Source organism: Leisingera sp. S2M4, assembly GCF_055398055.1.
On the sequence record NZ_AP040862.1, the window covers coordinates 417501 to 531222 of the forward strand.

At 60.7% G+C, this 113722-nt stretch carries 99 protein-coding genes, 1 tRNA gene, 2 rRNA genes and 3 pseudogenes (2 of these 105 only partly in view); 53 read left to right on the forward strand and 52 right to left on the reverse strand.

Annotated features, from left to right (window positions below):
* The 3 genes from ACZ52D_RS18215 to ACZ52D_RS18225 all read left to right on the forward strand — a co-directional run.
* Positions 1–2452: ribosomal RNA gene (locus tag ACZ52D_RS18215) — 23S ribosomal RNA — on the forward strand (it extends 376 nt beyond the left edge of the window).
* A gap of 215 nt (positions 2453–2667) precedes the next feature.
* Positions 2668–2782, forward strand: a 5S ribosomal RNA gene (rrf, locus tag ACZ52D_RS18220).
* Between the two features lie 123 nt (positions 2783–2905).
* A tRNA-Met gene (locus tag ACZ52D_RS18225) sits at positions 2906–2982 on the forward strand.
* Here ACZ52D_RS18225 and ACZ52D_RS18230 read toward each other — a convergent pair.
* From ACZ52D_RS18230 to ACZ52D_RS18250, 5 genes are all read right to left on the reverse strand, one after another.
* Entirely contained in the window at positions 2939–4669 is a 1731-nt protein-coding gene (locus ACZ52D_RS18230; protein ID WP_464443574.1) for a recombinase family protein, read from the reverse strand. The two genes, ACZ52D_RS18225 and ACZ52D_RS18230, sit on opposite strands and share 44 nt — an antisense overlap.
* Positions 4670–5096: 427 nt before the next feature.
* On the reverse strand, positions 5097–7322 hold the full coding sequence (locus ACZ52D_RS18235) for an AAA family ATPase (protein ID WP_464443247.1): 2226 nt from the start codon (positions 7320–7322) through the stop codon (positions 5097–5099).
* A gap of 96 nt (positions 7323–7418) precedes the next feature.
* Positions 7419–7673 carry a hypothetical protein gene (locus ACZ52D_RS18240; RefSeq protein ID WP_464443248.1) on the reverse strand — a complete coding sequence of 85 codons (255 nt, stop codon included), beginning with the start codon at positions 7671–7673 and terminating at the stop codon, positions 7419–7421.
* Between the two features lie 57 nt (positions 7674–7730).
* On the reverse strand, positions 7731–8333 hold the full coding sequence (locus ACZ52D_RS18245) for a hypothetical protein (RefSeq protein WP_464443249.1): 603 nt from the start codon (positions 8331–8333) through the stop codon (positions 7731–7733).
* Positions 8334–8604: 271 nt separating this feature from the next.
* The gene (locus tag ACZ52D_RS18250) at positions 8605–8979 is read right to left on the reverse strand and encodes a hypothetical protein (protein ID WP_464443251.1); all 375 of its coding nucleotides are present in this window, start codon (positions 8977–8979) and stop codon (positions 8605–8607) included.
* A gap of 118 nt (positions 8980–9097) precedes the next feature.
* On the opposite strand from ACZ52D_RS18250, the gene ACZ52D_RS18255 reads away from it, so the two are divergent.
* Together ACZ52D_RS18255 and ACZ52D_RS18260 are read left to right on the forward strand one after the other, a co-directional pair.
* Positions 9098–9256 (forward strand): ribbon-helix-helix domain-containing protein, encoded by a 159-nt coding sequence (locus tag ACZ52D_RS18255; RefSeq protein WP_420677436.1) that lies wholly within the window; start codon positions 9098–9100, stop codon positions 9254–9256.
* A gap of 471 nt (positions 9257–9727) precedes the next feature.
* Positions 9728–11341, forward strand: coding sequence for a plasmid recombination protein (locus ACZ52D_RS18260; RefSeq protein WP_464443252.1), 1614 nt, complete (start codon positions 9728–9730; stop codon positions 11339–11341).
* A gap of 113 nt (positions 11342–11454) precedes the next feature.
* Here ACZ52D_RS18260 and xylB read toward each other — a convergent pair whose 3' ends face one another.
* A complete protein-coding gene (gene xylB, locus ACZ52D_RS18265; RefSeq protein WP_464443253.1) occupies positions 11455–12900 on the reverse strand; it encodes a xylulokinase in 1446 nt (481 codons plus the stop codon).
* Between the two features lie 302 nt (positions 12901–13202).
* The gene (locus ACZ52D_RS18270) at positions 13203–13823 is read right to left on the reverse strand and encodes a TetR/AcrR family transcriptional regulator (protein WP_464443254.1); all 621 of its coding nucleotides are present in this window, start codon (positions 13821–13823) and stop codon (positions 13203–13205) included.
* Between the two features lie 126 nt (positions 13824–13949).
* Here ACZ52D_RS18270 and ACZ52D_RS18275 point away from each other — a divergent pair, with 126 nt between their 5' ends.
* Both ACZ52D_RS18275 and ACZ52D_RS18280 read left to right on the forward strand, forming a co-directional pair.
* Positions 13950–14903, forward strand: a complete 954-nt coding sequence (locus tag ACZ52D_RS18275) for an SDR family oxidoreductase (protein ID WP_464443255.1) — start codon at positions 13950–13952, stop codon at positions 14901–14903.
* A 104-nt stretch (positions 14904–15007) separates the two neighbouring features.
* On the forward strand, positions 15008–15526 hold the full coding sequence (locus ACZ52D_RS18280) for a hypothetical protein (RefSeq protein ID WP_464443256.1): 519 nt from the start codon (positions 15008–15010) through the stop codon (positions 15524–15526).
* A gap of 392 nt (positions 15527–15918) precedes the next feature.
* Here the strand turns inward: ACZ52D_RS18280 and ACZ52D_RS18285 are convergent, their stop codons facing one another.
* Positions 15919–16215, reverse strand: a complete 297-nt coding sequence (locus tag ACZ52D_RS18285) for a carbohydrate porin (protein WP_369924556.1) — start codon at positions 16213–16215, stop codon at positions 15919–15921.
* A gap of 79 nt (positions 16216–16294) precedes the next feature.
* The gene (locus tag ACZ52D_RS18290; RefSeq protein ID WP_464443257.1) at positions 16295–17503 is read right to left on the reverse strand and encodes a multidrug effflux MFS transporter; all 1209 of its coding nucleotides are present in this window, start codon (positions 17501–17503) and stop codon (positions 16295–16297) included.
* 102 nt (positions 17504–17605) lie between these two features.
* Here ACZ52D_RS18290 and ACZ52D_RS18295 point away from each other — a divergent pair, with 102 nt between their 5' ends.
* On the forward strand, positions 17606–18208 hold the full coding sequence (locus ACZ52D_RS18295) for a TetR/AcrR family transcriptional regulator (RefSeq protein ID WP_464443258.1): 603 nt from the start codon (positions 17606–17608) through the stop codon (positions 18206–18208).
* Positions 18209–18227: 19 nt separating this feature from the next.
* Here ACZ52D_RS18295 and ACZ52D_RS18300 read toward each other — a convergent pair.
* Positions 18228–18317: pseudogene (locus ACZ52D_RS18300) on the reverse strand (IS5/IS1182 family transposase); the annotation flags it as partial.
* Here ACZ52D_RS18300 and ACZ52D_RS18305 point away from each other — a divergent pair.
* Positions 18301–18576 carry a CoA transferase gene (locus ACZ52D_RS18305; RefSeq protein ID WP_464443259.1) on the forward strand — a complete coding sequence of 92 codons (276 nt, stop codon included), beginning with the start codon at positions 18301–18303 and terminating at the stop codon, positions 18574–18576. The pseudogene ACZ52D_RS18300 and the gene ACZ52D_RS18305 sit on opposite strands and share 17 nt — an antisense overlap.
* Positions 18577–19688: 1112 nt before the next feature.
* Positions 19689–21137: a pyridoxal phosphate-dependent decarboxylase family protein gene (locus tag ACZ52D_RS18310; protein ID WP_464443260.1), complete on the forward strand. Its 1449-nt coding sequence runs from the start codon at positions 19689–19691 to the stop codon at positions 21135–21137.
* Positions 21138–21188: 51 nt separating this feature from the next.
* On the opposite strand, the gene ACZ52D_RS18315 is transcribed toward ACZ52D_RS18310, so the two are convergent.
* Together ACZ52D_RS18315 and ACZ52D_RS18320 are read right to left on the reverse strand one after the other, a co-directional pair.
* A complete protein-coding gene (locus ACZ52D_RS18315) occupies positions 21189–21500 on the reverse strand; it encodes a hotdog family protein (protein WP_464443262.1) in 312 nt (103 codons plus the stop codon).
* A 431-nt stretch (positions 21501–21931) separates the two neighbouring features.
* Positions 21932–22873, reverse strand: coding sequence for a LysR family transcriptional regulator (locus ACZ52D_RS18320; protein ID WP_464443263.1), 942 nt, complete (start codon positions 22871–22873; stop codon positions 21932–21934).
* A gap of 40 nt (positions 22874–22913) precedes the next feature.
* Between ACZ52D_RS18320 and ACZ52D_RS18325 the strand changes: the two genes are divergently transcribed.
* The 3 genes from ACZ52D_RS18325 to ACZ52D_RS18335 all read left to right on the forward strand — a co-directional run bounded on the left by ACZ52D_RS18325 (position 22914) and on the right by ACZ52D_RS18335 (position 26479).
* Complete coding sequence (locus ACZ52D_RS18325; RefSeq protein ID WP_464443265.1) at positions 22914–24101, forward strand: CaiB/BaiF CoA transferase family protein; 1188 nt, start codon at positions 22914–22916, stop codon at positions 24099–24101.
* Positions 24091–25227 carry an acyl-CoA dehydrogenase family protein gene (locus tag ACZ52D_RS18330; protein ID WP_464443266.1) on the forward strand — a complete coding sequence of 379 codons (1137 nt, stop codon included), beginning with the start codon at positions 24091–24093 and terminating at the stop codon, positions 25225–25227. The genes ACZ52D_RS18325 and ACZ52D_RS18330 overlap by 11 nt, the downstream gene beginning before the upstream one ends.
* A 494-nt stretch (positions 25228–25721) precedes the next feature.
* Positions 25722–26479, forward strand: a protein-coding gene (locus ACZ52D_RS18335; RefSeq protein WP_464443267.1) for an IS5 family transposase whose coding sequence is annotated in 2 segments (ribosomal slippage) — positions 25722–26046 and positions 26046–26479 — 759 coding nt in all. Because the reading frame shifts where the segments join, the coding sequence is not laid out codon by codon here.
* A 268-nt stretch (positions 26480–26747) separates the two neighbouring features.
* Here the strand turns inward: ACZ52D_RS18335 and ACZ52D_RS18340 are convergent.
* From ACZ52D_RS18340 to ACZ52D_RS18370, 7 genes are all read right to left on the reverse strand, one after another.
* Positions 26748–27695 (reverse strand): oligopeptide/dipeptide ABC transporter ATP-binding protein, encoded by a 948-nt coding sequence (locus tag ACZ52D_RS18340; protein ID WP_464443268.1) that lies wholly within the window; start codon positions 27693–27695, stop codon positions 26748–26750.
* Entirely contained in the window at positions 27692–28675 is a 984-nt protein-coding gene (locus ACZ52D_RS18345; protein WP_464443269.1) for an ABC transporter ATP-binding protein, read from the reverse strand. Before ACZ52D_RS18345 ends, ACZ52D_RS18340 begins: the two co-directional genes overlap by 4 nt.
* Entirely contained in the window at positions 28672–29559 is an 888-nt protein-coding gene (locus ACZ52D_RS18350) for an ABC transporter permease (RefSeq protein ID WP_464443270.1), read from the reverse strand. The genes ACZ52D_RS18345 and ACZ52D_RS18350 overlap by 4 nt, the downstream gene beginning before the upstream one ends.
* A gap of 1 nt (position 29560) precedes the next feature.
* The gene (locus tag ACZ52D_RS18355) at positions 29561–30481 is read right to left on the reverse strand and encodes an ABC transporter permease (protein ID WP_464443271.1); all 921 of its coding nucleotides are present in this window, start codon (positions 30479–30481) and stop codon (positions 29561–29563) included.
* Between the two features lie 100 nt (positions 30482–30581).
* A complete protein-coding gene (locus ACZ52D_RS18360; protein WP_464443272.1) occupies positions 30582–32129 on the reverse strand; it encodes an ABC transporter substrate-binding protein in 1548 nt (515 codons plus the stop codon).
* Between the two features lie 89 nt (positions 32130–32218).
* Positions 32219–32848, reverse strand: a complete 630-nt coding sequence (locus ACZ52D_RS18365; RefSeq protein WP_464443273.1) for an RraA family protein — start codon at positions 32846–32848, stop codon at positions 32219–32221.
* Between the two features lie 121 nt (positions 32849–32969).
* The gene (locus ACZ52D_RS18370) at positions 32970–33314 is read right to left on the reverse strand and encodes a RidA family protein (protein ID WP_464443274.1); all 345 of its coding nucleotides are present in this window, start codon (positions 33312–33314) and stop codon (positions 32970–32972) included.
* 184 nt (positions 33315–33498) lie between these two features.
* Between ACZ52D_RS18370 and ACZ52D_RS18375 the strand changes: the two genes are divergently transcribed.
* The gene (locus ACZ52D_RS18375) at positions 33499–34431 is read left to right on the forward strand and encodes a LysR family transcriptional regulator (protein WP_464443275.1); all 933 of its coding nucleotides are present in this window, start codon (positions 33499–33501) and stop codon (positions 34429–34431) included.
* 52 nt (positions 34432–34483) lie between these two features.
* Here the strand turns inward: ACZ52D_RS18375 and lhpI are convergent, their stop codons facing one another.
* From lhpI to ACZ52D_RS18410, 7 genes are all read right to left on the reverse strand, one after another.
* Entirely contained in the window at positions 34484–35425 is a 942-nt protein-coding gene (gene lhpI, locus ACZ52D_RS18380; RefSeq protein WP_464443276.1) for a bifunctional Delta(1)-pyrroline-2-carboxylate/Delta(1)-piperideine-2-carboxylate reductase, read from the reverse strand.
* Entirely contained in the window at positions 35422–36666 is a 1245-nt protein-coding gene (locus ACZ52D_RS18385) for a Zn-dependent hydrolase (RefSeq protein ID WP_464443277.1), read from the reverse strand. Before ACZ52D_RS18385 ends, lhpI begins: the two co-directional genes overlap by 4 nt.
* 33 nt (positions 36667–36699) lie before the next feature.
* Positions 36700–37983: a TRAP transporter large permease gene (locus ACZ52D_RS18390; protein WP_464443278.1), complete on the reverse strand. Its 1284-nt coding sequence runs from the start codon at positions 37981–37983 to the stop codon at positions 36700–36702.
* Entirely contained in the window at positions 37980–38453 is a 474-nt protein-coding gene (locus ACZ52D_RS18395; RefSeq protein WP_464443279.1) for a TRAP transporter small permease, read from the reverse strand. Before ACZ52D_RS18395 ends, ACZ52D_RS18390 begins: the two co-directional genes overlap by 4 nt.
* Entirely contained in the window at positions 38450–38824 is a 375-nt protein-coding gene (locus tag ACZ52D_RS18400) for a cupin domain-containing protein (protein ID WP_464443280.1), read from the reverse strand. The genes ACZ52D_RS18395 and ACZ52D_RS18400 overlap by 4 nt, the downstream gene beginning before the upstream one ends.
* Positions 38821–39810 carry a TRAP transporter substrate-binding protein gene (locus tag ACZ52D_RS18405; protein ID WP_464443281.1) on the reverse strand — a complete coding sequence of 330 codons (990 nt, stop codon included), beginning with the start codon at positions 39808–39810 and terminating at the stop codon, positions 38821–38823. The genes ACZ52D_RS18400 and ACZ52D_RS18405 overlap by 4 nt, the downstream gene beginning before the upstream one ends.
* Positions 39811–40420: 610 nt before the next feature.
* Positions 40421–41152 (reverse strand): SDR family oxidoreductase, encoded by a 732-nt coding sequence (locus ACZ52D_RS18410; protein WP_464443282.1) that lies wholly within the window; start codon positions 41150–41152, stop codon positions 40421–40423.
* Positions 41153–41327: 175 nt separating this feature from the next.
* Between ACZ52D_RS18410 and ACZ52D_RS18415 the strand changes: the two genes are divergently transcribed.
* Positions 41328–42212 (forward strand): AraC family transcriptional regulator, encoded by an 885-nt coding sequence (locus tag ACZ52D_RS18415; RefSeq protein ID WP_464443283.1) that lies wholly within the window; start codon positions 41328–41330, stop codon positions 42210–42212.
* A 596-nt stretch (positions 42213–42808) separates the two neighbouring features.
* Here the strand turns inward: ACZ52D_RS18415 and ACZ52D_RS18420 are convergent.
* Positions 42809–43807 carry a LacI family DNA-binding transcriptional regulator gene (locus tag ACZ52D_RS18420; RefSeq protein ID WP_464443284.1) on the reverse strand — a complete coding sequence of 333 codons (999 nt, stop codon included), beginning with the start codon at positions 43805–43807 and terminating at the stop codon, positions 42809–42811.
* Between the two features lie 147 nt (positions 43808–43954).
* On the opposite strand from ACZ52D_RS18420, the gene ACZ52D_RS18425 reads away from it, so the two are divergent.
* The 6 genes from ACZ52D_RS18425 to ACZ52D_RS18450 all read left to right on the forward strand — a co-directional run bounded on the left by ACZ52D_RS18425 (position 43955) and on the right by ACZ52D_RS18450 (position 52083).
* Positions 43955–46276, forward strand: coding sequence for a DUF1989 domain-containing protein (locus ACZ52D_RS18425; RefSeq protein ID WP_464443285.1), 2322 nt, complete (start codon positions 43955–43957; stop codon positions 46274–46276).
* Positions 46273–47334: a quaternary amine ABC transporter ATP-binding protein gene (locus tag ACZ52D_RS18430; protein WP_464443286.1), complete on the forward strand. Its 1062-nt coding sequence runs from the start codon at positions 46273–46275 to the stop codon at positions 47332–47334. The genes ACZ52D_RS18425 and ACZ52D_RS18430 overlap by 4 nt, the downstream gene beginning before the upstream one ends.
* Before the next feature lie 3 nt (positions 47335–47337).
* Positions 47338–48882, forward strand: coding sequence for an ABC transporter permease (locus tag ACZ52D_RS18435; RefSeq protein WP_464443287.1), 1545 nt, complete (start codon positions 47338–47340; stop codon positions 48880–48882).
* A gap of 51 nt (positions 48883–48933) precedes the next feature.
* Positions 48934–49884, forward strand: a complete 951-nt coding sequence (locus ACZ52D_RS18440; protein ID WP_464443288.1) for an ABC transporter substrate-binding protein — start codon at positions 48934–48936, stop codon at positions 49882–49884.
* A 576-nt stretch (positions 49885–50460) separates the two neighbouring features.
* Positions 50461–51096, forward strand: a complete 636-nt coding sequence (locus tag ACZ52D_RS18445) for a PEBP family protein (RefSeq protein WP_464443289.1) — start codon at positions 50461–50463, stop codon at positions 51094–51096.
* 24 nt (positions 51097–51120) lie between these two features.
* Positions 51121–52083: a YHYH protein gene (locus ACZ52D_RS18450; protein ID WP_464443290.1), complete on the forward strand. Its 963-nt coding sequence runs from the start codon at positions 51121–51123 to the stop codon at positions 52081–52083.
* Between the two features lie 227 nt (positions 52084–52310).
* Here ACZ52D_RS18450 and ACZ52D_RS18455 read toward each other — a convergent pair whose 3' ends face one another.
* A complete protein-coding gene (locus tag ACZ52D_RS18455; protein WP_464443291.1) occupies positions 52311–52943 on the reverse strand; it encodes a tyrosine-type recombinase/integrase in 633 nt (210 codons plus the stop codon).
* 212 nt (positions 52944–53155) lie between these two features.
* Here ACZ52D_RS18455 and ACZ52D_RS18460 point away from each other — a divergent pair.
* A pseudogene (locus tag ACZ52D_RS18460) lies at positions 53156–53943 on the forward strand (IS5 family transposase); the annotation flags it as partial.
* 22 nt (positions 53944–53965) lie between these two features.
* Here ACZ52D_RS18460 and ACZ52D_RS18465 read toward each other — a convergent pair.
* The 6 genes from ACZ52D_RS18465 to ACZ52D_RS18490 form a co-directional block, all read right to left on the reverse strand.
* Positions 53966–54679 (reverse strand): FadR/GntR family transcriptional regulator, encoded by a 714-nt coding sequence (locus tag ACZ52D_RS18465; protein WP_464443292.1) that lies wholly within the window; start codon positions 54677–54679, stop codon positions 53966–53968.
* A 121-nt stretch (positions 54680–54800) separates the two neighbouring features.
* Positions 54801–56327 carry a tripartite tricarboxylate transporter permease gene (locus ACZ52D_RS18470; RefSeq protein WP_464443293.1) on the reverse strand — a complete coding sequence of 509 codons (1527 nt, stop codon included), beginning with the start codon at positions 56325–56327 and terminating at the stop codon, positions 54801–54803.
* 3 nt (positions 56328–56330) lie between these two features.
* Entirely contained in the window at positions 56331–56789 is a 459-nt protein-coding gene (locus tag ACZ52D_RS18475; protein ID WP_464443294.1) for a tripartite tricarboxylate transporter TctB family protein, read from the reverse strand.
* A 180-nt stretch (positions 56790–56969) separates the two neighbouring features.
* A complete protein-coding gene (locus ACZ52D_RS18480) occupies positions 56970–57935 on the reverse strand; it encodes a Bug family tripartite tricarboxylate transporter substrate binding protein (RefSeq protein WP_464443295.1) in 966 nt (321 codons plus the stop codon).
* A gap of 473 nt (positions 57936–58408) precedes the next feature.
* On the reverse strand, positions 58409–59929 hold the full coding sequence (locus tag ACZ52D_RS18485; protein WP_464443575.1) for an aldehyde dehydrogenase (NADP(+)): 1521 nt from the start codon (positions 59927–59929) through the stop codon (positions 58409–58411).
* A gap of 1 nt (position 59930) precedes the next feature.
* Positions 59931–60656, reverse strand: coding sequence for a ribonuclease activity regulator RraA (locus ACZ52D_RS18490; protein ID WP_464443296.1), 726 nt, complete (start codon positions 60654–60656; stop codon positions 59931–59933).
* 1434 nt (positions 60657–62090) lie between these two features.
* Here ACZ52D_RS18490 and ACZ52D_RS18495 point away from each other — a divergent pair.
* The gene (locus ACZ52D_RS18495) at positions 62091–63803 is read left to right on the forward strand and encodes a sugar phosphorylase (RefSeq protein ID WP_464443297.1); all 1713 of its coding nucleotides are present in this window, start codon (positions 62091–62093) and stop codon (positions 63801–63803) included.
* A gap of 9 nt (positions 63804–63812) precedes the next feature.
* On the opposite strand, the gene ACZ52D_RS18500 is transcribed toward ACZ52D_RS18495, so the two are convergent.
* A complete protein-coding gene (locus ACZ52D_RS18500) occupies positions 63813–65033 on the reverse strand; it encodes a glycosyltransferase family protein (protein WP_464443298.1) in 1221 nt (406 codons plus the stop codon).
* Positions 65026–65820: an HAD-IIB family hydrolase gene (locus ACZ52D_RS18505; RefSeq protein ID WP_464443299.1), complete on the reverse strand. Its 795-nt coding sequence runs from the start codon at positions 65818–65820 to the stop codon at positions 65026–65028. Before ACZ52D_RS18505 ends, ACZ52D_RS18500 begins: the two co-directional genes overlap by 8 nt.
* Positions 65821–66137: 317 nt before the next feature.
* Between ACZ52D_RS18505 and ACZ52D_RS18510 the strand changes: the two genes are divergently transcribed.
* The 3 genes from ACZ52D_RS18510 to ACZ52D_RS18520 are packed head-to-tail and all read left to right on the forward strand — an operon-like array spanning position 66138 to position 67009.
* A complete protein-coding gene (locus tag ACZ52D_RS18510) occupies positions 66138–66410 on the forward strand; it encodes a transposase (protein WP_464443300.1) in 273 nt (90 codons plus the stop codon).
* A 33-nt stretch (positions 66411–66443) separates the two neighbouring features.
* On the forward strand, positions 66444–66734 hold the full coding sequence (locus ACZ52D_RS18515; RefSeq protein WP_464443301.1) for a hypothetical protein: 291 nt from the start codon (positions 66444–66446) through the stop codon (positions 66732–66734).
* Positions 66731–67009: a DDE-type integrase/transposase/recombinase gene (locus tag ACZ52D_RS18520; RefSeq protein ID WP_464443302.1), complete on the forward strand. Its 279-nt coding sequence runs from the start codon at positions 66731–66733 to the stop codon at positions 67007–67009. The genes ACZ52D_RS18515 and ACZ52D_RS18520 overlap by 4 nt, the downstream gene beginning before the upstream one ends.
* 553 nt (positions 67010–67562) lie before the next feature.
* Here ACZ52D_RS18520 and ACZ52D_RS18525 read toward each other — a convergent pair.
* On the reverse strand, positions 67563–69539 hold the full coding sequence (locus ACZ52D_RS18525) for an MASE1 domain-containing protein (RefSeq protein ID WP_464443303.1): 1977 nt from the start codon (positions 69537–69539) through the stop codon (positions 67563–67565).
* Positions 69540–69715: 176 nt separating this feature from the next.
* Positions 69716–70818, reverse strand: a protein-coding gene (locus ACZ52D_RS18530) for an IS3 family transposase (RefSeq protein WP_464443304.1) whose coding sequence is annotated in 2 segments (ribosomal slippage) — positions 69716–70557 and positions 70557–70818 — 1104 coding nt in all. Because the reading frame shifts where the segments join, the coding sequence is not laid out codon by codon here.
* A gap of 340 nt (positions 70819–71158) precedes the next feature.
* On the opposite strand from ACZ52D_RS18530, the gene ACZ52D_RS18535 reads away from it, so the two are divergent.
* Positions 71159–73507 carry a calcium-binding protein gene (locus ACZ52D_RS18535; RefSeq protein WP_464443305.1) on the forward strand — a complete coding sequence of 783 codons (2349 nt, stop codon included), beginning with the start codon at positions 71159–71161 and terminating at the stop codon, positions 73505–73507.
* 157 nt (positions 73508–73664) lie between these two features.
* Here the strand turns inward: ACZ52D_RS18535 and ACZ52D_RS18540 are convergent, their stop codons facing one another.
* On the reverse strand, positions 73665–73937 hold the full coding sequence (locus ACZ52D_RS18540; RefSeq protein ID WP_464443306.1) for a hypothetical protein: 273 nt from the start codon (positions 73935–73937) through the stop codon (positions 73665–73667).
* A 732-nt stretch (positions 73938–74669) separates the two neighbouring features.
* Entirely contained in the window at positions 74670–75857 is a 1188-nt protein-coding gene (locus ACZ52D_RS18545; RefSeq protein ID WP_464443307.1) for an MFS transporter, read from the reverse strand.
* A gap of 85 nt (positions 75858–75942) precedes the next feature.
* Here ACZ52D_RS18545 and ACZ52D_RS18550 point away from each other — a divergent pair, with 85 nt between their 5' ends.
* Positions 75943–77289, forward strand: a complete 1347-nt coding sequence (locus tag ACZ52D_RS18550; protein WP_464443308.1) for an aminotransferase-like domain-containing protein — start codon at positions 75943–75945, stop codon at positions 77287–77289.
* Positions 77290–77586 (forward strand): hypothetical protein, encoded by a 297-nt coding sequence (locus ACZ52D_RS18555; RefSeq protein ID WP_464443309.1) that lies wholly within the window; start codon positions 77290–77292, stop codon positions 77584–77586.
* A gap of 111 nt (positions 77587–77697) precedes the next feature.
* Here the strand turns inward: ACZ52D_RS18555 and ACZ52D_RS18560 are convergent.
* Positions 77698–77985 (reverse strand): annotated as a pseudogene (locus ACZ52D_RS18560) (TIM barrel protein); the annotation flags it as partial.
* Positions 77986–78072: 87 nt separating this feature from the next.
* Between ACZ52D_RS18560 and ACZ52D_RS18565 the strand changes: the two are divergent.
* From ACZ52D_RS18565 to ACZ52D_RS18610, 10 genes are all read left to right on the forward strand, one after another.
* Positions 78073–79175 (forward strand): IS3 family transposase gene (locus ACZ52D_RS18565; protein ID WP_417475713.1). Its coding sequence is split into 2 segments (ribosomal slippage): positions 78073–78334 and positions 78334–79175, totalling 1104 coding nucleotides; the frame shifts between segments, so codons are not numbered across the junction.
* A 471-nt stretch (positions 79176–79646) separates the two neighbouring features.
* Positions 79647–80804, forward strand: coding sequence for a muconate/chloromuconate family cycloisomerase (locus tag ACZ52D_RS18570; RefSeq protein WP_464443310.1), 1158 nt, complete (start codon positions 79647–79649; stop codon positions 80802–80804).
* A gap of 72 nt (positions 80805–80876) precedes the next feature.
* Positions 80877–82265: a benzoate 1,2-dioxygenase large subunit gene (benA, locus tag ACZ52D_RS18575; protein WP_417476123.1), complete on the forward strand. Its 1389-nt coding sequence runs from the start codon at positions 80877–80879 to the stop codon at positions 82263–82265.
* A 12-nt stretch (positions 82266–82277) separates the two neighbouring features.
* Positions 82278–82805, forward strand: coding sequence for a benzoate 1,2-dioxygenase small subunit (gene benB, locus ACZ52D_RS18580; protein WP_464443311.1), 528 nt, complete (start codon positions 82278–82280; stop codon positions 82803–82805).
* Between the two features lie 73 nt (positions 82806–82878).
* A complete protein-coding gene (benC, locus tag ACZ52D_RS18585) occupies positions 82879–83901 on the forward strand; it encodes a benzoate 1,2-dioxygenase electron transfer component BenC (protein ID WP_464443312.1) in 1023 nt (340 codons plus the stop codon).
* Entirely contained in the window at positions 83898–84677 is a 780-nt protein-coding gene (gene benD / locus ACZ52D_RS18590) for a benzoate diol dehydrogenase BenD (protein WP_464443313.1), read from the forward strand. Before benC ends, benD begins: the two co-directional genes overlap by 4 nt.
* A gap of 56 nt (positions 84678–84733) precedes the next feature.
* Positions 84734–85909, forward strand: a complete 1176-nt coding sequence (locus tag ACZ52D_RS18595; protein WP_464443314.1) for an ABC transporter substrate-binding protein — start codon at positions 84734–84736, stop codon at positions 85907–85909.
* A gap of 56 nt (positions 85910–85965) precedes the next feature.
* Complete coding sequence (locus ACZ52D_RS18600; protein ID WP_464443315.1) at positions 85966–86835, forward strand: branched-chain amino acid ABC transporter permease; 870 nt, start codon at positions 85966–85968, stop codon at positions 86833–86835.
* A gap of 4 nt (positions 86836–86839) precedes the next feature.
* Complete coding sequence (locus tag ACZ52D_RS18605; RefSeq protein ID WP_464443316.1) at positions 86840–87844, forward strand: branched-chain amino acid ABC transporter permease; 1005 nt, start codon at positions 86840–86842, stop codon at positions 87842–87844.
* Entirely contained in the window at positions 87837–89270 is a 1434-nt protein-coding gene (locus ACZ52D_RS18610) for an ATP-binding cassette domain-containing protein (protein ID WP_464443317.1), read from the forward strand. Before ACZ52D_RS18605 ends, ACZ52D_RS18610 begins: the two co-directional genes overlap by 8 nt.
* A 29-nt stretch (positions 89271–89299) precedes the next feature.
* Here the strand turns inward: ACZ52D_RS18610 and ACZ52D_RS18615 are convergent, their stop codons facing one another.
* Positions 89300–90190 carry a LysR family transcriptional regulator gene (locus ACZ52D_RS18615; RefSeq protein ID WP_417476141.1) on the reverse strand — a complete coding sequence of 297 codons (891 nt, stop codon included), beginning with the start codon at positions 90188–90190 and terminating at the stop codon, positions 89300–89302.
* Between the two features lie 96 nt (positions 90191–90286).
* Complete coding sequence (locus tag ACZ52D_RS18620) at positions 90287–91162, reverse strand: dioxygenase family protein (protein WP_417476143.1); 876 nt, start codon at positions 91160–91162, stop codon at positions 90287–90289.
* Positions 91163–91449: 287 nt separating this feature from the next.
* Here ACZ52D_RS18620 and ACZ52D_RS18625 point away from each other — a divergent pair, with 287 nt between their 5' ends.
* The 4 genes from ACZ52D_RS18625 (at position 91450) to ACZ52D_RS18640 (ending at position 95014) form a co-directional block, all read left to right on the forward strand.
* The gene (locus tag ACZ52D_RS18625; RefSeq protein ID WP_464443576.1) at positions 91450–91830 is read left to right on the forward strand and encodes a hypothetical protein; all 381 of its coding nucleotides are present in this window, start codon (positions 91450–91452) and stop codon (positions 91828–91830) included.
* Positions 91827–92684 carry an alpha/beta fold hydrolase gene (locus ACZ52D_RS18630; RefSeq protein ID WP_464443318.1) on the forward strand — a complete coding sequence of 286 codons (858 nt, stop codon included), beginning with the start codon at positions 91827–91829 and terminating at the stop codon, positions 92682–92684. Before ACZ52D_RS18625 ends, ACZ52D_RS18630 begins: the two co-directional genes overlap by 4 nt.
* A 241-nt stretch (positions 92685–92925) precedes the next feature.
* The gene (locus ACZ52D_RS18635; protein WP_417476148.1) at positions 92926–93813 is read left to right on the forward strand and encodes a 3-oxoadipate:acetyl-CoA acetyltransferase; all 888 of its coding nucleotides are present in this window, start codon (positions 92926–92928) and stop codon (positions 93811–93813) included.
* Positions 93806–95014: a benzoate/H(+) symporter BenE family transporter gene (locus tag ACZ52D_RS18640; RefSeq protein ID WP_464443319.1), complete on the forward strand. Its 1209-nt coding sequence runs from the start codon at positions 93806–93808 to the stop codon at positions 95012–95014. The genes ACZ52D_RS18635 and ACZ52D_RS18640 overlap by 8 nt, the downstream gene beginning before the upstream one ends.
* 21 nt (positions 95015–95035) lie before the next feature.
* On the opposite strand, the gene ACZ52D_RS18645 is transcribed toward ACZ52D_RS18640, so the two are convergent.
* The 4 genes from ACZ52D_RS18645 to ACZ52D_RS18660 all read right to left on the reverse strand — a co-directional run bounded on the left by ACZ52D_RS18645 (position 95036) and on the right by ACZ52D_RS18660 (position 99932).
* Positions 95036–95959 carry an AEC family transporter gene (locus tag ACZ52D_RS18645; RefSeq protein WP_464443320.1) on the reverse strand — a complete coding sequence of 308 codons (924 nt, stop codon included), beginning with the start codon at positions 95957–95959 and terminating at the stop codon, positions 95036–95038.
* 126 nt (positions 95960–96085) lie between these two features.
* Positions 96086–98023, reverse strand: a complete 1938-nt coding sequence (locus tag ACZ52D_RS18650) for an FAD-dependent monooxygenase (protein WP_464443321.1) — start codon at positions 98021–98023, stop codon at positions 96086–96088.
* Positions 98024–98148: 125 nt separating this feature from the next.
* Positions 98149–98328 carry a hypothetical protein gene (locus tag ACZ52D_RS18655; RefSeq protein WP_417476156.1) on the reverse strand — a complete coding sequence of 60 codons (180 nt, stop codon included), beginning with the start codon at positions 98326–98328 and terminating at the stop codon, positions 98149–98151.
* Complete coding sequence (locus ACZ52D_RS18660) at positions 98325–99932, reverse strand: FAD-dependent monooxygenase (protein WP_464443322.1); 1608 nt, start codon at positions 99930–99932, stop codon at positions 98325–98327. Before ACZ52D_RS18660 ends, ACZ52D_RS18655 begins: the two co-directional genes overlap by 4 nt.
* Positions 99933–100022: 90 nt before the next feature.
* Here ACZ52D_RS18660 and ACZ52D_RS18665 point away from each other — a divergent pair, with 90 nt between their 5' ends.
* Positions 100023–100733 carry a helix-turn-helix transcriptional regulator gene (locus ACZ52D_RS18665; RefSeq protein WP_417476160.1) on the forward strand — a complete coding sequence of 237 codons (711 nt, stop codon included), beginning with the start codon at positions 100023–100025 and terminating at the stop codon, positions 100731–100733.
* A gap of 83 nt (positions 100734–100816) precedes the next feature.
* On the opposite strand, the gene ACZ52D_RS18670 is transcribed toward ACZ52D_RS18665, so the two are convergent.
* From ACZ52D_RS18670 to ACZ52D_RS18685, 4 genes are all read right to left on the reverse strand, one after another.
* Positions 100817–102109 (reverse strand): TRAP transporter large permease, encoded by a 1293-nt coding sequence (locus ACZ52D_RS18670; protein ID WP_464443323.1) that lies wholly within the window; start codon positions 102107–102109, stop codon positions 100817–100819.
* Complete coding sequence (locus ACZ52D_RS18675; protein ID WP_464443324.1) at positions 102106–102606, reverse strand: TRAP transporter small permease; 501 nt, start codon at positions 102604–102606, stop codon at positions 102106–102108. Before ACZ52D_RS18675 ends, ACZ52D_RS18670 begins: the two co-directional genes overlap by 4 nt.
* Positions 102607–102670: 64 nt before the next feature.
* The gene (locus ACZ52D_RS18680; protein ID WP_464443325.1) at positions 102671–103708 is read right to left on the reverse strand and encodes a TRAP transporter substrate-binding protein; all 1038 of its coding nucleotides are present in this window, start codon (positions 103706–103708) and stop codon (positions 102671–102673) included.
* A gap of 57 nt (positions 103709–103765) precedes the next feature.
* Positions 103766–104932 (reverse strand): amidohydrolase, encoded by a 1167-nt coding sequence (locus tag ACZ52D_RS18685; protein WP_464443326.1) that lies wholly within the window; start codon positions 104930–104932, stop codon positions 103766–103768.
* Between the two features lie 155 nt (positions 104933–105087).
* Here ACZ52D_RS18685 and ACZ52D_RS18690 point away from each other — a divergent pair, with 155 nt between their 5' ends.
* Positions 105088–105552 (forward strand): MarR family winged helix-turn-helix transcriptional regulator, encoded by a 465-nt coding sequence (locus ACZ52D_RS18690; RefSeq protein ID WP_464443327.1) that lies wholly within the window; start codon positions 105088–105090, stop codon positions 105550–105552.
* Between the two features lie 154 nt (positions 105553–105706).
* Here ACZ52D_RS18690 and ACZ52D_RS18695 read toward each other — a convergent pair.
* Positions 105707–106464, reverse strand: a protein-coding gene (locus ACZ52D_RS18695) for an IS5 family transposase (protein WP_464443328.1) whose coding sequence is annotated in 2 segments (ribosomal slippage) — positions 105707–106125 and positions 106125–106464 — 759 coding nt in all. Because the reading frame shifts where the segments join, the coding sequence is not laid out codon by codon here.
* Between the two features lie 162 nt (positions 106465–106626).
* Here ACZ52D_RS18695 and ACZ52D_RS18700 point away from each other — a divergent pair.
* The 8 genes from ACZ52D_RS18700 to ACZ52D_RS18735 form a co-directional block, all read left to right on the forward strand.
* Positions 106627–107505 carry a MurR/RpiR family transcriptional regulator gene (locus tag ACZ52D_RS18700; RefSeq protein WP_464443329.1) on the forward strand — a complete coding sequence of 293 codons (879 nt, stop codon included), beginning with the start codon at positions 106627–106629 and terminating at the stop codon, positions 107503–107505.
* Positions 107506–107536: 31 nt separating this feature from the next.
* Positions 107537–108313, forward strand: a complete 777-nt coding sequence (locus ACZ52D_RS18705; protein WP_222454185.1) for an ABC transporter substrate-binding protein — start codon at positions 107537–107539, stop codon at positions 108311–108313.
* A 42-nt stretch (positions 108314–108355) separates the two neighbouring features.
* Positions 108356–109063 (forward strand): ABC transporter permease, encoded by a 708-nt coding sequence (locus tag ACZ52D_RS18710; protein WP_464443330.1) that lies wholly within the window; start codon positions 108356–108358, stop codon positions 109061–109063.
* A gap of 1 nt (position 109064) precedes the next feature.
* Positions 109065–109799 (forward strand): ABC transporter permease, encoded by a 735-nt coding sequence (locus tag ACZ52D_RS18715; protein ID WP_464443331.1) that lies wholly within the window; start codon positions 109065–109067, stop codon positions 109797–109799.
* A complete protein-coding gene (locus tag ACZ52D_RS18720) occupies positions 109796–110554 on the forward strand; it encodes an ABC transporter ATP-binding protein (protein ID WP_464443332.1) in 759 nt (252 codons plus the stop codon). The genes ACZ52D_RS18715 and ACZ52D_RS18720 overlap by 4 nt, the downstream gene beginning before the upstream one ends.
* A 26-nt stretch (positions 110555–110580) precedes the next feature.
* On the forward strand, positions 110581–111732 hold the full coding sequence (gene menC, locus ACZ52D_RS18725; RefSeq protein ID WP_464443333.1) for an o-succinylbenzoate synthase: 1152 nt from the start codon (positions 110581–110583) through the stop codon (positions 111730–111732).
* On the forward strand, positions 111729–112475 hold the full coding sequence (locus ACZ52D_RS18730; RefSeq protein ID WP_464443334.1) for a GNAT family N-acetyltransferase: 747 nt from the start codon (positions 111729–111731) through the stop codon (positions 112473–112475). The genes menC and ACZ52D_RS18730 overlap by 4 nt, the downstream gene beginning before the upstream one ends.
* Before the next feature lie 394 nt (positions 112476–112869).
* Positions 112870–113722, forward strand: partial view of a glycosyltransferase family 2 protein gene (locus tag ACZ52D_RS18735; protein ID WP_464443335.1) — the 5' portion only. Its footprint extends 80 nt past the window's final position; the window shows 853 of its 933 coding nt (coding positions 1–853); it begins with the start codon at positions 112870–112872; its stop codon lies beyond the right edge, outside the window.

The following is a 113722-nucleotide window of genomic DNA, read 5'->3' on the forward strand; positions in this document are numbered from 1 at the left end:
CTGAAGGACGTATCAAGTAGGGCGGGACACGTGAAATCCTGTTCGAAGATCGGAGGACCACCTCCGAAGGCTAAGTACTCCTTACTGACCGATAGCGAACCAGTACCGTGAGGGAAAGGTGAAAAGCACCCCGACGAGGGGAGTGAAACAGTACCTGAAACCGAACGCCTACAATCAGTTGGAGGCCCCTTGAGGGCTGACAGCGTACCTTTTGTATAATGGGTCATCGACTTGGTCTCACGAGCAAGCTTAAGCCGCTAGGCGGAGGCGCAGCGAAAGCGAGTCTTAATAGGGCGCATGAGTTCGTGGGATCAGACCCGAAACCGAGTGATCTAGGCATGGCCAGGTTGAAGGTGCGGTAACACGCACTGGAGGACCGAACCCACATCTGTTGAAAAAGATCGGGATGAGCTGTGCCTAGGGGTGAAAGGCCAATCAAACTCGGAGATAGCTGGTTCTCTGCGAAATCTATTTAGGTAGAGCGTCATCCGAATACCCCGGGGGGTAGAGCACTGGATGGGTAATGGGGCCCCACAGGCTTACTGATCCTAACCAAACTCCGAATACCCGGGAGTACTAGATGGCAGACACACTGCGGGTGCTAACGCCCGTAGTGGAGAGGGAAACAACCCTGACCTCCGGCTAAGGCCCCCAATTCATGGCTAAGTGGGAAAGCAGGTGGGATGTCCAAAACAACCAGGAGGTTGGCTTAGAAGCAGCCATCCTTTAAAGATAGCGTAACAGCTCACTGGTCTAAACAAGACGTCCTGCGGCGAAGATGTAACGGGGCTCAAGCCATGAGCCGAAGCCGAGGATGCACATAGTGCATGGTAGCAGAGCGTAGTGTGACATAGTCTCATTCCTCCTTAGTTCCTCCGGGAACATTGGAGGAGAGAGGCTTTCGATGAAGCCGGGGCGTGAGCCATCCGGTGGAGAGATCACTAGCGAGAATGATGACATGAGTAGCGACAAAGAGTGTGAGAGACACTCTCGCCGAAAGTCCAAGGGTTCCTGCTTAAAGCTAATCTGAGCAGGGTAAGCCGGCCCCTAAGCCGAGGCCGAAAGGCGTAGGCGATGGGAACCAGGTTAATATTCCTGGGCCAGGAGGATGTGACGGATTGCAAAGGTAGTTCACTCTTATCGGATTGAGTGGGCTGCTCAGCAGTCCCTGGAAATAGCCCTCCATCAGACCGTACCCTAAACCGACACAGGTGGACTGGTAGAGAATACCAAGGCGCTTGAGAGAACGATGTTGAAGGAACTCGGCAAAATACCTCCGTAAGTTCGCGAGAAGGAGGCCCGGGTTCAAGGCAACTTGGATCCGGGGGCACAAACCAGGGGGTGGCGACTGTTTATTAAAAACACAGGGCTCTGCGAAGTCGCAAGACGACGTATAGGGTCTGACGCCTGCCCGGTGCCTGAAGGTTAAAAGGAGGGGTGAGAGCTCCGAATTGAAGCCCAGGTAAACGGCGGCCGTAACTATAACGGTCCTAAGGTAGCGAAATTCCTTGTCGGGTAAGTTCCGACCTGCACGAATGGCGTAACGACTTCCCCGCTGTCTCCAACATCGACTCAGCGAAATTGAATTGCCTGTCAAGATGCAGGCTTCCCGCGGTTAGACGGAAAGACCCCGTGCACCTTTACTACAGCTTCGCACTGGCATCAGGATTGTGATGTGCAGGATAGGTGGTAGGCATCGAAACCAGAACGCAAGTTCCGGTGGAGCCTCCCTTGAGATACCACCCTTCGCACTCTTGATGTCTAACCGCGGTCCGTTACCCGGATCCGGGACCCTGCGTGGCGGGTAGTTTGACTGGGGCGGTCGCCTCCTAAAGAGTAACGGAGGCGCGCGAAGGTTGGCTCAGAGCGGTCGGAAATCGCTCGTTGAGTGCAATGGCAGAAGCCAGCCTGACTGCAAGACTGACAAGTCGAGCAGAGACGAAAGTCGGCCATAGTGATCCGGTGGTCCCGCGTGGAAGGGCCATCGCTCAACGGATAAAAGGTACGCCGGGGATAACAGGCTGATACTGCCCAAGAGTCCATATCGACGGCAGTGTTTGGCACCTCGATGTCGGCTCATCTCATCCTGGGGCTGGAGCAGGTCCCAAGGGTACGGCTGTTCGCCGTTTAAAGAGGTACGTGAGCTGGGTTTAGAACGTCGTGAGACAGTTCGGTCCCTATCTGCCGTGGGTGTAGGATACTTGAGAGGAGTTGCCCCTAGTACGAGAGGACCGGGGTGAACGATCCACTGGTGGACCAGTTGTAATGCCAATTGCAGTGCTGGGTAGCTATGATCGGACAGGATAACCGCTGAAGGCATCTAAGCGGGAAGCCCCCCTCAAAACAAGGTATCCCTGAGGGCCGTGGAAGACCACCACGCCAATAGGCCGGAGGTGTAAGCGCAGCAATGCGTTCAGCTGACCGGTACTAATCGCCCGATAGGCTTGATTTGATCCAGTAACAGACAGTGTTACAGGAAACAGAAAGAAAACCATCCAAAACACAAAACCTGGACAACGTTGATTGTAACCGACGCAGGTTGTTCTGCCTGCCGCCAATCGGCGGTGACATAACAACCCAGCGGCAACGCGCATTTGCTTCGCAAACACGCTGCCTGCCGCTCGCCTGCCTTGCTCCGCAAGGCCGTCGGATTTGGATTTTCCTCGGTTTGGTGGCTACAGCACAAGTGAAACACCCGGTCCCATCCCGAACCCGGAAGTTAAGCACTGTCGCGCCGATGGTACTTGGGCTCAAGCCCTGGGAGAGTAGGTCACCGCCAAACCTAGTAAAATCCAAAACCTCTCTTCAACGATACAAGATTACCCGGAAAACGCGCCGATACGGCAAGTCACCGGATAATAACCGGCCTCAAGTAGCGATCCGCGCGGTAGGCCAAAAAAAGTGTCGCGGGATGGAGCAGCCAGGTAGCTCGTCAGGCTCATAACCTGAAGGTCGCAGGTTCAAATCCTGCTCCCGCAACCAACACAATTTCCTCAGATATATCAAAGGCTTCGGAGCTGCCGTCCGGAGCCTTCGCCGTGTTCGCGCCTTCCGCACCCGTCGCCAGCCGCAGCAGCCCGGCAAGATCGCCCTCAAGGGTCAGATCCAGGCCGTCGCCCTCCGCTGCGGGCGTCAGCACGATCCGCTCCACCAATGCGCGCAGCGCCTCCTTGGCCTCTTCCATGCCTTCGGCGGAGCCAAGCCCCTTGATCAGCCGGGAGACCCGCTCCCGGTAGGCCTCTGCCATCGACGGGTGAAACACCACCGGGTCCGGGGCAGGGGTCTGCGCCAACTCCTGTTTCAGCTGCTGGCGCCGCGTGTCGAGCTCGATCATCCGGTCTTTGACCTGCTCTGCGGGCACGCCTGCGATGATCGCATCCACCAGCTTCTGATGATCCCGTTTGGCACGGGCGAGTGCCTGTTCCTTTTCCTTGCGGCTCCCGGCGGCCGCCGCCTTCAGCCGGTTGCGCTCGGCAGTGTATTCTTCGCAGAAGACCTGCACCGCGTCCGGATCCATCAGGTGGTTCGCCAGTGCATCCAGCACCCGGGCTTCCAGATCGGCCTGTTTGATAGTGCGCTTGTTGCTGCAGACCGCGGCCCCCTTGTTCCGCGCCGGGGAACAGCCGAAACTGTCCTTGGAGATCTTGGCAAAGCCGCCGCCGCAGCAGCCGCAGGCCATCAGGCCGGAAAACAAGGTCTTGGGGCGGCGCCGGTCCCAGACCGGCACATTGGTGCCCGCGGTCTTCAGGTCGCCCTGGCGTGCCCGGACCGCATCCCAGAGATCCTGTTCGACGATCCGCAAATGCGGAACGTCGGTGACCGTCCGCTCGCTTTCTGGGTTCAGCCGCGAGATGCGTTTGCCCGTTTGCGGATCCTTCACGTAGCGCAGCCGGTTCCAGATCTGCCGGCCATTATAGAGTTCATTGTTGAGAATTCCGGTGCCGCGCTGGCGGTTGCCATGGATGGTGGAAGCGCCCCAGTGGCGACCCGATGGGGCGGGAACACCTTCCTGGTTCAGCGCTTCGGCGATCTTCTTCGGGGACAGGCCGCGGGCATAATCCTGGAAGATCCGGCGCACGACCGCGGCCTCCTCCGGGTTGATCTCGCGTTCGCCGCGGATCACGTCGCCATTGCTCGTGAGTTGCGGCTTCATCCGGTAGCCGTAAGCCTTGCCGCCCGCAGATTTGCCCTCGAGCGCGCGGCCCTTGAGGCCGCGGTGGGTCTTCATCGCGATATCCTTGAGCTGGAGCGCATTCATCGTCCCCTTGAGCCCGATATGGATCTCCGAAATCAGCCCCTCGGCGAGGGTCTCGATCGGGAGGCCGTTGAAGCAGAACTCCTGGTAGATGTGGGCGATGTCGGCCTGGTTGCGGCTCAGCCGGTCGAGGGCTTCCGAGACCAACACATCGAAGGTGCCGCCGCGCGCATCGCGCAGCAGCGCCTGCATGCCACTGCGCATGAGGCTGGCGCCCGAGATAGCGCGGTCGGAGTAGGTAGCAACGACTTCAAGTCCCTGCGCCTTTGCGTAATCTGTGCAGCTGCGGATCTGGTCCTCGACGGAAGCGTCGCGCTGCAGATCGCTGGAATACCGGGCGTAGATGGCGGCGCGGAGTTTCGACTTGGACATGGAAGGCCTCCAGTTGCTGGCTCTAATCTGGCTTGTTCTCATCCCGGTGGTCGGCTCGAGCGGCTTCCCGGGCCAGGGCGCGCATCAACGCGTGCAACTGCGCCTGAGTGCCGGGTGCATCGGCCGGGCGGAGGGTGGTTTTATCAGCGGGCGTATCCGCTGCCCGCTGGCAATTGACATAACTCTTTTGGTCCCGTGCCACAGGCCGAGTTCTCCCGCCGCTCCCGAACGGCTGGCCGGGGCGGTCACTTGATGATGCTGATATGGCCGGGATCTGTCCCGGCGGCTGTTGACTTCATCATAACGGGAGCGGGAGGGCGACGGGCCTGGTGAAAGCGGGAACGATGCCGCCCCGGGCCGGGTTTATGTGGATAACCCCGCTGGCGAGGGTCTTGTCTGGCTCCGCGAGGCGGTGCCGGGAAGTTTGCTTCCGGGAGGTCACCGGGCGCAAACTATTATCGGCAGGGAGTTATCCGGAATTTGCGCCAAATGCAGTGGCTGCGTTTGAAATATCATCTCCTGTACCTTCCGGTTCATCAGCCGAAATGCTCCTGCGGGGCAGGTCTTTGAGCCAGGACTTGATGGCGTCGCTGTCGAATTCCCGTTCACGCCTCAGCACCGAAGCCATTTCCCGGAGCAGGTGCCGGTGCGGGTACAGCAGAGCGCGAGCGCAGTCTTCGGCATGGTTGAGCCGGTCTTGAAGGCGCTTGCGTTCTTCTGCAGTCAAACGGGCAAAGTCCGGCGTCCCGAGCCAGGCGTTTCCATGAATGCCCAGTCCCAGCTCATAGTCCATTGACAAAGCAAGTTGTGTAGCTTGCGCCAGATCGGATGCCGCGCTGCCGCCTGCCCCGGCCGAGACAGTCCCGAACAACAACCGTTCCGCTGCGCGCCCGGCGAGATGGATGCACATCTGCCGGTCGAAATCCGCCTCCAGTCCCGCCCCCGGCGGTGTCGTGCGCTCGGTAAACCCTCCGTCGGGGGAGAGGCAGACGCGCTTGATCTCTTCCCCGTAAAGCCAGGCGGCGATTGCATGGCCGCATTCATGCACGGCGATGCGTTCATCCAGCTGCTTCCGGTATCCTTGTTCTTGTCCGAGGACCTGCTCCAGGAATCCGGGCTCAAAGCAGCGCGCTTGGCGCCGCGCCTTGGCGCGGGCTTCGCGGATCGTTGCGTCGATCACGGCCGGTGTTTGTCCGGTCAGCTTCCGGGACAGCGGATCCAGATCTTGCCCGGAGTCCGGGAAGACCTGTTCAAGCATGACCAGGATCTGCTGCCGCGATGGAAGCGGCATCTCGTGGTGCAGATCGAAACGGCCAGGGCGCAGGATAGCCGGGTCGATCTTTCCGGGAAAATTGGTGGCACCGATCAGGAGGATACCTTCCTTTTTATGAAGCAGATCGATCTGCCGTAGGAACTCGTTGATGACCTGCTGGCGGTAGGCTTGGTTGCGGTCACTGGTGTCGGCGCGAGACCCGCAACTGTCGATCTCATCGATGAACAGCACGCAAGGCTTCCGGGATTTGGCGTCTTGAAAACACGCTAGCATCGCCGCCAGCATATCGCCAAGGTGACCCTGTGCTTGCCAGGCTCCAAAGGAGCCTTGGATTAGCGGGACCCCGGCTGATGCGGCGATGGCCTTGGCAAGCACGGTTTTGCCAGTGCCGGGTTCTCCGTGGATCAATAGAGATCTGGACATGTCGCTCCATTTGAGTTCACCGCGTTGCCATCTGTGCAGGTCCGCAACCAAATCTGCCGCAGCCTGGTGCGCGGGAGAGCTGCCGCCGATGGCCTCGAGGGTGAGGGCACTGGCTCCGCTTACCTGCCTCCGGGTTCGGGAAACCGCCGCGGCCAGGCGTTCCGCTACGCTGCGGGCATCCGGTGCGCGCAGTGCCAGCAGAAGCTCCGGGGCACCCAGTCGGGCCAGAGCACTGTCGTCCGGGAGGGCCGGTTCCACGGCCTTCCGGTCGATCTTTCCGGTTGCGCTGTGGCTGTGCTCCATCTGTATGATGAGGATATCGCGGTTCAGCGGCTTCAACTTCACCGGGTCCGGCAAGCTCGCAGCGAGACTGTCCGGGATGCTTTCGCCGTGAGGAAGCAGGACAAGCAGCGGGCAGGGTTGCTGCAGCGCTTCGCACAGGTTGCGCTCCAGACGATAGAGATCACCGGTCCGCGACGTTCCGCTTGATGTGGTGACCTGAAGTACCCGGAGGGCTTGACCACGGGGGTGTTCGTCTCCGCGGGTGGTGACCTTCCACTCTTCGGGCAGGAAACCGGAGCGGCAGGCCGCCAGGATGAAATCCGCGTCTGCGGTGCGGAAACCGGAGAGCACGGTCACGGCACCCGGAGCCAACACGGTGTCCATGACATTCCGGGAGGAAATGAAGGTTGCTGCAAGCCGCAGCGCGATGAGGCTTCGGCTTCCGGGCAGGACGGTTGCAGGGCGGCTGTGCCCCTGGTCGTCCAGCGCCCAGCCGTCTACTCCGCTTTCCCGGAGTTGGTCTAGCTCTGCGCTGTCCCGGTGCTGCGCTCTTGGCAGGTCGTTGAGCGTGTCCAAAAGTCTGGATTTTGGATGGTCTTGAAAAGCGGCGTCACGTTTGTTAGCGGCGCTGAGCTGATCTGAGATCATCCGGCGCAGGACCTGTTTGCCAAAGGAGACCCAGGCGGGACGGGGAGAGTGAAGCGGGAACTGTGTCATCGGTTGTCTCCGGATAAGATGCAGGCAAAGGGGCGCCGCCCTCCCCGGATTCCGGGTTGGCTGGGGCGGCACTGAGGGGGGGCGGATGGAGGAGTGTCAGGCCGCGCCGTCAGTGGCGATCTCGTCCAGCATCCGGAGAATCTCCGCGGTCACGTCTGCGAAATAGATCTCGCTCCTGACATTGATGGATCCGGCATAAAGATCGGGTGGAGCAATACTGTCCGAAAAGGCGGTCTTAAGACGCGCGTGCAGCCGTTTCTCAGTCTGCAGAGCACGTTGCCCTGTCTCCATAGGGACAGTCTTCAGGATCTGTGCTTCCACGCTGCGGTGCTTCAGCAGCTGGTGGCGCAACCTGGAATCCGGGTTCCGGGAAAAGCCCAGCTTTACCAGCTACGCGCCATTTGGAAGCTAGAACCGCATGGCGTAGAGATGGCTTGGCGCGGCAGGCCAGTTCTCTCCGCACCCGCCGCACCCGAAGCGGCCGGTTTGCATGTTGACCCGGGCCACCCTTTGTTCACGTCCGCATTCCCGATGCCGGTACAGACGATAGTTCGGGTCCCCGTCCGGATCGGGGCTGATCAGCTCCCAGCCTTGCGCGGCGGCTTCCTCTTGTTCCTTCCGGCTGTGGCAGGTCTCGCAGCGCACGTCGCAGATCCCCGCGGCCGCGCGCTTGATTAGTTCAAGCTGCCGCCGCAGCCGGTGACCGCAGCCCGCGATGTAGAAGCCGTAGTGCCGGTTTTCCGGGTCGCGGCCTGCCCACTGCAGCCCGGCGGCTTCGGCATCGGCCTGCCACCGGTCTTGAATGCAATGCGGGCAGAGTGGCTGGTTGTTCATCAGTACAAAGAGCTTGCTTACGTGAGTTGCTCCGCACGCGCGGCAACACAGAAGAAGATGATAACGGTCCTGGATGCGCTTCAGAACGTCGAAGCCTTTGCGCGCGGCTGCGTCGTGCCAATGCGCGTGGACTGTGAGTGGGAAGGCGGCGGGCTTGGCGGGACATGTATTGGTCATCGTAAGGTCCATTCGGCAAAGCGGGAGAGAGAGCAGGCGCTGGGGACGCGCCTGCCGAGGGAAACAAGATGTGGAGACGGCAAGACCGGGAGCAAGCGGGCAGTACCGCTGCCGGGGCAGGTCAAGTGTTGTCAGGGATTAGGGGCAGGATCAGACCGGTGCGAAGTCTCGCGATGCCGTGGCCATTTCCACGATTGCATCGACTTGTCGCGCCGCGCGGTTCAGCGCCTGGCGGGCACCGGGATCTTCCGTGCTGAAAAGATCACGATGCTCATACATCAAATGCTGAAGATGCACGGCCTCGTCCGGGCTTCCGGATTCGATCAGAAAGTGTAGCAGCATGCTCATGCGCTGCAGCGGCTGATCGTCGGTCGTGGCAGTCGGGGCCGAAAAAAACATCGGAGGCCAGCCGCAGGCAGTCCTGCCACTGGTTCTCGGCGGCCTCGAAAAAGCCGCTGGTGGCAGGATCCCAGCTCATCGCATGCGACAGGTCGCGCTCCAGCCCGATGGCGGAATCCACCGCATCGTTCAGCTCAGCGAATGTCCGGGAAATCGGCGTGGGCCTCTGGTTTACAACCGGGGCCGTCAATACAGGATGCAAGTCTTTCGCCGCGCTCACGCGCGTGGTAACTCGTGCGGTAGTCATTCTGATCTCCTTGCAGATCGGATTGATGAGGGCGAGGGAAGAGGTTCCAGCTCTTGCCTCGCCCGCACAATATGCGATAATGCCATTATGATGTCAACATCAAAATGGTAATATTAAAATGGCACCTCCCAAGAAAGATACAGCAGCTCTGACGCTTAGACTGCCGCGAGAACTCATCGATGCGATCGACGAAAGGCGGCGGCTCGAGCCTGACGTTCCGACACGCCCAGAAATGATCAGGCGCGCATTGATAGACTGGCTGGACAAGACAAGCTGATCGCCAGCAAGCATTGGAACCGAAGACCTTCCGCCTATCCAGATTATCGAAAAAAAATTAGGCATCCTTGGCCCCCGGCAAGGCGGGTCCAGAACTCCTGTGATGGCAATGTAACCGGGGCGTCAGGGCCAAGCCGGGTGTAGTTTGGCGCCGAAGTGTAGGCAGTTCGAAGCCCAATAGAGACAACCAAAAGCAAACCCAATGCAAGGCCGGGAACCGGCCGCGCAAGCACCCGCAGGGCTGCTGGAGCGCCTCCCCGGCGGAAGGGGCAGACGAGGTAGCTTCAGCTACCTATAGTCTGTCCCTATGGGGAGCATCTGCGCGCGTTCGGCGCGCCATTTTATGCTGCCCCAAGTCTCAGAAAAACAATATGGCAACAGAAATTCGATGATTTACAGGGTGTTATCGGTCGGATCCGCTTTTGCGTTTTCGCTGAGGTCGCGTACTCAATGAAAAAAGGAGTACCGCGGCATGGCATATCAATTCGTCCATATCGAAACCTATTCCCGCAAGCCGAAGAAGGTGAAAGGAACCAAAGACCAGTGGAACTGTGCGCGTCAGGTGTTTGAGGAAGCGCAGCGCAACCCGGACTTCTCCGTGCATGTCGAAAACCCGCGCGCGCCGCTGCCGGTTCTGAGCCGAGGGGCGATGGCCCTCAGTGATCTTCAGGCGCTGCACGATCGGCGCTGCAGCGAGATCCGGGAAACCGTGACCGCGAAATCCGGAAAAACCTACAGCCGAAGCCTGCGGTCAGATGCGCCGACATTGTACACTGAGATCCACTCGCACCCGATGTCGTCGAAAAATTTCCTGGAGGATCGGGCAAAGCACAAGAATGAGATCGCCCGATGGGCAGACCTGGTTGTGCGGGATTTCCGGAAGCGAATGCCGGAAGGCATCACTTTCGCCGGGGTTATCCATCTAGATGAAGCACATGTTCACATGCACATTCTTGCTGTGAATGCGAATGACCCGCGGCTCGATGCGAACAAGCTGCATGTGGGGAAAGCTGCAGCTGCGGAATACCGCGCCGCGCATGACAAGCCGCAGACGCTTTCGTCATTGCCGAAGCCGGAATTGCTGCCGAAACCCAAGAAGCCCAAGAAGCCGCGCCCAAGCAAGAACCGGGTGACCCAGAAAAAGAATATGGCAAAGCATGAAAAGGCATTGGCCGATTGGGAGGCCGCTTGCGCCGGGGTCGAGGCCGTCAATGCCAGGAAGCTCGAAGAATGGTCCGTAGAGAACGGGCGCCATCTGCATGCCGCCCGGAAGAAAGGATCTGGGAAGAATCCGGAGAAGGCCGCTTTCACCGCGGCGATGAAAGCCTTTCAGGACCGCTACTACGAAGCGGTCGGCAGACCCTGCGGGCTTCTCCGGAAAGGGCCAGGCCACGAGCGCCTGACGACCAAGCAATACGCTGCGCGTAAAGCCGGGGCCAAAGCCCGGGCGGAGGAGCAGCTGGCGAACCTTCGGTTCGAGACCCAGCTTGAAGTGCGGGAGCAGGCGCTGGAAGCGCAGGCTCGCCGCGTTGCGGCGGAAGAAAATTCTTTGAAGAAAAAGGAGGCAGAGGTCACGGCAAGAGAAGAAACGGTGTTGAGTAGGGAGAGGGAGGTTGAGGCGAGGGAAAGGTCATTGGAAGAAAGGGACGAACGGGCCGCGCAGCGGGAGGAACAACTGGCGGAACGGGAAGCAGCAATTCGTGCCCGGGAAGAAGAGATCAAGTCGGCTCAGAAACGGGCAGAGGCGTTTAACCTTGGATTGGAATTGATCCGCACAGACCTGCTGCGATGGGTGCCCGATAAGAAAGACCGTAGAGGCAGGCTGGTGTATGGCCCGCGCGATGCCGCGGAACGCCCGCTACCTCTGAAAATGCACGCCCGGCTGGAACCAGCAATGTCGCTGCTCGAAATCCTTCTGAGGATCATCGCAGAGATAATTGAGGACGCATTGCGCGAGCGCAGACGGGAAATCGCCCGGGACGCCGAGACAGTGGCGGAGTGTCGCCGCCAGCTCGGCCTTCAGAAGGATCCTCTAGTCGCCAAGATCGTGCAACGTAACAACACGGACCCAAGGTTCGACGTTTGACTTTTGCAGGCTGAATTTTGGGAGGCTAATTTGTCTCCTTACGCATGTACCCAGTTTTCAGTTCCCTGAAGCGTCACAGCTTCACCGGGTGAGGGTCACAGTTCAGACCAAGATTATCTCTGTAGAGATTGCGCCGCAATATTCCGGTACATGTCGAAGCCAGCAGCATAGGCTTCTTTCAGGTCATGGTCGGGCACAAAGGTTCTTTCGGTCTGCGGCGGCGTCAACACCGTCTCGGCCGTGACCTCCTCGCTTGCCATCAACCCCAGACGTGCCGCGCCCAATGCCGCGCCTTGTGAGCCGCTGCGGGGCAGCTTCAGCGTGAGCCCGGTGATATCAGCGATCATCTGTAGCCATGTCTCCGACCGGCTGCCGCCGCCTGCGACGCTGACGGTTTTGGGTAGCGAGTCCGCGGTCTCCAGCCCGGCGCAGCAATCGGCAAAAGCATATCCGACGCCTTCCATGACTGCCTGCGCCATATCGGGCAAGCCATGGTCCCGGCGCAGGCCGTGAAACGCCCCGACTGCATCCGGGGCGTTGTGCGGGGTTCGTTCACCCGACAGATACGGCAGGAACGTGATCGGAGACGGCGCTGTGACCCGCTCCACCATGGCTGCAAGCGCGGCCGGTGTCTTTCCGGTAATTTGACCGAACCATGCGAGAGCATCCGTGGCAGACAGGATCACTCCCATGTGATGCCAGGTACCGGGTATCGCGTGGCAAAAACTGTGAACAGCGCTTTGTGTGTTCGCCGCAAAGCGGTCGGTGACAGAGAACAAGACGCCCGACGTTCCCAAAGACAGAAATCCATCCCCCGGATTGACGGCCCCCAGCCCGCAGGCTGTTGCAGCGTTGTCGCCAGCTCCCCCGGCAACGGCAACGGACCCGACGCCCCACGCGGCCCTCAATTCGGGGCGAAGGTCACCGGCACGCGCGCTGCCTTCCACCAGACGGGGCATGTGGTCCCGGGTCAGGCCGGTGGCGGCCAAGAGCACATCTGACCAATCGCGCCGCGCAACATCCAGCCAGAGTGTGCCAGCTGCATCCGACATCTCGGACACATGCTCTCCGGTCAGCCAAAGGTTCACGCAGTCTTTTGGCAGCAAAACCTTGCGCGTGCGCGCAAAGGTGTCCGGTTCGTTCTTTTGAACCCACCTCAATTTGGGTGCAGTAAAGCCCGCCATGACGATGTTGCCGCCGATTCCGCGGAAATCAGCGCGGTCTTCAAGTTCGGCACATTCCGCGTGGGAGCGCCCGTCGTTCCAGAGAATGGCGGGACGGAGAGGCACGTCATTTTCGTCCAGCAAGGTAGCACCGTGCATCTGCCCTGAAACACCAATGCCGCGCAGCGCTGCAAATTCAGCGGGCGCTTGAGCGCGCACCTGTTCGATGGCCGCTTTGCAGGCGTCAATCCATGCCCGGGGGTCCTGTTCGCTCCACAACGGGCGGGGGCGGTCGGCGGTCAGCCCGCCATGGCCTTGGGCGAGGGCAGACTGTGTATCATCAATGAGGAGTGCTTTGACGCCAGAGGTCCCCAAGTCTAATCCAAGATACGTCATGGAGCCCCCGCGCAGTAAAGAATTTGGCCGTCGGCGCAATATGCCGGTGACGCGGGAAACTTAGAGCAGGCTGCCAAGATAGTAAAAGGCCAATCCGCTCTCCTGCGCTATCCGGACAAAACCGTTCACAAAAGCATTAGGCTTGGGCGACGCTCTTCATGCTGAGCGTGAGAGCTTTCGGCCCTAAACAGACTTTCGGCAACTTGTTCTACGCCGCGATGCGGCCTTCCCAGAAGCAAACTGACGTCCCACGCAGTGACCTTCGCAAGGCGGGGTGACGTCAGACCATGACGCTCCCTGCTTCACAGCTTCGATCCTGCGCATCCATGGTCTTTCTCGCCGTAATGTGCGAGGAACATTTCCACGCAGTCGGCGATGACGGCATCCGGATCGACCTCGGCTTTCGCCCCCATCAGGAACTGCGGCCAGACCAAGAAATGCTTCACCATCGAAAGGAGCTGCCCTGCGGCAAAGCCCGGCTCAGCCTGGCGGAGCGCGCCGGCCTGCATCGCCTCGTCGATCAGCGCTTGGATGGGGCCATCCTGTATCGCCGCCTTTGCAAAGAAGGCCTGCGCGAGATCCTGATCGCGCAAAAGCTCTGACATCACCAACCGGTTCAGCCCCATGTATCCTTCACCGGTCAGATGGCCGACGTAATTCCGCACTGCCCCCTTCAGCTGCTCTTGCAGCGGCACGTTTGGATCATAGCTCAGCCTGGGCGTCGCCGCGATCTGCTCCAGCAGGATATCGGTGATGGCCTGAAAGAGAACTTCCTTGCTTTCGAAGTGCTTGTAGAGGGTGCGCTTCGACACCTCTGCCAGCTCGGCGATGCGATTCACCCGCGCCGCCGGAAAGCCCTGCTCACGGAATTCCCGGATCGCCGCCTCCAGAATATCTTTTCGTTTCTTTTCAGCCAGTTTCATCGCTCCTGCCTCCCGCATCGCGAAAAATGTAAACATCCGGGTTTACACTCCTGCCGCTCGCCCCTATGTAAACACCACGGTTTACAAACACAAGCACCCCGGGCGCCCCGAGCACTGGAGAACACCATGGCTGACCTCACTTTCGGACCAAAGGGCTGGACGCCTGAACGTCTCGGCGACCTCGCCGGCAAAACCTATGTTATCACCGGCGCCAACGCCGGCGCGGGCTTCCAGGCGGCGCGCATCCTCCTCGGCAAAGGCGCGGAGGTGGTGATGCTGAACCGTAGCGCCGAGAAATCCGCCGCCGCCGTGAAGGAGCTGAAACAGGCGTTCGGCGCCAATGCACCGGTGCGCTTCATCCGTATGGATCTCGCCGAGCAGGCCTCCGTCCGCATGGCCGCCGAAGAGGTGCTGAAGACCACGCAGCGCATCGACGCGCTGATCTGCAACGCCGCCATCGCCCAGGTGCCGACGCGCAAGCTGACGCCCGATGGTTTCGAGAGCCAGCTCGGCACCAACCACTACGGCCACTTTACCCTGTGTGGGATGCTGTTCGACCGCATCGAAGAGACGAAGGGCCGGATCGTCGTCGTCGCCAGCCTCGGCTACAACATGGGCCTCAAAACGATCCGTTTCGAGGACCTGAACTGGGACAAGGGCTATGGCGCCAATGCCGCCTATTCCCAGAGCAAACTGGCGCAGATGATGTTCGCCTACGAGCTTCAGGACCGGCTGGCCGCGGCCGGGCGAAGGGGGGTGAAGGTCTTCGTCTGTCACCCGGGATCGTCGGCGACCTCGTTGATTACGACCAACGGCAGCCGGACGATGCGGCTGATCTGGTGGCTTATGACCAAGACGCCGATGGTCCAGACCGCCGAACAGGGGGCCTACCCGGAGGTCATGTGCGCGGCGGAAGAGGCGCTGACCGAAGAGCGCGCGCTCTACGGACCCACCGGGACAAGGGAATTCGTCGGTCCCGTCGGCCGCGGCACGCTGAATGCACACGCTCACGACAAGCCTGTCATGGTCAGGCTGTGGGAGCGATCCGAGAAAGACACAGGCTTCAGCTGGGACCTGTGAGGGCCTTGTAATCCTGCCGTGGCAGAATAGACCGGGCTTGGGTCGGTCGGCTTGTCGCGCCTCCCGTTCAATTCCGGGCACTGCAACTGATGAGGGGCACAAACGTGGACATTTTGAAAACAGCGACTGACTGGACGAAAACCGAAATGCTCTCCTCCGCCTTCTTCATTCTCTTCGGCCTGTCCTTTCTTCTGGCAAGCCTGGGCTTTTGGCAGATGGGTAGGACCGACCTGGCGAGGGCCTATGTCATCCCCATACTGATGTCGGGCACGCTGATCCTGGTCATCGGGGTGGGCCTGTTCTTCTCCAGCCAAGCCCGGTTGGCGAGCTTCCCAGCGGCATACGCCACCGATGCCGTCGGTTTCGTTGCAGACGAGATCGCACGCGCCGACAGGGTGTTGAACGAATACCGGATTGCGGTGTTCCGGGTGATCCCGCTGATCATCGCCGCCTGCGCGCTGGCGATACTCTACTTCGAGACGCCCCTTTGGCGGGCGAGCCTGATCACAACCACCGTTATGATGGCGGTCATTCTGGTGATCGACACCAATGCCAACGCGCGGCTGGAAGGATATAGGGAGCAACTCGCGTTGGCCGGGAAATTCTTACCGCCATCAATGTGAAGCGGACGTCCATTGCGGGTGCCGCGAATGGCTGCTCTCCGCCCGGGCCTGCGGATGCCGTAAGTGCCAGAAGATCCGCCCTTCGGGTCCGCTTTGGGCTACTTGGTGTTGTCTGACAGAAGCGTCCTGGTCAAGTTCCGCTGCAACCCTGCCGCCGCATCTCCGCAAGTCGGTAGTGAGCCCACAGCGGTCACAGAAATGCCGGCGAACTTTGCAGCTGCAGCAGAATACCGTTACTCCAGTACGGAACCTCAAGTACCCGCATTAGGCGAGTCAAATTCAGCGTCCCGTCGCTTTTCAGAGCATTTGCGGGTTCACGATATGTGCGCAGCACGGCTGCTCAGGTGATTTGTGCAGGCTAAAGCCGGTAACTTTGATCGTAACCACTCCGCTCAAAAGGTTGCTCTGAGGCGCAGTCCTAAAACCGTGACCGTTATCTTGCTTGGATTGGCTTTCTGGTTCGTGATGAATTGAACCGATGGGGTGACGGCGACGGTTTCGAGCAGTTGGAACCGGTAGTAGATCTCGCTCGTTATCTGGCCCTGCAGGGCATCCTTCTGATCAAAGCAAAGCCCCGCTGACGGATCAGCGGGGCTGTCAACATTTGCCGGAAAGGGCTGGGGGCCGCAACGTCGGCTAGGAGGAAGGAATGTGACGGGTCGTGAGCTGCTCTTTAGATCTTCCGACATGAAAAGCGGTGCGGCGCATCAGCGCCGCGCGGTTTCCCGGGAGAAGCGGACCCGGTGCAGCCAGAGCCTGGGAGGGTTCTTATGCACCGGCTTTCTGCGCGCGGCTGCGGAAGCCGAAAAACAGGGCCGCCGCAAAACCGGCAGGGGTCAACAGTCCGAGGGACATTGGCAAGGCCGTATCCATGCTTCCCAAAGCGACGCAGGAGGACACCGAAAATGCGATGGCGAATTGCGCGGCGCCGAGCAGGGCGGACCCGATACCGGCTCCCTCGCCGCACAGGTCCATCGTCATGGCCATCGCATTGGCCGACAGCAGGCCGACCATGCCAATGGACACCCAAAGTGGAACGGCAAAGATCCAAAGCGTCTGCGTGCCGGAGACCAGCACCAGACACAGGGCCGCGGCGGCAAACACGGGCAAGCCGGCCGTGACGATCTGTTCCGGGCTGTAACGGTTGAGCAAAACTCCGTTGATCCGGCCGAAAAGGATCAGCGCGGCGGCAATAACGGCAAACATAATGCCGAATTCAAGCGCGCTCAGCCCGAAGATGCCCTGAAACACGCCGGAGGAGCCGGTGATGAACGCAAACATGCCGCCCTGTATCAAGCCGGACACCAGCACCATGACCACAAATCTTTGCTGCGATAGCAGCATGGCGGCTGCCCGCAGGCTGCCGATGAACGGCCGCGGCTTGCGGCTGGCGGCAGGAAGGGTTTCCGGCAGGACAGCCGCCGCCAGCGCAAAGGCGGTGATGCTGATCAGCGCCATCGCCGCAAAGATCGAGCGCCAGCCGAAGGCTTCAAGAAGGAGGCTGCCCAGCGTCGGCGATACAATCGGACCGATTGTCAGCAGCATGACCAGCACGGTCATCACCTGAGCCGCGCGGCGTCCCTGATAGAGATCCTTGACCATGGCCCGGCCCACAACCATGCCGGCGCTTGCCCCGATGGCCTGCACAAACCGCAAGGCGTTGAACCATTCGATGTCGCTGAGGAGCGGCAGAGCGATAGATGTCCCGGTGAACAGCGCGACGCCGACTAGCAGCGGCGCCTTGCGCCCATAGGTGTCGGTCAGCGGGCCGAGCAGAAGCTGCCCCGCGCAGAGACCGAGAAAGAAGATCGACAGCGAAAATTCTGCCGCGGTGCGTGTGGAGCCCATGGAAGCGGCCAGGTCGCCGAGTGCGGCCAGGTACATATCCGTCGCCAGAGGCGGAAACAGGGACAGCAAGCCCAGCGTCGCCGTAATCGCCGCTGCGTGTTTGGGGGAAAGGGTCGTGTGAGGTATCATCGTTCCTGCTGCATTAATAGACTGCGGTCTACTTGCGGTTAATAGACTTTGGTCCAATAAGTAAAGCAAGATATGTTCTGCATTCGTGAACAGGAGTTGTGCATGGCCAGCCCCCCCCAGGGCGGACGCCCAGTGAACGCCCAGGCCGGAGCCGCTTTGAAAGCGGCTGCGCTGCGCCTTGTGCGCGAAAGAGGGTACGGCAAGGTATCGATCGCAGCCATCGCCGAGGAGGCGGGCGTGGCCCGCCAGACACTTTACAACCGGTGGAACACAAAGGCTGATCTGGTTCTTGATGCCGTGTTTGAAGAGACGCAGAGCTACGCTGCAGCGCCGCCTCTGGACGGGGAGCGGGCGTGCCGCGATCTGCTTGAGGAGTTCCTGATAAACGTCTTCAGTCATCTTGCTGTCAATGGCGGCGTTCTGCGTGCCCTGATTGCGGCGGCGCAGCAGGATGCGGCTTTTCAGGCGAATTTTTACGCCAAGTTCGTTCTGCCCCGCGAGAAGATGGTCACGAATCTGCTGCAGCGGGCCATCGAACGCGGCGAGCTGTCTGCAGATCGCAGTCCAGAGCTGGTTTCGGGCCTGATCCATGGCGCTTTCTGGTACCGTCTGCTGAACCGGGGGGTGCTGGACGCCAGTTTTGCCAGAGCGGTCACGCGTGACGTATTTGGCCCGCCGACTTCGCCGACAGGGGGCGACTGCTAGGCTTCAGCCTCATTAAGTTTCAGAGCCAGAAGATGACGGCGGCGGCAAGCGCGATGGCTGAGAGGAAGGCCTTCGGGCATCTGCCGTAACGGATGGCGACACGCCGCCAAGCCGTCACCGTCGGCCCGATCTGCGACGTCTCGGATCTGGTCGATCATCCCTATGTTCGTGGTCGCGGCGTGTTACACGATTACGAATACGACAGCATGGAGCGCCTGCCGATGCAGCAGAACTTTCCGCGTCTGAGCACCACGCAGGGCGCTGTACGCGCGTCGGCGCCGAGGCTCGGTCACCACACCGCAGAAATCCAGGCCGAACTTGGCTTCGACGACCCAGGCATAGCCCGTGCCGCCGGGGAAGCAGCGTGACCATGTAGCGCTCCCCGCTGTTCATACCGTTTTTGGAAGAGATGTTCATCGCCAAGGCCGCAAGCCGCGGCGCCGATGCCGTCGTTCTCGACTTTGAAGCCAACGTGATCGAAGGCGTCTCGGCGATTGGTCTGCCCCCTACGCCTCGTTGACCTTGGAGTCGGGCGCAGCCCCCACTTGGGTCAACTGATCGAACTTGAAGGTCCGCTTTCGAGAAGCCCTTCGCGCCCGCCGCACATTCACCGCTTCGCCTTGTATGAAGATCCGCTTCGGGCTGGCTCGAGCCAATCACGGTTAGCCAGGAACGCTGCCGCGGCGGGCAGCAGAGAGCCCTAATCACCGCGGTGCGTCAGGCTGAGTTCGCGCGTGCAGCATAGTTCATCTCGTCGCTACCGGCCCACAGCCGACGTCCAACGACCACCAGCGTCGCTGCGGTGCGGCCCGGCAGAGAAGACGTTCGCTGCAACCGCGAAATCAGATGACGGGCGAATTCGCCCTATGCGCAACCTTCCGAGCCTTCACCGCAGTTGCTCAAATGTCCGCATGCAGCCCAATTCGGACATTCATGTGAAGTCCAGCACAGGCCATGCTGCGGCCGCGATGCTTTCCCAGTAGCGGACCATCAAACGACCAAATGACCAAGGCGATGCTTCGCCAGGCATGGATGTTAGCGAAGCGCAGATTGCGACCTTTGCAAAGTCTTCGGGTCTGCCAGCCGGGCGGCGATCCCATGCTCCATGGGCAATGAAAGGAGCAGACCTTCGCCGCAGGTGCAGCTTCCAACCATCTTTGAACGAAAGGGATGCGAAACAAACCCGCCGTTCGCCGCAAGTGCTCAATCGTCGCTGCAGCAGCGAAGGCGACCTGAAAGAGGGCGGAAAGTGTGATTTCGCTACAGGCTCGTGACACTGATGCCGGGACATTGGAAGTCGACATTCAGATACCCCTGAATTCGGGTAATTCTCGGCACTACTAAAGGTCCGCTCGGAGCCCATTATGACCAATGTTGTGCTTCGCACATCTAGAATGCGGTGAGGGGAAAGCCGTCATTGATCCGGTCGGGATCGAAATCTTGACAATGTTGTCGCGCGGAAACCGCATGTTTCGGGTCGATGCAACTGGCCAGCGCAGATAATTTCACCCCAAAGCAATCACAGGATTTCCCGATGCACGGACGCGACGCACTCTTCCCGGATTTTGAACAACTTACGAAGGCAGAAAATGCGTTGACCGAACGCCTAAATCAGGCGCGCCGCGACTATGCCAGGCGCAATGCGACCTCGGCAGGGTTAACGCCTGACTGGTTGGAAGAGTTGAAATCCAAACGGTTTGACCAAGCGGAAGATCTCGAACCGCTGATAGACTGGGTGATTGACGCGCTCGATACCGGCAGCGTGCAGATGACTCATCCGGGATATCTTGGCCTGTTCAATCCTGCGCCTACCTTTGCCGCGGAATGTGCAGATCGGATCGCGTCGATGTTCAATCCGCAAATCTGTGTGTATTCTCATGCGCCTGCCGCCGTCGAAATCGAACAACATGTCATCGACGAAATGGCTCGACGCGCGGGGCTTCCCGAGGGATCTGGAGGACATTTTACCAGTGGCGGTGCCGAAGCCAATTCGACGGCTGTTTTATGTGCCTTGCAGGCGAAATGCCCGGATTACAGCGACAAGGGCATCTATGAGTTCGGCGGTCAGCCGACGATTTACGTCTCGAAGGAAAGCCACCTTGCATGGTTGAAGATGGCGCATTCGGCAGGCATCGGACGCAACGCCGTTCGATTGATCGCAACTGATGGCCAAGGCCAGATGGATGCGGATTGTCTTGCGACTGCCATTGATGAGGATCTGAAAAACGGCTGCGTTCCGGTCCTGATCGTGGCCACGGCTGGCACCACGAATGCCGGGATGATCGACCCTCTTAAAGCTTGCAGCGCTTTGGCGCAAGCGCACGGCATGTGGTTTCACGTTGACGCGGCTTGGGGTGGTGCGATGATTGCCAGCACGGCAAGGCGGTCTGTGCTGGATGGCATTGAACAGGCGGATTCGATCACGATTGACGCCCATAAATGGTTCGCCACCACAATGGGGGCCGGCATGTTCCTGACCTCACACCCTGACATACCGGCACAGGTTTTCCGGATCTCGGCCAGCTACATGCCAGAAAGCGAGGCAGCCAAGGATTTCTACGTGAATTCCAATCAGTGGTCGCGCCGCTTTGTGGGATTGCGCCTGTTTCTCGCTCTCGGGGCCGCGGGATGGGACGGCTACGGCGACCATGTGGAACGCTGCATCCGGCTGACCAGCCGGTTCACGGACAACCTGAAGAAGGCGGGTTGGACAGAGGCAAACCGGTCTTTCATGGGGGTAAGTTGCATGGTCCCGCCGGAAGGCAACGACGCAGTGCAACGCTATGTCGATGCGGTTCACGCAGATGGCCGGTTCTGGATTTCCAAGGCGGTGTTCGAGGGCAATCCGGTTTTGCGGGCCTGCGTCACCAATGGACGCACGGATGAAGCGACCATTGATCAGCTGACGGACTTGCTGACGACGGCTTGAGGTTATGAATAGAGAGCCCGCCACAAGAATGGCGGGTGCTTTTGCAATTCGTCAACCGGCGCGCAGATGCGTGGTTGTCATTTCGATCAGCAGACGTCCTGTCTCTCCGCGCACCTCGGTGCGAATGACAATGAGTTTGCCGTCGCGTTTGACCGTCGTGGAGGTTGCAATCGAATCGCCCGCCTTTTCATTGCCCGACAGGACTGGATGAAGATCAACGGCGAGCGGGAAACCCGACCCGTCTTCACCAATGCTGTCCAGATCGCCGATTGCACACAAGGTCGCTGCGATATCGGCAAACCAGATCAAGGCGTCGGCGTGCATCGTTCCAAATGGGTTCTTTGCGGCTTCGGCCACCGGCATTCTGGCAACCACGCGTTCGAGCTCGCGGCTTTAAATGGTAAAGCCGATTTCGCCCTTCCATTCATTCTCAGCCAGTTTTTGTCTGATGTTCATTTCCATACACTCAACTTTCAGTGGCAAGAGCATGCTTACACCTGGAATACCTGAACTCGACCCGAATCTTGCGCATATTTGTTTACCGATGCGGGTGACGGAAAGCACTGCAAGCGGACATTTGAGCAACTGCGGTGAAGGCTCGGAAGGTTGCGCATAGGGCGAATTCGCCCGTCATCTGATTTCGCGGTTGCAGCGAACGTCCACTCTGCCGGGCCGCACCGCAGCGACGCTGGTGGTCGTTGGACGTCGGCTGTGGGCCGGTCATGAAATGCTGGAGGCAGAACAAAAGACGCAATTCATGTTGCCGTGGATTGGTCCCGGATATCTCTTGGCGCTCAGGTCGCCGGGTTAAAATAGGCTTCAGCAAAGGCGGTAAAAGCATGGGTGATTGGCCGCTTGAGCGCCGCGCCGCGATGAGCAAGGGCGACCTGATGCAGCGGCGGGCGGCCGTCGAGTGGAACCCGGATCACTGGACTGCCATCATAGCAAGGACCGTCTGGCAGGTCGGTCGCCAGAAGGCCAACACCAAACCCGTTGGCCACCATTGACCGCAACATTTCGATCGAAGCTGTTTCGTGGGTCACCCGCACCGGAACACTTGTATTCTGTAACAGAGACAGAAAATAGCCCCGACTGTGGGGCAGGTTCATCAGGATGACCGGATCCTGCACCAGATCCTCGGAGCAAACGCTGGGTTGCTGTGCCAACCTGTGCCCCTTCGGCAGCAGGGCGTAGGGCTCTACGGCCATCAGAGGCGTGATGACAAAATCCGACGGAATGCCAAAATCGTACAGCAGCGCCATGTCAATCCTGCCTTCGCTGAGCCAATCGAACAGCGTTTGCAGGTCGCCTTCAAGAATGCGGACTTCGGCGTCGGGGCGGGCGTCCAGAAAGCGGCGCACCAACTGCGGCGCATAGCGTGGGCCGAGGGTTGAAAACACTCCCAGATTCAGGAACTCTGGCGTGCCCTCGCCGCCGCTCAGAACCCAGCGGGCTTGTTTCTCCAGTTCGCGCAGCTGTGCAAGTTTATGTTGACCGAACGTGGTCAGCTCCATCCCGCGGCCTGGGATGCGGATAAAGAGCTTCTGTCCGAACACTTCCTCGCAGCGGGCGATAGCCAGCGAAACCGAGGGCTGCGACGTGTTCAGCGCACGGCTCGCCGCAGCGGTGCTGCCCGTGTCCGCGACCGCCAGCAGGATTTCAACCTGGCGGAAGTTTAGTGGTATATTCATATCTATATACCCTTCATACGCATACCATATTTCCGAATATATCACACCAGACGCTATCCTCCAGCAAGCAACTAATGGGGGGCGCATGTTCGTAGATGGCAAAACGGAAGGCAGCAGGCCGCTGGAGCGGGTCCGGATCTTGGATTTTTCTCGGGTTCTGGCCGGGCCCTATTGTACGGCGTTGATGGCCGATCTTGGCGCAGAGGTGATCAAGGTGGAACCGCCCGCAGGCGATGACTACCGCCACATCGGCCCATTCAGGGACGGCGAAAGCCTGCTGTTCCAATCAGTGAACCGCGGCAAGAAATCCATCGTTCTGGATCTGAAAACCGAGGACGGCGCGGCGGCGGCGCGGGCGCTGGCGGCGGAGAGCGACGTGCTGGTCGAGAACTTCCGCCCCGGCGTGATGGACCGGTTCGGGCTGGGTGCGGACACACTGTGCGCGGCTTGTCCCCAGCTCGTCTATGTGTCCGTCTCTGGGTTCGGCCAGACAGGCCCGAACCGGATGCTGCCGGCTTATGACATCATCATCCAGGCGATGAGCGGGCTGATGGACATGACTGGCGCCGAGGACGGCCCGCCGATGATGGCCGGAGATGCCTTTGCCGACGTTGCAGGCGGCATGTTTGCGGCCTTCGGAGCGATGGTGGCGCTGTTTGACCGGCAACGCAGCGGCAAGGGGCGACATGTTGATCTGGCGCTTTATGACTCGCTGATGTCGATGATGCCGGTGGCGGCCTGTCGCGCGTTGATGGCGGGCGAGACACCAAAGCGGACAGGCAGCAAACACGCGCTGTCGGCCCCTTTTGGCACCTATTCGGCCGCAGATGGCAGTTTCACCGTCGCGGTACTGAATGACCGGCTGTTTGCGCGCTTTGCAACAGCCATCGGCGCACCGGAGCTGGCAGAAGATCCGCGTTTTGCCAGCGATGCTTTGCGGCGGCAGAACGAACCCGCGCTGGCGCATCATATCGAAAGCTGGGGCGCAGAACGCGGCACGCAAGACGCAGTGGCGGTTCTGTCCGAGGCAGGCATTCCAGCCGCGGCACTGTGTTCAGTGCCCGAGGCCTGGGGCTCACCGCAGGCGCAGGCGCGCGGACTGGCCTCTGCTGTAGAGCACCCCACTCTTGGCAAGGTCACAGTGCCAGAGCAGCCCGTGCATTTCAGCGATGCGCCGCGGGGCGGACGCCAGTCAGCGCCCACCTTAGGCGCCCACACTCAGGACATTCTGCAACAACTTTGGCAAAACAGGGAGAGCCCCGATGTGCGATGATCTGAACAGCGAAGAACAGGCCGTCATCGACCAGATCGAACGGTTTTCCAGCGAGGTTCTGGCACCTGCCGCTGCCGCCATCGACGCCAGGGGGCAGTTTGCAACCCTGCACCGCGCGGCACTGGCAGAAATGGGCATTATGGGCATGAACCTTCCCGAAAAGTATGGCGGCATCGGTCTGTCCGGGCCTGCCCTTTATTGCGCCGTGGAAGCTGTCGCGGGGGCCTGCGGCTCTACCGCCTCGATGCTGACAGCGCATTTCCTGGCGACGGATTCACTGCTTCTGGGGGCGGATGAGACGCTCAAGCAGCGCTTGCTGCCGACCGCCGCAGCGGGTGAGGTACTTGGCGCTTTTGCCCTGACAGAGCCGATGGCTGGCTCCAACCCTGCAGACATGAGCAGCACCGCCACCCCCGATGGTGACGGTTACCGGCTGAAGGGCTCCAAATGCTTCATCTCCAATGCGGGTGGCGCGGATTTCATCGTGGTCTATGCCAAGACCGACAGCGCAGTCGGCGCCCGCGGGGTAAGCGCCTTTGTGGTGGAACCGGGCAAGACTGATGGTGTGGAAATCGGCAAACATGAAGAAACCATGGGCCTGCGCGGCGGCCATGTTTTCCCAATCTCGTTTGACTGCCACGTTCCCGCGGAAAACCGGCTCGGCGACGAGGGCACCGGCTTCCGCACCGCGATGAAGGTGCTGGACAACGGCCGCATCGAAGTGGCCGCGCAGGCCACCGGCATTGCGCGCGCCGCGCTGGATGCGGCTGTGTGCTATGCCAAGGAACGCGAGGTTGGCGGACGGCCGATCAGCAGCTTCCAGGGGCTACAGTGGATGCTGGCCGATAGTGCCACCGATCTGGCCGCGGCGCGCGCACTGGGCATGCAAGCCGCCCGCAAGCGCGGCACTGACGAGCGGTATTCCTCAGACTCGGCGTTTGCCAAGTTATACGCCAGCGAGGCCGCTTGGCGCATCGCAGACCGAGCACTGCAAATCCACGGTGGCTACGGCTACACCCGGGACTTTCCGCTGGAACGCTACCTGCGCGACTTGCGGATCTTCAGGATCTACGAGGGATCATCGGAGATTCAGCGGACCATCATCGCCCGCGAACTTCTCAGTTAGCACTTTGATCGGCCAAATGTCGGTGTGCGCTTTCTTTGAAAATTGCTTCAGCGAGGTGAAGGTGAATCCCTGCTGTGCCAACTGCGCCGAGGCTTATTTCTGCGCAGTTGCAACGAATGTCTTCTTCAACGGACAGCAGTGCAGCATTTCGAATAGACGGCAGAGGATCGGTTAAGGCCGGTAGCGACGAGATGAACCTTGCTGCACGCGCGAACTCAGCCTGGCGCACCGCGGTGATTAGGGCTCTCTGCTGCCTTGCGGCGGTGCAGCACCAAGCTGCCCGCCGCGACAGCGTTCTTGGCTAACCGTGATCGGCTCAAGCCAGCCCAATTTGTACGTTTGCACGATGCGCGGCGACGCCCTCGCTGCAAGCGCAAAGGGTCCAGGCAGATTTCCCGAGAGCGGACCTTCATGGCTGCAGAGTTGACTAGGGTCTGGATGCATTGATTTCCGCCGCACTGCGTGATTCATGGCTCGGAAAATGGAGCTGTGACATGAGCGATCTTTTCTGGCTGACCGACGAGCAGATGGCCAAGCTCACCCCTTTCTTCCCGAAGTCGCATGGCAAGCCTCGGGTTGATGACAAGGGGGTGCTGAGCGGAATTATCTTCATAAATCGCAATGGTTTGCGATGGCGTGACGCTTCTGCCACCTATGGTCCCTACAAGACGCTCTACAGCCGGTGGAAGCGTTGGAGCGAGAAAGGCATCTTTGCGCGGATGATGGTCGGGCTGGCTGCCGAATGCGGCGAAGAGAAGACCGTGATGATCGACGCGACCTACCTGAAGGCCCACCGCACAGCGACCAGCATGGCCGCGAAAAAGGGGGGCGTGGTCGCCTGATCGGTCGAACCAAGGGAGGTATGAACACAAAGTTGCATGCCATCTGCGACAGCCAGGGCCGACCTCTCAACCTGTTCGTGACCGTCGGGCAGGTGAGCGATTATGTCGGCGCACGGGCGCTGCTCAGCAGCCTGCCAAACGTCGATTGGTTGCTCGGGGATCGGGGCTCTGACGCCGACTGGTTCCGAGAGGCATTGCAAGACAAAGGGATACGCGCCTGCATCCCCGCCCGAAAGCAGCGCAAGATCCCGGTCAAATACGACAAGCGCCGGTACAAGCGGCGAAGTCGCATCGAGATCATGTTCGGCAGGCTCAAGGACTGGAGGCGCGTGGCTACTCGCTATGACCGCTGTCCGAAAGTCTTCCTCTCAGCCATCGCCCTCGCAGCAACCGTCATCTACTGGTTATGAATCCTGACCCTAGAAAGCCTACTTATCGCTCACGATCTGAGCACAGAGGGACTATCTGGAGCCTTCAACGCGTCCGTTCTGCTTACGGTTCTAATCGCTCGTGGCATTCGATTTCTTTGCTCGCTCTCTTCTTCTCGCGTGTCGCATTGAAGATCAGAGACACGGAGTACGGCCAAAAGGCTTCACCCTTCGCCGCCCGCCGGACAGGAAGGCAGGCGGGCAGCGCGGCGGCTGCGGCTTGGGGCCGGGAGGCGGGGGAGAAGGCGTCTCAGGCCCGGGCGCAGCGCACCAAGGAGCCGCGGCCATCGGCGCGCAGCACTTGCGGGGCGGTGCGGCAGCTATCCTCCGCCGCCGGGCAGCGCGGCGCGAACAGGCAGCCTTGCGTTCGGGCGAAGGGGTCTGCCGACGCGGTGCCGAGAAGCTGTTCGGGCAGGCCCGCGGCCGGATCGGGCTTCAGCGTCGCAGCCAACAGCGCCTTGGTGTAGGGGTGTTGCGGTGCGGAGAATAGACGGCCGGTCGCGGCCTCCTCGACCTTCTCGCCAAGATACATAACCGCCACCCGGTCGGCGAGGTGCTCCACCACCGCGAGGTTGTGGCTTACGAAGACCATGGTGAGCCCCAGCTCGCGTTTCAGCTCCAGCAGCAGGTTGATGATCTGCGCCTGCACCGAAACATCCAGCGCCGAGGTCGGCTCGTCGCAGATCAGCACCCGCGGCTTCAGGATCAGCGCCCGCGCGATGGCCGCGCGCTGACGCTGGCCGCCGGACAGCTCACCCGGGTAGGCTTCGGCCAGCCGCGCGGGCAGGCCGACCAAGTCCATCAACCGCGTGGCCTCTGCTGCGCATCCGTCGCCGCCGTGCAGGGCCAATGGCTGCGCGATGAGCTGTCGGATGCGCTTGACGGGGTTGAGCGAGGCGTTGGGATTCTGGAACACCGGTTGGATCAGGCGCACACGTTCCTCCGCGTGCAGGCTGGTGATCGGGCACCCCGCGATCTCCACCGTGCCGGCATCGGGTGGGCGCAGGCCTAGCAGGATGCTGACCGCGGTGCTTTTGCCGCAGCCGGATTCACCGACCAGCCCCAGCGTCTCGCCCTCGGCCACATCAAGGCTGAGGCCCTTGACGGCCACCAGTTCTTCGGGCGGCGAAAACAGCCCGCGGCGCAGCCGGTAGGCCTTGCGGATGCCATCGAGGCGGATCATCGGAGCAGCGCTCATCGCATCACCTCCACGGGGTTGAGGCATTCGGCAAAGCGGCCTGGGGCAGACGTATGGGTCGGCACCGGGTCTGCGGCGCAGGCGGGTTCAGCACGGGCGCAGCGGCTGCGGAAGGCGCAGCCTTCAATGCCGCCGATCAGCCCCGGCACCCGGCCCGGGATAGCGGGCAGCGGGCTGCCGCGCGGGGTGACGCCCGGCACCGGGGTCGCCGCCAAGAGGCCCTGAGTGTAAGGATGCTGCGGCGCACGGAACAGCTCGGCCGCGGGGGCGCGTTCGACGATGCGGCCGGCATACATCACCGCCACGCTGCTGGCCGCACCCGCCACCACGCCGAGATCATGGGTGATCAGCAGCATCGAGAGGCCGAGGTCGGCCTGCAGCTCCTTCAGCAGCGCGAGGATCTGTGCCTGGATGGTGACGTCCAGCGCAGTCGTCGGCTCGTCCGCGATCAAGAGCTGCGGTTGTCCCATCAGCGCCATGGCGATCATGATGCGCTGGCGCTGGCCGCCGGAGAAGCCATGCGGATACTGCCGCAGCCGCGCCTCCGGGTTGGAGAGGCCGACCCGGTCCAGGAGGGTGATCGCGCGGACCTCGGCTTCGGCGCGAGACAGCGCCTCGCTGCGCATCACGCCCTCGGTCAGCTGGCGGCCGATTGTGAGCGTGGGGTTGAGCGCGCTGGCGGGATCCTGGAAGATCATCGCCACCGCGCGGCCGCGCATCCGGGCAAGGTGCTTTTGCGGGCGGTCTGTGATGTCCCGGCCTGCGAGCGCGAAACGGTCCGCGCTTACCTTTGCATAGCGCGGCAGCAACCCCATGATTGCGGTCGCAGTCAGCGATTTGCCGCAGCCCGACTCCCCCACCACGCAGAGCGTCTCGCCCCGGGCGATCTGCAGATCGGCGCCGCGCACCGCGTTCAGGTCTCCGGCCTCGGTCGGCAGGGTCACTTTCAGGTTGCGGATATCCAGTATCAGGTCACTCATTTGCGTTCGGGCCCCATGATGTCGCGCATGCCGTCGCCAAAGAGGTTCACCGCCAGCACCAGCAGGCACAGCGCGGCGCCGGGCAGGGCGATCAGCCAGGGATCGAAGAGGATGTTGTCGCGCCCCTCGGAGATCATCAGACCCCAGGACGGCGTCGGCGGCCGCACCCCGAGCCCGAGGAAGGAGAGCGCCGCCTCCAGCAGGATCACGTTGGCGGCCTCCAGCGAGACCACGACGAGGATGGTGGCGCGCATGTTGGGCAGGATCTCGAGGAACAGAATGCGGGCGCGGCTGGCGCCGATCGCGTGCAAACCCTGGATGAACTCCTGATGCCGGAGGCTCTGCGCCGCGGCCCGTGTGACCACGGCGAAGCGGTCCCACAGCAACAGCCCTAGCACGGTGATCAGCGTGGTGAGCGAGGCGCCGCCAAGCGCCACCGCGGCCAGCGCCACCAGCACGATCGGCAGCGACAGGCGGGTGGTGATGGCAAAGCTGATGACCATGTCGATCCAGCCGCCGAAATAGCCCGCAAGCAGCCCCAGCGTGATGCCGATGGCGCCGGAGACCAGGATCACCCCCAGCCCGACGCCCAGCGACACCCGCGCGCCGTGGATCAGCCGGGAGAGGTAATCGCGGCCCAGGTGGTCGGTGCCCAGCAGGTGCCCGGGCACCGCGCGGTCGTGCCAGAAGGGCGGCAGCAGGCGGCGGCTCAGGTCCTGCGCCACCGGGTCATGCGGGGCGAGGAGCGGCGCCAGAAGGGCAATGGCGGCAATCAACAGCAGCAGCGTGCCGCCGGTCACGGCACCGCTGTTGCGGCGCATCTTGCGCCAGACCGACGGGCGCGGCGGCTCCGTGTCCAGCGCGGCGGTATTCAGATCGGCCATGTCAGGAGGCTCCTCTCAGGCGCGGATCGAGATAAGCGTTCAGGATGTCGGCCAGCGTGGTCAGCAGCACGTAGAGCAGCGCGAGGATCAGGATGATCGCCTGCACCACGGGCAGGTCGCTGCGCAGAAGCGACTCCCAGGCAAGCCGCCCGAGCCCGTTGAGCGCAAAGACGCTTTCGATCACGATGGAGCCGGACAGGAGCTGCCCGAGCTGCACCGCAGACAGCGACACCAGGGGCAGCACCGCGTTGCGCAGCGCGTGGCGCGGGATCACCACCTGCATCGGCAGCCCCTTGGCGCGGGCGGCGCGGATGTAGTCGCTCGCCAGCACGTCGATCATCCCGGAGCGGGTGATGCGCATCAGCTCGGGGATCGCGTAGTAGCTCAGCACCACCACCGGCAGGATATAGCCGCGCCAGCTGTCCGCGCCGGAAATCGGCACCAGCCCGTACCAGACTCCGAAGACCACGATCGCCATCAGCCCGAGCCAGAAGCTGGGGATCGCTTGGCCGGAGACCGCGATCACCAGCGCCAGCCGGTCGATCCAGCCGTTGGGTCGCAGCGCCGCCGCCACGCCGAGCGGCAGCGCAATGGCCAGCGCCACCACGAAGGAGATGAAGCCAAGCGTCAGCGTCACCCCGGCGCGGCCCGCGATGATGCCGGTGACTGGCGTGTTGAAGTAGATGCTCTGGCCCAGGTCGCCGCCGAGCGCACTGCCTGCCCAGTCCAGGAACTGGATCAGTACCGGCCGGTCGAAGCCATAGGCCTGGCGGATCGCCTCGGCGTCCTCGGCCCGCCCGCCGGCGCCTGCGATGGCGATGGCGGGATCGCCGGAGAGGAACACCAGCCCGAAGCTGAGCGCCGACACGGTGAGACAGACGGCGAGCGCCACCAGGAGCCGCTTGCAGATGAAGGGTAACATGTTCTTGGTCCAATTGGTCGGGGTTGGCCGGACTGGTCCGGGTCTGCGGCGGGCCGCCCGGGGGCTGCCCGCCGCAATGCCGGAGAGGCGCGCGCGGCACTTACTTCCAGTTCGCCATCCACCAGCGGGCGAATTCATCCGGATGCGGCGTGAAGTCCAGATCCGGCGACAGCCCGTAGTTGACGTTGAAGTTGTACATCGGCATCCAATACGCCTCCTCGGCGATCTTCTGAACTGCGCGGGTGTAGTTCTCCTCGCGCACCATGCGGTCCGACGCGGTGTCGGCCTCGCTCAGCCAGCCTGCGACCTCGGCGTCCTGCACTAGGTCGTCGGCGCCGCCGCCAAAGAAGTTCGACAGGATGAAGGCGCTGTCGCCGATGCCGTAGCTGCCCCAGTTGGAGAAGAAGGCGGGCAGTTCCCTGGCGCGCCACTTGCCGATGCCCGCGGCATACTGCTGCTCGTTCAGCTCCAGCGTAACGCCCACCTTGGCGAGATCGGCCGCCACCGCTTCCGCGGTCGGGCGCGGCATCGCAGCAAAGACCATCTCCAGATCGAAGCCCTCGGCATAACCGGCCTCGGCCAGCAGCGATTTCGCTTTCTCCGGGTCGTAGTCGTAGCGCGCGACATCCTGCGCGCAGCCGAACTGGGCCGGGTTGCAGGGGGTGTTCAGCACTTCCGAGGCGCCGCCGGCGAAGGCCTCCACGATGGCGCCGCGGTTGGTGGCGTGGATCAGCGCCTGGCGCACGCGCTTGTCGGCAATCGGGCTTTCGCCTTCCAGCGCCTCGGGGGCAAAGCCGACATAGCCGATGCGCATGATCGGCGCGCTCAGCACCTGCACCCGGCCCTCGAGCCGCGCCGCCTGGTCCGGCGGGATGCGCCAGATCCAGTCCAGCCCGCCCGACATCAGCTCGGCATATTGCGTGTTCATCTCGGGGATGGTGCGCACCACGATACGCCCGATGCTGGCGCCGCTCTTGGGGCTGCCTGCGTAGTGATCCTCGAAGCGCTCCAGCTCGTAGCGGATGCCGGGATCCTGCGCGACCAGACGGTAGGGGCCGGTGCCCACGGGGGCCGCTGCCATCCCGGCGGAGCCTTCGGCGGTAAACTGCGCGGCCGGGTAGATCGGCAGCGCATCGGCCAGCATCTCCACCGCGCCGGCAAAGGGCTTGGCCATTTTGATGCGCACCTTGTGGTCGTCCAGCTTCTCGACGCTGCCGATCCAGTCCACCGAGATCGAGTAGCGGGTGCCGTAGTCCGGCTCGATCACCCGGCTGAGCGTGGCGACCACGTCATCGGCGCTGAATTCTGCGCCATTGTGGAATTTCACGCCCTTGCGCAGGGTGAACTCCATCGTCATCGGGTCGGTGAACTCCCAGCTCTCGGCCAGCGCCGGGACGATCTCGCCGGTGTCGAGATCCTTGTAGAGCAGCCCGTCGTAGATGTGGCGGGCGAGGATCAGCCCCTGGCGGCCCGCGATCTTGTAGGTGTCGAGCGGCTCCGGCTCGGCGGCAAAGGCGACGTTCAGCGTGTCGTCCGCCTTGCCCGCTAGCGCCGGGGCGGCGCAGGCAAGGGAGAGCACGGCAGCTGAGGCGGAGGCGAGCAGGGACAGCCCGCCGCCGAAGGGGCGGGAGGAAATTTCAGGTTTCATGGGTCTCTCTGTTGGTTGCGGTGGGGGGCGTATGCGTGCCGGTTTTCCCGGTTCTCGCGCTGGGTATTCAATGGTTTGGCGGCGACGGCTCAGCCCCGCGTGGAGCGCCTTCGTGCCGGGCCGGGGCGGGTGATCTCTGCCAATGTCTCGCCCGCGTCCAGTCGTGCGAGTACCGCGGTCTCGTCGGCCTGCATCTGCCGGGCGCGGTCAAGATGCGCCTCGGCCGTTGTCGGGTCGAGCACCGCGACACCGTTTTCATCGGCCAGCACCAGGTCTCCGGGGCGTACCGGCACACCGCCGCAGGTGACGGGAATGTTGACGTCGCCGCCGATGCCGCGCGGCTTGGTGGTGATGGGCGAGCGGCCGCGGCACCAGACCGGGAAGCCCGCCGCGGTGATGGCGCTGCGGTCGGTGATGAAGCCGTCGATCACCGCGCCTGCCACGCCGCGGGCCAGAGCGGCACGGGTAGTGACCGCGCCCCAGCAGGCGTGGCGCAGGTCGCCGCAGCGGTCGATCACGATCACCTGGCCGCGCTCGGCCTGGGACAGGGCATCGACCAGCGCAGCACCGTCATCGCCATGCAGCCGCACCGTCAGCGCCGGGCCGAGGATGCGCGGCCCGGGCTGCAGCGCCTGCACCGATGGCGCCATGAAGCCGGTATCAAGGAAATGACCGAGGGTGGCGGTTTCGATGTCCGTCTGAGGAAGAGCTGAGGTCATACCCGGTCCTGTGCTTTTGCTTGTCCGTGATGATGGCGGCGGCGCGCGGCCAGGGTCAAATAGGCGGGGGCTATGTCAGCCATTACCCCCGCCCTGCCGCCGCGCGGTCCTGAGGGGAGGATCAGAGCGCGGCAGTGACGATGAATTCCACCTTGTAATCCGGCGTTGCCAACCGGGCTTCACCACAGGCCCGTGCGGCTGGGTGCTCCGGATCGACCCAAGCGTCATAGACCGCGTTCATCGCGTCAAAGTCGGCCATGTCAGCAAGCCAGATGGTGACCTGCAGCAGCTTGGACTTGTTGCTCCCCGCTTCTTCCAATAGTCGGTCGATCGCGGCAAGGCAGTCTCGGGTCTGGTCGGCAACATCGGCACCGGGGCTGCCGACCTGGCCTGCGAGGTAGACAGTCTCGCCATGAATGACAACCTGGCTCATGCGCGGGCCGGGGCGAAGGCGGGTGATGCTCATGGTGCTTTCCTTTTGCGTGTGTTCTGCGTCACAAGTACTAACCGCGTCCGGCACGGGCGCACAGGCCGCGGCCGACATCTGGGCATAGCTCATAACGATGTTACCCATAGCTTTTGCCGATGTACGGATCGGGGGAAAGCGGGATAGGGTAGCGGCAACTGGAACAGTCGGCAGAAGAGACGCGATGGAAATGCCTTTGCAGTCCGAGCTAAACTGGAACTTGCTTAGGGTGTTCTATATGATCGCCCGCGAGCGCAGCATCACCAAAGCGGCGCGACGGCTGGGGTTGAGTCAGCCCTCGGTCAGCAACGCGCTGCAAAAGCTGGAGGCGCAGCTCGGCTGCCAGCTGGTGTTTCGCGACAGCCGCCATTTCGAGCTGACCCTGCGCGGCGACAAGATCTTCCAGGAATGCCGCGACATCTTTCACAGCGCCGAGCGCATCGCGCTTCTGGTGGAAAACGCCGAACAGGAAGAACGCGGCCAGGTGCGCTACCAGATCATTAGCAACTTGGTGTCGCCGATGCTGGACGAGCTGTTTCGCCTCTATCACCAGCGGTATCCATCCGTTGCCTTCCAGAGCGAGGTGCAGAACAGCCAGTCCATCGTGCGCGCGATCCAGCAGGGCAAGGCGACGCTGGGCTTCTGCCTGCTGGCGCGGCCGCTGGTGAACCTGCCCTGCGTGCTCTTGTTCCGCGAGGAGTTCCGGGTGTTCTGCGGGGCCGAGCATCCCCTGTTCGGCCGCGAGGAGGTGGCGCTGCGCGATCTCCAGCGCGAGCCCTTCATCTCCTTTGCCTGCGCGACCGAGGGCATGGGGCTGGAGCCGATGTCGGTCCTGCGCGAGGGCACGCGCATCGGCAGCCGCATCAACGGGCTCAGCACCAACATGGAGGAGGTGCGGCGGATGATCGTGGCGGGGCTCGGCATCGGCATCCTGCCCCTGATGACGGCGCAGGACGATATCCGGCGCGGCGATCTCTGGCCGTTGAAGATCACCGACGAACAGATCGGCGCGGATGTCTACCTGGTGCATGCGCCGCTGGAGACGCTGTCGCCGCCAGAGCAGAAATTCGTGCAGACCGCGAAGGAGCTGCTGGCGCTTTACCCCGACATGGCCTGAGCCGGTGGGCGTAAAGGCGCGGGCCTGCAAAGACCCGCGCTTGCGAGTGCAATCAGCCGGTCGCGTCGGCCGCTAGGCTCGCGGCCGCGAGGTCCTGCAGCGCCATGCCCGCGGATTTGAACACCGTGTGGGCCTGATCGCTGCGGCGGCCGGGGTGGTCTCCCCGGCAGAGCTCGGACAGGTCGGCAAGGATGTGCGCCGGTGTGATGATCCCGGCCTCCAGCGGCTGCGCCAGATCGCCCGCAAGCGAGGCGCCGCTGCGCAGGTCTACGAACAGCTCAGCCTGGATGATGGCCTGATCGTCGCTCTCGCGCATATCCGTCTTGAAGGCGCCGATCAGGTCCAGGTGACTGCCCTCGCGCAGCCAGGCGCCGCGGATAAACGGCTGCGTGGCGGCGGTGACGGTGCTGACCACATCGGCGCTGCGGCAGGCGGTCTCCAGATCCTCGGTGGCCTCCGCCGGCAGGCCAAGCGCGGCGAGATCCGCGGCAATGGCCACGGCTTTCTGTGGGCTGCGGCCCCAGACCTGGACGCTGGCGTAATCGCGCACGGCGCAATGCGCCTGCGCGACGGCCAGCGCGAGCTGGCCGGTGCCCGCGATCACCAGGGTCCGGGCATCGCGCCGGGCCAGGCAGTCCGCCGCCAGCGCCGAGGCCGCAGCAGTGCGGCGCGCGGTCAGCGCGTCTCCGTCGAGCGCGGCACGCATCTGCCCGGTGGCGCCGTCAAACAGCAGGTAGCCCGCGTTGATCGTCGGCAGGCCCTTCGCCGCGTTCTGCGGAAAGAAGGTCACCGCTTTCATCCCGATGGCCTCCCCCGGCACCCAGGCGGGCATCACCAGCAGCGTCGCCTCGCTGCCGTCGGGCTGCGGGATGCTCAGCACCTGCCGCTCCGGCGCCTCTACATTGCCGGCACGGTACCAGTGGCGCAGTTCGGCGATCAGCGGCGCCCAGTCCAGCGCCGCCTCCACGCCGTCGTGTGAAATCAGCCTGCTCACCGGTCCGCCCGCTTCACCACCGCGTGCAAGAGGATGTTCAGCCCGGCGGCGAAGTCCTGAGGCTCGCAGTGTTCCTCGTTGTTGTGGGTGATGCCGTTCTTGCAAGGCGTGAAGATCATCGCCGTCGGGCAATGGGTGGCAAGGAAATAGGCGTCGTGGCCCGCCTGGCTCTGGATGTCGCGCCAGTTGCAGCCCATGCGGATGGCTTCGGCGCGCAGGCCGTCGATCATCTCTTCGTCGAAAATGGCGCCGCCCCATTCCCATTCGTCCTCAATCACCGCCTCGCAGCCGCAGCGCGCGGCCGCCTCGAACAAGGCGCGGCGCATCTTCTCGGCCATGGCGCGGGTGGTCACCGGGTCGGGGTGGCGCACGTCGCAGACCGCCTCGGCGGTGTCCGACAGGATGCCGGGCTTGTTCGGCCAGGCGGTGAGCCGGGCGGCGGTGGCCTTGCCGTCATGCACCGCGAACTCCCAGCCGATGTCATCCACCGCGGTGAGCCAGCGCGCGCCCGCCGCCAGCGCGTTCTTGCGCAGGTCCATCGGGGTCGGCCCGGTGTGCGAGGTCTGGCCCTTGAACGAGGCACGGATGCCGCGCACCGGGTAGCCGCCGGTGACGATGCCGACCTCGCGCTTCTCGGCATCCAGGATCGGGCCCTGCTCGATGTGCAGCTCGAAATAGGCGTCGATCTCGCCCGCCTTGCAGGGCCGCTCGCCCTTGTAGCCGATGCGCTCCAGTTCGTCGCCGAAGCGGGTGCCGTCGTCGCCGATCAGGTCATGCACCCAGCCGATGTCGTAGTGGCCGGTGAAACAGCCCGAGGCCACCATCGGCGGCGAGAAGCGGGCGCCTTCCTCGTTGGTCCAGTCTACGATGACAATGGGGCGGCGGGTGACATGGCCGAGGTCGTTGAGGCGGCGCACCACCTCCAGCCCCGCGAGCACGCCAGCGATGCCGTCGAAGCGGCCGCCGTTGATCTGGGTGTCGAGGTGGCTGCCGATCAGGATCGGCGGCAGGCTGTTGTCGGTGCCGTCGCGGCGGCCGAAGATGTTGCCGGCCGCGTCGACCTCGACGCTCAGTCCGGCCTCTTCGCACCAGCGGCAGAACAGGTCGCGCATGGCGCGGTCCTCGTCGCTGAGGGTAAGGCGGGAGAGCCCGCCGGGGCGGCCCTTGCCGATCTCGGCGGAGGCTTCGATGGTGGACCAGAACCGATCCAGGTCGGCGCGTGTATCTTCAGGAATTGGCATGGGATCAGCTTTCTTTTTGAGGAGGCCGCGGGGTCAGAACAGGACCCCGGGCAGCTGTGTGATGAGGGAGGGGAAAAGGACCAGCAGCAGCAGCACGCCCGCCATCACGCCCAAAAAGGGCACCAGATAGCGAAAGGAGTCGCTGAGCGGGATATCCCCGACACGGCAGGCAGCCATCAGGTCGATGCCAAGCGGCGGGGTATTGGCGCCGATCGCGAGGTTGATGGTCAGCAGGATGCCGAAATAGACAGGGTCGATGCCGTAGTGGCCCAGGATCGGCAGGAACACCGGCGCGAGGATCAGGATGATCGCGATGCTCTCCATAAAAGTGCCAAGCACCAGCAGGATCGCCATCATCATCAAGAGCGCGACGGTGGCGCTTTCGGTGGCCTGGGTGATGCCCGCAACCGCCATCTGCGGTACCTGCTCGGCAGCCAGGATCCAGCCGAAGACCGAAGCCGCGGCGATCACCAGCAGGATAGCGCCGGTCATCTCGGTGGTTTCGCGCAAGAGCCGCATCAGCAGCGTGAGGGTGATCACCCGGTAGACGAAGACACCGATGAACAGCGCGTAAGCCACGCCGATGCCCGCGGCCTCGGTCGGGGTGAAGATGCCGAGCCGGATGCCGCCGACGATCACCAGGGGCGCGATCATCGCCAGGATCGAGCCGCGCGCGGCCCGGCCCAGCTCGGGCCAGGAGAAGTCGCGCCCGCCCTGCCAGCCGTTCCTGCGGGAGATCAGCCAGGCCACCAGCATCAGGCCAAGGCCCAAAAGCACGCCGGGCACGATGGCGGCGACGAAAAGCTGGCCGATCGAGCTGTTGGTGGCGGTGCCATAGACGATCAGCACGATCGAGGGCGGGATCACGGTGCCGAGCGAACCGGCGCAGCCAAGCGCCGCGGCGCTGAAGCCCCGGGCATAGCCCTGGTCGCGCATCGCGGGCAGCATCATGGTGCCGATTGCCACCACGTCGGCGACGCCGGAGCCGGAGAGCGAGCCGAACATCATGCAGGCGATGATCATCACCATTGCAAGCCCGCCGGTACGCCGCCCGATCAGCGCCGAGCACAGGGCGATGATCCGCGGCGCGAGCCCGCCGTGGACCATCAGCAGCCCCGCCAGCAAAAACAGTGGGATCGCCAGCAGCGTGAAGCTGTTGATCCCCGCCACCGCGCGCTGCGCCACCACCAGCATCGGTGCGGTATCGGCAATCAGCAGGTAGAACATCGACGACAGGCCAAGCGCCACCGCGATCGGCGCGTCGATCAGCACCAGCACCACGAAGGCCACAAGGAGCAGGACAAGGGCCAGGCTCATGCGCGGCCCCCTTTCAGCAGCATCCCCAGAAGCGCCGCGCCGCCGCAGACCGGCAGCGCCAGGTAGAACAGCCCCACCGGCAGCGACAGCGCCGTGGTCTGGTGGCTCCAGGTGATGCCGGTCAGCCGGGCGCCGTTCACCGCCAGCACCACCAGGAAGGCGGCGCTCGCCAGCCCTGCGAGCAGCGCAAATGCGCGGCGCAGAAGCGCGGGCATCGGCATCAGGTCCAGCAGCCCTGCGCGGAAGTGGGTGCGGCGGATGAAGCAGGACACCGCTCCGGTGAAGGTCAGCCAGACCAGCAAAAGCCGCGGCAGCTCCTCGGCCCAGCGGGGGGTGGAGGAAAACAGGTAACGCGAGATCACAACATAGACCACCATCGCGGCAAAGCCCGCGACCATCGCGGCGCCGGTCCAGCGCGCCGCCCGGTCCAGCCCGGCTGCGGCGGCGTCAGTCGTCGAAGAGATATTCATGGTTGCATCAGTCCTTCCGGGCCGCGGCACAGCATGCATTCGTCGCAATAGGCCGCCACCACCACCCATTCGTCTGAGAGCACCTCGACCTCGTGGTCGAGCCCGGGCGGCAGGCGCACCGCGGTGCCTTCGGTCATCCGGTATTCCTTGCCGCCCGCGCGCAGCACCGCCTCGCCCTTGAGGGTCAGCGTCACCTCGTCACGCGGGTGGCTGTGGGCGACCGAGCGGGCGCCTTTTTTGCCCGTGGTCACGCTCAGCTTGATGAAGCCCTCCCCGCGCGCGGCGGGGGAGAACAGCACCTTTTGGCTGAAGTCGAAAAGCTGCACCGGATCGACCGATGCAACTTCCTTGATTTCCGGCGCGAGGCTCATTTCCGGTACTGGTCCAGGATGGAGAGCAGCTCCGCGCCATAGACTTCTTTCTGGCGTTCCCAGATCGGCGCCACGGCCTCGGCAAAAGCGGCCTTGTCGACAGTGTTAAACTCCATGCCCTCGGCCTTCAGCTGCTCGATCAGCGCGTCGTTGGCCTCGGCCACCATGGCGCGCTGCTTGCCACCCCATTCGGCCGCGGCCTCGGCCACGATGGCCTGATCCTCTTCGGACAGCTTGTTCCAGACCTGGTTCGACAGCGTCAGGGTTGCCGCGCCCCAGATGTGCTCGGAGAGGGAGACGTATTTCTGCACCTCGAAGAAGGAGGCGGAGTGGATGATCGCCAGCGGGTTTTCCTGCGCGTCGAACAGCCCCTGCTGCAGGGCGGAGTACAATTCGCCAAACGACAGCGGCGCCGGTTCCGCGCCGAGGCTTTCGAAGGTCGCCAGACGGACCTTGTCCGGGGTCACGCGGATTTTCAGCCCTTCGAGGTCGGCGGGCGTCTCGATCGGGCGGGTGTTGTTGGTGATGTTGCGGAAGCCGTTCTCCCACCAGCCGATCACCTTCAGCCCCTTGTCCTCCAGCATGTTGGCCAGCGCATCGCCCAGTTCCCCGTCCAGCGCGGCGAAGGCCTGCTCGCGGGAGCTCCAGGCATAGGGCATCTCGATGATGCCGACCCGCGGCTCGATCGACTGGAAGGAGCCGGAGCCGATGAGCCCCGCCTGCACCGAGCCGAACTGGAGCCCTTCGATCACTTCCTTCTCGCTGCCGAGCTGGCCGGAGGGGTAGACGTCGATCTGCACGCGGCCTTCGGTCCGGGTGTTCACGTCTTCGGCGAAGCCGGTTGCGGCCTTGTGCCAGCTGTGGCTTTCCGGCAGCACGTGGCCGAGACGGATGCTGACGCTGTCAGCCAGCGCCGCAACCGGGGCCAGGGCGGTGAGGCCCAGGGCCAGCAGGCCGCCGCGGATAAAGGTGGCATTAGTGTTCATCGTTCATGCTCCTGTTGGTCGGGGTATTGGCGGCAGAACACCGCGAAGTGGGGTTCCGCGCAAATAGGGTTGGGCTATGGATGCCAGAGGGTGTGTGAATGCATGCTCGGGCGCTTGCATTCAGGGCGAGAGAGGACGCTGGGCAATCGCACTGCTGGATTGCAAAGCGGCGCGTACCGCGAAGGGCGCCTGCCGGTGCTGCGGCAGGCGCCCTTCGGATCTGGTGGCGCCGACTGAGTACCCGGACGGTACACGGGGGCGTTAGATATAGCCGCGCGGACACTCGCCCGCGATTTGATCAGCTTGGCGGATCGTCGACGCCGCAATAGTCAGCGCCGGGTTCTCCGTCGCACCTTTGGATCGAAGCAAACCGGTTCTGGAGATCGAGGACCTGACGGTGCGGTTCGACATCCGAAACGAGCTGCTGTTCCGTGTCACCACCCGCGCGCTGGCCTGCGATCCGATCCTGATCCCTGCCAATGAGGCGGTCTCAGCCCTCGACGTCAGTGTTAAGGCCCCTTTTACGACCCCAACAGCAGACTCGATAGATGACCATGTGCCACACCGTTACTCTGAAATTTGGTGCCCAAGCTACGAAGAGGGCATGGGTCTACGATGGCTGACGTGTCGCCGCGATAGTGATGTCGCGGATATTCACGCCTTGCGGTTGGGTGTACATGAATAATGCCGCACGGGCGATGTCATCTGCGACCAGCACGCCGCCCATCGAGGTTTTCCAGCCCTCGTAGTCTTCCACGATTTTCTCGTCAGTTGTGTGGCTCAACAGCTCGGTTTCCACAGCACCCGGATAGATAGCCATCACCCGCACACCGCTGTCGGCCACTTCTTCGCGCAGGTTTTCGGTAATGCCGGTGACTGCAAATTTGCTGCCTGTGTAGGCAGCGTGATTTGGAAAAGTTTTTTTGCCCGCGATAGAGCTGACATTCATGATCGTGCCGCCTTTGCGCGCCTTCATGCGGCCCAAGACTGCCTGCGTCGCCCCGAGCAGAGCGAGTACGTTTACATTGAACATGCGCTGCCATTCCGACATGTCCTGCGCATCCAGTGCTCCGAGTAGCATGACGCCGGCGTTGTTCACCAGAAGATCGACTGGACCGTATGCTGCTTCCGCTTCGTCGATCGCAGCCGTCAGCGCGGCAGTGTCCGTAACGTCGACGGCGCGACACATCGCATTGGGCAGACTGAGCGCCTCAAGGCGGTCTGCACGACGGGCAAGTAGCAATAGCGGGTGTCCTTCATCTGACAGATGCCGCGTGATAGCGGCCCCGATACCCGAAGATGCACCAGTGATGACTGCGAGTGGTTTTGCAGCTTTTGTCATAATCTTGGCCCTTTCAGTTTTGGCGAATTGATGGGCCTAAAGTGGTATGGGTTCGCTGTTCCGTGAATGAAGGTTCCTATCGAAAACTTGCACTTTTCTATCGCAGTGCAGCTTGCAACTGATCCAAATGGCGTCATATGTGTTCAATTCGTCTCACAGGGCAAATGGGTCCACCATGGACATCTTTGACGAGCTGAAAAAACGGCATGGGTTCGAGCCCGGTGCAGGTTTCGTCGAAACCGCGCTGCCGGGTGTGCGTTTTTTCTGGTCCACTGAGCCTGTCGCGCGCGCGCCGCTGATCTACAATGCGGGGCTGGTGCTGATGTTGCAGGGCAACAAGACGGGCTATCTGGGGGACCGCGTTTTTCACTACGACCCCGATCATTACTTGGTGTTGTCGGTCCCACTGCCTTTTGAATGCGAGACTCACGCCACAGCTGACGAACCTATGCTGGGTCTGTTTGTTGATATCGAACGCGCAGATCTGATCGAGTTCCTGAAGTTGATGAAGCTGGACGGGCCGGTCCCACGAACGGCGACTTCTCTGGGTGTGACGCCCGCAGCGTTGCATGGAGAAATGCGCGACGCGGTTCATCGGTTGATGCGCGCGCTTTGTTCTGATGCGGCCAGCCAGGCGCTGGGGGCCGGTATACTGCGGGAGATCCTGTTTCACGCGATCGAAGGCCCGCATGGCCCCTCGCTGCGCGCGCTGGCGCAAGAGGGTACACATCACGGGCGCGTATCACAGAGTATCGTCACGATCCGTGAAAACTTCGCCGCGCCGCTCAGCGTTGACGCCATGGCCCGCGAAGTCGGGATGAGCGTGCCCGTCTTCCATCGCGCATTCAAGGCGGTCACCGGCACGTCGCCTCTGCAATACCTGAAAGCCACGCGTTTGGCGCGCGCCAAGGGTTTGATCCTCTCCGAAGGTTTGCCCGCAAATGAGGCCGCCCGCCGCGTGGGCTACGATAACCCGTCGCATTTCAGTCGTGAATTCAAGAAATACTTTGGGGTCAGCCCCAAAGATGCCCGTACAGGCTATATTCCCATTGACATCTAAGACCTTGCTGCTGGCGCTTCTGCAAGGCGTCGTGTTCTTTTAGCTAGAGGGTTTCGATGCGGCGCTCTTTCGGGAACCGCAGCGCGTTGCTCAGCCGTATGGCCGTTTCAACCGCGGCGGTGCCTCGCCATGGCCATGACTGCGTCAGCCCTTCGATGATCCGAAGAAGTTCGGCATCGGCTTCGTCCAGCCCGAAGCAGACCTGCCGTTCGCCCTCGGCAGCACCACCAGGGAGGGCGGAAGACGGGAGTTCGCTGCAAACGCGAGGAAGTCACTTTCTACCGGGAGCCGACATTTGCCCATAGTTCCTGCCTCACTCCGAAGAATGAGGCACAATAAGAGCACTGTATCGAATAATTCATGCTTGATTTCGCGCACTACCCTACTTCGAAGCCGACGTCGCATAGGCTGGTAGCAAAGAGACCATGGTAGGACGCGCACTACTGTGATTCCTTGCGTTTCTTCTGGAAGAACATCTCGTAGATGGCCCCTTGGGTCGCGTTGCCTACGACGAGCCTGTCATGCAAAAGCCGAGGAGCTGTGAGAAGCGGAAACCTGATACAGCCCAAAAGATCATCAAGGGAAGCCGGTGGTCGCTACACGGTCAGAACCGATCCCCTTTCGATGATCTGCGCCGGGAGAAACTGCGGTTGCAGCTTCGTGCCGTCTTCAAGATTTTCGATGATCTGCCTAGCGGCAGCGCGGCCCATTTCGGCGGCTGGCAGGTCGATGGTGGTCAGCGGCGGTACGGTTTCCACCGCCCAGTCGAGGTTGTCGAATCCCATCACCGACATGTCCTGCGGGATGCGCTTGCCCGCTTCGGCGAGACCGAAGTAGACACCGAGTGCGATTACGTCAGAAAAGCACAGCAGGGCGCTGGGGGGCGCTCCGGCGGCCAGCACGCGGGAGATCACCGATTTGCCGCCGCGGACATTGAGCTCGGTCTCGTGGAACTCTAGCGAGACCAGCCCGGCGCCAGCGGTTTCAGCACCCTGGCGCCGCGCTTTCGTCCGGTCACTGTCTGCTAGCGGCCCGTGGACCACGCCGATGTGCGCATGTCCGTGCGAGACGAGATAGCGGACCGCGTCGCCTGCCAGCAGGGCGTTGTCATAGCCGATGGTCGGGCTTGAGCTGTCAGGGTTCCAGACCGAGGTGAAGACATGCGGCACCTGCCGCCGCTCGAACATCTCGAGCAGCGACGGGCTGTGCGCTTCGCCGGTCAGGATGAAAGCCTCGGCGCCCATGCCTATCAACTTTTGGGCGCCACGCAGCTCTTCCTCGGGGTCGCCGTTCGAGATCGCCAGGACCAACGTGTAGCCTTGATCACCCAGGGTCGCCTCTATGGCTGCGATGAACTTGGCAAAGACCGAATGTTCGATAGTCGGGATGATCGCCGCGACAGTGCGCGACCTGCTGGTTGAAAGAGCACGTGCCGCAGGATTGGGCACATAGTCTAGACGCGCACAGGCTTCGAGAACCCGCTGCTGGGTGGCCTTGCTGACTTTGGAGCTGCCGTTCATCACGCGGGAAATCGTGGCAATGGACAGCCCAGTTGCTCTTGCAACATCCCTGATCCTGCCTCCGGGTTTTTTCACGTTCTCACATCCGATTTGCAATTTTCTTGACGAATCTCTTGCCATGATGATCGTATGAAACCGGTTACATGTCAATTTCGACGCTGTGTTGGCCGTGTAACCGGTTGCAAGGCCTGCCGGATGGGCGCGCCGCTCCAGGAGGAAGAGATGCTCCAGACTGCCCCGTTGGCCGAAGGGTCGCGCAGATATTACCGCGGATTGAAGCAGGCAAACTGCCTGCGGCTGGATGTCGGCTATGGCGAAGCCGGGCGGATCCGAGCCGCGGCGGGATCGGTTATATCAATCACTAATGTCGACGGCGGGGCGCCGGTCTGGCTGACCGCGCTGGCCGAGGATCGCCGGGACTTCGATACATCGCCGTTTGACCTGCCTAAGGAAGCGGCTGAGCCGATCGCACCGAGCGGATATGACGATAGAATGATACGCGCCCTGACCGAGGGACGCGGGGGACAACTTGAAGCGGCGCAAGGCCTGCGGATTCTCGGGGGCGGCGCAGTGGGCAATACCTTTCTCTGCCGGATGCGCCAAAGTGCCGAGGTCATTGTCATCCTCCCGGTCGCGGCAGATTACATTTCGGTCGGCGGTGGCGCGGCGGTCAGGGTCGAGATCAAGCCGCCAGACAGGCAGGAAGGCGGCCTGCTACTGCCAGAGCCTCTAGGCAAGGTGGTCGAGGAGTTTCGCGTAGTGCGCGGCACGGCGCAGGCCTATGAGGTGCAAAAGGGCCAATTCGTGCAGATCCTTGATGTCGAGGGCCAGCAATGCTCGGATTTCATGGCCCTGCGCGCCGATGCGCTGGAGCGCGGCATCGAGCGCGGCATCGATTTCACCGTCTCGCGCACCATGGCGCGGGCGGCCTATCCTCTACCGGGGCTCTTCGACAAATTCTTCGACCGGGACATCCGACCGCTGATGGCGGTGCGGCAGGATACCGTCGGGCGCCACGATACATTCGCGCTGGCCTGCACCGCGCGCGGCTATGAAGAGCGCGGCTTTCCCGGGCATCTGAACTGTTCCGACAATATTAGCGCGGCCTTTGACCCCTATGGCGTGGAGCGTCGTCCCGCATGGCCCGCGATCAACCTCTTCTTCAATTCGTGGATCGACTGGCAGCAGAACGTGCTGGCGGGCGACGAGGCTTGGTCGCGCCCCGGCGATTACGTGGCGATGGAAGCGCTGACCGACCTGGTTTGCGTCTCGACTGCCTGTCCCGACGATATCGATCCGATCAACGGCTGGAACCCGACGGACATTCACGTCCGCATTTACGAAAAGGAAAGCAGCTTGACCCATTCCGTCGTCTGGCGGGCCGATCCCGAGGATGCGGGGCGGATGACACGCCATTCAGCCTTTCATCCCCGCACCTCGGCGTTGACCTCGTCCTTTGGCCCGTCTCGCGATCTTTGGCTGCCGATGCAGTTCGATGGAACCGGCGCCATCGGGGAATACTGGGCTACCAAAAACGCCGCAACTCTTCAGGATATGTCCGGGCTGCGTAAGGTCGACGTGGTAGGCCCGGATGCGGAGGCGCTGCTGCAGCATTGTCTGACGCGAGACGTCTCCAAGCTGGCGCAGCATCGCGGCTTCTATGCCCTGGTCTGCGACGAACGCGGCTCGGTGCTGGACGACGGCACGCTGTTCCGGTTAGAGCCGAATGCCTTTCGATGGTGCTGCGGGTCTGACAATTCGGCTCTGCATCTGCGCGAGCAGGCCGAGGCATTAAGGTTGAAGGCGCAGGTTATGTCGTTAGGCCACCAGATGGTGAACCTGGCGCTGCAAGGCCCTAAATCACGCGACATCCTGCGCGAAGTAGTCTTTACCCAGCCGCAAAAGCCCGCGCTCGACAATCTTAAGTGGTTCGGCTTCACCATCGCCCGCCTGCACAACCGTGAGGGACCGATGTTCATGCTCTGCCGCACGGGTTTCACCGGCGAGTTGGGTTATGAGCTGTTCTGCGATCAGGCTGATGCGTTGGAAATCTGGGACGGGCTGATGGCAGTCGGAGCGTCGCAGGGGCTGGTGCCGATGGGCGGCCATGCACTCGACATGCTGCGGATAGAGGCCGGGCTGATGATCGCCGGGGCGGAATTCGGACCGGACGTCGATGCGATGGAATCCGGACTCGGCTTTGCGGTGGATTTCAACAAACCCGCCTTTATCGGCCGCGCCGCGCTAGAGCGTAATGCCGCGGCGCCACGGCGCAAGCTGGTCGGTCTGCTTCTGGATGGCATGGAGGCCCCGCATCATGGCGATGCAATCTTCCTCGGGCGCGAACAGATCGGCGTGGTGACCAGTGGCAGCCCATCGCCGCAGCTTGGCCATGCCATCGCGATGGCGCGGCTAGCCGTGGAGAATGCAACGCTGGGCACCGAAGTCGAGATCGGCAAGCTCGACGGCCACATGAAGAGGCTGCCGGCGCATGTCGTCGACCTGCCATTCCTTGACCCAAAGAGAGAGAAGGCCCGCGCGTGAGCACAGAGGTAAGAAACGACGTCGTTGTCACCCGAAACATCTGGAAGATTTTCGGGGGCCGCGCAGAAGAAGCGATGGAAGCGGTGCGCCGCGAAAATCTGTCCAAGGCGGAGGTGCTGGAGCGCTACCAGGCAGTGGTCGGTGTCAGGGACGTCTCGATCTCAGTCGGTGAGGGCGAAATCTTTTGCATTATGGGACTGTCCGGCTCCGGCAAGTCGACGCTGGTGCGCCATATCAACCGGCTAATCGAGCCCACGGGCGGCGAGATCCTGATCAACGGGGTGGATGTCGGCAGTCTTAATGCCGAAGAGCTGCGGGTGATGCGCGCCGATAAGATCGGCATGGTGTTTCAAAACATGGCGTTGCTGCCGCATCGTACCGTACGCGACAATGTGGCATTCGCTCTGGAGCTGCGTAACGTCGACGCCTTCACCCGGGCGCAACATGCCGAACGGGTGATCGAATTGGTCCACCTGCAAGGCTATGGCGACCGGATGCCCAGCGAATTATCCGGCGGCATGCAGCAGCGTGTGGGCCTCGCCCGGGCGATGGCCGCTGATCCCGACATCCTGTTGATGGACGAGCCGTTTTCGGCGCTCGACCCGTTGATCCGGCGCGGGCTGCAGGATGAATTCCTCGAACTCTCGCTGTCCATGAAAAAGACCACCCTCTTCATCACTCATGACCTAGACGAGGCGATCCGTATGGGCACCCGCATCGCCATCATGAAGGACGGCGAGATCGTGCAAACCGGCACGCCTGAAGAGATCGTCACTAAGCCCGCCGACGATTACGTTGCCGATTTCGTCGCCGGGATTTCTAAGCTGAAGCTGATCTTTGCCCATACGGTGATGCAGCCGGTCGCTGCCTATGAAGTGAACGGGCGCAGCCTGCCGCCGCTTACTGAATGCCCGCAGGCGGGCCCAGATGACAACCTCGACGTGCTGGTGACGCGCTCGGTGGATCAGGATAACCCGATTGTCATCATGGATGACAGCAAGCCGGTGGGCGTGGTCACCAAAGACGCGCTTCTGCATGGCATCAAGGGCGAGGTGTAAAACATGACGACGGAAGCGGCCCTGCGCCAGCCTATGACCGAGTTTGCTGGCAAGAACGGCGAGTATTACGCGGACACATTCCTCAAGCTGCAAAAAAACAAGCTCGAGCGTTTTCACCTCAACAAGGCGGCGCTGGTCGGAACCTTCATCTGGGCGGCGCTGCGTGGTAACTGGCTGCTCTTTGCCATCGGCTTTGCCGTCGACCTCGTGGCGGCGATCAACCTCGCGTTGGTCTACAAATACTCAAAGGCGGCGGCGGAGAATGCCGACAAGGATTTCCTTGTCGCCCGCTACGAGGGCTGGGCCCAGACGCATATCCTTGGGGCTATCATCACCTTCGTGCTGGGCCGGTTGATCTTTGCCTGGATCGCCGACCGGCTCTATGCCCGGCAATACGAACGCTGGCGGGTGGATCATTCTGTCAACCGCGGCACCCATGCAAAACGGCTGATGCTGGCCGGGCTGGTGGTGCTGCTGATCGTGCCGCTCATGCTGTATCGTTCGACCCAGTTCGCGCCGGACGACCGGACATGCATCCGCCAGCAGCGCGCCATTGCCGATGGCAAGGACGTGGCGTTCAAAAAGCGCTTTGACTGCGCCATCATCGGCGAGTTTCCGACACTGTTCTGGATTGAACGCCCAGATGAAGTCTCTTTCCCGCGCGATGACGACGGCAACCGGATTATGGTACGGACACCGGCACGCGAGGGTCTGCCGCCGATCAACCTCAACACCTATGTCAGCCAGGCGATCGACGACGGCATCGCCTACGTGACGATCTTCTACGGCTTCCTGTTCGATGGGATCACCAAGTTCCTACGCGGCATGCTCGGGGCGATCTCCTCGGTCTTCGTGGGTACGCCTTGGCCGATCACAATGGCGGTGCTGGGCTTCGCTGCTTACAAGCTGGCGGGACCTAGGGTGACAATCTTTGTCGCCGCCTCGCTAGTCTATCTAGCGCTCATGGGGTTCTGGCAGACGGCGATGGACACGCTATCGTTGGTGGTGGCAGCCTCGATCATTTGCGTAGTGATGGGCCTGCCGCTGGGAATATGGGTGGGCAAGTCGCAGCGCGGCCAAGCCATCGTCACACCGATCCTCGACGTGATGCAGACAATCCCGAGCTTCGTCTACCTGCTGCCCGCCATCGCCTTCTTCTCGATCGGCAAGCCGCCCGGCATCCTCGCCACGGTGATCTTTGCGATGCCGCCTATGGTGCGTTTGACAGCGCTTGGAATTGCCCATGTGGGCGAGAGCCAGAAGGAGGCGGCCATGGCCTTTGGCGCCAACCCCCAGCAATTGCTGACCAAGGTGGAGCTGCCGCTGGCCCTACCCTCGATCATGGCGGGGATCAACCAAGTGGTCATGATGTCGTTGTCGATGGTGGTGGTTGCTGCGCTGATCGGCGCTGGCGGCATGGGCTTCATCGTTACCGAAGCGCTTGAAAATACCGAAACCGGGCGGGGGATCCTCGCTGGAATCGGCATCGCCCTGCTGGCCATGATGATCGACAGGGTGGTTCAGAAGGCGAACAAGACCCGCCACTGAACAGGGGGTCGCCGAGCCGCGGCGGCCTGTACAACCAACAGGGAGCACACTATGAAAACCTTGAAGTATCTTCTGACGACCGCGGCGCTCGGCGCCGCATCAAGCGCTGCAGCCCAGGATGCCACCGTGAAGATCGGCGACCTGACATGGACCGGCGCACGCGCCATCGCCCATGTGATCGAAGCGGTGATCGAAGGTCCGCTAGACGGCGAGGCTGAGATCGTCTCGGGCCTATCGGACGGCTCGGTTATTGCCGCGGGCATGGACAAGGGCGACGGCTCGGCCGACGTTTATACCGACCTCTGGATGCCCAACCGCCAGGGGATTTGGGATCAATACATTGATGGCGCCGGTACCGTGGCGGTGAACCAGCCCTATCCCGGTACGCAGCAGATGTATGTGCCCGCCTATATGGCCGATCAAGTTAGCAGCGTCGAAGACCTGCGCAAGCCGGAAGTGGCAGCGATGTTTGACAAGGACGGCAATGGCAAAGGCGAATACTGGGCTGGCGACGCGGGCTGGAAGTCTACCCGGATGTGGCAGGTGAAGTTTAAGGATTACGGGCTGTCAGAACTCTGGGAGCCCGAGATCCTGCCCGACGCCACCTTCAAAGCGCAGCTCAAGACCGCGATCCAACGTGAGAAGCCGATCCTGTTCTACTACTGGACCCCCGAATGGGTGCATGCCGCCTATGACCTACATGAGATCGAAGAGCCCGAGCGCTATGACGGCTGCGAGGATCACAACCTCGACGCCGAGGATTGGCTGGAGACTTCAAAGTTCGATTGCAAAAGCTCGGACGCGCAGATTTATGTCGCCTATTCCAAATCACTGGAGAAGCGTAATCCGCCGGTTGCCAAGTTCCTAAGCCAAATGCAGCTTGACCCGAAGGTAGTCAATAACTGGATCCTGCAGATCGGCCGAGACGAGCTGGATCCGCGTGATGTGGCCGAGGATTGGGTGGCTGACAACATGGACATCGTGAACAGCTGGATCAACTAAGGCTGCGGTGCAGTTGCGGTGCGAGGGCCCCTCGCGCCGCAGATTGGTGTAACGCGTCATGGACGGCACTGCCGCTTCCTTTTCTGAAAACGCAGGCCGCGTTGTTCGTTCAGACTTCAGGAACGGCACGGAGTGCGGCGAAAAACGAGCGGTGTCACCGTCGAGAACCGCAGCATACGTGAAGTTTTTAAGCAGGTGAAGCCTTTCGGCGTCGACGTGAAGAGCCTAAAAGTCGTTGACTTGGCCCCGGCTGAGAAGGTTGCAACGCTGTCGCCATGGGGCGATTGAGATGGCCAAACGACAACAAATCGGAAGTTTGAGGCCGCTTTAGGTGGCTAAAGCCTGTCCTTTCCGCCATTGCAACCATCGAATGATCCGGATGCGCGCCCAATGTAGGCGAGGGCTGAAACCTTATTCCTCCACTTTTTCAATATCCATGCTTTCCGCCCGGCATGCCTCCAAATAATTGCGGCTTCGCAAGGTGCTCTCGCCGGACACTCAGAAAAATTTCGTTTGTCGGCGACGGTCTTCTCAGTTTGCTGCGCTTAACACAGGCGAACAAAAAAGGATTGCCCCATGCAGCGCGCCGCATTTTTAGTGCTTTTGATTTCTGGAATGCCGCTCTCCGCCGAGACCTTTTCGGCCGATGTGTGGGTAGACAACTGGTTCGAAATTAGGATCAATGGCGCACAGGTTGCCGAAGACAGCGTGCCCATAACCACGGAGCGTTCCTTCAATGCCGAGAGCTTTGAGTTTGAAGCAGAGCGACCTTTCGTAATCGGTCTCGTCGCCAAGGACTTCAAGGCAGATGATACCGGTTTGGAATACATAGGTACCCGACGCCAGCAGATGGGCGACGGGGGCCTGATCGCGCAGATCAAGGATTCAGCGGGCGCGACTGTCGCCGTCAGCAATTCCGCCTGGCATTGCCTGGTCATCCATACCGCCCCGCTAGACAAATCCTGCGAAGCTGAAGCGAACCCCGTTGCCGGTGCAGGCCCCTGCACCTTCGAAGTGATGGATGAACCTGACGGCTGGGATCAGGTGGGGTTTGATGCCTCGCACTGGCCGCAGGCCAGCACCTTTTCCGAACGCGAGGTCAGCCCCAAAGATGGCTATGACCGGATCGACTGGGTGGAGGGCGCCCAGCTGATCTGGGGCCCCGACCTCGAGCAAAGCAGTACAGTCCTTTGCCGCCTAGCTGTCAGGTAATGCGCATTGAACGGAGCCCAGATCATGACACGTCTCATCGCCTTTTCGATCACCATTTCCATGGCGATTGCCACCTCCCCTGCGGCCTTTACCCACGACGACCATTGCGCCGTCGTCAAGGCCTCTGTGGTCGACGCGGGCTTTGACGATCGCGACGCCGTGACCTGCACCCGCAGCCACGCGATCATCCAGTCCGATACCTATCCCAACCATGAGAAAATGACCGGGATCATCGGCACGAATGAACAGGTTCCTGTCCCGGCCGACTATGCTGCGCCGATCCTTCTTTCTCCAACGCTTGGTACCACCGCGCTGACCCGCGACGCCGCCTTGGGTGTGGCCGTGAATGGGGTGCCGATCTACGACTACACGGGCGGCGGCGAGATGACTGAGGCTGATCTGGCCCACCATCAGGCCCAGCATGATACGCTCCAGACACATCAGCTCGATGTTTGTGGTAGCCATGCCGGTCGAGGCGACGACTATCATTACCACGCCAAGCCAACCTGCATGATTGAACAAATGAAAAATGCGGGCGACAGCGCAATCATCGGCTGGGCCTTCGACGGTTTCCCGATTTACGGCGACAACAATCCTGACAGTTCGAAGATTTCCGCAGACGATCTTGATGTCTGTAACGGTCAGCCCGACGAGACATTTGGCTATCGCTACCATACCTCGGAGGAAGCCCCTTATATCGTGCAGTGCCTGATGGGCATCGTGGCCGACTTTGACCATCTTCCCCGCGTGTCGCCGCTTGTCGCAGCCAATGGAGGCGTCGCCGCGCCGGGAATGCCACCAAAAGGTGGTGTTCAAAACCTCGTTTTTAGCGAAAGACCCGATGGAAGCCGAAGCATGGATTACACCTACAAGGGGGAGGAATACTACATCCGTTACACGCCCTCCGGGACGCCCGGCTGCTATAATTTTTCCACCCGGACTGTGACGAACGAAGGAAATGAACTTACCGGTGAGTATTGCCGGTAACGACGACGCTATCAGGATCCGGTCAGCATATTGCGACGGGATGAAGGGCAGAGTGTGCGACCATTTCAGCATTGATGCGGGCAACGTTTGTGCCTGACCATCCGGGCCGGGCCCGACACCGCATCCTGTGGGAAGCCCGAATGACAAGTTCGGGAAAGCTGCAACGCAGCCTCGAGCTGTGTTGCCAACGGCAAGTGAGGGCCGCCTTTGCAAGCGGCCCAATTTCTTCAAATTTCCACGCTTTCGGAGATCGCGAGAGCATCTTCCAGCTCGACGCCGAGATAGCGGACGGTGCTGTCCATCTTGGTATGTCCGAGCAGGAGCTGAACGGCCCTCAGGTTGCCAGTTTTTCTGTAGATATGCGCCACCTTCGTCCGGCGCATGGAATGAGTCCCATAGGATATGGAATCCAGCCCGATGGACTTCACCCAGTCCCTCACGAGACGGGCGTACTGCCGCGTTGAGATGTGCAGACGATCGTGAAACCGGCCGGGCCAAAGGTATTCTGAGCCGACCATCATCGGTTCCTCCATCCATCGTGAGAGCGACCTGCGCGTGCCCTCTGTTATCTCGAAGCGCACCGGTCGCTGGGTCTTGCTCTGGACAATCGAGGCGCGTTCCTTGACCTGGCCCGAGGCGTAGACATCCGCGACCTTCAGTTTCACCAGGTCACAGCCACGCAGTTTGCTGTCGATAGCCAGATTGAACAGAGCAAGATCCCTGTGGTTCTCGGCGATCTCCAAACGAACGCGAATGGCCCAGACGTGTTTTGGCAGGAGCGGCCGTTTCTGACCGACAACGCGCCCCTTGTTCCAGGCCTGGCGGCGTGCGCGAATGGCGGGTAAATTGGCAATGGGCATGATAGGCTCTCCGATCCGCCACGCCCTTCCACGACACCAACCCGACGTTGGTGCATATTTGTAACATGCTAATCAGCAGCGCGGCTAATTGCGGTTAGGTCAACCGGGTGGTGAAATAGGGAATTCTCGGACCGAGAGCGAAGCTTCTAGGGGCAGGACCCATTGATTTCTGTTCCGCTGCGTGATTCACCGCGCCAAAACGAGCGGTGAACATGTCTGAGCTTTTTTGGCTGACGGATGCACAGATGGCGCGTCTTGAGCCGTATTTCCCCAAGTCGCACGGCAAGCCTCGCGTCGATGATCAGCGTGTCTTGAGCGGGATTATCTTTATCAATCGTAATGGCTTGCGCTGGCGCGATGCGCCCAGGGAGTACGGTCCGCACAAGACCTTGTACAACCGTTGGAAGCGGTGGAGCGATAGAGGTGTCTTTGCTCGGATGATGGCCGGTCTGGCCGCCGAGCATGGCGAGGAGAAGACCGTGATGATCGACGCAACCTATCTCAAGGCTCACCGCACAGCGACCAGCATGGCCGCGAAAAAGGGGGGGGGCTGGTCGCCTGATTGGTCGCACCAGGGGCGGCATGAACTCCCATCTGCGACAGCCAGGGCCGACCGCTCAACCTGTTCGTCACCGCCGGGCAAGTCAGCGATTACATAGGAGCACGGGCATTGCTGAGCAGCCTGCCCAAGGTGGATTGGCTCCTTGGCGATAGAGGCTACGACGCCGACTGGTTCAGAGAAGCATTGAAAGACAAAGGGATACGCGCATGCATCCCTGGTCGAAAGAAGCGCAAGAAGTAGGTCAGATACGATAAACGCCGCTACAAACGCCGCAACCGCTCCTCTCGTGACATTGCTTCGTAATGCACTGTCGGGCAGTGATGCGAGATCATGTTCGGCAGGCTGAAAGACTGGCGGCGCGTCGCAACACGTTACGACCGATGCCCAAAGGTGTTCTTCTCCGCCATCGCTCTGGCTGCAACGGTCATCTACTGGCTCTGGAACTCAATGAGTACAGACCCTAGTTTTCATGGCTGCCGACGAACATCCGATCCTTGGCAGCAGTGATATGGTGGCGCATTGTAGCTTCAGCAACCTCTGGCTGCTGCAGGCGGATCGCTTGCAGCACCGCGCGGTGTTCGGCCAGCACCAGTTCTTGGCGCGCGGGCTTGTCCAAGAGCGTCAGAGAGCGTGATAACTTCACCCCGAAAGCGATCTGGTCACCTAGCGATTCCAGTACTGAGGCGAAAAACGGGTTCTTGGTGGCGCGGGCGATCGCCAGATGCAGCATTTGGTCGGCTTCGACGCCCAGGCCGCTTTGCTCATAGGTTTGTTCCATTACCTGATAGGCGTGGTCCATGGCCGCCAGATCCTCGTCGTCGCGGCGGCGGGCAGCCCAAGCAGCTGCGGCGCCTTCAACATCAATGCGGAACTCGTAGCAGCGCTGTACGTCGGAGATCGATTCCAGCGGCGCAAACGTGATAAGCTGGCGGTCGGGCTGGCGCAGAACATAGCTGCCGGAGCCGCGACGCGACTGGATGATGCCGTCGTCGCGCAGGCGCGACAACGCAGCGCGCACAATGGGGCGGGAGACGCCAAAGGTCTGCGCGAGCACCTCCTCGGCGGGGAGGCGGCTGTGGACCGGGTATTCCTCGCTGAGGATTTTTGCCATGAGCTGATCGTAAACCTGATCTGCGAGCGAAGGGCGTCGTGTCTCTGCCAACGTGGTCTCCATTGTCTGGGTTCAGGCCGGGGTGTCATGTCCTTTATAGGCTTAAACGCGGCCGTTGAAATGGCCCGACGGCGCATCTGCCGTCGGGACGGAGGTAATCTCCCACAACCACTTCAGGTGCGGACTACTTGGCGGTAGCCGCAGCGGCTTTCTCCGTCGGTTTGCGGATCACGAGGAAGTAGACGAAGACCAGCGTCAGCAGCACGAAGAACAGGCTGTCGAAGTTGGTGAGGAAGGTCGTCGGGTCGCCGTTTGAAAGCGCCAGCGACCGGCGCAGGAATTCCTCGAGATTGGGGCCGAGAATATAGCCAAGCAGCATGGTGATCACCGGAAAGCCGTTCCGGCGCAGGTAGAAGGCCAGCACCCCCATAGCCAGTGCCATGAACATCTGGAAAGTCGAATAGGTGGCCACGTAGCTGCCGACTACCGCCAACAGTGCGATCACGGCATAGAGCACGTCCTTGCGGAGGGCGACGATGCGAATGAAGTAGGGGCCGATCAGGTAGAGCGTCAGGGGGATCAGCACCACGGCACTGAACAGGAGGGCGGCCAGCATCGGCGCGATCAGGCTGGCCTGTCCGGCCATCAGCTGCGGTCCCGGCTGGATGCCGTTGATGACTAGCACGCCCAGCATGATCGCGGTAATCGGATCGCCGGGGATGCCGAAGGTCAGCATCGGCACCATGGCGCCGCCGCAGACGGCATTGTTGGCGCTTTCGGAGGCGACGATGCCTTTGGGGTTGCCCTTGCCGAAGGTCTCAGGATCGTCGGAGGTGCGCACCGCCTCGGTATAGGCAAGGAAAGAGCCCATCGAGCCGCCGGCGCCGGGTAGGGTGCCGACGAAATAACCGATCAGGCAGGACTTCAGATAGCAGCCCAGGCCAATCTTGCGGATGTCGGCCAGCGGCGGCAGGAAATCCCGGCGTTTGATCTTCACCGTGTCCGCGGCCGCGGTGAGCATGCTGGTGTCGCGCGAGGCGCTGGCCTGCATCAGCACTTCGGCGATGGCGAAGGTGCCGATGATCACCGGCATCAGGTCGATGCCCGCGGTCAGGTTGGCATTGCCGAAGGTGAAGCGGGTGACAGGCTCCATCGCGTCAAGGCCGACGGTGGCCAGCATCAGCCCTATGCATGCGGCCAGCCCGGCTTGGGCGATGCGGCCGCGTTGGGCGATCACCACAACGATGAGGGCAAAGGCAAGAAGGGCGAATTTACCGGTGGTCTTCACGAGCAGCGACAGCTCAGCCACGAAAGGCGCGACCGCGATCAGTAGGAGCGCGCCAACGGCGCCGCCAAACATTGAGCCCAGTGCCGCATGTCCGAGCGCCAGTGCGCCCTTGCCCTGCTGCTGCATAGGATAGCCATCCAGCGCTGTCATCATAGAGGACGGCGCGCCGGGGATGTTGATGGTCGTTGCTGTGATGCTGCCACCGCACATGCCAGCCATGTAGATGCTGGCGCAGGCCATCAGTGCAGTCTCGACGTTGAGGGTGTAGGTGAGCGGCAGCAGCAGCGCCATTGCGAGCGTCGCGGTGAGGCCGGGAATGGCCGCGAAAATGGTGCCGATCACGAAGCCCAGCACCACATAGGTGAGGTTCATGGGCTCCAGAAGCAGCGAGAAGCTGCTGAGAACAAGAACGATGAAATCCATGGTTTACCCCCAGAACGTCGGGAGGCGGACCCCGAACAGCTGTTGAAACATGACATAGGCGATACCGGTGATCGCGGCGGAGAGGGCGGCCTTTTGAAGGAGTTTTTCGAAGGAGGAAAACAGCAAGATGATCGCCAGGACAAAAAGGCCGGAAGACAGGAAATAGCCAAGCGGCTTGAATGCCAGGATGTAGACGAAGACTGCCGCCGCGACGCCAAGGTGGGTCCAGTTGCGCGGTGTCTCTACCGCGGGGGTGGCGGGAGCGGGTTGGCCTGCGCGCAGCTGTTGCAGAATCAGAACGGCGGAAAACAGCACCGCGGCAGCGCCGACCAAGATCGGGAAGAAAGATGGCGTCAGGCCGCTTTCGGATGTTGGCGCGCCCAAGCTGAGCGCAAAGATCAGGTATCCCGCGGACACTGCAAGAGTGGTATAATAGAACAGCAGTTGCCTGTTTAAGAGCATCGTCTTCTCCCGGGCTGGATTCAGGATCGTGAGTGGTATGCGGGCCGAGGGGGCGGCGGTTCGTTCGGTCCGGTTTGCGGCAGTCGGGCAGGCGGACGGGCCGGCGACATGCGAGGCGGGTCTGGCATTATGCCCCCGGCGCCAGTCCGGGGGCATGGGGGAAGCAGTCGCGGTAGTGGCTTACAGGCCCAGCTCGTCCATCAGCGAGAAGGTTTTCTTCTGCAATCCGTCCTTCCATGCGCCGACTTCGTCAGAGCCGAGCCAGTCAGGGGTGACACCGACCTGTTGCAGCCAGCCCTGGAACTCTTCACTGTCGTATGCGGTCTTGAAGGCCGTTTCGAGCGTGCTCAGCGCCTCTGTCGGGGTGTCCTTGGGGGCGGCGAGGACGATGAAGCTGCCGGTCTGTAGGTCATATCCCTTAGAGGCTATGGTGGGCACGTCTGTGTAGGTCAGGTTCTGTACCGAGGTCAGTTCCACCACGCCTTTGGCATCGCCGGATTCGATGATGCCGCTGAAATCGCCCAAGCTGGATATCGCCGCATCCAGTTCGCCGGACAACAGCGCTTCGGCTTCGGCAGCGGAAGAGCCTGCATAGGTGATCACGTTGAAATCGACGTCCAGCAGTTTTTCCAGCTGATTGGCCGACAGATAAGGGCCTGAGCCCTTGGGGGCGACGCCGAGACGGACCTTGCCGGGATTGGCCTTGGCGGTCTCCACCAGTTCTTCAAAACTGTCGATGCCGGAGTGTTTGGAGACTACGATGGCGTCGGCCTCGCTGGTGATGCGGGCGATCAGTTCCATGTTATCCAGGGAATAACCCGGAACCATCTGGCCGCGGGGCAGGGTGATGATGCTGTCGTAGGTCATCACGCCGACGGTGTGGCCGTCGGGACGGGCGTTGGTCATTTGCATCAGGCCGGTAGCGGTCACCGCGCCGGCGATGTTTTCCACATAGATGGATTTGGGCAGTTCCTGCTCGGCGATGTTGCTGATCTTACGTGAAATCGCATCAGCACCACCGCCGGCGGGCCATGGTACGATCAGTCGGATATCGCGAGTGGGAAAGTCCGCCGCTGTAGCTGCGGTACCGATGATGCAGGCGCCGAGCGCGAGGGTCAGTTTTGTTTTCAAACCTTTAGATAACATGGACCTGTTCCTCCTTTACAGATTTTGTTGTCAGATACGTCTTGCAAGTTTCAGGACCGCACGGCGCAATCCGTCAGGATGCAGTTCGCCGCGCGCGGGTAGTGATCTCGTCGTGCCTATTTGCGGAATATGCGCGTCTCGCTTGTGCCTAGCGATACAGGGTGGCCCCCGCGCCTTAGGGGACCTTCAGCATCCTCCCACATGCTGCTTGGTCCTAGTCTGCGCTGCATTCTGCGCGCGCTTCGCGTTTTAAAACATATTACTGATTCAGGTTTACAAATCAACACTAAAAGTTACCAATTTAGCGGCTTTTCACCTAGTTTGCGCCTGTATCTGTTATCGAAAAATACAGATTCGGCGTTCATCCGCGACTCTTGGGGTGTTTTTTGCGATGTTGACAAAAATATGTAATCCAGATCCCGCATGTTTGGTGTGGGGGAGGCCCGCCTAGGGGCGGGCCGAAGCAATTGGTTTCACCCACCCGTGAGATCGGCTGGGAGGAGCGCCTCCGGGAGATTCTGGTAGCAGACCGGGCGTAGGAATCGGCGGATCGACAGGGTTCCAACTGAGGTTGCGCCAAAGTTGGTGCTGGCGGGGTAGGGGCCGCCGTGGACCATGGCATCGCAGACTTCGACCCCGGTGGGAAACCCATTGGCCAGAACTCGGCCAGCCATTCGTTCAAGCGTCGGTAGAAGCTCTTGTGCAAGGGGTAAATCGTTGTCGTCCATCTGTAGTGTGGCGGTAAGCTGCCCCTTGAAGCTGCGAGCGAGGGCGGGCAGCTGATCCGGGGAGGCGGCGCGGATCACCAACCCCAGCGGGCCAAAGACCTCTTCGGCCAGATCTTCATTTGCCAGCCAGCTTTCGGCGGAGACCTCGAGCAGCTGCGGCGTCGCAGCGCGGCCGTCGCAGGGAGCTGGCAGCAGGGTTTTTACACCCGCTCCATCCGCCATCCGCTGCGCTCCGCTGCGGTAGGCCTCGGCAATGCCATCGGTCAGCATGATTTGCGGGCCTGTAGCGGCGAGCGCGTCGGCGGTTGACTGCACAAAGGTGTCGGCATCCGGTCCATCAGCAACGATTGCAATGCCGGGATTGGTGCAGAATTGGCCTGCACCCATCGTTAGGCTGGCGGCCCAGCCCGAGCCCAACTCTTCGGCGCGCGCTGCAGCGGCGCCGGGCAGAACAAACATCGGATTGACGCTACCCAGCTCACCAAAGAAGGGAATGGGCTCGGGGCGGGCGGCGCAGAGATCAAATAGTGCGCGGCCGCCGCCAAGGCTGCCTGTGAAGCCTACCGCCTTTATCCGCGGGTCCGTCACCAGTGCGGCGCCGACGGCTCGGTTCCCGCCTTGCACTAGGCTGAAAATACCCGGGTTCATGTCCAGCTTTTTCAATGCTGCGACGATGGCATCGCCGACGATCTCACTGGTTCCGGGATGGGCGCCGTGGCCTTTCACAACCACTGGGCATCCTGCAGCCAGCGCCGCGGCGGTGTCACCGCCAGCGGTGGAAAACGCCAGCGGAAAGTTCGACGCGCCGAACACGGCAACAGGGCCGATCGGGCGCTGCACCATACGCAAATCCGGGCGCGGCTGCGGCTGGCGGTCGGGCAGCGCCGCGTCATGGCGGCGGTCCAGATAGGCACCGTCCAGGATGTGCTGGGCAAACAATCGCAGCTGGCCAGTGGTGCGGCCGCGCTCGCCTTCTAGCCGCGCCTCCGGCAGGCCGGTTTCCTGACAGCCGATTTCGGTGATCGCTGCTCCGTTGGCCTCAATCTCATCGGCGATCGAGTTCAGGAGCAGGGCGCGCTGCTGGCGGCTGCTGTCGGCAAAGCTGTCGAAAGCGGCCTCAGCGGCAGCGCACGCTTCGGCCACGAGGTCGGGCGTGCCGGCGGCATAATCGTGGGCTGGGCCGAATGCGGGCGTTGATGTGAAGCGTTGCGGCGCGTCGATATGTTGACCTGCGATCAGGTGTTTCCCATGCGGTTTCCAGGTCATTTTAACGTCCATTCCGTTCACGCCAGGTGTCAAATTTCACAAGGTTTTCCTCGTCCGTAGCGGGGTAGAGGCCGATAATTCCCGCGCCTGCTTGAACCTGCTCCAAGACGAAGTCCTCATAGGCTTCCATCTGGGTGCATTCTTCAGCGATTTCTTCGGTGAGATGAGCGGGGATCACCATGACGCCGTCACCATCCCCCAGCATAACGTCGCCGGGAAACACCGGCGCGTCGCCGCAGGAAATCGGAACATTGATGTCGATTGCCTCGTGCAGCGTTAAATTGGTTGGAGCGGAGGGGCAGGCAAAATAGGCTGGCATGTCTAACGCGCCGATACCCTCGGCGTCGCGCACGCCACCGTCAGAAACTACGCCGGCAACGCCGCGTTGCGCCAGCCGAGTAACCAGGATCGAGCCTGCTGTTGCGGCCCGGCTGTCCTTTCGCGCATCCATGACCAAAACGTGGCCCTCCGGACAGGTTTCCACCGCGACGCGCTGCTTGTGGTCGCGGCTGCGGAAGACGGTCAGAGGGTTGCGGTCCTCGCGTGCGGGGATGTAGCGAAGGGTGAAGGCTTGGCCTACCATCCGCACTGGCTTACGCTCTACCGGCAGGACACCCTGCACGAACTGGTTGCGCAGGCCGCGCTTGTAAAGGGCGGTGGCAACCGAGGCGGTCGAGACCTTCTTGAGCTTGTCTCGGGTTTCGGTTTGCAGGATGTATTCATTCATTTCAGGTTCCTATCGTAAGGCATTTTTCGGTTCGGGCGGTGGTGCGTTGCGATGTCAAGCGCACGCGCTGAAGTTAAAGTTGCGCCCGACTTGTAATTATTAGTACGGGATATCTGATGATGTTGTCAATATTAGTAATATTGACGGCGGGATAGATAGGGCCGTCCGCCTAATCTTCTTCCTGAGGTGGCCTCTAGTCGTATTTAGGAAAGCAGTGGACCAGCAAATCTGTTGAGCGAGAACCACGGATCCACAGAATTTTTCAGATCCGGCTGCGCTTTGGCTATCGGCGTGTGCATTGGCGCTGCGCCGTGAAGGGGGCGAGGCCAGGAAGACTTGCCACACTTATAAGTGGACGGGCATTCAACTGAGAAACAAGGCGATTAAGCGTCGGGTCTCGGCTAAGCTGCTTGAGGCTGGACCGGGCACTTAGGGGCCACTTATTTTCGGGCATTCACAACCTAGTCAGCGAAGTATCGAGAACGCAGGCTAGGCGTTGCAAACTGAAGTTGCGGACGCCGGACGGAAGGCGGTAGCGGCGGCCGCTCCAGATAGCTTCCGTCAGGAGGTCCTGAGGCCATTGCCGATTAAGTCACAGTGGGATTTCCATCGACGCCCGCGTTCCGATGCCGCATTTGCAGCGGCAAAAAATACGCCCCGTCAGCTCGTCTTCACGGTAGGTCCGGCCGAGGTTTTTCCCGTTTATTTGCTAGCCCATACGGTCGAGCAAGAGTTGTAGCTGAAGATAGTCAAAGCGCCGCCTTACACTGGGCAGTGCTAGAGGCCATTTTCCCGCTCCGAGTCAGAAGACCGGTCGACGGTTGCAGATAAATGCGCGGATTGAACCCAGCCAGGACGCAAGCTCGGTGGTAATTGTTCTTCCCTAACTTGGTCCAGTCCGCGGCTCGTTTCCGCGTATCGGGTCTCGCAGGTTCTTTTCCCGCATCTCATAGAAAATGGTCACATGAAGCGCGTGTGTCGCAAGCATCTTCTCGATCTTGGTATTCTCAGCTTCCAGTGCCTGTAACTGCTTAGCCACAAGAACTTTCAGGGTCACATACTTGGAACATCATTTTGGAACGACCGATCGCTAATGCGGTGCATCAGGCAGAGTATTTGGCTTGGGCACCAGCCTGGTGTTCTTTCAGGACGCTGAAGAACTGTTCTTCGCTAGAGCAGCGTTTCGACACCTCATGCGTTCTATTAGGGAGAGACAGAGAATTTCAATTCTCAAACTTTCAGAAGGGTGGATCAAAATTGCCCGAAGATTGGGCAATCCGGGAGCGTTAGGCGCCTGACAGCCTGATCGCGCCCCAAAAAATTGACACCTGTATTCCTGCGGCGAGAACATCGGAGCTAATCAAAAATCTAGGACCGAAAGAACAGGAGCATTGAGCGCAAGTGACCCATGCAAACACCGCATTTGACGCGCGATTGGCGGCGCTTCTGAGGCAGATCTACCCGAACTATGACATCGCGAAGCTCGCGACCCAGGTCGAGGCGGCTTTCTGGCCGGAGGGGGCGCATCGCCGCAGGCGTGGCCGTCGGCCGGGTAATCGGCTGTGGTCTGAACGCGATGCGGTATTGATTACCTATGGCAATTCGCTTCAGGACGGCAGCCACAAACCGCTTGATGTCCTGTATGACTTTTTGCTCAGCCGAATGCGCGGAGTGGTGAACGGTGTGCATATCTTGCCTTTCTTTCCCTATACATCGGATGATGGCTTTGCGGTGACCGACTATTGTGCGGTCAATCCGCAACTGGGCGACTGGGCGGATATCACTAGGATCGCGGAACATTTCCACCTGATGTCGGATCTGGTGCTGAACCACATGTCCAGCCAAAGCCATTGGTTCAATGCGTACCGCCAGGGCAACGCCCCATACGACCGTTACTTCTTCGAGGCGCGCCCCGAGGACGACCTGTCATCGGTGGTGCGGCCGCGCACCACGCCCCTGCTGCAGCCGGTCGAGACCCGCCGCGGCCGCCGCCACGTCTGGTGCACCTTCAGTCATGACCAGGTGGATCTGGACTTTTCTAACCCGGAGGTGCTGCTGGAGATGTTGGGGATCATCCGCCTTCACATCAGCAAAGGGGTCCGTATCCTGCGACTGGATGCGGTGGCCTTCATCTGGAAAGAGGTGGGGACACCTAGCATCCATCTGCCGCAGACTCATGCTATTATCCAGCTGATGCGGTTGCTATGCGACTACGCGACCGAAACCATCGTTTTGTTGACCGAAACCAACGTACCACGCAGCGAGAACCTGAGCTATTTTGGCAATCGCAACGAGGCACATGCGATCTATAATTTTCCACTACCGCCATTGATCTTGCATGCTTTGCAATCTGGAACGGCGCGCTACCTGCACCGCTGGCAATCGGCGATGCCGCCAGCGCAGCTGGGATGTGCCTACCTGAATTTTACAGCCAGCCACGATGGCATAGGCATGCGACCCGCCGAGGGTGTTCTGCCTCCGCGAGAGCGAGAGCGGATGATAGCAGCCACTCGGCAGGCGGGGGGGCTTGTGTCTATGCGGGCCAAACCAGGGGGCGGCGAGGAACCTTACGAGTTGAACTGCTCCTACTTTGAGGCGATGCGCTGCACATTTGCGGGCGCGGACAAGCTGCAGATCCCGCGGTTCCTGTGTTCTCAGACCATTGTGATGTCGCTGGAAGGCATCCCAGCTTTCTACATACACTCGTTGCTCGCCACCCCGAACGACTGCGACGCCGTCGAGCGGCGCGGCATGAAACGGGCCATCAACCGGCATCAATGGCATTACCCGGATCTACTGGATCGGCTTGATGATCCCCAGTCGGACCAGTCACGGGTGCTCGTAGAGCTGAGTCGATTGTTGAAGCTGCGCGGCCGCCAGCCTGCGTTCCACCCCAACGCAACGCAGTTCACGCTGGCGCTGGATGACCGCCTATTCGGTGTCTGGCGGCAAAGCCTGGACCGGGGCCAGTCGATCTTTGCGATACATAATGTCAGCAATGACATCGTGACCGTCAACCCAACGGGCATCAACCTTATCGAAGACGATGACTGGGTCGACCTGATTACGGGTGAGCGGATTGATCCGACCGGGCCTGGCATACCCTTTGCCCCCTACCAATGTCGCTGGATCAGCAACCGGGACTGAGCGGCCGGGTCAGGCATATTGCTCCTGATCGGCGTTGGCAGCCGATTTAAGGTCGGACAGGAAATCCGGATCGGCCGAATGCACTCGGTTCCAGGTTGGGATGAAAGGGGTTTCATGGGGGTTTTCCAGAAAGATATGGCCTGCGCGCAGAATGTTCTCCGCGAAAAGTTCGATTGACTTCTCCTCGTTGTGACGATCAACCGTCAGGCCGTTCATCCGGGCATCACTGTGGTAGCTTTCCAGCAGATCCAGCGCCGAACGGTAGTAAGTCGCTTTGAGTGTGCGGAATACGTTGGGTGTGAAAACCGTGCCGTCGGCCGCTAGCTTGCGGATGATTGCCTTGCAGATGTCGGTGGACATTCGGCTGAGACCGCGAGAAGCGTCTTCGGGTGACAGATCCTGATGTTTATGATCGTAGGCGTCGGAGATTTCGACCTGGCAGACCGATTTTGGTGCGAGGTTTCGCCAAGCTTCCGACAATACGCCGACTTCGAGCCCCCAGTCGGAGGGGATGCGCAGGTCTGCCAGCACATGGCTGCGCATTGCGAACTCTCCTGACAGCGGGTAGCGGAAGCTGCGTAGGTAGTCGAGATAGTCGCGGTCGCCGACCACGCGTTTGAGGGCGATCAGCAGTGGGCTCACCAGCAGGCGGGTGACACGGCCGTTTAGTTTGTCCGATCCGATGCGCGGATAGAAGCCTTTCGACATTTGGTAGGAAAATGCCGGATTGACCACCGGATAGACTAGCCGGGCAAGCATCTCGCGGTGATAGGTGATGATATCGCAGTCGTGGATTGCCATGACAGAGCTGTCGGCGCAGGCCAACAGGTAGCCGATGCAGGACCAGACATTCTTGCCCTTGCCGGGTTCCTGCGGAGCAAGGCCAAGCGTGCCAAGCCGTGCCTCGAGCTGCTGCATGCGTGGGCTATCGTTCCAGAGCACGATGTGATCCTGCGGAAGCCGGGCAAAAAAGGCGCGTGCATGGCGGAATTGCGCTTCGTCTGCCTGATCGAGGCCGATGATTATCCGGTGAAGATAGGGTACTTGTGCCAACTCATTCACGATGTTGACCAGTGCCGGGCCTTCCAGTTCGCGGAAGAGGCAGGGCAGGATCAGAGTTATGCGCCTGGTTTCGGCGTAGACCGAGAGCTCATGCGTAAGATCCTCAAGGCTGCGTGTGCGTAGATTGTGCAGCGTCGTGATGTTTCCGTTCTGGTGAAAATCAGCCATCGCTTTCCTTTTCCCTGATCAGTTCGAGCCCCCGCAGCAGGTCGAGGATCGCGACGTTCCAACCTTCGGGCCCCACATGTTCCGTGCGCCGGATGCGCCCCTCGGTTTCGCCGGGCAGCGGGGGCAACTCCGGTCCTTGCGGGTTCTTCACGATAAACCCGATGTCGGCGGCCTGCAGCATTGCAACGTCATTCGGCGCATCTCCGAGCGCGGCGGTGCAGGTGGCCGAGTAATGTGTTGCCAGCTCCCGCAGCCTGTCTGCCTTGTCGCCGCCGAAGGACAACGTCAAGAAGCGCCCTCCGCGTTGAGCCTTGAGGCCAAGATGCGCCGCCGCCGCAAGGAACCGGTCAAGATCCGCTTGGGTTCCCTGCCAGATTCCGGGCTCGCTGAACTTCCGGCAACGGGCCCTTCGGGCTGCCGCGCGTGTGAGGCCGGTCAAATCCGCAACTTCGCGATCAGACATCGCCCCAAAGCCGCGAAAACCCGACGGCATAGTTGCAATCAGTTCAAGTAAGTTATCGTATCGGCTGAGTTTTTCCGTGGATCGCTTGCCCGCGCCAAGCAGTCCGGCGCCGTTTTCTACTATTGCAGGCCAAGCATCAAACCCTATCGCGCGCCGTAGTGGTGCGACTTCCGCTGCGGTCTTGCTGGTTGCTATAATGACACCGGCCCCAGCCGACTTCAGCGCCTTTAGGGCCGGCCGGGCAGAGGTCCAGCGATAATCGTCATGGCTCAAAAGGGTGCCATCAAGATCAGTAAAAACAAGGAGTGGGGTAGGTTGCGTCATCTTTTGAGCATAGCCGACCTGCCTCAGATTTCAGAGTGGAGCCGTGATCAGGACTAAGGCGAGTGCCTAAATCGTGCTCGTCTCTGCCAATTTGATTAATCATTGGGCGCTCCAGATATTCCGTCTTGTTTTGTGCTGCTATCATCGCAGGGCCAGGGTCAGGATGCATTTAATTTCAACGCGCTGCGTGATCCACGGATCGGAAAACGGAGCGGTGACATGAGCAACCTTTCCTGGCTGACCGACAAGCCGATGGCCAAGCTGTCTGTGCCCCCTAAACCTGGGCCACTACTTTTGCCGGGGAGTGGGGATAAAAGATGGCTCGGAAACGGTATTCGGACGAGGACGTCCTGAAGCTTTTGCGTGAGATTGAACTGAGGCTAGCGGATGGCAGCGTCGTACGCAGTGCTTGCCGCGGTGTCGGTGTCAGCGATGCGACCTACTTTACTTGGCGGCGCCGGTTTGGCGGCATGCCTTGCCCGGCAGGGCATTGCAAAGCGATGTCCCGAGAGGGACAGGTCTCAGCTGTCGGAGCTGCGCAGCCTGGAGAAAGAGAATGCCCGGCTGAAGAAGATTGTGGCAGAGCTTGAGCTGGACAAGCTGATCCCCAAGGAAAACGTGAGTTGCCTAAAGCCGAAGGCCTGACGACGAGCCAGCTTCCTCAGACTGTCATTCACACGCGCCAGAAGCTTGCCACATCGGAGCGCCGGACCTGTCAGGCCGTCGGCTTTGCGCGCAGTTCCATGCAGTATCAGCCGGTGAAAAGAAACGATGACGGTCTGCGGCGTGCCATGATCCGTCTGGTGAAGAACTATGGCCGCTATCGCTACCGCAAGATAACTGAGCTGCTGCGGATCGAGGGCTGGCCCCCTCTCGGCAGATTGCTTAGCAATCGCCTGCCAAGCAATGGGTGAACCACAAGAAGGTTGAACGCCTTTGGCGCGAAGAAGAGCTGCGGCTACCGCGGCGGCACAAGAGGCAGAGGCGCCTCTACCACAAAGACCGTTCAATTATCCGGCTCCGGCCCCAGCATCCAAATCACGTCTGGAGCGTGGACTTTGTTTACGACAAGCTCAGCAATGGCCGAAGCTACAAAATGCTGACAGTTCTGGACGAATACACCCGCCAGGCGCTCGCGGTGGTAGTCCGAACCCGAATGCGTTCCGAAGACGTTCTGGAGGTGCCCTAAGGCCTGTTTCTTCGCCACGGGAAGCCTGAGTTCATCCGCAGCGACAACGACCCAGAGTTCGCGTCTCAGGCGACCCAGAGGTGGCCCGAGAAAGTTGGTGTGAACTCGATCCGAATTTATCCGGGATGACGTTGGGAGACCGGGTACAACGAGCGGTCCGATGGCACTCTCCGCCACGAGGTTCTCGATGCGGAATGGTTCACAACAACCAAACAGGCCCAGGTCGTCATCAATTGATGGCTCAGAGAATACAATCAAACTCGCCCGCGTCAGGCACTTAACATGCGCCCGCCAGCCCCCGAAACTCTACACCGAATTGGAACACAGAAATCGGGCTGGACAGTGGCGCAGCCTGAAATACCAGTGCGTCTACCTGCATGCTTGCGAGAGAGGATCAGAGACATAGGCGGCCATCCGGAAATGGATGACTTTCTACAGCCACCAGCGCCCTCACTCAACCTTGGGCGGAAAGCCACCAGCGCTGTTTTATTGTCCGAGAAATGCTATCAACCAACCCGATCAGCAGGTGCAAAGATTTGAGAATAGCTCAGAGTTAAGCGTCGGCACAATCGCTGTCCTCTAGAGAAGACATCGGACAAGTCAACTCCCAGCTGAAACCATCTGGAGAGTAGTCCAACATGACCTCTCCAGACATTGAAGAGGCCACCATCCGCTCCAAAACAGTGGTTCCGAACCCCTTGCGGTCAGGTTGAGTGACCGACGGCCCGCCCGATTCACGCCAAGTCATTCGGAACCTATCGTCCTCCGCCTCCCACGAGATATCGACATGACCCGTCTCTGTACTCAAACTGCCGTATTTTACCGCATTTGTTGCAAGTTCATGCAGCGCCATACCGAGGGACTGGGCCGCCGCAGCGGGGACCAGGATAGGCGGCCCTGACAATCGAACCCGATCGACAATGGCTTCGAAATGCGCCAATTGCCCTGTCACGAGATCAGAAAGAGCGACGCGCTTCCACTCGTTATGCACAAGGATATCCTGGTTTGCCGCGAGCGCTTGCAAACGCTGATTCAGTATTTCGACAAATTTCTCCGGAGAATGCTTCGCTGTCTGACGGGCGATTACCTGAACGATGGCCAATAGGTTTTTGCTACGGTGGTTCACCTCGCGCATCAGCAATTGCCTCAGAGCCTCTGAGCGCTTCCGCTCCGTAATGTCCTGAATTATCTTGATCAGGTAATCGATCTTGCCATCCTCACGGCGTACGCAACTGACTGTTGTATGCCCCCAGACGATCTTCTGCGTCTTGTGCAAGTAGCGCTTTTCTTGCTCGTATTCATCCTTTCCTTCGACCGTAAGCTGGTTCCAAGCAACGTCGATCAATGCCTGATCATCCGGGTGGGTGAATTCAGCAATGCGTCGCCCTTCTATCTCGCTTTCATCCCGACCGAGCATCCGTGCGAGGCTGCCATTCACCCTCAGAAGTGTCCCGTCTCCGCCAACGATACTAATGCCGACCCCGGCATTCTCGAACGTGGCTTTGAACCTCTGTTCGGTCGCCTCGATCTCTCGGGTTCGTTCGGCCACACGTTGCTCAAGTCGGTCGTTGGCCAGCGCCAGATTTGCGAGGGCCTGCCGCTGCTGTCGAGCGATGCCCGCGACGATCAATCCAGTGGTCGCCGCGATCAGAATTAATGCTCTCAGCATGTTCTGGAGTGCAGCAACATCCGCGCCCGATCGAGGTGAATACTCGAAGCTTTGCGCTTGGATCGCGATGGCAGCAGTCAGTACCAGCACCGCAAAGCTGACACCGCGAAACTCATAGCGCAGCGCCGCCCAGAGTATCGGCATTGGTAGGACGAATGCATAGGTAGCGTCCGTCGACAGAACCCAGAAACACAGTACTGAAAGCGACACTGCAATGGCAGCGCCCTCGAACAATTCTATGGGACTAGGCCTAACCTTTTTGTCCCACGCGTTCATGAATGAGATAGCCAGCGGGGTTGCGATCAGGATACCGGTGGCGTCTCCGAGCCACCAGTACGGCCACGTCTTCATGAACGGGTTCTTTCCGACGAAGGCATCAATCGCGCTTCCAAGAGTAGCGCTGAGTCCCGGCGCGACAAGCACGCAGACAACCAAGAACCTCAAGACTTGAGATAATCGTTTAAACCGGAAGCCTTCATCACCACTCGGCTTCATCAGCGTGGCAGCAAAGATCACGGCTATCGCGTTCGCCACGATATACCCAAATGCCCAACCTACTGGATTGTGAAACCAGACCGCATTGCCAGTCAGTTCACCAATGGCAGCCAGAGCGATCCACCATGACCAACTTTGCTTGGGCTGGGTCAAAAGCATCGCTAAGACGATCCCGTTTGGGGGCCATATGACAATCGGGATATCTGGTATCACAAGCACCCATCGGCCGAACTGCATCGCGGTTAAATAGGCGACGTAGAAAGCGATTAGCTGCTTGGTGGCAGGTTTACCCCGAAACACCCCCATTGGTCGCGGCGGCTCAACTGAAGGCGTTGGTGAGGTCCGAGACTGGGTGCTGGGTTTCATACGATTTGTTTCCTCTATGAGAAACGAGACCACACGATACATAACGTGCAAGTAAATCAAAGTCCTATTTGAGCACCTGCAGGACCCGCTGCAAGGATCATCGCCCTTCTGCCGCAGCCTAGCTTTGCTCTGAGCCCCAACCTTGGTCCGCCAGAAGCTGGATTTTTCCGGCTCTGTCACGATGACGGGCTGGTGACGCCATCGGGATAATGCATGGCAATCGGGACGTTGTATCCGATTGCGCTGTGGGGTCTGTCCTCATTGTAGTGCCGACGCCAATCCTCCAGCTTTTCGCGGGCATCTGCAAGGCTCATGAACCAGTGTGCGTTCAGGCATTCCGCCCGGAGCTTGCTGTTAAACGCCTCAATGAAGCTATTGTCCGTGGGCTTTCCAGGCCGTGAGAAGTCGAGGGTAACGTCGTTGGCGTAGACCCAGAGATCGAGGTCCCGCGAGATGAACTCGCTGCCGTTATCGACTCTGATCGTCCTGGGGTAGCCGATCTGCCCGCAGACCCGTTCGAGCGTCTGCACAACATCTTCGCCCCGATAGGTGAAGCGCGGATCGGCCGCAGGGCAGAGCCGGGAATGCGTGTCGACAACGGTCAGGATACGCAACCTCCTGCCCAGGGCGAGCTGGTCGTGAACGAAGTCCATCGCCCAGACATCGTTCGGCCCAACAGCTTCCTGACGGTCCTCTCTGAGCTTTGCCTTCACCCGGCGCTTGGGGTGCTTGTTCCTGAGCTGCAGGCCCAACTCGTTGTAAATCCTGCGTGTCTTCTTCATGTTGATCACCCAGCCCTCCCGTCTCAGAAGCACGTGGACGCGCCTGTAGCCATAGCGCACACGCGTCTCTGCGATCTCTTTGATCCGCCGTTCGACGGCAGCCTGATCCGTCCGCCGGGACTTGTAGTGGTAGGTGGATGTGTCGAAGCAGATGGCCCCACAAGCCTTCCGGATCGATACACCCCAATCGACGCACATCCCGGTGACAATCTCGCGCAAACGGCCAGGCTTCAGAGCTTTCGCCGAATGACATCCTGAAGCATCTCCCGGTCCAGCGTCAGGTCCGCCACAATCTTCTTCAGCCGGATGTTCTCGTCCTCAAGCGCTTTCAGCCGGCGCATCTCGTCCGGCAGAAGGCCCCCGTATTTTTTCTTCCAGTTAAAGTATGTCGCCTGGCTGATCCCGGCCTTGCGGCAGATCTCCGCGACCGGCGTTCCTTGCTCGCCCTGCTTCAGGATGAACGCCTTCTGCGCCTCTGTGAACTTCGATGCTTTCATGCGATTCCGCTCCTCTCCCAGCCAGGGAAATTTAGCGGAAAACTCCAACTCCGAACGATCCAGTTTTCAGGGGGCAGAGCAGCGTGCAAGGCAATGAATTTTCTTTTGGACCAGCTGTATGACGACCGAAACATTCGGTTCATAACACTTTAGGTTTCGTTATTCATTCACTTCCTTTCGATACGTGGAACGTTTCGTGTAACAAGAAGAATGAAGAAAAATTTTTCTAAAAGGCCAATTTTATTACTAAATCGCCGGGTTCAGATCGCCACTTTTCCGCCACACTTCAGGGTAATATTAGGGTGTGAACAAATGGTGAACTGTAAATTTGGTGCGCGGGATGTCTAACTACTTTATAAATAACGAAGTCTACTTCGATAAGGTCGAAGAGGTTACCGAAAACCACTTTGGTGTAAACCTAGTCACAATTTATGATGAAGAGTATGTCGATCCCGCATCCAACCTGTCAAGTTTGGTTGAAGAAATCGGCATCACTAACCTCAGGTATCCAGGCGGAGCGGCCACAGAGTACTATTTTGACATGGCGAACCCAAATGCAACTCTGTCAGACACTGATAATGTTCAAACACTTCTGCCCATGGATAAAATGTTTGAGCAAGCCGGGGAATCGCGACTATCGGTTTCGATTGTCCTTCCCACAAGGACGGGATTCGAGCAAACGGCCTACGATGCCATGCGTCTTGGAAATTATGGCAGTCGAAAAGAGATTAGCGAAGATTACCTGAGGGATCTGAAAGTCTTTATAAGATATATAGTTGAAAGCTCAGAGGAAAATGGGGTTCCAGTGTCCGCATTGGAGATTGGCAACGAATTTTGGGGGTCCGGAGAAATGACCGCCTCAGAGTATGGATATCTCGTGGCAAATTTGCTTCCTAAAATTGAGTCATTCTTCGAAGAGCTTGGTGCGGAGACGCCTGACTTGGTTGTTCAAGGCACTTCCTCCGCTTCTGAAGTGTATTCACCGAATGAGGATACCGTGGTCTACATTGATCCTGAAGCAGTAATGCACGGTATTTATTCGAAGAGATTCATCGATGAGAGGATGGACGGTAATGTGCCGAGCGATTGGATTCCTGTAGAAGTCAAAGGACAAGGTAGCGCGTATACGCAAATATCAAACATTACATCAGAAATCAACAAAATTCCCGGGTCGGCCGATCATATTGATGGTGTTCTTCACCACTACTATGTTAGCACTGGGTTAAATAGTGTTGACGAATCTCATCGCTTCATGTTTTCACAATACGGGCGCTTTGAAGAACTTTTAAATCGTTCTGAAAGTTTGGAGTCTCTTTCATTTCACGTTACGGAATGGAACACGAATTTTTATGGGCAGAGCGCAAGGGGCCTACAGCATGGGGCCATGATGGTCGAAATGTTTTTCGAACAGGTAACGCACGGCATTGATTCTTCTCAGATTTGGCCCTTGACGTTCGATAAAACACAAAACATCACCCTTACGGATGTCGCCCAGCAGAATCTTACAATTGCAGGGCAAACATATTCCCTTATGAGAGATAACCTGATTGGCATGTCGCCGATCCTTGACTGGTCCAAGGAAGGCGAAATCGACATGCACGGCTTCTCTGATGGTGAGGATTTCGTCTTTATCGTTTCAGAGAGAAGTGGAGGTGATAGTTCAAAAATATCTTTGGACCTCTCAGAAGTCATTGGAGAGGATATATTTTTTGTTCGGTCAACCATGCTATCGGACGGCGGGAAAGGAGGGGCTGATCACCGTGCTGACCCGGTTATTAGCATTGAGAAGCTCCAATCTACATCTGACGGTGTAATCTCTCTGGAGCAAGATCCCTGGTCACTAACCTTCGTTCAATTAACAAAAGTCAATAGTGGGGCTGGGATCGTACGCGGAAGCAGCGGTCAAGACAAAATAAATGGGTCCACTGCGGATGACTGCATTCATGGCCTCTCTTCTTCTGATTTCATTAACGGAAAAAAGGGGTTTGACTCTTTAATGGGCGGTGAGGGTGGCGATGAGATACTGGGCGGGGGTGGAAATGATCAAATTTTTGGAAACTCCGGAAAAGACAAGATCTCGGGAGGTTGTGGGAGTGATACCATATTTGGTGGAACATGGCATGATACCATTCGTGGATCCTTTGGTCAGGATCATATTTTTGGAGAAGGTGGCCGTGACGAAATTCATGGGGGGCGTGGGAATGACAAGTTGTTTGGGGGAGATTGGGATGACACTCTTTTTGGAAATGGGGGCGGAGACACTATTTTTGGGGGAAATGGTCACGATGTAATTAGTGGCGGTGGGGGCGATGATTATATCTCCGGCGAGGCGTCAAACGATTCGTTGCGCGGCGGAAATGGAGATGACACGATATTAGGTGGTGAAGGTCGCGATACCTTAAGTGGCGGTGTTGGGAATGATGTATTGGTCGGAGGATCTGATATAGATCACTTTGTGTTTTTCAAGGGCAATAGCAGAGACACGCTGCGCGACTTTGAAAGAGGTGTTGATGTTATAGATCTGAGAGCTTGGGGAATTTCCGATATGCTTGACATACAGGTTTCGGAAGACGTGTCACTCGGCGTTCTGTTCACCACTCTATCATATAATGGCGATGTCATCGTCTTTGAAAACACCGAAAGTGATGTAATATTATCTGCCCTTCATTATGATTTTATACTGACGTAGGGTTGAATTTTTTATTTCCAGCCTCTCCTGCGACGAGGCTGGAAATGATTAGAACCTACATTGGCACCTATCGGGTTCCCGATCGAAAAATGTAGCGTTCAATGTTTAAAAGCGCTTTCAACGTTTGCAGTGGCTTTGCGTGCGCCTTGAACACATCCTAATCAGTATCTTTATGGGCGCGAAACAATAGGATTCTTTTTTTGCAAGCTGCCTCGGTTGCTGCCTTGCCTTCCTCCTCCTCAATTCTTTTAGAAATGCACTCAATCAGACCATTGTCGACTGGCGGCAACCCAGAGCTATCGCCGCCTTCTTTAACCGACATTCGGTCAACGCTGTATTTTCTTGACGCTTTTCCTTTTAATTCTTCAATCGAAATCGGCTCAATGTTGTCCCATTTTATTTTTCCGGGCTCTTCAAACAGCTTACGCATTCCAAGTCTCCACAGCTTCCCACCCGTGGCTGACCGTTAAGTTACTTCATTATCCTGTCTACCCACGCTTCTTTGGCGCGGACACCATTTTGCCTCATTTATTTATTCATAGTCAGGATTGGTGAATAGAACGTAAATTTTGTCTCGAGTTTTCATCACATTGCGCAGGCATGCTTACCCGTCATTAGGGCCAAGACCTATTGTCCCGCACGGTTCCCTGGCAGGGACAGATGACTCGCAGCGAAGATCCGTTCTTTCCAGCTCATGCAGCATAGGAACGCAGGCCGGTCGGTAGATACCTAGAGTTGCAAATGTCGCTCGCTGCGCATGGACGCCGCACCGCGCCTTGCAGACTGAGGACGCAGTTAAAGGCAGAAAGGTCCGGATCCCCTGTATTCGATGGTGGGTGCTGGCTGCACCAGCGGCGAATGGCGGATTACGGTGTCGCCAGCGCGACGACGCTGCCAGCTTCAGGCAGTCGAAAATCCGAGTTTGCAAAGGTCACTATCTGCGCTTCGCTGACGTCCGTGCCAAGCGCAGCATCGCCTTGGCCACCTAAGCAACTCGCAGGTCCGCTCTCGGGAAGTATGTTGCGGCTGCAGCGGAGCCTTCGCTGCGCCTGGTTCGTGTGTCGCGATTGGGCTGGTGACTGGCCTTCGCTGACGTGAGAGGCAGGCGTTTAAGAACTTCGGGTAAGAGCAGCCGCTATGTGGGACTATTCTCCATTGCGCGTCAGTGGCGCAAGTGGTCGTTTTTCTCTGTAGCAGGAACTGGTAGGCTTAGCGGCGCGCGCATTTTCCACGATACAACGATCAGTACCGTTGCAAAGCTCTGTATTGTCGAGAAAACGGTCATTGCGGTTAGAAGGCCAAGCCAATCAGCCAAGATGCCGCTGGCGATGACAGGCAGCGAAAAACCGAAATAGGCATAGACGAACAGGCCTGCCGTTGCTCGCGCGCGATCATTCAGCGCGCGCTGCGAGATTTCAGCTAGCGAGGCCAAGTAGGTAAACCCGTAGCTGGCTGCACTTGTGATGCAGGTTCCCAAAAGAACGAGGGCCAGAAGCTTCAACCATGCGCCAACCATTAGAACAAAGAACCCAAGTGGGGTCAAAACGAAGCCAAGTGTCAAAGCTTGTTCGTTGGTCAAAAGACGCGCAATCGGTTGACATAGAAACCCGACGAAAATGGCAAGGAAAATAACCAACCCTGTCCAGCCACCCAGGTTATTAACGGCCAGTTCCAGTGGAACAACCGCAATGGTCATTCCGGTCGTGGACCATGCAAGGGCCATTGCCGCGCCGAATACCCATGTGCCTGCCGGAAACACCGGTACGCGCAGCAATGAGACAGATTGCGGCGTATCTGCGCGAGGGACAGCAAGAGTGATCAGTGCAAGGGCGGGTGCAATGACGAGCAAGACGACGTAACTGGCTGGCAGCAAGGTCGGGCCTTGAAGGCCTAGACTTATCCCAGTGGCTAGCGCTCCGCCACCGAAGCCGAGAGAGGTGGCGGAGGTCACGATTAAAGCAGCATTTTTTGCCCGGTCAGCGCCGAGGATTTCAGTCATGTATGCGGTTCCGGAGGTCGTCGCGAGACCGGTTCCCATCCCAAGCATAAATCGGGCGGCTACAAGGTTGGTCCAGTTCGGCTCGACTACGAGTAGGGCTGTCGCTGCGGTCCCCAGGATTAAAGCGATGGCGATGGGAGCCCGTCTACCGATCCGGTCGGATAACCCGCTGAGCAGCAACAAGGTTGGCATCAGCCCGCCAACATAGGCCGCGAAAGCAATGGTTACGGCTGTCGCCCCAACTTCGCTTTCTGCTGCATAGGCCTCATAGAGCGGAGCCTGAAGGTTCACAGTGAACGTTACTGTGAACAGGCCGACCGCGAGTAGCGAAACCGGGATCAGTTTGGTCATTGGAGGGCCTCATCGGTTGACATGCAACCGCATTGCCATGATGCAATTTGCATGACAATTTTTCTATTGTACTAGATACAGTCCGTTGACAAAGAAGCCTCGATACCTTCGTCTTGCCGACACGCTGTCTGCCGCGATCCGCGAGGGAAAGCTGGCGCCGGGAGCGAAGTTGCCCACGCATCGAGCATTTGCCGAGCAGTTCAATGTGGCCTTGGCAACGGCAACGCGGGTTTACAAGGAGCTTGAGCGGCGCTCGGAGGTGGTTGGGGAGGCGGGGCGCGGCACATTTGTGCGCGATCCTGGCTTGCCTCCGACACTTGGCGTTCATCAGACCGACACCGGGGGCTTAACAGACCTTGTTTTCAACATGCCCAGTGACGCGGGCGATGCCGACATACTCAGGACTGGGCTGCGGCGGTTAGCATCCGCTGGCGATCTCGACGCAATGTTGCGCTACCAGCCACATAGCGGGCGCGCGCACGAATGCCGGATCATTGCCGAAAGCCTCGAACCTGTCTTGGGTTCTGTCCCGCCTGAAAATCTGTTGATTACGTCTGGCGGTCAGCATGGCCTCGCGACCATCGCCTTTGGGATATTACAGGCAGGAGAGGCCATTGCTGTCGACACTTTGACCTACCCGGGCTTCAAGTCTGTTGCTGCCCTTCAGGGATTGGACCTCATTCCGGTCGAGGGGGTGGGCGGCGTCATGGTGCCGGGCGCGCTCGACAGGCAATGCCGAACGCGTAAACTGCGGTCGGTTTACCTCATGCCAACCGTGCATAATCCGCTGGGATCTGTCATGGACGTGGCCACACGGCAGGAAATTGTCAAAGTTGCGCGGGCACACGATCTTCTCATCATCGAAGACGGAGCCTACGCGTTTCTGGAACGCGATCCGCCTCCGAGCTTTATCACTCTCGCGCCGGAGCGAACGATCCACGTCGGAGGGTTTTCGAAGAGCTTGGCGACAGGGCTACGCCTCGGCTACCTCGTGGCTCCGTCGCGGCATATACCCCGCCTCCTTGAAGCAATCAGGGCAACGACCTGGAATGCCCCTGCGCTGATCTCTGCGCTTGTGACGGGGTGGATTGAAGATGGAACACTTGCCCAATCGGAAGATAACCGCAGGCGCGACGGTGCAGAACGGCAGGCCATCTGTCGAGCATCCTTACCTAATCTATCACTCAGCGCTCACCCCAACGCCGGTTTTTCTTGGGTCTGGCTCGAAAAGGGAATGCGCGCCGAGCCGATTGTCGTGGCGCTGAAGGCGCGTGGGATCTCGGTATCTGGTGCCGAGCCTTTTGCGACGACAACCGCGGTTCCACAAGCGTTGCGCCTCGCTTTTGGCGGTATTCCGAAGGAGGAATTAAAGGACGCTCTCGAGAAGGTTCGCCATATTGTGGAGGAGGTGGCGCTCGGTCAGGTTCCGTAGGTGGTAAAGCTGGCGGTCGGCACAAATACGTGCCTCACGGAATTCTCGCATTGGGATAACGGGGAGTCTGCTGCGCGGGTTCAGGTTCGCCCGGATGCTGCCGCCATCATAGTCACGACCCGCGAGCAACATGCTGGGGCTGAGCAGGTTGTCGACCATGACCTGATCGAAATCGAGAAAGTAGGAGGCCTGGCCCAGCGTGATCTTCTTGCAGACCCCGCCAGCGTGCAACGCCGGAGCAGGCAATATACGCTCGGCAATTTGCCGAGCGTGTCTCCATCGCATTTTTCCACTTGAATCACATACAGTGTTGCCTGCGCAACGTCTTTGCCACCTTAGTCCAGCAGCGAGGCAGGCCGAAGAAGTGATGGCTTCGGCCCGCCCTAATAATTCTAACGAGACGGCGGTTCAAAGAGAGAAAGCTGTTTTGAAAGCAGCTAGGGCAGCCGTTTCCTCTCCCGAGGCAAATGCCTCCATGCCGACGGGGCCTTCATAGCCCATTGCGTCAAGCGCACGTGCAACCCCGGCGTAGTTGATTTCACCGGTGCCCGGCTCGCAGCGGCCCGGGACGTCTGCGACTTGGATCTCCCCAATCCATGGCAGGCATGCTTTGCAGAGTTCGATCAGGTTTCCTTCGCCGATCTGCGCATGGTACAGGTCCAGGTTCAGGCGCAGCTGGGGGCGGTTGACGGCTGCTCTGCCTGCTCTGCCCCCTGAAAACTGGATCGTTCGGAGTTGGAGTTTTCCGCTAAATTTCCCTGGCTGGGAGAGGAGCGGAATCGCATGAAAGCATCGAAGTTCACAGAGGCGCAGAAGGCGTTCATCCTGAAGCAGGGCGAGCAAGGAACGCCGGTCGCGGAGATCTGCCGCAAGGCCGGGATCAGCCAGGCGACATACTTTAACTGGAAGAAAAAATACGGGGGCCTTCTGCCGGACGAGATGCGCCGGCTGAAAGCGCTTGAGGACGAGAACATCCGGCTGAAGAAGATTGTGGCGGACCTGACGCTGGACCGGGAGATGCTTCAGGATGTCATTCGGCGAAAGCTCTGAAGCCTGGCCGTTTGCGCGAGATTGTCACCGGGATGTGCGTCGATTGGGGTGTATCGATCCGGAAGGCTTGTGGGGCCATCTGCTTCGACACATCCACCTACCACTACAAGTCCCGGCGGACGGATCAGGCTGCCGTCGAACGGCGGATCAAAGAGATCGCAGAGACGCGTGTGCGCTATGGCTACAGGCGCGTCCACGTGCTTCTGAGACGGGAGGGCTGGGTGATCAACATGAAGAAGACACGCAGGATTTACAACGAGTTGGGCCTGCAGCTCAGGAACAAGCACCCCAAGCGCCGGGTGAAGGCAAAGCTCAGAGAGGACCGTCAGGAAGCTGTTGGGCCGAACGATGTCTGGGCGATGGACTTCGTTCACGACCAGCTCGCCCTGGGCAGGAGGTTGCGTATCCTGACCGTTGTCGACACGCATTCCCGGCTCTGCCCTGCGGCCGATCCGCGCTTCACCTATCGGGGCGAAGATGTTGTGCAGACGCTCGAACGGGTCTGCGGGCAGATCGGCTACCCCAGGACGATCAGAGTCGATAACGGCAGCGAGTTCATCTCGCGGGACCTCGATCTCTGGGCCTACGCCAACGACGTTACCCTCGACTTCTCACGGCCTGGAAAGCCCACGGACAATAGCTTCATTGAGGCGTTTAACAGCAAGCTCCGGGCGGAATGCCTGAACGCACACTGGTTCATGAGCCTTGCAGATGCCCGCGAAAAGCTGGAGGATTGGCGTCGGCACTACAATGAGGACAGACCCCACAGCGCAATCGGATACAACGTCCCGATTGCCATGCATTATCCCGATGGCGTCACCAGCCCGTCATCGTGACAGAGCCGGAAAAATCCAGCTTCTGGCGGACCAAGGTTGGGGCTCAGAGCATGCCCTCCGGAAAATCCATCTTCTGGCGGTCCAACGTTGGGGCTCAGAGCACGACGGCACTCAGTATTGGGTTGGAAAAGCCCGGTCGCATTCGAACGGAAAGTGGCTTAAACGAGCACCGGGAGCGGCACGAAAACGGGACACGTCCGATTTTCACCAGCAGTAGTATAATTCGCAAGCTGCATTTTATGTTCAGCAGCGCTGACGCTCCTTCATAAACTGACCTCTGTCTTGCAGGTTCCGAGCCGAAGATTTGTAAAAGACCGCCCAAACACTGTTGCGTTGGTATCCTAGTGAGCGCTGATAGCTGTTGGTACCTTCTATTGAGCCACATGCCGAAGGGTATCACCCAAGACCCCGTCCATCATCGACAGAATCTCACCGCAGCGGGCAACCTGCATCTCAACGTAACTTGCAGATGTGGTGAAACCCGTGACCAAGATCGACCAGATCGAGACGATGATCCTCGATATACCGACCATCCGGGGGCACGTGCTGTCCATGGCTACAATGCGGGTCCAGACAGCGGTTTTGGTTAAGATCAAGTTCTCTGACGGCTCCGAGAGCATCGGCGAGGGCACCACCATTGGCGGGTTGAGCTATGGCGTTGAAAGCCCTGAGGGCATCTGCTCCGCCATCGATACTTATATCGCACCAGCGCTCTTGGGTTGCAACGCCGACAACGTTAATGCGGCAATCCAGAAGGTCGACAAGTTGGTCAAGGGGAACCGGATCGCCAAGACGGCGGTGGAAATCGCGCTTTGGGACGGGCTTGGCAAGCGTCTCGGTGTCCCGGTCTCGCAGCTCTTCGGGGGTGCCGTGCATGATAGGCTCCCGGTTGCCTGGACACTTGCTTCCGGCAATTCCGAAACGGATATCGCGGAAGCTCAGGAGATGATCGAGACGCGCCGCCACAACATCTTCAAGCTGAAGATCGGCAAACGCTCCGTGCGGGAAGACGTGGCTCATGTGGCCCGGATCAAGAAAGCCGTCGGCGATGCGGCCAGTATCCGCGTCGATGTGAACACGGCGTGGTCACTGCAGGACGCGCGATGGGGCCTGAAGGGTCTTCAGGACGCGGGCTGCGAATTGGTCGAGCAGCCGGTACAAGCCCGCTACCGCCGAGCCATGGCGGAGCTGACCTGCGGCTACGAGATCGCGGTGATGGCTGACGAAGCGCTGAACGGGCCGGAGGATGCCCTGGCGGTTGCCGATGCCAATGCTGCGGATGTTTTCGCCGTCAAGGTGGCGCAGTCCGGCGGGCTGAAGCGGGCGTCGGAAGTGATTGCCATCGCACAAGCCGCGGGCCGCGGGCTGTACGGCGGCACGATGCTGGAAACCGGGCTGGGGACCGCGGCGGCGCTGCAGCTGTTTTCCACTGTCGAGACCCTGCATTGGGGCACCGAATTCTTCGGCCCGCTGCTGCTGACCGGCGAGATACTGGCCGAGCCGATCACCTATCACGACTTCTGCGTCGAGATACCGCGCGGCCCCGGCATCGGCGTGACGCTTGATCCCGAAAAGATTGCATATTTCCGCCGGGATGGCGGCCGGACCATGAAAACCGCCGCCGGGTAATAGCCCGCGGCACGGCATCAAAGCCAGCCCGACGCCCGCCAGGCGCCGTGGCTGTCAGGAGGAGGACGACTGATGTTCACACAATCCAACCTAGACGCATTCGAGGCCCGTCTCGACGGGGCGATCCAGGATGATCCCGAAAACGGCGTGTTCCGCTGCCGCCGGGACATCTTCACCGACGAAGAACTGTTCGAGCTTGAAATCAAGCATATCTTCGAAGGCAACTGGATCTATATGGCGCATGAAAGCCAGATCCCGGAGCCGGGCGATTATTTCACCCTGACGATGGGCCGTACGCCGGTGGTCATCACCCGCGATAAGGAGGGCGAACTGCACGCGCTGGTCAATGCCTGTTCGCACCGCGGCGCGCAGCTGTGCCGGTTCAAACGCCGCAACCAGAAGACCTTTACCTGCCCGTTCCACGGCTGGACCTTCTCGAACACCGGCAAGCTTCTGAAGGTCAAGGATCCGAAAGGCGCGGGCTACCCCGAACAGTTTAACAAGGACGGTAGCCACGACCTGACCAAGGTTGCCCGCTTCGAGAACTACCGCGGTTTCCTGTTCGGCTCGCTGAATGCGGATGTGCAGCCGCTTGAGGAGTACCTCGGCGAGGCGCGCAAGATGATCGACATTATGGTCGATCAGGCCGACGAAGGGCTGGAGGTGCTGCGCGGCTCGTCTACCTACACCTATGACGGCAACTGGAAGCTGCAGGCCGAGAACGGCGCCGATGGCTACCACGTATCGGCTGTCCATTGGAACTACGTTGCCACCACGGCGCACCGCACCGACGACGGCAAGGAAGACCAGATCAAGGCGACCGATGCCTCGAAATGGGCCAAGCAGCGCGGCGGCTTCCACGCCTATGACAACGGCCACATTCTACTGTGGACCGAATGGGCCGACCCGACCAACCGCCCGAACTTTTCGCGGCTGGAGGAATGGACCGAGAAATTCGGGAAGACCAAGGCGGAATGGATGGTGGGCGTTCTGCGCAACCTCTGCTTGTACCCGAACGTCTTCCTGATGGATCAGTTCAGCAGTCAGATCCGCGTCTTCCGCCCGGTCAGCGTGAACGAGACCGAGGTGACGATCTATTGCATCGCCCCCAAGGGCGAGAGCCAGGAGGCCCGCAGCCGCCGCATCCGCCAGTACGAGGACTTCTTCAACGCCTCCGGCATGGCGACCCCGGACGATACCGAGGAATTCCGGGCCACGCAGCGCGGCTATGCCGGGGCGGCCCATGCCCAGTGGAACGACCTGACCCGCGGCGCTACCCAATGGATCGAAGGTCCGGACGAAGACGCCAAGGCGCTCGGCATCAATCCGGTTCTTTCCGGCGCCCGCACCGAAGACGAGGGCCTGTTCGTCATCCAGCACAGCAACTGGTCCGAGCGCATGGGCGAAGCCATCGCCAAGGAACGCGCCACGGCGCCTGAGGCACGCACCGCGGCCGAGTGAGGAGGAAAAGACATGACCACCGAAACGCTTGAACGCACTGGCACCAGCCCGGCGATGAATTACGAAGCCATCCAGGCCTTTCTCTTTGCCGAGGCTCGTGCGCTGGATGACCGCGACTGGGACACCTGGCTGACGTTCTATCACGCAGACTGCCCGTTCTGGATGCCGGCCTGGGATGACTACGACACGCTGACGGAAGATCCGCAGAACGAGATGTCGCTGATGTACTACCCCAACAAGCAGGGCATCGAGGACCGCGTGTTCCGCATCAAGACCGACCGGTCTTCGGCGACCTCGCTGCCGGAGCCGCGCACCTGCCATTACCTGTCGGGGATCGAGGTGCTGAGCCGCGAGGGCACGGAGATCAAACTGCGCTTCAACTGGCACACGCTGAGCTTCCGCTACGGCAAGACCGACCAGCACTGGGGCACGTCCTTCTACACGATCGACGCCAGCGGGCCGAAGCCGCTGATCACCGACAAGAAGGTGGTTCTGAAGAACGACCACATCCACCACGTGATCGACGTCTACCACATCTGATCCGGGCCATTCCGGGAGACCAAAGACCTCCGCGCACCCACGGCAGGGTGCGCGGCCAAGGGAGGAGCATGCCATGACGAGCTACAATGTTGCCCTGAATTTCGAGGATGGTGTCACCCGCGTCATCCAGTGCGATGACGACGAGAAGGTGACCGACGCGGCCTTCCGCCAGAAGATCAACCTGCCGATGGACTGCCGCGACGGGGTCTGCGGCACCTGCAAGTGCTTTGTTGAGAAGGGCGAGTACGAGCTGGAATTCTACATGGACGAATCCATGAGCGACGAGGAGGCGGAACAGGGCTATGCGCTGACCTGCCAGATGACGCCGGAAAGCGACTGCGTGGTGCGCGTCCCGGTGCCCTCCGCTGCCTGCAAGACCGCGCCGGAGGCCGTCGAGGGCGAGGTGCTGGGTGTAGACAGCCTGTCGGAGACTTCTTTCGGGCTGCGGGTAAAGCTGGCCAAGCCGATCGGCTTCCTGCCCGGCCAGTATGTGAACGTCACCGTTCCGGGCACCGGAAAGCACCGCTCTTATTCCTTCTCCTCCGCACCCGGTGCCAGGGAGGCCACCTTCCTAATCCGCAATCTGCCCGGGGGCGTGATGAGCAGCTATCTGGGCGAGCGGGCCAAGGTCGGCGACAGCGTCACGCTGACTGGACCTATGGGCGCGTTTTATCTGCGCCCGATCGAGCGCGCGCAGCTGTGGCTGGCCGGCGGCACCGGCCTCGCGCCATTCCTGTCGATGCTGGAGCAGGTCGCGCAGCAGGGAACGGATCATCCCATCGTGCTGTACTACGCGGTGACCCGCGCCGCCGATCTGGTGGAGCTGGACCGCGTGCAGGAGCTGGCGGGCAAGACCGGCAATGTCACCGTGATCACCATTCTGGCCGCCGAGGAAGACGCGCATGAGCGCAAGGGCTTTGTCACCGATCATGTCACTGCCGAAGATCTGAACGGCGGCGACTGCGATGTGTATCTCTGCGGCCCGCCGCCGATGGTCGATGCGGTGCGGGGCCACTTCGGCAAGCTGGGGGTCGAGCCTGCGAATTTCTACTTCGAGAAATTCAACCCGACCGAAGCAGAGGCGGAAGCCGCATGAGCCGCCGGTTCGAGGACAAGGTAATGGTCGTCACCGGCGCGGCCCAGGGCATCGGCCGCCGGGTTGCCGAACGGGCAGCGGCCGAGGGCGCCCGGGTGCTGATCGTGGACCGTTCCCCCGCCCGCGAGGAGGCGGCGGAGATGATCCGCAGCGCAGGCGGTGAAGCGCAGGCGATCCCGGTAGATCTGGAAACCTGGGAGGGCTGCGCGGAGGCGATGCAGGCGGCCGTGGACCTCTGGGGTCGGATCGACATTCTGGTCAACAATGTCGGCGGTACGATCTGGGCCAAGCCCTTTGAGCATTACGAGCCCGGGCAGATCGACGCCGAGGTGCGCCGGTCGCTGTTCCCGACGCTCTACTGCTGCCGCGCCGCGATCGAGCATATGCTGCCGCAGGGCTCGGGCGTGATCGTCAACGTGTCGTCCATCGCCACGCGCGGGCTGAACCGCGTGCCTTACGCGGCGGCCAAGGGCGGGGTGAACGCGATCACCGCGAGCCTGGCCTGGGAAGTGGCCGAGCGCGGCATCCGTGTCGTCGCGGCGGCCCCCGGCGGCACCGAGGCGCCGCCGCGCGTGGTGCCGCGCAATCCCAATGCCGAGGAAGAACAGCGCGCGGACTGGTACAAGACCATCGTCGATCAGACGATCCAGTCCTCGCTGATGAAACGCTACGGCACGCTCGATGAACAGGCCGGCCCGATCCTGTTCCTGGCGTCGGAGGACGCATCCTACATCACCGGCGTCACGGTGCCGGTGGGGGGCGGAGATCTCGGCTGACGCCGGGTCGGGCAGGTCCTGAGGAGGGGCCTCAAATCCAATAGGAGGAACTCACAATGAAACGCGCAATCCTGGCGGCCCTCGGGCTCGCCACCAGCCTCGCTGTGCCTGCAGCCGCCGAGGAGAACATCAAGGTCGGCCTGCTACTGCCGTTCTCGGGCGTCTATGCCGCGCTCGGCAATGACATCGAGGCGGGCTTTACCGTCGCCCTGGAACAGTTCGGCAGCGAGGCCGGCACCGGGTTCGACATTGTCCGCGAGGACACCGAGGTGAAGCCGCCGGTGGCGCTGGGCAAGGCCAAGAAACTGATCCTGCAGGACAAGGTGGACGTGATGGCGGGTGTCGTCAGCTCGGGCGTCCTGGGGGCGGTGCGCGACATGGTGCATGGCGCCGGCGTGCCGCTGATCGTGGCCAATGCGGGCAATGATGAAGCGACCGGCACCAGCTGCTCGCCCTTTATCACCCGGATGTCCTTTTCAAACGGCCAGGTGAACCGCCCGATGGGGCAGTGGATGCATGACCAGGGCATCCGCAAGGTCTATACGCTGGCGCCGGACTATGCGGCGGGCCGCCAGATGATCGGGGGCTTTGTCGAGACCTTCACCGCCGCGGGCGGCGAGATCGCCGGGCAGGACTTCACCCCGTTTCAGAAGACCCAGGATTTCGGCCCCTACCTGGCGCAGGCCAAGGCCAGCGGCGCCGATGCGGTCTACGTGTTCTATGCCGGCGGCGAGGCGATCTCCTTCGTCAAGCAATACGACAGTTTCGGCCTGAAGGCGGATCTGCCGCTCTACGGCTCCGGCTTCCTGACCTCGCCGCTTTACGTCAACGCCGAAGGCCCGGCGGCCGAGGGCGTGATCACCGCGCTGCATTACGTGCCGACGCTGGAGAATGCGGCCAACGCCGCCTTTGTCGCCGCCTTCCAGGCCAAGACCGGGCGCCTGCCGTCGGAATTTGCCGTGCATGGCTATGACGCGGCCCGGGCACTGATCGAGGCGGCAAAAACCGGCGCTCGCGACCGGGCATCGCTGGCCGAGGCCCTGCGCCAGGTCAGCTTTGACGGGCCGCGCGGCAAGCTGTCGATCGATCCGGCCACCAACAACATCGTCCAGCCGGTCTATGTCTACGAGACCGTGGCGGGCGAAAACGGGCTGACCCAGAAGGTGCTTGCCGAACTGCCCGCCGAGGCCGACCCGGCCAACGGCTGCAAGATGGCCTCCGTCTCCAACTGACACTGCCGCCCGGCCGTCCCCGTGCGGCCGGGCCCACTCTCCGAGGAGGGCCTCTCATGGCACATGATCTTGGTTTCTGGACGCTTCAGGCGCTGAATGCGCTGCAACTGTCCATGCTGCTCTTTTTGCTTTCCATCGGCCTGACGGTCATCTTCGGGCTGATGCACTTCGTCAATCTTGCGCATGGATCGCTCTATGCGCTGGGCGCTTATTTTGCCGCCTCGCTGGCTGCCATCGGCGGCTACTGGATGGGGTTTTTCCTGGCGCCCGTGGCGGTGGCCGGGGTGGGCGTTCTGCTCTATTCCGGGCTCATCAAGCGGATGCGCAAGTCCGGACCGATGGCGCAGGTGCTGGTGACCTTCGGGCTGATCTTTGTGCTGCTCGATCTGACACGGATTTTCTGGGGCGATCTGGCGCTGGCCATCGAGGTGCCCTCGCTGCTGTCCGGCCGTATGGAACTGCTCGACATCGAGTATCCGACCTACCGGCTGTTCATCATCGCTCTGGGTCTGGCGATCTTTGCCGCGCTCGCGTTTGTGCTGGGCCGCACCCAGATCGGTGCGATGATCCGGGCCGGGGTCGACAATGATGCCATGGCGTCCTGTCTCGGGATCAACGTCGAACGGCTGTTCTTCATCGTCTTCTGCGTCGGCTGTGCGCTGGCGGGGCTTGCCGGGGTTGTCGCGGCGCCGCTTCTCAGCGTGACGCCGGACATGGGGCTGCAGATCCTGATCCCGACGCTGATCGTGATCGTCATCGGCGGTCTCGGCTCGATCAAAGGCGCGATTGCCGGGTCGCTGATCTACGGTTTCGTGCAGACCTTCGGCGCGGTGCTGGCGCCGCAGCTTGCCTCTGTACTCATCTATGCCCTGCTGGCGGCGGTCCTTGTGATCAAGCCCGTGGGCCTGTTTCCCGCGAAAGGATAAGCCGATGTTTCGTCACAACACGCTTCGCTGCACGGTGCTGGGGCTGCTGGCCGCCGCGGCCCTGTTCCAGGCCCTGACCGCCGGGTATTTCGGGCTGGAGATCCTGACCGAGATCCTGATCCTCGCCATTCTTGTGCTGGCGCTCGACATCGCTGCGGGCTTTGGCGGGATGGTGTCGCTGTGCCACGGCGCCTTGATGGGCGTGGGCGCATATGCCTACGCCATCCTGTCGGCCAAGGCGGGGCTTGCGCCGCCCGTGGCCATGGCGGCCGCCATCGTGCTGACCGGCTCCGCCGCCTGGATCATCGGCGCAATCTGCTCGCGCAGCCACGGCATCTATTTCATCATGGCGACGCTCGCCTTCGGCCAGATGGCCTATTCCTACGTCTTCGAAGCACCGGTCTTCGGCGGAGACGACGGGCTCGGCGGTATTTCCCGGCTGGATCTGAGCTTCATCGGTGTTGACCTGAAAGACAGCCGCAGCTTTGCGCTGTTCTGCCTCGCCATCCTTGGTGCGGTTTATGGCGTGTCGGTGCTGATCCTGCGCTCCGGGCTGGGCCGGTCGCTGGCCGGCGTGATGCACAACGAGCAGCGGATGCGCGCGCTTGGGCTGACGGTCTGGCGGGTCAAGGCGGATGTGTTCGGGCTGTCGGGCATGATCGCGGGCCTCGCCGGGGCGCTGGCGGCGCAGCACATCATGTACATCTCGCCGGGGCTGCTGAGCTGGACAGTGTCCGGCGAGGCGCTGGTGGTCGTCATCCTGGGCGGGCTGGGCACGCTGGTCGGCCCGCTGGTGGGCGCCGCCGCCTTTGTGCTGCTGAAGCATGAGCTGAGCGCGCTGACACCCCATTGGCACCTTGTTGTCGGTGTCCTTCTGATCGCCGTGGTGATGAGCCGCGCCAACGGGATCTTCGGCTGGATCGAGGCCCGCTGGGGCGGGCGGGACGGGCGCCGGGCGGAAAAGGCTGCGTGCAAGCAGAAGATCAAGGAGGTACTGAGCGATGCTTGAGACACGCAACCTGGACAAGAGCTTTGGAGCCGTCCACGTCACCCGCAACGTCTCGCTGAAACTGGAGCGCGGAGAGCGCCGTGTGATCCTGGGGCCCAATGGAGCGGGCAAGACGACGCTGTTCAACCAGCTGGTCGGGGAACTGGCGCCCAGCAGCGGGTCGGTTCATCTGGCGGGCGAGGATGTGACCGCCTTGCCGGTTGCAAAACGCGCCCGCCGCGGCCTGTCGCGCAGCTACCAGAAGAACACCCTGTTCGACGGTCTGACGGTCGAGGAGAACCTCGGTCTCGCCGCCGCGGTGCATACCGGCAACGCAACGCAGCTTTGGTCGGACAGCCTGGCCAAGCCCGAGGTCCGTGAGATCGTCCGCGAGGTCGCGGAGCAGGTCAACCTGATGCCGTTCCTTCATGCCCGGGTGTCTGAAGTAAGCTACGGCGTGCGCCGCCAGCTTGAAGTCGGTGTCGCGCTTGCCACCAGGCCGCTCGTGCTGCTGATGGATGAGCCGACCAGCGGCGTCGGGCCGGAGATGGCGAAGGGGTTTCACGATCTGCTGAACAACTTGCCGCGGGAACTGACCCTGCTGATCATCGAGCATGACATGGACCTGGCCTTTGACGTGGCCGACACGATCACTGTGCTGAACTACGGCGAAGTGGCGTTCGACGGTCTGCCGGAGGCAGCGCGCGGGTCCAGCCTGCTCAAGGAAATCTATCTGGGAGCTGGGAAGATGCTTGAACTTAACGGAATTCATTCCGGGTACGGCGAAACGCGGGTTCTGCACGGTCTGTCGCTGGAGGCGCAGCAGGGCCGGGTGCTGGCGATCCTCGGCCGCAACGGCGCAGGAAAATCGACCACGCTGAAGACCATCATGGGGCTCTTGCCGCTGAAATCCGGCGCGATCACCTTCGAAGGCAGGCCGATTGCGCGGCAGCCGTTTGACATTGCCAAAAGCGGCATCGCCTATGTTCCTGAAACCCGGGACATCTTTCCGTCGCTGACGGTGCGAGAGAACCTTGAACTCGCGGCCAAGCGGTTCGGCGGCGCCGAACCGGGGTGGACAATGGAGCGGGTGCTGGACCTGTTTCCCCGTCTTGGCGAAAGGCTGGACAACGGTGGCACCCAGCTGTCGGGCGGCGAGCAGCAGATGCTGGCGATTGCCCGCGGTCTGCTGATGAACCCCCGCCTTCTGATCCTCGATGAGCCAACCGAGGGCCTGGCGCCGATCATCGTGAAGTTGATCCACGACAAGCTGCAGGAGCTGAAGGCCGCCGGGCTGTCGATGATCATCGTCGAGCAGAACTTCGGGTTTGCGACTTCGCTGGCGGATGACGTCGTTGTGGTCGGCAAGGGGCAAGCCGTTTGGACTGGCAGCGCTGCAGAGATCCTTGCCGATGAGGCCGCACAGCACACTTGGCTGGGTGTATAAACGGGCGGCAGTTAACCGGTGCAGCGATTTCAGAAGACCTTTCTGGCCACTTTCTGCGCGATGCCGACAAAGTTCTTTACGTGCAAGCCCTGTTCATCCACACGATAGTTTAGGGAGAGTTCTGTGCGGGCTACTTCGGGTTCTATCTTGAGAAACTTCATGCCCTTCCGGGGGGCGTCAGCAACTGACTCAGGCACGATGCAGACGCCTTCTCCGACCGCGACCAGACCAAGAGCGGTTTGCAGGTCCATGCACCAAATGCGCAACGGTGCCTCGAAACCGGCTTCCTCGATCGCCTTCAGAACCATGTCGGCATAGCTGGGCCGGGGCTTTTCGGGATAAAGGATCAAATGGTGCGTTTTCAGACGTTCAAGTTTGGCAACCCTGCGTGTTCCAGTGTCGACGATATCAGGTAGGGCCAGGATAAGCCGCTCCTCTACCAGGTGTTTTGAAAGGAACTCCGGATCCTTCAGCGTAGGGCGCGCAAACACGACGTCGAGTTCGCGAGCAACAAGCGCCCTATGCAGCTCTGCGTTATTCATGGGAATGAGGCTGAGATTTACCTCCGGGTAATTTGCCCGGTACGATCGGATAATGTTGGGTAGAATCCCAAAGGTCGCGGAACCGACAAAACCAACGCGCAGCCGCCCCTCGGCACCCTGGCCTAAACGGCGCACTTCCAACCTAGTATCTTCAATCTGGGCTAAGATCGATTTTCCGCGCTCAAGCAATCGTTCGCCAGCCTGGGTCATCGTTATCGAGCTGCGACCTCTATTGAAGAGAATCGCGCCCAACTCTTCTTCCAGCTGCTTGATTTGGCGGCTAAGTGGGGGCTGCGCTATGTCCAAACGTTCGGCGGCCCGCCCGAAATGCAATTCTTCGGCCACGGCAATGAAATAGGACAGCTGTTTGAAGTTCATTATCAGGCACTCCCCGAGGGATACGTTAGGCGATCCTCCCAAATGAAAAAAGACCCCCGAGGATCGGGGGCCAGTTCGGTGGGAGGAGACGCGGTGTTATTCTGCTGCGACAGGCTGATCTGCGGTGGCTTCCTTGAGCACGAAGTCGAACTCGAAATGCAGGTCGGTGCCATGTTCGGGGGCAGCGGGCTTGAACTTGCCGATCAGGCTTTCTTTGACGGCGAAGACGCTGTCGTTCTCCAGCCATTCGCTGTCGGCATCGTAGATCTGGCTGATCAGCGGGCGGTAGCCGTCCTTGGAAATGATGAAATGCATGTGACCGGGGCGGTTCGGGTGGTGGCCCATGAAGCGCAGCAGTTCGCCCGCGGTTTCATCATCGGGGATCGGGTAGGGGACGGGGCGGACCGCGACGAAGGCATAATGGCCGTTCTCGTCGGTCTCGAACCGGCCGCGAAGGTTGTATTCGGGCTGGTCTGGGTCGAGGTTTTCATAAACGCCGTTCGGGGCGTCCTCCCAGACGTCGATCGTTACACCCGGAATACCGTTGCCATTTTCGTCTTTGATATAGCCCTCATAGTAGGCTGTCTCTTCGTTCTCGAAATGCTTCTTGATCGTCGAAGCGCCTTTTGGAAGCACTGGCGGATTTTCGCGATAGAAAGGTCCAAGTACGGTCGATTCACTTTCGTTGCCCTCGACAGGGTTGGTCATCATGTCAACCAATACCTCGATCCCCAGGATATCGGCGAGCAGAATGAACTCTTGGCGGTTGTCGTCACACAGCTGTCCGGCGCGGGCGAGGTAATCGCAGGCGGCCAGGAACTCGTGATGCTGAAGTTTCACGTCCTTGATGAAAGCGTGCATATGCTTGATGATGCCGGTCGCGATCTCGCGTTCGCGCTCCGTGATGCTGCCATGCTGGCCAAGGCTGCCGATCACGACGTCGGTAATGTTGTCTTGGTTGACGATGCCCATGGGTAAGTCCTCCTCCTGGCTGTCTGGGGGGACGGTTGGGCGGCGCTCCACCTTCCCCCGTCTGCCATCGAACTTCTCCCCATTCGCGTCTCATCCCAATGCCTGCGGCGGTATCGGGCGATACCGCAGACGGTTTTAGCCCTTAGGACAGCCCGTGAACCCCAGTTTGAATGCGCGCCTCTGCCGCGGCGTATCAGAGAGTATTGCCCCATACCCTGGCTGGCATGGCTTCACCGTGTCAGCGCGTGGCAACAAGGCTTCAGTATTTCAACGCATGGGAGGCTGAAGTGCTCGAAACCTTCAAGCATATCCAGAAGAACCTTGAGGCGACGCCGCACTTGCTGCGCCTCGGCCGTCTGTTTTCCGAAACTGTGCTGATTGAGATCGGCGGCAGTGAGTACTACCTGATGTTCGCGAAGGGGCATCTCGTCTCCGTCACCGAAGGCCCAAGCCGCAAGACGCCCTGGCGGTTCGCCCTGCGCACGGATGCCGAGGCGTTGGAGAAGTTCTGGCAGGCCCGTCCCGAGCCGGGGTTCCACGACATTTTCGGGCTGGTGAAGACCGGCCGAGGCCGGATCGACGGCGACATCCTGAGCCTGGTCAAAAACCTGCGCTTCTTCAAGGAAGTGCTGACACTGCCCCGCGCAAAAGAGGAGTTGGCCGCATGACTATCGAACCGATTACCGGCCGCTATGTCACTGTCGCCGTGGGCGGCGCGCCCCGTCGGATCTACTTCGAGGAAGCGGGGCAGGGCCGCCCGGTCATCTGCCTGCACACCGCCGGGGCCGACACTCGCCAGTGGCGGCACCTGATGAATGACGCAGAGATCACCGCCTCGAACCGGCTGATCGCTTTTGACATGCCCTGGCACGGAAAGTCGCTGCCGCCCGAAGGCTTCGAGACCGAAGAATACCTGTTGACCACCGAGGCCTATATCGAGACCGTGCTCGCTGTCGTCGACGGGCTGGGACTGGACCGCCCGGTGTTGGCGGGCTGTTCGATGGGCGGGCGCATCGCGCTGCAGCTTGCGGCGCTGCATCCGGAAAAGTTCAGCGGCTTCATTGCTATCGAAGCGTCGGATTTCCAGCCCGCCTGGTATGACATCGACTGGTTCCACCGCCCGGACGCCCATGGCGGCGAGATGGGGGCGGCGCTGGTTTCGGCCAACATCTCGCCCTACGCGCCGGATGCCGAACGCTGGAATACGCTTTGGATGTTCATGCAGAGCGGGCCGGGCGTGTTCCGCGGCGACCTGAGCTTTTACACCCGGGACGATAGCCTGATCCGGCGTTTGTCGACGATCGACACCGCAAAGGCCCCCGTTCACATCATCGTCGGCGCCTATGACCTGACCTGCACGCCGGAGGATGCCGAGCGGACTGCCAGGGCGATCCCCGGGGCCACGCTCACGGTGATGGATGAACTGGGGCATTTCCCGATGAGCGAGCACCCGGAGGGGTTCCGCCCCTTCTTTCTTGAGGCACTCGGGAAAATGCCGGAAGCGGCCGCCGAGGCGGCCTGATACCCAAAATTGCTCGGAAGGAGGAGCCATGTGCAAGAATGCCGGAAACCCCTGTCCGGGGTGCAAAAACCGCAAGAAACCCGACGTAGCATGGATGTTCTTCAGCGATGAAGAACACGCCGTGATCGAGAGCCAGCGGCGGGCCGGCCAGGCCCCCGCACCGCGCAAGACATCTGTGCGGAGCGGATCCTGACCTGACAGGCCGCAGTCCTCAAAAGCCTCAGAAAACCGGAACGAGACCATGACAAACCCCTGTATCATCTGCGTGGCGATCACCGGCAGCCTGCCGACCAAGGCCAACAATCCGGCAGTTCCGATCAGCGTATCGGAACAGGTGGAAGCCACCCATGAAGCCTTTGAGGCGGGGGCCACAATCGTGCATGCGCATGTGCGCAACGAGGATGAGACGCCCTCATCAGATCCGGAGAAATTCGCGGCTCTGAAAGAAGGTATCGAGAAACATTGCCCGGGCATGATCATTCAGTTCTCGACCGGCGGGCGGTCGGGGGCGGGCCGGACGCGGGGCGGCATGCTGCCCCTGCGGCCCGACATGGCATCGCTTTCGGTGGGGTCGAACAACTTCCCCACCCGGGTCTACGAGAACCCGCCGGAACTGGTGGACTGGCTGGCCTCGCAAATGCTGGACTTCGGCGTCAAGCCGGAGATCGAGGCGTTCGATCTGAGCCACATCCTGAAGGCAAAGCAGATGGCCGCGGCAGGCCAGCTGGCGGGCACCCCCTATATCCAGTTCGTGATGGGGGTGAAAAACGCCATGCCGGCGGACAGAGATGTATTCGATTACTACATCCGCACCATTCACCGGCTGTTCGGCGAAGGCACGCCTTGGTGCGCGGCCGGCATCGGGGCCAATCAGCTGGCGCTGAACGAATGGGCGATTGCTGCGGGCGGGCACGCGCGCACCGGGCTTGAGGACAATGTCCGCCTCGACCGGGACACGCTGGCCCCGTCCAACGCCGCTCTGGTCCGCCGAACCGCGGAAATTTGCGCAAGGAACAACCGCCCTGTCGCGACCTGGCAGGAAGCGCGGCGCATCCTCGGGCTTCGCCAGCCCACCGACAGCATGAACCGAGGCGAGACCGAAAAAACCGCGGCGGCCACAATTGTCTGATACGGCTGGATACCAGCGACTGCGCCTGGGGGACATTTCCGGCTCCGCTGTCGGGGCCGGTTTCCTTGCAGTCCTTGTATCTTATTCCGGTCCTCTGCTGATCTATCTCAGTGCTGCTGATGCCATGGAAATTTCCCGATCGGCATTCGCATCGTGGGTCTTCGCAATCTCGATCGCGGCAGGCCTGTCCAGCATTGTCCTCAGTCTATGGTTCCGTGCCCCTGTCTCGATGGCCTGGTCCGCGCCTGGAACCGTGCTTCTTATCGGGTTCGGTCCTTCTTTGTCTGTTGCCGAGATGGCAGGTGCCTACATTGCCGTCGCGGCGGCTTTGGTCCTCATCGGTATTTCCGGCCTGTTCGATTGGCTCGTGAAAGTACTTCCTCCCGCCGTAACGAACGGCATGATGGCGGGTATCCTGTTCGGTTTCGGCCTCAAGGCTGCAGGCGGGCTGGCCACAGATCCGGTAGTGGTCGCCGTTCTCATCGCAGCCTTCGCAATTTGCACCGCCACCGTGCCGCGCTATGCCGTGCTCGCCTTACTTGGGCTGGCGCTCATGCTCACCTCCATTGCTTATGAAACATCGATCACATCGGTGAGCTTCTCGATGGCGCAGCCACAAGTAATAGCGCCAGAGTTCTCGGTGGCAGCGATGCTCAGTCTTGCAGTGCCGTTGCTAATAACTACTCTCAGCGGTCAATATCTGCCAGGAATTGCGGTTCTGAGAGCCAACGGTTTCGCGGTCTCGGCCAATCCGATCATGATCTTTGGAGGACTTGCGTCCGCGGGCGCCGCGGTGTTCGGCGGGATCAGCACCGCGCTTGCTTCAATCACGGCTGCTTTCTGCGCAGGGCCAGACAGTCACGAAAACCCGGAGCGCCGCTACATTGCGGGTGTTGCCTGCGGTTTGTTCTTCTGCCTCGGCGGGCTCTTTGCCGGGAGCATCGTCGACATCCTGATCATGCTGCCATCTTCCGTCATCGCACTGCTGGCGGGGTTGGCGCTGCTGCAACCGATCCTGAAATTTGCCGCCGCAATGATGGCGTCCGAAGATGCGCAGGCTGGGCTGCTCGCCTTCATTTTCACCGCATCCGGCGTGTCGCTCTTTGGGATCGGCGCGGCATTCTGGGGAGTCGTGGCGGGCATCGTGTTTCATTTCCTGACGCGGTTTGGCCGCTGGATGATGGACCGGCTGCCGACGTGAGCGGTCCCTTTGCATGCGGTTTCAGTACAGCTGGGCAAGGATGACGGGCACCGTGATGACGCCGAAAAGCGACGACAGAACAATGGCCGATGCGCCGGTTTCACCGACTGAGTGGCGATCGCAGAACACCGCATAGGATAGAAAGAGCGGCATGCACGAAAACAGGACCGCTTCCCGCACCACCGGGTCCTGCCAGCCGAATACAGCGCCGAATGCACCGCCGACCACAAACGGGTGGATGATCAGCTTGGCCGCGGTGACGGCTGCGACACGCGGTCCGCTGCGCGACACCCGGAATTGCAGGATACTCCCGCCAATCACGAATAGCGCGATGAACGGCGCCGCGGCGACGATCGACGTGACCACCCGGTCCAACCATTCCGGCAGGGTGAGGCCGGTCGCGAGGAAGGCGAAACCGGCGGCCAGCCCCAAGACGACTGGACTGTGCGCCAGTGCTTTCAAAGCGGCACCAAAGGCGTTCTGACCGGATTTGTTCTCGGCGAGCAGCGCCAGTGTAGACACGACCGGAATGATGATCGCGACTTCGGCGAACACGACCCAGGAAAAGACCTTGGCCGCGGTGCCGGGTATGAAGGCGGAGGCAATCGGGAAGCCGAGAAAAATGGTGTTGGCGGCGGCCCCGCCGAGCGCCAGGATAATGCGCTGCGGGGCCGGTTCGTGTAGGGCAAAGCGCAGGACGGCCCACAGAACCGCGCTCGACAATAGCGATGCGGCGCCAAAGACGAATGCCTTGAGCCAGGAGAAATCTGCCAGCGTTTCGCCGTTTGCGATGGCGGAAAACAGCAGCACTGGAATGCAGGCATTCATCACGAACCGGTTCAGGACCGGCAGGCCGTCTGCGGGGAACCACCTGCGGGACACGAAGAGGCTGCCGATCCCGATCATCGTGAAGATCGGCAACATGAGGAACAGGACATCGGTCATGGCGAACCACTTTGGAAGGCGCCGCTTGCGCGCGTCTGCATATTGCCGGGCGCAGAGACGGAGCTGGCACAAGGGTGCCTGCGCTGCATTTGAAAAAGCGTGGCGCGGTGTGCGGCGGCGGCCCCTTTATTGTTCATCTTGCGGTTTGAAGACGCCGTCGAAGAAGTTTGAAAGTGCGGCGAAGCCGTCAAGCGGCAGGATGTGCGCCACGTATTGGTCCGGTCTGACAACGATCATACAGCCTTGTCTGCGGTCAATGCCGCGCATCGTGTAGATGTCCTGTCCCAGCTTGTGGTCGGTGCAGAAGATCTTCTCGAAATCGCGCAGGCCGTAGCGGCCTTTGGCCGGGCGCAGCAGGCCTGGCATATCGTCGAAGTTCAGCGCCTTGAAATCCTGCTGGAAGATGGCGCGCAGATCGATCAGGGCGTCTAAGTCTTCGTTCGCTCGGGTGTAGCGTCGGACCGGGGAGGCGGGATTGCTGTCCAGATACGCGCATAGCCTATGGATAGCGCCCCCCGCGGTTCCATCGTCATCCTGTCCGGCAAAGGCGTAGATGCGCCAGCGCCCGTCGGCTTCCGCGGCATGGCCGAGCTGCATGGGTTTGGCGTCTGCCAGCCGCAAGACCGGGGCCGAGTGAAAGCGCTTGCCGACAATTTGCCCTGTCGCAAGCGGTTGCTGCGCTGCCTTGGCTATGATGCGCGATGGCTCGTAGCGGACGGCAAGTCCGCCCGTGAATTCCAAGTTTTCTATGAACTGCTTCTGAAAGCGGGGCATTTCGCTGCCGTCCAGTTCGGACTGGCCGGGCGGCGCGCTCATGATGCGGGCCCATTTATGATCGGTTTCGATGAGGCGTTTGGCTTCCAGTCGGCGTTCGGCGGAATAGCTGTGCAGCAGCTCCGGGTCTGAGCGACCGGTCAGGACATGGGCCAGCTTCCACCCGAGGTTGAAAGTATCGCCCATGGACACGTTCATGCCTTGGCCAGCCTTGGGGCTGTGGGTGTGGCAGGCATCCCCGGCGGTAAAGACGCGCGGCGTACGGTGGGCAATTTGGTCGACGGGCACATCGTCGAATTTGTCTGTGAGCCGGTGGCCGATCTCGTAAACCGACCACCAAACCACCTCTTTCACGTCGATGGTGTAGGGGGACATGATCCGGTTTGCGGCGGCGATGATATCGGCGGCAACAATGTTGCGGTTCGATACACGTTCATTCGGGTTGAGCTTGTCGAGTTCGACATACATGCGGAACAGAAAGCCGCCTTCTCGCGGGATGATGAGGACGTTGCCCTCTTTGGCGGACTGGATCAGGCATTTTCGACGTAGGTCCGGAAAATCGGAATTCGCGAGAATATCCATCACCCCCCAGGCTTGGTGCGCTGCATCCCCGTGCAACTTGCCGCCTATTGCTCGGCGCACTGTGCTGCGCGCGCCGTCACACCCCACAACGTAATTTGCGCGTACTGTGATAGTTTTACCTGCGCTTCCATCTTTGGTCACCTTTTCCAAGGTAACAGTAACAGGGTGATCGCCTTTGTCCGGTTCAATCGCCACGTTTCGGACCCGCAATCCGTAATGTGGTTCCAAACGAGTTGGAGCGTTCTTCATTACGCCCAGAAAGAGCTGGTGGACTCTAGCCTGGTTGAGGATCGTATGTGGCATTTCCGACTGATCATCGGCAACGTCTTGGGCTATTCCGACGCGCTGGATATGGTCCGGCCTGGCCGGGTTCGGCTTCCAGAATGCGGTCTGATTGACCCAATAGGCTTCGCGCTTCACTTTTTCCGCAAAGCCGAAGGCCTGAAACATTTCCATGGAGCGGACGTTGACACCGTCGGCTTGGCCTTTTTCCATCGGCCCTTGCTTCGGGTCGACGATCATTGTCGAAATTTGCGGAAAGCCTGCCAATTGGGCGGCAAGGCACAGTCCCGCCGGACCGCAGCCGGCAATTAGAACATCGACCTCTTGCGGGATCCCGCGAGCCTTTGAGGTGTTACGGTCCAGTCCTGATGCTGGCGGCTTGACATCGGGGTCGCCGGGAGTAAATCCGTCAAGGTAGTACTGCATGGCCAGCTCTCCATTTTACCGCTGCCGAAGACGGCTGCCCCTGAGTGTACTTAGGGATACGCATTCTGATAAGGTATGCATGCATACTTTTCACCGGCAAGGACCGCGGTGTCCGCATATCCGGCCTAGGGGCCGAGGTTCTGGCCCGCCTCGCCGATGCGGCGGCTGACCAGGTCCGGGTCATCCAAATCGTGGGCCAGCATAAGCACCAGTTTTGCCAGCAGCACCGTGTGCTGCTCTTGGCCTGCGGCGTCCAGCGCACGGGCCAGGGCTTCATAGACGGCTTCAAGGTCGGCAGATTTCATTCGGGTTCTCCTGCGGTGGCACGGCTGAAGGCGTGCCGCAGCGCATCAGGCGTTGCCTGGCGCCAGCGGGCGGCGATATGGGTATCGGGGCGGATCAGATAGGCGCTGCCCGCAGTGGCAGAAAGAAGCCTGGCGGCTTCGGAGCCGGGCGGCAGCACGATATGGGTCAGGCCGAGGTCCGCGGCCGTCCCGGCCAGCTCATTGTCAAAGGTGACGAGGCTGAACCCGGGTCCCAGAAGGTCGGAGAGAAACCCGTCTGCCGTGCGGGCGTCGGGCAGCGCCTCACCGGGGCGGGGGCCGTCGGCGAACCCCGGATCGTCGGCCTGGACGGCGGGGCTGGCGGCATAGCTGTAGGGGGTCATCTGCCGCGGGTTGGCAAGCTCGCCCGCGAAGGGATGGCTGAGCGCGAGGTTCAGCGCGGCGTCGCGCATCAGCTCACAGCCGGGGCTGGGCGGTGTCATGAAGCGGGCGGATTTTGAGGCATTGGCAAATACATCGAGAGTCGCGCCGCGGCGTTCCGGCGTGTAACTGTCTAAAAGCGCAGCGCTAGCCTTGTCCCGCAGCACCCAGGCCAGTTTCCAGGCGATGTCATAAGCATCTGCCAGGCCATTGTTCAGCCCGCGCACGCCGAAGATCGGCACGATATGGGCGCTGTCGCCGATAAAGAACACCCGGCCGTCGCGGTAATCATCCAGCGCCAGCGTGTTGGCGGAATAGACACTCCACCATTCCAGCTCCCAGCCGCTGTCATGGCCGATGTCCCGCAGCACCGCGCTGACCGAGGCGCGCACGGTTTCCTCGCGAGTGGCCTCCGCCTCGTCCTCGCCGTCGCGCAGCTGGTAGTCTATGCGCCAGATGTCATCCGGCTGTTTGTGGACCAGAACGGTGCCACCGCGGCGGCAGTCTGGATCGAAAAGGGCGCGGCGGATGGTGGGATAGTCGTTCTGCATCTTCACATCGGCGATGACATAGCGGCCCTCGTAGTTCTCGCCCTTCAGGCGCAGTCCGCGCAGCTTGCGGATGGCGCTGCGGGCACCGTCCGCGGCCAGCACCCAAGCTGCGCTGATCGTATAGGTGCCGCGCGGATCCTCAATCGTTAGGGCGACGCCGTCGCAGGTGTCGCTGGCTCCGGTGACCCGGCTTTGCCAGCGCGCTTCGATCAGTGGCTCGCGGGCGATGGCGTTCCACAGATACTGCTCGATATATTGCTGCTGGATGTTGTACATGGGCCGGTATTTCTCTGCCGGGCTGTCGGGCATGTCGAACTCGAGGATCTGGCGGCCACGGTAGAAACTCCGCCCCGTAGTCCAGGGCAGTGCTTTTTCCAGAAAAGGCGCCACTGCGCCGATGCGCTCGAAGATGCGAAAACTGTGGCGGGCGACACAGATGGCGCGGCTGCCGTCGTTGAAGGTGGATTTGGCATCAAACAGCACCGAGCGCACACCGTGGCGGGCAAGGGCAAGTGCTGCTGTCATGCCCACAGGACCGGCACCCACGATTGCGACCGGGGTTTCAGTTCCAAGATGGCTGCGGTCTGCGGGCGGATCGAAATGCGGGTATGTGAAGTAGAGCGATTCAGTGTCGCCGCGGCCTGCCGGTCTCATACGTAAGTTCCTCCTTGTGCGGGAAAAATATAGCTGCCGGGCTGATGTCCTGTCTGTCCTCCATGAGGGGGGACATGATAGTTTGGGGCGATGGCTTCCTGTATTCGGCATATCAATACGTGTCTTGCGCTGCTGGGCAGTGGCGGCTTTGCGTCGGCGTTTTCAGAGTTCATGGAAACGCTGGGGGCCGATCAAGTGATGGTGTTTGCAATCACTGAACGGGATGCGCGCTGCCTGTTTTCGCGCCATTACCGCAACGCCGTGCTGGCCGAAGAACTGTCAGCGCAATATCTGGATGGCTGGTATCTGCAGGATCCACTGCTGCCGGAACTGATGCAGCTGCAGCCGGGGAGCGTCCGGCTACAGCGGCTGGAGGCGGCGACCGGCGCAATGGGCAGCGATTACCGACGGATTTTCTTTGATGAGCCGGGACTGCGAGCGAAGACCACGGTGTTGGCCGCCGGAGAGCGGTTGAAGCTGTTTGTCAGCCTATATCAGACCGGTGGCGCGCAGCCGGAGGCCGATGCGGAGCTTGCGCGCATTGCTGGTCGGCTGGCGCTGATGCATTTCGAGCGTGTCGCCGATAGCGCCACACCGCCTGCTCTGGACGCTTTGAGTGAGCGGGAGCGTGCGGTTTGCCTAGGGATCCTCGCGGGACAAAAGGCGGAGGTGATCGCGGCGGAACTGGAGGTCGCCCCCAACACGGTGATCACCTATCGCAAACGTGCCTACGCCAAGCTGGGGATCAATTCGCGTGCGGGGCTGTTCGCGCTGTGCAGAGACCCAAGTTCCTCGGGCTGAATTGCTGCAAACGCGGCGGGCGGGCCGCGAGAGCTGCCAAAAAAACGTCCCGTCCAGGCAATGGACGCCTGAACGGGGGAGGGTTATCCCACCGTGCTTCCCAACCAAAGGGTGAGGGCAGGGAAGGCGATTAGCAGGGCAAGCCTGGCTACGTCGGCGATGATGAAGGGCACCAATCCTTTGAAGATTTTGACGACCGGTACTTCCGGTAACACTGCCTTGAGAACAAAGACGTTCATACCGACGGGCGGTGTGACAAGGGCGATTTCGGTCACCACGATCACAATGATGCCGAACCAGACCAGGTCAAAGCCTTGGGAAACCACCACCGGTGCGAACAGCGGCACGAAGATCAGAATGATGGCCATTGAGTCCATCACGCAGCCCAGCACTAAGAACACCGCCATGATTACGAAAATCAGCGCGATGCCTTCGAGCCCGCTTGCCTCCACCAGTCCGAGTACACCTGCGGCAAGCCCGGACAGGGTAAGCAGCTTTGAGAGCATCAGAGCGCCGAACAAGACAGTATAGAGAGATACCGAGGTATAGGCGGTATCAATGATAATGGTGCGCAGTACGCTCCAACCTAGCCGTCCGTGAAAAGCCGCGATCAGGATGGCAAGACCGGCTCCCATACCTGCGGCCTCGGTGGGGGTGAAGAGTCTGGCATACAGCCCGCCGATGATCAGCCCGAATAGCAGCAGGAAAGGCCAGACGCCCGACAGCGCCCGGATCTTTTCCGGCCAGGGGGTGCTCTCCCCGCGCGGCGCATGGCTTGGATTCAATGCGGCGATAATTCGGATCGCCACCATATAGGCCGCCAGACCGATCAGCCCCGGTACAACTCCGGCAATGAACAAGTCGCCGATGTTGGTCTGTGTCAGAATTCCGTAGACCACCATGATGATCGAGGGGGGGATCAGGATGCCGAGCGTGCCGCCGGCGGCAATGGTGCCGGCCGCCAACTCGTCTGAGTAGCCGTATTTTTTCATGCTCGGGTAGGATACCTTAGCCATGGTGGCGGCGGTGGCATAACTAGAGCCGCAGACCGCTGAGAAGCCGGAGCAGGCGGCCATGGCGGAAAGCGCCAGCCCGCCGCGCACGTTGCCCACAAAGGCATAGGCGGCGCGGAACAGATCGTGGGCGATCCCGGTCTTGGAAATGACGTTGCCCATCAGGATGAACATAGGCACCACAGCAAGGTCATAGGACAGTACCGCGTCTGAGATCGTCAGCGGCACCAGCTGCAGCGCAATGTGCCAATTGATTGCCAACCCGATACCAACGACTGAAACAGCGATAAGAGAAAAGGCTAGCGGGATCCTGAGGAAGGCCAGCAGGATGGCCGCAGCCATGGACAGAGAACCGGCAATCACAGAACTTCTTCCTTTTGTGTATTTTTAGCGTCGGCCAAAGTACTGTCGAAGACGACGGCAAGTGAGGCCAATGCAGACAGTGCGCAGCTTAGGGCAATGAAGAAGTAAAGCGGTGCGCGCGGTATCCGAAGCGCTTGGCTGACTTCAGATATTTGCATTGCATTGAGGCCGTGTTTTATGAACAGCCAGGCCATCACGCCGAACACGCTTGCGACCAGGAGCCCGATTAGAGTACGCCACCATGCCAACTCAGGGCGGTCCAACAGTTTGTCCAGAAGGTCGATTGTAAGGTGCGCCCCTGCAGCTGTCACCAATGGAAGACCGGCGAAGACAACCAGTGCCATCAGATGCTCGGTAATGTCATTTGCACCGTAAACAGGTTCACCGAACAGTCGTCGGCCAATCACATCAACGAAAGTGAGAGCCACCATGGCGAGCAGAAACAGGGCCATTGCCATTTCTACCGCGCGGCGAATTTTCAGAGATAGAGTACGCATATTACGGCCTCCTTTAGTAGAGAGGGGACGGTGGAACCGTCCCCGGGTGGTTTGCCGAAGAGCGTTATTCTGTGGCCAGTTCGGTGTAGGTCTCTTTGTAGAAAGAGAGCATAGCTTCCGGGTCTTCTACGCCGGATGCCTTTGCCTTTTCGGTCCACTCCCATACCATCACTTCATAGATACTGTTCACCGCAGCAATCAGCTCGGGCGAGGCTTCAGCAATCTCGTGACCTAGAGCGGCCAGCTTTTCCCTGGCGGCTGGGTTCTGCTGATCGAAGTTCTTGCCCCAAGCTGCTGACAAGGTTTCACCGGTGATTGTTTCGATCGCAGCTCTGTCGGCGTCGCTGAGCCGGTCCCATTTGGCGCCATTCATGATGACGAAGAAGGTCGCGTCGTAAAAGCCATCGGGAAAGACGGTATGATATTTGAGGCTGTTTTCGAGGCGGAAGTTGATCACAGATTCCATCGTGTGCAGCGACCCGTCGATGACACCGCTTTCCAGCATTTCATACGCTTTGGTGGCGGGTGCTGCGACCGGAACCGCTCCCAGTTCGCTTAGCAGTTCTTCCTGGATCGGGCCTCCCATACGGAATTTCTGACCGGCCACTTCAACCGGCGTGGTAACTGCTGAGCTTCCGTGGTGCAGCTGGCCGCCGCCGAACATGCCCACTGCCAGCATTTTCACACCGTCGAAGGCAGGGTTGCTGGCCAGGTATTTCTCGTAAGTTTGCCAAAGCGCGCGGCTTTGTGCCTCTGCATCGGTGCCGGCGTTGGGAAATTCTGCGAACCACAGCGGGACGAAGCGCTCTGGCTCGTAAGTGAAATTGCCCCAAGTGATGTCGGCGACACCATTGCGGGCCAGTTCCCAGTGCTGCGGCGGGCTAGCCAGCGGCGCGGGTAGGATGGTCACGGTGACACGGCCTTCCGTGACCTCGGCGACCTTTTCGGTAAAGGGCACGAGAAAGTCGGTATGCACAAAATGCGTTGGCGGAACCCAGGATGACAGCGTCAGTGTCTCCGCGTCGGCGGATTGGGTGGTGGCGCTCAGGACTGCGGTTGCGGCGATGGCACCTACAAGCAAATTTCTAGCTGGGTTGATCATTTGTTTCCTCCCTTGGAAAATAATCGTGTCTCTTCATGTGTGCGGATTTGGTCTGGGTCAGCTGCTGGTCCGTGATCGGGCCAAATCAGCAAATATCGCAGCGCCTAGGGGAATGATTTCCGGGTCAAAAACGAACTCTGGGTGATGCGGCGCCCGTCCATTCTGGCCGATGAAAAAGTAGCTGCCCGGCACTTGGTTCAGAAACTCAGAAAAGTCCTCGGAGGCCATCAGGCTGCGCGCGCCTAGGACGACCTTCTCCGCACCGGCGACTCGTCTGGCAGAAGCCGCCACTGCGGCGGCCGCGTCGTCATTGTTTCGAGTTACAGGAGCAATTTCGGTGACCTGCAGATCTACCTCCACGCCGTAAAGGCTCTCGGTAGCAGCGGCGGCTTCCTTTAGCAGTGTCGCAAGCCTGTCCCGCACATCCTGTGCGTTGCTGCGCATTGTACCTTCAACCCAGACTTCGGCAGGCAGCACATTGCGAACCGTGCCCCCGCTAAGGACGCCAAAGGAAATCACACCGGCTTCCCGCGCATCGATGATCCGGGTCGAGGTTTGCTGTACCATGCCAATAAAAGCTGCGGCCGCCGCGATAGCGTCCTCGCCGGTATGTGGCATTGATCCGTGGGCGCCATTGGCGCGAATGGTGACGTCGATGTTGTCTGCTGACGCCATTGCTGCAGCAGAGGGGATGCCAACATGGCCGGCAGCCAGGCCGGGCAGGTTGTGCAGAGCGTAAATCTCGTCACAGGGGAAGCGTTCGAATAGGCCGTCGGCCAGCATCGCGCGGGCGCCGGTCAGCAGTTCCTCGGCTGGCTGGAAGATGAAATGCACGGTGCCGCCGAAATCTGGGTTGTGTGCCAGATAGGCTGCCGCAGTCAGCGCAGTGACGGTGTGACCGTCATGGCCGCAGCCGTGGAACCGCCCCTTGACCTTGGAACGGTAAGGCACATCGGCTTCCTCTGCCATTGGCAGCGCATCCAGCTCGGCACGGAAGCCGATGCGGCGGCCTGGCGCTGCAGCACTTGCGCCTGCGCCGTGAAGGGTTCCGACGACACCAGTCCCGCCAAGCCCGGTGGCAACTTCATAACCGAATTCCGCTAGCCGACTGGCGACGAAGGCAGCGGTTCTGGTTTCTCTAAAACCGGTCTCGGGGTGGCTGTGGAGATGGTGCAGCCAGCTCTCGGAAGTGGGCTTCTGGATGCTGTACCACTCTGAAAACATGCGTCGGATCCCCTTTATATCTCATGATGAGATGGTTGTTGTTTGAGATTAAATCTGCAAACTGATTGGAGCATAAGAATATTGCTCTTTAAAATCAGGGTATCGACCGATACCTTTTTTGCACCGCCGCACAGAAATTATGTAGTTGGATGGAAATGAAAAAAGTCTTCAAAAACGAAAGGTTGACCTACCGGCTCGAGCTCGTGGCGCAGGAAGCGATCCGTGCAAACGACGAGATATTCTTGCGCGAAACGGGTCTGCGCATCCGGGAGTTGCGGGTCTTGAGGTTGATCGACGACACGCCCGGCACTACGTTTGCGGAGATCGCCAAGGCCACGGGGCTGGAGCGCAGCCTGACATCCAGGATTATACGAACCCTTTTGGGCAACGGTCTGATTGAAAGGGAGAATTCAATCGAAGACGCGCGGGTGTTTCTGCTGAGAACAACTGCAAGAGGGCAAAACATACGCCGCATCGCCCGTCAGTTATCTGACCGTTTGGAGACCATACTGACCCAACCGTTATCGGAACAGGAGCTTGCAACGCTTGACGGAATTCTTGAGCGGCTCGGCAATTGGATCTCCTCGGAACGATACCGGGCCGCTCTGGCTATTGATTAGGCAGCCTGTCCTCGCGTTTCTTCCCAAAGAAACCTTCAGTAAACGTTGCTGCTCGATCCAACCGGCCTTGCGGCAGCGTAGCGCCTGCGGCAAGTCCATCTCGCGGCAGGCGGAGACTAACAGCCTAAACTGGCCATTTTCCTAGGGTCAGGATTCATAACCAATAGATGACGACTGCTGCGAGGGCGATGGCTGAAAGGAAGACCTTGGGACAGCGGTCATAGCGTGTCGCCACGCGCCGCCAGTCCTTGAGCCTGCCAAACATGATCTCGATGCGGTTGCGCCGTTTGTATCGGCGCTTGTCATACTTCACTTTCGCCGTGCGCTGATTTCGGCCAGGGATACAAGCGCGTATCCCTTTGACCTTCAACGCGTCTCGGAACCAGTCAGCGTCATAGCCGCGATCTCCGAGCAGCCAGTCCACCTTGGGTAGGCTGCTCAGTAACGCCCGCGCACCGATGTAGTCGCTGACCTGCCCAGCGGTGACGAACAGCCTGAGCGGTCGCCCTTGGCTGTTGCAGATGGCATGCAGTTTGGTATTCATGCCGCCCTTGGTTCGCCCGATCAGGCGACTTTGCCCCCCTTTTTCGCGGCCATGCTGGTCGCTGTGCGGTGGGCCTTCAGGTAGGTCGCGTCGATCATCATGGTCTTCTCTTCGCCGCATTCGGCAGCCAGCCCGACCATCATCCGCGCAAAGATGCCTTTCTCGCTCCAACGCTTCCACCGGCTGTAGAGCGTCTTGTAGGGACCATAGGTGGCAGGAGCGTCACGCCATCGCAAACCATTGCGATTTATGAAGATAATTCCGCTCAGCACCCGCTTGTCATCAACCCGAGGCTTGCCATGCGACTTCGGGAAAAAAGGGGTGAGCTTGGCCATCTGCTCGTCGGTCAGCCAGAAAAGATCGCTCATGTCACAGCTCCATTTTCCGAGCCATGAATCACGGAGTGCGGCGGAAATCAATGCATCCTGACCCTAAGGCGCTTTCAGGAGGTTTTTCTGACATTGTTGACTCTGTGAAAGTTTTCTTGCAAAGTTTCGTAAGAAGCCCATTCCACTGCAAGGTCTGCAATTTTGTCCGCCCCTCTCCGCTCCAAACTGACCCATGCGCTTGAAACCGGTTCGAAAGCCGAACGGGCCATCGCCAATTTCATGCTGAGCACCTTGGATCAGGTGCCGTTTGAGACTGCCGCCAGCCTGGCCGCGAAGGTCGGGGTGAGCGAAGCCACCGTTGGGCGCTTCTGCCGCGGACTTAGCTACGCCAGTTTCAAGGACCTGAAGGAGCATCTGAAGGGGGATTTGGGCGATCACCCCTGGCTGGTCAGCGACCGGCTGAACGAGCTGCGCAAAACCGCGCGCGATGACGAGGGCCATCTTGCGCAAGGCATGGAGCTCGAGATCGCGGCGGTGGTGAAGATCTATGAATATGCCCGCTCCCCCGAATGGCAGGCTGTCGTCGCCCGGCTGGCCACCACCCAGAATGTCTATGTCGCCGGGTTTCAGACCGAGCGCGGGCTTGCCCAGTATTTTGCTAACCAGATGCAGTATCTGCGCGACCAGGTGACCCTGCTGGATCTGGCCGCCGGCAATTTCGCCGAGGTGCTGGCCTCGGAGCAGGACGCCTGCCTGGTGATCTTCGAGGCCCGGCGGTATTCGCGGCTGGCCAAGCTGCTGGCGCGCTCCGCGAAGGCGGTCGACATCCCGGTCACCCTGATCACCGATGCGTTCTGCGACTGGGGCCATGAGGCCGCGGACGAGGTCTTTGCCGTGCCGACCCAGTTCAACCAGTTCTGGGACTCCACCGCACAGATGGCGAGCCTGTCCAACCTCATCATCAATGGCGTCTTCATGGAGCTGGGGCCGCAGGTCGAAGGACGCCTGAACCGCATCGCGGACCTTTATGGCCGTTTCACCGGCCATGTGGGTGATCCGGTGTCCGCCATTGAAAAATAACAAGAACTTGGAACCCGACAGGAGACTGAAGATGACACTGAAAAAGACTGTGACCCTTGCGCTTGCGGCAGCGGCCATGACAGCCGGGGCGGCCTCGGCCGAGGGGCTGCGCCTTGGCACCGAAGGGGCCTATCCGCCGTTCAACTACATCGAATCCGACGGCAGCATCGCCGGTTTCGATGTGGAAATCGGGCTGGAGCTGTGCAAACGCATCGGTGAGGACTGCGAGGTCGTGGCGCAGGATTGGGACGGCATCATTCCCGGTCTTCTGGCCGACAAGTACGACTTCATCATCGCCTCGATGTTCATCACCGAAGAGCGCAAGAAACAGGTCGATTTCACCGATCCCTATTACCTGGCCGCGATGACCCATGTGGTGCCGAAGGGTTCGGACATCACCGAGTTCACCAACGAGGCGCTGTCCGGCATGGTGATCGGCGCGCAATCGGGCACCACCCAGGCCGACTATATCGAGGCGGCCTATCCGGATGCTGACATCCGCCTCTACCCGACGCAGGACGAGGTCAACCTCGACATGGCCTCGGGCCGTATCGACCTGCAGGTCGGGGACATGCTGCCGATGCTGGACTGGACCACCAAAAGCGACGATGGCAGCTGCTGCGAACTGGCGGGCGAGCCGATCACCGATCCGGCCTTTGTCGGCGACGGTGTCGGCATTGCCGTGCGCCAAGAGGATGACGCGCTGCGCGAGAAGCTGAACGCCGCGCTGGCCGAGATCCGCGCCGATGGCACCTACAAGGCGATCAATGACAAGTACTTCGACATCGACGTCTACACGATGAAGTAACCGGGGCATCTCCCTGGTCCCTCCAGCCTGAAAAGGTCATCCATGTTTGAACTGTTCTCATACGGTGATGTCGGCTGGGGGGACGAAATCCTGCAGGGGCTGGCGATCACGGTGCAGCTGGCCATCGCCACCTTGCCCGTGGGCCTGTGCATCGGCTTTCTGGCCGCCTTTGCCTCGATGTCCCGTGCGCGGCCGCTGCGGTTTCTGGGCTTCGGCTATACCACCATCATGCGCGGCCTGCCCGAAATCCTGACGCTGTTCGTGGTCTACAACGGTGCCGGTCTGCTGATCAATGCAGCCCTGCGCTGGTGGGCGCCTGAGGCCTCTCCCATCGACTTCAGCCCGTTTGCCGCCGGTGTGGTGGCGCTTGGCATGGTGTTCGGTGCCTTTGCAGCCGAAGTGCTGCGCGGCGCGTTCCAGTCGCTGGACCGGGGCCAGGTGGAAGCGGGGCGGGCCATCGGCATGAGCAGCCGCCAGATATTCCTGCGCATCCAGCTGCCGCAGGTCTGGCGCTTTGCCCTGCCGGGGCTGGGCAACCTGTGGATCAACATGCTGAAGGATACCGCGCTGGTCTCCGTCATTGCGCTAGATGATCTGATGCGGATGACCAAGGTCGCCGTGGGTGTGACCAAGCAACCCTTCACCTTCTACCTGCTGGCCTGCCTGATCTACTGGGCGATGTGCGTCCTGTCGGAACTGGTGCTGGCGCAGATGGAACGCCGCGCCAACCGCGGCATCCGGAGGGCCTGAGATGAACCCCTTTGAAATTCTGGTGCAATACTGGCCCCGGCTGCTGGACGGCACGCTGATGACGATCAAGCTGACGCTCATGGGGGCGCTGATCGCCGCTGCGGTCTCCCCGGTGCTTGCGCTGGTCCGCGTCCATGCCGCGCCGATGGCGCAGGCGCCGCTGCGGATCTATGTGTCGTTCATGCGCGGCACCCCGATACTGGCGCAGCTGTTCCTGATCTTCTACGGCTCGGGTCAGTTTCGCCCGCTGCTGCAGGAGTGGGGCCTGTGGAGCTTTTTCCGCGATCCGTTCAACTGCGCGCTGCTGGCCTTTGCACTGAACTCCACCGCCTATCAGAGCGAAATCCTGCGCGGCGGCATTCTGGGCGTGCCGCGCGGCGAGATCGAAGCCGCCAAGGCCATCGGCCTCAGCCGGCTCAAGACGCTGCGCCGGGTGGTGTTCCCGCATGCCTACCGGATTGCCTGGCCCGCGCTCGGCAACGAGGTGATCCTGCTGATGAAGGCCAGCGCCCTGGCCAGCGTCGTCACCGTCTTTGACCTGATGGGCCGCACCCGGCAGGTGTTTTCCAAGACGTTCGACTTCTCGGTCTATCTCTGGGCTGCGCTGATCTACCTCTGCATCACGGCCATTTTTGTCCTGCTCTGGCGGCAGGCTGAACGCCGCCTCAGCCGCCATATCGGCGCGCGCCATACCTCCCAAGCCACCGCCCAGCCCCTGAAGGAGACACGGGCATGACCGCACCGGATACCATTGTGAAGGCCGAAGACATCCACAAGTCCTTTGGCAATGTCGAGGTCCTCAAGGGGATCTCGCTGGAAGCCCGGAACCACGACGTGATTTCCATCCTTGGCTCCTCCGGCTCGGGCAAGTCGACCTTCCTGCGCTGCCTGAATTTTCTGGAGACGCCGACCTCGGGCAAGGTGACCGTGCACGGCGAAGAGATCCTGGTGAGGAACGGCAAGCCGCAGAGCGCGCGCCACATCGAGGCGATCCGCGCCCGGCTGGGCATGGTGTTTCAGCAGTTCAACCTGTGGACCCACCGCACGGTGCTGGAAAACGTGATGGAAGGGCCGGTCCAGGTCAAGGGCGAGAGCAAGGCCGAAGCCCGCGACCGCGCCGAAATGCTGCTGCGGCGGGTTGGTTTGCAGGAGCGCATGCAGATGTACCCCGCACAGCTGTCCGGCGGCCAGCAACAGCGCGTGGCGATCGCCCGCGCCCTGGCGATGGAGCCCGATGCGATCCTGTTCGACGAGCCGACCTCGGCGCTCGACCCCGAGCTGGTGGGCGAGGTTCTGAAGGTGATGCAGGACCTGGCGGCTGAGGGACGCACGATGATCGTCGTCACCCACGAGATGGGCTTTGCCCGCGAGGTGTCCTCGGAGGTGGTCTTTCTGCACGAGGGCCGCATCGCTGAGCAAGGCCCGCCCGAAGAGATGTTCACCAATCCCAAAACAGACGAATTCCGCCGGTTCATCGCCAAGGCGATGTAATCCCGGCCCTTATTCAGGTTTCAGATATGTCCAGTGACGCCCCCATTTCGCCCGCCCCGCTGCACCAGGGCATCCGCATCGAGAGCGCCGAGCTGCGCATCGTCAGCCTGCCGTTGCTGACCCCCTTCGTGATTTCTTCCGGCACGATGACCGCCAAGACCTTTCCGCTGCTGGTGCTGAAGGGCGAAGGCATTGAAGGCGTCGCCGAAGCGGTGATGGACCCGGCGCCGGATTACCTCGAAGAGACCATTTCCGGCGCGATGACCTTCCTGCGTGAGGTTCTGCTGCCGCAGATCGTCGGCAAGCGCTTTGCCTCGCCCTATGAGTTGCAGCCGATCCTGTCGCCCTGGCGCGGCAACCGCATGGCCAAGGCGGTGGTTGAAATGGCGTTCTGGGACCTTTGGGCCAAGAGCCTTGGACTGCCTTTGCAGGCGGCTCTGGGCGGTACCGGCGATCATGTCGACGTCGGCGTGAGCCTGGGCATCGCACCGGTGGAGACCACGCTGGAGCGGGTCGGCGCGGCGCTGGAGCAGGGCTACAAGCGCACCAAGCTGAAGATCGCACAGGGCCATGACGTCCGCATCGTCGAGGCGGTCCGCAGTGAATACCCGGACATCAAGCTGACGGTCGATGCCAATACCGACTACGGGCTGGCGGATCTGCCGGTGCTGCAGGCGCTGGACGATTTCGGGCTGGATTACATCGAACAGCCGCTGGCCTATGACGACATCCACGACCACGCCAAGGTGCAACGCAGCCTGCGGACCGCGATCTGCCTCGATGAAAGCATCCGCAGCGCCAGCGACGCGCGCAAGGCGCTGGAAACAGGCGCCGCGCGGGTCATCAACATCAAAGTCGGTCGCGTCGGCGGCTTTGCCGAGGCGCGCGCCATTCACGACACCTGTGCAGCCTTCGGCGTGCCGGTCTGGTGCGGCGGCATGCTGGAAAGCGGCATCGGCCGGGCGCACAACATCCACCTGGCGACACTCGCCAATTTCACCAAGCCCGGCGACACCTCCAGCGCCAGCCGTTATTTCGAACGCGACATCACCAACGAGGCGCTGGAGGCGCGCAATGGTGAAATGCCGGTGCCCCGGCAGGGGCCGGGCATCGGCGTCACGCTGGACCGCGCCTATCTGGAGACCGTCACCGACCACACCGAGGAGGTCACCGCATGAACATGCCGAACGCAGGGCTGCTCCTGCGCGAGCTGAGCGGCGTGGCTGAACTCAAGCACGCGGAATGGTTCCAGAAAGAGGTCTGGGGCAAGGACGATCCGCCGGACAACTCCGATCTGATGCTTGCGATCCAGCACGAAGGCGGGCTTGTCGCGGGGGCCTTCAAGGACGGGCGCATGCTGGGATTTCTGTTCGGCTTTCCGACCAGCCAGCCGCATATCCAGCACTCGCACCGGCTGGCCGTGCATCCCGACAGCCGCGGGATGGGATTGGGAGCGAAGCTGAAATGGTTCCAGCGCGACTGGTGCCTCGCACGCGGTATCACGCTGGTCCGCTGGACGTTCGATCCGCTGCGCCGCATCAACGCGGGGCTGAATATCGCCCGTCTGGGCGGGTCTGCCAGCACGTATTACCAAGATTATTACGGCGAAATGGTCGGCATCAACGCTGGCATCCCATCCGACCGGCTGCTTGTCGACTGGCATCTGACCGCTCCGCGCGTTGAAGCGCTGGCAAAAGGGCAGGCAACGGCTGTCGCGGACGGGGCAGGGGAGACCTTGACGGTAGAGGTTCCCAAAGACCTGGACAGGCTGCGGGTTGCCGATCTGGACGCGGCCATTTCCGAGCGGCTCCGGGTGCGGGAAGAAATGACTTCCGCCTTTTCCCAAGGATACAAGGTCGAAGGGTTCGACACCGAGGCCTGCTGTTACCTTTTGGCCAAGGTCGATGGGGCGGCGTCATAACCAGAAGACCGGAAATGCTTGGCGGGTAATGCCAGAAAGGTGACTGCAGGGCAGCAGCCACCGCGAGCGCCGTCACCCCTTCGTTTCTTGGGCCGACTTGATCCATTTGTGGCGGTCGTACTGAGGCTTTTGTGCGCGTTCTGAGGGGGAGGCGTGTGTCTGTCAGGCTGCTCGTCGATCCGCCGGTAGAGGAGCGGTCCTGTCGCGGCGCGGCTTTCTGCGGAGCCGAGCCTGCAGAGCTGTACGCATTGATGTAGCCTGACATCAAGGGGACGATTTTACCCATGTCACCCGTGGCTCCAGTCTTGGCAATTTAACTCAATCTTATTTTTTGCTCCGTATTCCAAGTCCAGCTGGGAGAATCCCACGCGAAGGGAATTGGAGAAGCCACGGAATGCAGTTCGTATCCCATAATCAGCCCGATGAAACGCATGAGAACCGCCCATTGGTGACCGTTTTCTGCGCGGTCTGGCACAAGCAAACCGACAAGCTGGAGCTGCTGCGTTCGCATTGGGAAAACCTGAAAGCGCAGTCCATCCCTGTTGAACCCTGCTACATCTTCGACAATGGAGATGAGGCCCCGGATTGGCTGGACGCGCCGTGGCATTCCTTTTCCGCTCCCCTGACCATCTACGAAGCCTGGGCTGCGGGGGTGGCGCTTGCCAAGACCCGCTATGTCATGAACCTCAACATGGATGACCGGCTGGCGGTGGGCGCTGCGCAGGAACTGGTGGAGGCCGCGAGGACGACCAAGTCTGCCCTGGTCGGCGGCGACTGGCTGATCTGTTTCGACCGGGAGCATCTGTCGCTGGAGTTTCCGGTGACGGGGATCGAAGACACCCAATTCGTGCCGAACTGGCCGCCGCGCCCTCAACAAGGGCTGAGGTTGGGCAGCGGATCGGGCGAGCGCGGCACCTTCGGCGCCGCCACGCTCTGGGATCTGGATATCGTCGGTAAATGGTACCCGACCTATTTCGGCAATGGAGAGCCGATCCTGTCGATTGGTGATACGATCTTCTGGACCCTGCTGCAGCAGAAGAAACTGAAGCTGACACGCCTGCCGAAGATCATTGGCCGCTACTACTCCGATCCGGACGCCCAGGCGGAATTCCGGCCACACAAGGACAATGAACTCGTCAAGACGGAAGGGCTGAGCAAGAAGTCCTTTGCCAACGGCGTGCTCAGCAATGATTTCTCCTGGTACAACAAGCCGGAGGCCTTTGCCGCGCGCCGACCGCTGAACAAGA

What these genes read in the sequence shown, in the direction of transcription:
- ACZ52D_RS18230 (WP_464443574.1), bottom strand. Translation starts at nt 4,669, where the DNA reads ATGAGAACAAGCCAGATTAGAGCCAGCAACTGGAGGCCTTCCATGTCC.
- ACZ52D_RS18235 (WP_464443247.1), bottom strand. Translation starts at nt 7,322, where the DNA reads ATGACACAGTTCCCGCTTCACTCTCCCCGTCCCGCCTGGGTCTCCTTT.
- ACZ52D_RS18245 (WP_464443249.1), bottom strand. Translation starts at nt 8,333, where the DNA reads ATGACCAATACATGTCCCGCCAAGCCCGCCGCCTTCCCACTCACAGTC.
- ACZ52D_RS18250 (WP_464443251.1), bottom strand. Translation starts at nt 8,979, where the DNA reads ATGACTACCGCACGAGTTACCACGCGCGTGAGCGCGGCGAAAGACTTG.
- ACZ52D_RS18255 (WP_420677436.1), top strand. Translation starts at nt 9,098, where the DNA reads ATGGCACCTCCCAAGAAAGATACAGCAGCTCTGACGCTTAGACTGCCG.
- ACZ52D_RS18260 (WP_464443252.1), top strand. Translation starts at nt 9,728, where the DNA reads ATGGCATATCAATTCGTCCATATCGAAACCTATTCCCGCAAGCCGAAG.
- xylB (WP_464443253.1), bottom strand. Translation starts at nt 12,900, where the DNA reads ATGACGTATCTTGGATTAGACTTGGGGACCTCTGGCGTCAAAGCACTC.
- ACZ52D_RS18270 (WP_464443254.1), bottom strand. Translation starts at nt 13,823, where the DNA reads ATGAAACTGGCTGAAAAGAAACGAAAAGATATTCTGGAGGCGGCGATC.
- ACZ52D_RS18275 (WP_464443255.1), top strand. Translation starts at nt 13,950, where the DNA reads ATGGCTGACCTCACTTTCGGACCAAAGGGCTGGACGCCTGAACGTCTC.
- ACZ52D_RS18285 (WP_369924556.1), bottom strand. Translation starts at nt 16,215, where the DNA reads ATGTCGGAAGATCTAAAGAGCAGCTCACGACCCGTCACATTCCTTCCT.
- ACZ52D_RS18290 (WP_464443257.1), bottom strand. Translation starts at nt 17,503, where the DNA reads ATGATACCTCACACGACCCTTTCCCCCAAACACGCAGCGGCGATTACG.
- ACZ52D_RS18295 (WP_464443258.1), top strand. Translation starts at nt 17,606, where the DNA reads ATGGCCAGCCCCCCCCAGGGCGGACGCCCAGTGAACGCCCAGGCCGGA.
- ACZ52D_RS18305 (WP_464443259.1), top strand. Translation starts at nt 18,301, where the DNA reads ATGGCGACACGCCGCCAAGCCGTCACCGTCGGCCCGATCTGCGACGTC.
- ACZ52D_RS18310 (WP_464443260.1), top strand. Translation starts at nt 19,689, where the DNA reads ATGCAACTGGCCAGCGCAGATAATTTCACCCCAAAGCAATCACAGGAT.
- ACZ52D_RS18315 (WP_464443262.1), bottom strand. Translation starts at nt 21,500, where the DNA reads ATGCCGGTGGCCGAAGCCGCAAAGAACCCATTTGGAACGATGCACGCC.
- ACZ52D_RS18325 (WP_464443265.1), top strand. Translation starts at nt 22,914, where the DNA reads ATGTTCGTAGATGGCAAAACGGAAGGCAGCAGGCCGCTGGAGCGGGTC.
- ACZ52D_RS18330 (WP_464443266.1), top strand. Translation starts at nt 24,091, where the DNA reads ATGTGCGATGATCTGAACAGCGAAGAACAGGCCGTCATCGACCAGATC.
- ACZ52D_RS18340 (WP_464443268.1), bottom strand. Translation starts at nt 27,695, where the DNA reads ATGAGCGCTGCTCCGATGATCCGCCTCGATGGCATCCGCAAGGCCTAC.
- ACZ52D_RS18345 (WP_464443269.1), bottom strand. Translation starts at nt 28,675, where the DNA reads ATGAGTGACCTGATACTGGATATCCGCAACCTGAAAGTGACCCTGCCG.
- ACZ52D_RS18350 (WP_464443270.1), bottom strand. Translation starts at nt 29,559, where the DNA reads ATGGCCGATCTGAATACCGCCGCGCTGGACACGGAGCCGCCGCGCCCG.
- ACZ52D_RS18355 (WP_464443271.1), bottom strand. Translation starts at nt 30,481, where the DNA reads ATGTTACCCTTCATCTGCAAGCGGCTCCTGGTGGCGCTCGCCGTCTGT.
- ACZ52D_RS18360 (WP_464443272.1), bottom strand. Translation starts at nt 32,129, where the DNA reads ATGAAACCTGAAATTTCCTCCCGCCCCTTCGGCGGCGGGCTGTCCCTG.
- ACZ52D_RS18365 (WP_464443273.1), bottom strand. Translation starts at nt 32,848, where the DNA reads ATGACCTCAGCTCTTCCTCAGACGGACATCGAAACCGCCACCCTCGGT.
- ACZ52D_RS18370 (WP_464443274.1), bottom strand. Translation starts at nt 33,314, where the DNA reads ATGAGCATCACCCGCCTTCGCCCCGGCCCGCGCATGAGCCAGGTTGTC.
- ACZ52D_RS18375 (WP_464443275.1), top strand. Translation starts at nt 33,499, where the DNA reads ATGGAAATGCCTTTGCAGTCCGAGCTAAACTGGAACTTGCTTAGGGTG.
- ACZ52D_RS18385 (WP_464443277.1), bottom strand. Translation starts at nt 36,666, where the DNA reads ATGCCAATTCCTGAAGATACACGCGCCGACCTGGATCGGTTCTGGTCC.
- ACZ52D_RS18390 (WP_464443278.1), bottom strand. Translation starts at nt 37,983, where the DNA reads ATGAGCCTGGCCCTTGTCCTGCTCCTTGTGGCCTTCGTGGTGCTGGTG.
- ACZ52D_RS18395 (WP_464443279.1), bottom strand. Translation starts at nt 38,453, where the DNA reads ATGAATATCTCTTCGACGACTGACGCCGCCGCAGCCGGGCTGGACCGG.
- ACZ52D_RS18400 (WP_464443280.1), bottom strand. Translation starts at nt 38,824, where the DNA reads ATGAGCCTCGCGCCGGAAATCAAGGAAGTTGCATCGGTCGATCCGGTG.
- ACZ52D_RS18405 (WP_464443281.1), bottom strand. Translation starts at nt 39,810, where the DNA reads ATGAACACTAATGCCACCTTTATCCGCGGCGGCCTGCTGGCCCTGGGC.
- ACZ52D_RS18410 (WP_464443282.1), bottom strand. Translation starts at nt 41,152, where the DNA reads ATGACAAAAGCTGCAAAACCACTCGCAGTCATCACTGGTGCATCTTCG.
- ACZ52D_RS18415 (WP_464443283.1), top strand. Translation starts at nt 41,328, where the DNA reads ATGGACATCTTTGACGAGCTGAAAAAACGGCATGGGTTCGAGCCCGGT.
- ACZ52D_RS18425 (WP_464443285.1), top strand. Translation starts at nt 43,955, where the DNA reads ATGCTCCAGACTGCCCCGTTGGCCGAAGGGTCGCGCAGATATTACCGC.
- ACZ52D_RS18435 (WP_464443287.1), top strand. Translation starts at nt 47,338, where the DNA reads ATGACGACGGAAGCGGCCCTGCGCCAGCCTATGACCGAGTTTGCTGGC.
- ACZ52D_RS18440 (WP_464443288.1), top strand. Translation starts at nt 48,934, where the DNA reads ATGAAAACCTTGAAGTATCTTCTGACGACCGCGGCGCTCGGCGCCGCA.
- ACZ52D_RS18445 (WP_464443289.1), top strand. Translation starts at nt 50,461, where the DNA reads ATGCAGCGCGCCGCATTTTTAGTGCTTTTGATTTCTGGAATGCCGCTC.
- ACZ52D_RS18450 (WP_464443290.1), top strand. Translation starts at nt 51,121, where the DNA reads ATGACACGTCTCATCGCCTTTTCGATCACCATTTCCATGGCGATTGCC.
- ACZ52D_RS18455 (WP_464443291.1), bottom strand. Translation starts at nt 52,943, where the DNA reads ATGCCCATTGCCAATTTACCCGCCATTCGCGCACGCCGCCAGGCCTGG.
- ACZ52D_RS18465 (WP_464443292.1), bottom strand. Translation starts at nt 54,679, where the DNA reads ATGGAGACCACGTTGGCAGAGACACGACGCCCTTCGCTCGCAGATCAG.
- ACZ52D_RS18470 (WP_464443293.1), bottom strand. Translation starts at nt 56,327, where the DNA reads ATGGATTTCATCGTTCTTGTTCTCAGCAGCTTCTCGCTGCTTCTGGAG.
- ACZ52D_RS18475 (WP_464443294.1), bottom strand. Translation starts at nt 56,789, where the DNA reads ATGCTCTTAAACAGGCAACTGCTGTTCTATTATACCACTCTTGCAGTG.
- ACZ52D_RS18480 (WP_464443295.1), bottom strand. Translation starts at nt 57,935, where the DNA reads ATGTTATCTAAAGGTTTGAAAACAAAACTGACCCTCGCGCTCGGCGCC.
- ACZ52D_RS18485 (WP_464443575.1), bottom strand. Translation starts at nt 59,929, where the DNA reads ATGACCTGGAAACCGCATGGGAAACACCTGATCGCAGGTCAACATATC.
- ACZ52D_RS18490 (WP_464443296.1), bottom strand. Translation starts at nt 60,656, where the DNA reads ATGAATGAATACATCCTGCAAACCGAAACCCGAGACAAGCTCAAGAAG.
- ACZ52D_RS18500 (WP_464443298.1), bottom strand. Translation starts at nt 65,033, where the DNA reads ATGGCTGATTTTCACCAGAACGGAAACATCACGACGCTGCACAATCTA.
- ACZ52D_RS18505 (WP_464443299.1), bottom strand. Translation starts at nt 65,820, where the DNA reads ATGACGCAACCTACCCCACTCCTTGTTTTTACTGATCTTGATGGCACC.
- ACZ52D_RS18510 (WP_464443300.1), top strand. Translation starts at nt 66,138, where the DNA reads ATGGCTCGGAAACGGTATTCGGACGAGGACGTCCTGAAGCTTTTGCGT.
- ACZ52D_RS18525 (WP_464443303.1), bottom strand. Translation starts at nt 69,539, where the DNA reads ATGAAACCCAGCACCCAGTCTCGGACCTCACCAACGCCTTCAGTTGAG.
- ACZ52D_RS18535 (WP_464443305.1), top strand. Translation starts at nt 71,159, where the DNA reads ATGTCTAACTACTTTATAAATAACGAAGTCTACTTCGATAAGGTCGAA.
- ACZ52D_RS18540 (WP_464443306.1), bottom strand. Translation starts at nt 73,937, where the DNA reads ATGCGTAAGCTGTTTGAAGAGCCCGGAAAAATAAAATGGGACAACATT.
- ACZ52D_RS18545 (WP_464443307.1), bottom strand. Translation starts at nt 75,857, where the DNA reads ATGACCAAACTGATCCCGGTTTCGCTACTCGCGGTCGGCCTGTTCACA.
- benA (WP_417476123.1), top strand. Translation starts at nt 80,877, where the DNA reads ATGTTCACACAATCCAACCTAGACGCATTCGAGGCCCGTCTCGACGGG.
- benB (WP_464443311.1), top strand. Translation starts at nt 82,278, where the DNA reads ATGACCACCGAAACGCTTGAACGCACTGGCACCAGCCCGGCGATGAAT.
- benC (WP_464443312.1), top strand. Translation starts at nt 82,879, where the DNA reads ATGACGAGCTACAATGTTGCCCTGAATTTCGAGGATGGTGTCACCCGC.
- benD (WP_464443313.1), top strand. Translation starts at nt 83,898, where the DNA reads ATGAGCCGCCGGTTCGAGGACAAGGTAATGGTCGTCACCGGCGCGGCC.
- ACZ52D_RS18595 (WP_464443314.1), top strand. Translation starts at nt 84,734, where the DNA reads ATGAAACGCGCAATCCTGGCGGCCCTCGGGCTCGCCACCAGCCTCGCT.
- ACZ52D_RS18600 (WP_464443315.1), top strand. Translation starts at nt 85,966, where the DNA reads ATGGCACATGATCTTGGTTTCTGGACGCTTCAGGCGCTGAATGCGCTG.
- ACZ52D_RS18605 (WP_464443316.1), top strand. Translation starts at nt 86,840, where the DNA reads ATGTTTCGTCACAACACGCTTCGCTGCACGGTGCTGGGGCTGCTGGCC.
- ACZ52D_RS18610 (WP_464443317.1), top strand. Translation starts at nt 87,837, where the DNA reads ATGCTTGAGACACGCAACCTGGACAAGAGCTTTGGAGCCGTCCACGTC.
- ACZ52D_RS18615 (WP_417476141.1), bottom strand. Translation starts at nt 90,190, where the DNA reads ATGAACTTCAAACAGCTGTCCTATTTCATTGCCGTGGCCGAAGAATTG.
- ACZ52D_RS18620 (WP_417476143.1), bottom strand. Translation starts at nt 91,162, where the DNA reads ATGGGCATCGTCAACCAAGACAACATTACCGACGTCGTGATCGGCAGC.
- ACZ52D_RS18630 (WP_464443318.1), top strand. Translation starts at nt 91,827, where the DNA reads ATGACTATCGAACCGATTACCGGCCGCTATGTCACTGTCGCCGTGGGC.
- ACZ52D_RS18635 (WP_417476148.1), top strand. Translation starts at nt 92,926, where the DNA reads ATGACAAACCCCTGTATCATCTGCGTGGCGATCACCGGCAGCCTGCCG.
- ACZ52D_RS18645 (WP_464443320.1), bottom strand. Translation starts at nt 95,959, where the DNA reads ATGACCGATGTCCTGTTCCTCATGTTGCCGATCTTCACGATGATCGGG.
- ACZ52D_RS18650 (WP_464443321.1), bottom strand. Translation starts at nt 98,023, where the DNA reads ATGCAGTACTACCTTGACGGATTTACTCCCGGCGACCCCGATGTCAAG.
- ACZ52D_RS18655 (WP_417476156.1), bottom strand. Translation starts at nt 98,328, where the DNA reads ATGAAATCTGCCGACCTTGAAGCCGTCTATGAAGCCCTGGCCCGTGCG.
- ACZ52D_RS18660 (WP_464443322.1), bottom strand. Translation starts at nt 99,932, where the DNA reads ATGAGACCGGCAGGCCGCGGCGACACTGAATCGCTCTACTTCACATAC.
- ACZ52D_RS18665 (WP_417476160.1), top strand. Translation starts at nt 100,023, where the DNA reads ATGGCTTCCTGTATTCGGCATATCAATACGTGTCTTGCGCTGCTGGGC.
- ACZ52D_RS18675 (WP_464443324.1), bottom strand. Translation starts at nt 102,606, where the DNA reads ATGCGTACTCTATCTCTGAAAATTCGCCGCGCGGTAGAAATGGCAATG.
- ACZ52D_RS18680 (WP_464443325.1), bottom strand. Translation starts at nt 103,708, where the DNA reads ATGATCAACCCAGCTAGAAATTTGCTTGTAGGTGCCATCGCCGCAACC.
- ACZ52D_RS18685 (WP_464443326.1), bottom strand. Translation starts at nt 104,932, where the DNA reads ATGTTTTCAGAGTGGTACAGCATCCAGAAGCCCACTTCCGAGAGCTGG.
- ACZ52D_RS18690 (WP_464443327.1), top strand. Translation starts at nt 105,088, where the DNA reads ATGAAAAAAGTCTTCAAAAACGAAAGGTTGACCTACCGGCTCGAGCTC.
- ACZ52D_RS18705 (WP_222454185.1), top strand. Translation starts at nt 107,537, where the DNA reads ATGACACTGAAAAAGACTGTGACCCTTGCGCTTGCGGCAGCGGCCATG.
- ACZ52D_RS18710 (WP_464443330.1), top strand. Translation starts at nt 108,356, where the DNA reads ATGTTTGAACTGTTCTCATACGGTGATGTCGGCTGGGGGGACGAAATC.
- ACZ52D_RS18715 (WP_464443331.1), top strand. Translation starts at nt 109,065, where the DNA reads ATGAACCCCTTTGAAATTCTGGTGCAATACTGGCCCCGGCTGCTGGAC.
- ACZ52D_RS18720 (WP_464443332.1), top strand. Translation starts at nt 109,796, where the DNA reads ATGACCGCACCGGATACCATTGTGAAGGCCGAAGACATCCACAAGTCC.
- menC (WP_464443333.1), top strand. Translation starts at nt 110,581, where the DNA reads ATGTCCAGTGACGCCCCCATTTCGCCCGCCCCGCTGCACCAGGGCATC.
- ACZ52D_RS18730 (WP_464443334.1), top strand. Translation starts at nt 111,729, where the DNA reads ATGAACATGCCGAACGCAGGGCTGCTCCTGCGCGAGCTGAGCGGCGTG.